This is a genomic window from Occallatibacter riparius (assembly GCF_025264625.1).
In the GTDB taxonomy this organism is placed as follows: domain Bacteria; phylum Acidobacteriota; class Terriglobia; order Terriglobales; family Acidobacteriaceae; genus Telmatobacter; species Telmatobacter riparius.
Genome location: NZ_CP093313.1, coordinates 6,505,258 through 6,620,600 on the forward strand (window position 1 = coordinate 6,505,258; position 115,343 = coordinate 6,620,600).

The following is a 115,343-nucleotide window of genomic DNA, read 5'->3' on the forward strand; positions in this document are numbered from 1 at the left end:
ATGGCGACCTGGGCGGCATAGAGCAATTTGGTAGCGTGAGAGGGGTCGATGGCGCCGATGGCGAGTCCCTGGGCGACGCAGGCTATGAAGGCGTCGACGTTGTCAGGGGTGGAGAGCCACGGGAGGGCCTTGCGGTAGGCTTTGCCGGCGTAGTCGCGCTCCCAGACACCGGGGTCGATAGGGTCCTTGCAGTTTTTGCGAGTGAGGGCTTCGCGCCAGGCGTTGACGCAGCGCTGGACGGCGGAGTTGACGGTGATCTCGTCGGGTGAAGACATAGGAATTTCCTTTGAAAGCGGATTTTTGGGCAAAAGAAAATGCCCGCCGGATTGGTGTCCGGCGGGCACTGTTTTTGCTCCTATTAATAGGCTAGCAAATTGGAACAGTAATCGGCAATTAGTTTTCCACATTTTGGAGTGAGTAGATTCATCGGGTTAGGCCTGTTTTCCACAGGAAGGGGGCTTGACAACGATTTGGCACGGGCACGTTCGGCGGGATGAGATGCCTAACTTCCGAATGGGCGACAATAGGCCCAGAATTCAAGTTTGGCTAATTTCGAGCCGATCAGAATTCAGAAACCGACTTCGCTGGAACACTTTATCGGCGTTCAGTGTCTATAGGTTTACATGCGATGTCTAGTCAAGAAGTCTTCGGTGCTTGTTGTTGTAATGCTATGTGCGAGTGCGTGCATTCTTGCTCAGAAAAGGGACAAGGGATCGCCAGGATCGCCATGGTTCTCCCTGAGAATCTCCGATTATCGACATGATTGGCGTGGCCCTGGTATGTACAGGATAGAAATCGGCCTGACAAACATATCGAAGGAACCACGTCACTCCGACGGGTGCGCTGTGCTCCGGGGTCTGTACACAGCCAAGGTTGTATACAACGGTGTCCCGATCGAGGAACGCAACGGGGCAGACCGGCGTCAGCGTGAAGCCGAGATGAGGCGTGCATATTGCAAGCTCGACCTTCCTGGCAAAATCCCGCCGGGCTACACATCGTATGACTATCTTTTGGTCGGCGGACGTTACGACATGTCTAAACCTGGCAAATACGAAATCACGATTGCGCGGGAAACTGACCCCGACCACCCTGGTCAAAGCGTAACCGTCACGTCGAACACGCTCGCCATTCTGGTTCCAGATCCGACAGCAACAACTCCAAATTAGTTCCGAACGATGCTGTTCGCGAGTCACCGCCAAACTGAAGTAACGCGAAGAGCAACTGCGGATCCCTCAGCCCGCTGAGAAGACGCGCGACCTTTCGGGATGACACTTCTGTAAGGGAACGAGCTTGTTTGCAGGGCTCAGGACCGGGCTGGCATTCCACCCGGACTCCCAAATGCGAGAGACCGGGGGAACTCAGCGTTAGAGTTTGTCGGCGTCGATGACTGCCTGGGCGAAGGCCTGCGGGGCTTCCTGGGGAAGGTTGTGTCCGATGCCGCCGGTGATGTTGCGGTGTTCGTACTTGCCCGAGAACCGTTTTGCGTAGGAAGCAGGAGCGGGATGGGGAGCACCGTTGGCATCGCCTTCGATGGTGATGGTCGGCACGGTGATCTGCGGGGCTTGCGCCAGCTGCTTCTCGTAGGCGTCGTACTTCGGCTCCCCTTCCGCGAGGCCTAGCCGCCAGCGGTAATTGTGGACGACGATGGCAACGTGATCGGGATTGTCGAAGGCGGCTGCGCTTCGCGCGAAGGTTGCGTCATCGAAGTTCCATTTCGGCGAGGCGAGCTGCCAGATGAGCCTGGCGAAATCGCGGCGATATTTGTCGTATCCGGCACGGCCGCGATCTGTGGCGAAGTAGAACTGATACCACCATTGCAGCTCGGCGCTGGGAGGCAGAGGGGCCTTGCCGGCTTCCTGGCTGCCAATGAGGTAGCCGCTCACGGAGACCAGGGCTTTGGTTCTCTGAGGCCAGAGAGCGGCAACGATGTCGGCGGTGCGGGCGCCCCAATCGAAGCCCGCGAGGATGGCTTTGTCCAGCTTGAGAGCGTCCATGAAGGCGACGGTGTCGAGAGCAAGAGCCGACGGCTGGCCGTTGCGCATTGTCTGGTCCGAGAGGAAACGCGTGCTGCCGTATCCGCGCAGGAAGGGGACAAAGACGCGGTATCCACGGGATGCCAGAATCGGTGCGACATCGACGAAGCTGTAGATGTCATAGGGCCAGCCGTGCAACAGGATCACTGGGACTCCGTCGCTCGGGCCCTGTTCCGCGTAGCCGATGCTGAGCAAGCCCGCGTCGATCTGCTTGATGGGGCCGAAGGATGCAACAGACGCAGTGGAATTGGCGTTTGCGGTGTGAGGCAGCGCGTGGCCCAGGAGGGTGGCTCCAGCAGAGAACCCTGCGAGTTCGAGAAGTTGGCGGCGCGAGAACATGTTATTGGAATCCAAAGGTGTCTCCTTGCGTGTGGGGGAAAGGATCGTTTCGCAAACGCACGTTGCGATGTGCGGCCTCAATTAGCCGCTCCGAGTCATTACTTCTACTGGAATAGGAGATGCGTGGGCTGCGCGCGAGGCGCGTCATTTTCCGAATAGAACCCGCGTGCGGCCAAGCGCGGCTTCGCGCCGAGGCTGGGTTGGGGTTCGCAGTTTCCCAGGTCTCGAAAGGCGAAGACATGGGGCACTCTTTTTCGTGCTGGAACGATCAGGCGGCTGGGTTGCTCGAAGTCACCACTGGACGCCGGGATAGAGGCTGGCCCAGCGATTGACGTGGTACTGCGATGCGCCGGGGGTTGCGGCCTGCCAGATTACATTGAGCGAGTTGGGATCGAGCTCCTGCACGATGCCGCCGTTGTGGGTGGAGGCGAAGGCGGCTTCGAAGTCGCCGTTGGCAAGGAGCTCGGCGTTGCCTCCGAAGTAGCTGAAGTCGGCAGGACCGGGCTGATAGTGATGGACGAGGGTTGCGGTCATGGCGCGCTCGTCGACATCGATCACTGGAATGGTGGAATAGCAGGTGGGGGGCGGGGTTCCGGCAAGGGGATTACAGAGGACCTGTCCGGAGGGATAGAAGCGGTCGTTGCCGTTGTCCATGAGGACGAGTCGGAAGACGCCGGTGGTGTTGGAGCTGGCGTAGTTCATGCCGTGCTGGGCGTAGAACCAGTCAGTGGGATCAGTGCCGTTGATGAGCTTGAAGTCGCCGTCTTTGCCGAGATGCCAGAGGACTTTTCCGGAGCCGAGGCCGTCGAGGAATTCGATTTTGATGATCCAGTTCTGGTGGCGCATGGAGAGCAGCAGGTTATGGTCGTCGGCCGAGTAGAGCATGTTGTTGGAATGCGTCCAGTCGGGGAAGTTCATGGGGTGGCGATTGATGTCGAGGTGATCGAAGGAGCTCCAGACCCAGTCAGGGTTGCCGTCGGGGTCGACGTCGACGATGGCGTCGCCTAGAACCGCGGTGGGACCGGAAGCGCCGGGGAGATTGCTGAAGACTTTTGCGTAATCGGCGAGGATGACCAGGTGACCGTTGGGAAGCGGAACCACGTCATGATGGAAGCCTCTGAAGTTGTAGGGCGCGCCGCCGGCGTCGTGAAGGGATGTGGACGCGGCGAGTTTGGTGTTGAGGTCTGCCACTTTGACGGAACGGATGGTGTTGCCGGCGAGGTCGACCTCGCGGACCTCGTTAATGAGGCTGCTCTCGTTGTGGGGATTGGTGGACGAGAGGAATGAGATGAGCATGAGCAGGTTGCCGTTGGGCAACAGCTGGACGCCCTGGAGGATGTCGCTGGGGCTGTGCTTGTAGGCGTAGGTCCAGATGACATTGCCGCTGAGATCGGTGGCGAAGGCCTGGGAGTCGGTCATCGGCAAGACCGTGTTCCAGAGCTCGATGCCCGGCTGGGGAGTGCCGGAAGCGGTGACCTGGACGGGAGAGGTGGGCGGCGGAGTGCCGGTGGTGCAGGTCTGGTCGGCATCCGTGAATACGGCTCCGTTGCTGAGGAAGGCGGTGCCGCGTATGTGATAGCGGGTGTTGCCGAGCATGCCGGCCACCCAGAGCTGGACCTGTCCACCATTGGCGGAGGGGGTGGGACGCCGCCAGGTGTTGCGGCCATAGCCCGAGGTGGGGCCGAAATCAACCTGAACATTGCCGGGAGCGGGCAGGTAGACCGTGTACTGGGCGACCTGGGGATTGCCAGTGGTGTCAGGGCAGGCGATGGTGCCGGGCTGGATGACGGACACCACGGCGGTGGCGTAGTCCTGGGCGGGATTGGAACTGAGGGCGGCGGTGACGGTGACGTTTTCGCTCTGGACGATGGAGGGGGGTGCGGTGTAGTTGCCGGACTGGTCGATTGCGCCGCCGCCGGAGACGGACCACTGGATGGCTCCGCCGTTGGTGGCGCTGGCGGAGAAGCGGACGGTCTGACCGGGAGCGATGGCAGCAACCTGCGGCGTGATGGTGACAGTTCCGTTGCCTCCGGGATTAGGTGGTGGGCCTGAAGGAGGCTGAGGGCCGGATCCGGGGGCGGCAAGCTGGAGGTTGCTGCAGCCAGCGAGGAGCGCGGAGAAGGCGAGGGGCAGGAGAAGACGCAGGAAGACGCTGGATCGATCAAGTGCGGGGGAAGAGACCATCGATACCCTTGACGGAATTCAAGCAACAAGGTTACGCGGGCACCTGCGGTGCGGCCAACTGCGGCTTCGCCGCCGAGGCTGGGCGGGGTTCGTAGTCTCCCACCTTTTTCGCGCAGGAACGCTCTGGCGGCTGGGTTGGGTTCGTGGTTTCCCAAGTCCCAAAACCGGGGACCTGGGGCACCCATCTCCGTGGTGGAACTAGCGGTCGAAAAGGAAAGCTCTCAGCCTTCTTCGGCTTCGCGGAGTTTGGCGATTACGGTGAAGTCTTCGAGGGTGGTGGTGTCGCCTTTGATTTCGCCGTGGGTGGCCAGCTCGCGGAGGAGGCGGCGCATGATCTTGCCGCTGCGGGTTTTGGGTAAGGCTTCCGTAAAGCGAATGTCGTCTGGGCGGGCGAGGGCGCCGATTTCTTTGGCGACCCACTTTTTCAGCTCGTCCTTGAGGGCGTCCGACGGCGGGTTGCCGCTTTCGAGAGTGACGAAGGCGGCGATGGCCTGGCCCTTGAGGTCGTCGGGGCGGCCGACGACGGCGGCTTCGGCGACCTTGGGATGGGCGACGAGGGCGGACTCGACTTCCATAGTGCCGAGACGGTGGCCGGAGACGTTGATGACGTCGTCGACGCGGCCCATGAGCCAGAAGCAGCCGTCGGCGTCCTGGCGCGCGCCGTCGCCGGTGAAGTAGCAGCCGGGGACATCGGACCAGTAGGTCTTCTTGTAGCGCTCGGGGTCGCCGTAGATGGTACGGGCCATGGAGGGCCAGGGCTTGCGGATGACGAGCAGGCCACCGGAGCCCTTGGGAACCTCATGGAAGTTGCCGTCTGCGTCGGGCCGGGTGACGACTTCCGCCTGGATTCCGAAGAAGGGGCGGGTGGCCGAGCCCGGCTTGGTGGGGATGGCGCCGGGGATGGGCGTGATCATCATGGCGCCGGTTTCGGTCTGCCACCAGGTGTCGACGATGGGGCAGCGGTTGTGGCCGATCTTCTCGCGGTACCACATCCAGGCTTCAGGGTTGATGGGCTCGCCGACGGTGCCGAGGAGGCGAAGGGAGTCGAGCTTGTAGTTGTCGATGAACTGGTGGCCCCACTTGATGAAGGCGCGGATGGCGGTGGGGGCGGTGTAGAAGATGGTGACCTTGTGGTCGTCGATGATTTTCCAGAAGCGCGAGAAGTCAGGGAAGTTGGGCGCGCCCTCGTACATGAGGACGGTTGCGCCGTTCTGGAGGGGGCCGTAGACGACGTAGGAATGGCCGGTGACCCAGCCGATATCGGCGGTGCACCAGTAGACGTCATTTTCCTGGAGATCGAAGACGTACTTGGAGGTGAGGTAGGTCTGGACCGCGTAGCCGCCGGTGGTGTGGAGGAGGCCTTTGGGCTTGCCGGTGGAGCCGGAGGTGTAGAGGACGTAGAGGGGATGCTCGGAGTCGAGGGGCTCGGCGGGGCACTCAGTGGGGGCATTGGCGACGAGATCGTGCCACCACCAGTCGCGACCGGTGACCATATGGACGGGCGAGCCGGTGCGCTTGTAGACGATGACGTTTTTGACGGTGGGGCAGGCGGGCATGGCTTCGTCGACGGTGCGCTTGAGCTGAATCTCGGTGCCGCGGCGGTAGCTGGTGTCCTGGGTGATGATGGCGACGCAGGAGCAGTCGTTGACGCGATCGGCGATGGCGTTGGCGGCGAATCCCCCGAAGATGACGGAGTGCACGGCGCCGATGCGGGCGCAGGCGAGCAGCGCGATGGCGAGCTCTGGGGTCATGCCCATGTAAACGGCGACGCGATCGCCCTTGTGGATCCCCATGACCTTGAGGGCGTTGGCGAAGCGCTGGACCTCGGTGTGGAGTTCAGCGTAGGTGAGGCGGCGGACTTCGCCGGGCTCTCCTTCCCAGAGGATGGCGGTCTTGTTGGCGCGGGCGCCGAGAGCGTGGCGGTCGACGCAGTTGTAGGAGATGTTGAACTGGCCTCCGACGAACCACTTGGCCCAGGGCAGATCCCACTCGAGGACTTTGTCCCACTGCTTGAACCAGTGGAGTTCTTTGGCGGCGCCGGCCCAGAAGGTTTCAGGATCTTCGATGGATTGCTTGTAGAGGGTTTCGTACTCTTCGATGGACTTGATGTGGGCGTGGGCGCTGAACTCGGCGGGAGGAGGAAAGATGCGGTCTTCGCGAAGCGTGGAATCAAGATTCTGCAGGCCAGCAGCGGGAGTGGAAGACATATATGCGTCCTTTTTTGTAGGGAAAGAAGACTCCGTGCGCGAATTCAGGACAGCGCGCTTGCGAGAGTACCGTGTGGGTCACACTTTAACGATTTTGGGGTGGGGTGGGCAAGCACCTGACTGCGCCTGCGGCGCCATCCGTGCCTGCATGGAGGTTCGCGGCTTTCCCACCCTTTCACAAAAGGACGCGAAAGGATGGGGCACGGAAGGTTTGCACGGAGCGGTGGTGGCTCAGCCGCGGATCAGGTTAGAAGCGGTATTCGACGCCGATGCCGCCGCGGCCGTTGAAGGTGCGGTGCGGCGAGTTGCTCTGCTGCGGGGTGTTGTTGCGCAGCGAGAAGGACGCGCCGATGTAGTCGCCCGAGGCGCGGACGCCCCAATGCTTGTTTTTGAAGATGTGCTCGAGGCCAACGCCCGGGCCGCCGGCAAAGGAGAGGTCGGGGGACATGTTTTCACCGCCCGTGTGCGCGACGCCGAGGAGCGCGCGGGCGAACAGGTTCCAGTTTTCGAAGATGGGCGCGTGCAGTTCCGCGCCGCCCATGATGTGGTAGACAGTGGGATCGCCGGGGTTGCCGGACTGGAATGAGCCGAAGTAGTAAGCACCGTCGGCTACGGCTCCGAACCAGCGGCCGAAGTTGCGGGTGTATTCAATGTTGGCGCCGACGAGGCCGTAGCGCGACTGATTGACCTGGTTGATGCTGGTGTAGCTCATGCCGGCGTAGACCACGTTTTTGGGCTCATCGGACGTGGGGCGCGCGGGGCGATCGGGGGCCACCTGTGCGGCCACGGCCAGAGGCATAAGGACGGCCGGAACCGCCAGTATTGAAAAAAGCCACTTCCTCATCAATGTGTAAATCTCCTCAATAAACCGCGAACATGCTTTCGGTTCGCGTGCGGCCCGCGCCGTGCGTTCGGGTCCCCAGCGGTGGAATGGAACCGCTCGAGGGCCCTGTTGTGAATCGGTACGTTCATAGACTACCTTCTGACACCTGCTTCCACGAAGAGCCTGGGCGGGCTTTGTCACGGGGCGGCGACCGCCTGAACGGGCTGGCTGAGGGGGACGACAGGTGGCGCTTGCGCACCAACGGTGACGGGCGCTCCGCCGCGCAGATAGGGCTCGATGACTGCGCGATGCTGCCAGTCGAGCTTCCATCCGTCTTCAATGGCCACGACGGTGTATTGGCCGGCGGGGACATCGTTGAGCGAGAAGCTGCCGTCGGAGTCGGACTGATCGCGCCGGACTAGCGCCGGGTAGGCGGTGCGCGCGGCGGGGACGAGGACGATCATGGCTCCGGAGAGGCCTTTGCCGTTTTTCTTTGCGATGCCCTGAACGCGCGTTTGCGCGCTGCTGAGCGTTACGGTGACCTGCACGGGGCGATCGCGCACGACGATTTTGTTGCCCGCAGTGACGACGCCGCCGATCGACGTGGCCACGACGGAGAGCGTCTGCCGGGAGCTGCCGGCGGCAAGGTTCCAGGTGCCGGGAGGGACGGCGTTCATTTCGAATCGGCCTTTGTTGGCAGTTGCCTGCGCGGGAGGATCACCTTCCTCAGACGCGAGGACGAGGGCTATGTCATCAGGAGGGGGGCCACCGCCGGCCATGACCACGGTGCCGGAAAGCGCGAGCATGGGCGCACCGGCGCTGGGATCGAGGTCGACTTCAGAGGTGGCGTTCACGTTGAGGCGGCGCGGCGGATCGCCAAGTTCTACTTCATAGGCGCCCGGGGCCATACCGCCAATGTCCCAGGTACCGGTGGCGGGGCCTTCGGCGATTTCGCTGATCTGCGAGCCGATGGTGTTTCCGAAGACTTTCTGGTGGAGCGCGAGACGGGGACGGCCACGCGGCCAGCCGGTGAGCGGGACCGTGAAGCGGACGGCGGGCACGGTGTGGAGGTTAATGTCAGCCTGGACGCGGTTGCCCCATTCGAGGGTGATGGGAGTGGAGGCGTTCTCGTCGATGGTTGAGTCGTAGTAGGTGATGGGGTAGGCGACGTCGAGCGCTGATTGATCTTGCGATGATTGGTTTTGCGCGCCGGCGCGGAAGCGGCTGGGGTGCTGCGCGAACCAAGGCTCGCCTTTCACAGCAATGTAGTACTCACCTGCGGAGAGGTCGCTGAATTCGTATGCACCGGTGTCGTCGGTCTGCGTGCCGGCGATCTGCTGGACGTGGCCATTGTTTTCGCCGGCGACGGCGCGCTTGAAGAGCATGACCTGCGCGGACTCGACGGGATCGCCGCTGTCGCCGGTGACGACTCCGCGGAGCACGGCGGCAGGGGGAAGGCGGAAGAGGAGATTGGCGGTGTCCTGTCCATCGCCGGTGACGATGGCGGAGTTGAAGTTATCGTGCTCATCGAAGAAGGACGTGCGGTAGCCGCGGCGGGCGGCGCTGAGGGGGTATTTGCCGGCGGAGAGGCCGGTGAAGGAGAAGTTGCCTTCGGCGTCTGTGATGGTGCTGGCTTCGACCTTGTAGTCCTCAGAGGTGAGGACGCTGACGATGGCGCGCGGAACGGGGTCGTTGGTGATGGAGTCGACGACACGACCGGCGATGCGGTAGCCCGCGGGCTGGGTTTGAGCAGGAAGGGTCTGCGCGAGCGGGGTGACGGCGCAGAGGAGAACGGCAGCGACGAGGGGGAGTCTCACTGGGCGGGGACCTCCAGGACGAGGTCAGTGTTTGCGCCGGGCGCCACAGTGACGGGCTGGCCGTGGTACTGGGCGAGCACGTCGCGATTGCGGTATTCGAGGTTTACGGGAGCCGCGAACGCGTAGACGTGATAGCTGCCGGGAGTGAGGCTGGTGAAAGTGAATGAGGAATTCGTGGAGGCGCGGAGGGTTTGGCTTGCGGCGTCGGCGGTGGTGTCGAAGTCGGGGACGAGGTAGATGGTGTAGCTCGGCTCCTCGCCTGCGGTAAGTCCGGCGGCGGTGGAAGGGAGGCTGACTTTGAGGTTGCCGCAGTTGTCGCGCAGGTTCAGCGTGAGGGGAGCGGTTGCGCCGCCCTGTCCTACGACGAGCGGCTCGCGGCCGAGATTGGAACTGCCGGCGGTGAAGGAGTCTTCGCAGAGAGACGAGTCGGCGATGATGGTGTGGACCCAGTACTTGCCGGGGGCGGGCGGAACGGTTTCGATGGCGCCGGGACCGGAGCCCTGCGCGAAGACGCTTTGCATGCCGTCGTTGAGCGGGGATGCCTGAGCGATTTCTACGAAGACTTCGCCGTTGTGCCCGGGGACGCCGGAGGTGCCGCCCTGCGCGGTTCGGGTGACCATGACCTGAAGTGAGCCGCCGACCATGGGTCCGACCGCAATGCGCTTCGTGATGTCGCGACCGGCGACTGTGACGTCGGCCTGGCCGGCGAGCGAGTCCTGGACGCGGATGCTGCCGCGCTGATGCAAATTGGGGCGCATTGCGGAAACGCGGATGGTGTAGCTGCCATCGGGCAGTCTTACGGATAGCTGGCCGCTGTCGGGCTCGAGGCTGGGGCCATACGGGACCTGCTGACCTTCTGGGCCGAGCACCTCAGTGTTGATGAAATTGCCTGGGGTTTTGGCGCGGAGTTCGGCGGGGAGAACGACGGTGGCGTTGACTGCGTGGAAGGCCTCGAGCGGCAGGTTAATGCCGGCGTCGGATTGCTCGCCGCCTTCGAGATGAAAGTGCGCGGCACCGGAGAATTCGCGCGCATCGGGGAAGTAAATTTCGGGGTAACCGTTGATGCGCAGACGGGCGCGGTTTGGGTTGGGCGTGGAGTTGTCGGTGGGTGATGCGCCGAGGTCGATGACTACGGCTCCGTTGTTGCCGGAGAGTTCGGCTTCAGGCGCGGGACCGGCCTTCACGACGTAATCACCGTCGTCGAGATGCGCAAAGTGGAAGTTGCCATCGGCGTTGGTGCGCGTGCCGTTGCTGTTGCGCCATGAGGCACGGCCGTTGTGGATCTGGCGCTGGAGGAGCGTGACGCCTATGTTGAGAGCGACGTCTCCGGTGGAGAGCTCAATGTGGCCGCGAATCGAATTGGTGGGCCGCATGGAAAACGTCAGAGCTGGAGTGTTCGAGGTGATGTAGACGTCGTGCGTATATCCGCGCAGGTCACGGAGGATCTGGCCTTTTTCCGCGCCGGCTGCGTCTTCGAATCCAGGCTTGGTCAACATGAAAACGTTGGGGCCCTGAGGCAGGCCGGAGATCTCGAAGCGGCCGTCTCCGTCGGTGAGGACTGCCTGGCCGGAGCCGCCGTTGATCTGCACGAGCGCGCGCGGGAGTGGCTCGCCGCTGGCGGCGTTCATGACCACGCCGTGAACGCTGGCGGCTGTGCCGAGGGGGGCGTTGGAATCGGTGGGTGGGGTTTGCTGCGCGGACGCTGCGAGGGACACGGCGAGGAGTGCGCATAGGAGTATGCGCGCCTGCCACGCTGTGGGCTGAGTTGTTATCCCGAGGGCCACGCTTTCATTCTGACGGGTGAGGGGCGGGAAAGGCATGCGTTGGTGGAAAAATTCGGAGGTACAGAAAGAAAGCAAAAGCAACAGCAACAGCAACCACAGATCCTTCGCTGCGCTCAGGATGACAAATCCGTGTTTGGGATGGGTTCGTCAAAAGCGGGTTCTTCGCTGCGCTCAGGATGACAAAACTGTGGGGAGTTGGGTGATGCGATAGACTGGCCCGTTCGCGCGCAGTGGAGAATATGCGGGTTTGAGTCACTCACAGCGTGGTGATTCGAAGTGCTTTGGGCGCGAGACATATTTCGTGATTGAGTTTGGAGTGAGTGTGAAAACTGCAGTCCTTTTTCTTCTTGCCTCTTCGGTTGTTGCCTCGGCCCAGCAGTACACGCGTGGACTGGGAGTGTATCCGGGCGATCCGAAGCAGTACGACGGGCCCTCGCTGGTTGTAGACGCGACGACGTATCGCAATCTTGCGCTGCATAGGCCGGCGTATCAGTCGAGCGCATACGACTATAACCTCACGGCGCAACTGGCGACGGACGGGATCAAGGAGACTGCGCCGCCGTTGTGGGTGGTGACTTCGACGAGCGACCGCGGGGTGCTGCCGAAGGCTGAGCGCGAGGCGTTTCTGGATGAGGGCGTGGTGTCGTCGGTGGATGTTGCGGGCGAGCACCCGTGGGTGCAGTTCGATGTGAAGGGCGCGCAGCCGCCGGAGATCGACCACATGGATGTGGTGCTGCGGAAGATTTACGCGGCGGCTCCACAGGGTGGATGGACGATTGTGGTTGCGGGGTCGGATGACGGGGCTGCATGGAACGAGGTGGGGCGATTCACGGGCATTGATTTTCCGGGGAGTCATGATTCAGAGCCGAGCTTCACGGTACCGGTGGTGTTTCCGGCAGCCGTGCATTATCGCTCGTACCGGCTGACATTTTCTGCGCCGAACGTGAAGAAGTGGGGCGTGGCGGATGTCGATCCTTCATATAAGGGTCGGCGTGTGTATGTGGCGGGGCCGCAGGTGTTCACAAGCGCTTGGATGAGCGCAGGCGAGGGCGAGGAATGGGTGTCCGTCGACCTGGGTGCGCCGTGCACGTTCGATCGCGTGGCGTTGACGTGGGTGAAGCGTGCTGCGGAAGGGTCGATTCAGGTTTCAGATGACGGCGTGAAGTGGCAGACGCTGCAGGCGCTGAACGGGAACGACGATGTGCGGCTGGCGAGTGCGGCGCATGGGCGCTGGGTGCGGGTGCTGATGACGAAACCTGCGGAGGCGGGCGGGCACTACATTCTGAGCGAACTTGAAGTGTATGGACGCGGCGGGCCGGTGGCGCGGGCGCAGGCGGCGGTGGCTGCGGGGAATGATGGATCGCTGACGCTGACGCGCGGGGCATGGCGCGTGGAGCGGGCTTCGCAGGTGACGGCGACGGGCGAGCAGTTGTCGGAAGCGGGATTTGCGGATGCGAGCTGGATGGTGGCGACGGTGCCAGGCACGGTGCTGACCAGCTATCTGAATGATGGCGCGATTGCCGATCCAAATTTTGGCGAGAACCAGTACGTGGTTTCGGATTCTTATTTCACGGCGGACTTCTGGTATCGCGATGAATTTACGGCGCCGGCATTGGCAGTGGGGCGTCATGCGTGGCTGAACTTTGATGGCGTGAACTGGAAGGCGGAGGTTTATCTCAACGGGCAGAGGCTTGGCGCGATCGATGGCGGATTCATGCGCGGGAAGTTCGATGTGACTTCGCTGCTTCATCCAGGGGCGAAGAATGCGCTGGCGGTGCGGGTGCTGAGGAATGCGCATCCGGGCGGGACGAAGGACAAAGAGGGCGACTCGCCGAATGGTGGCGCGCTGGGTCTGGACAATCCGACGTATCATGCGTCGATTGGATGGGACTGGATGCCGACGATTCGCGGACGGAATACGGGCATCTGGTCGAACGTGATGCTGACGCAGACGGGCGCGGTGACGATCGAGAATCCGCTGGTGACGACGACTCTGCAGCTACCCGATACGTCGCATGCGGATGTGACGATTGCGGCGCGGTTGAGCAATGAGGAGGGCAAGACCGTTGCGGGCACGCTGCGGGTGAAGTTCGGCGATATTACGGTGGAGCAGCCGGTGACGCTGGAGGGCGGCGCGAAGACTGTGACGCTGTCGCCGGAGACGAATCCGCAACTGCGGATTTCGAATCCGAAGCTGTGGTGGCCGAACGGATATGGCGATCCGAATCTGTATCCGGTGACGATCAGCTTTGTTGCGGACGGCAAGGTTTCGGATACGACGAGCTTCAAGGCGGGGATCCGGCAGTTCACATATTCAGAAGAGGGCGGCGCGCTGAAGATGTGGATCAACGGGCGGCGGTTCATCGCGCGCGGAGGCAACTGGGGATTTCCGGAATCGATGCTGCGGTACCGGCAGCGCGAGTATGACATTGCGATGCGCTACCACCGCGATCAGCATTTCAACATGCTGCGCAACTGGGTGGGGCAGACGGGCGATGAGGCGCTGTATGACGCGGCCGATCGCTACGGCATTGTGGTGTGGCAGGATTTCTGGCTGGCGAATCCATGGGATGGGCCGAATCCGGAGAACAATGCATTCTTTCTTGCTGGGGCACGCGATTACGTGCTGAAGATTCGCAATCATGCTTCGGTGGGTTTGTATTGCGGACGCAATGAGGGGTTCCCGCCGAAGTTTCTGGATGATGGACTGCGGAGCATGGTGGCGGAGCTGGAGCCGAACTCGCATTACATTTCGAGCTCGGCGGATGGACCGGTGGAGGGACGCGGGCCGTATCGCGTGGAGCCGCTGCGCTACTACTTTGAGCACACGCCGCCGAAGTTCCACAGCGAGATTGGAGCGCCGAATGTGCCGGAGATGGCGATCATGCAGCGGACCCTGGATGAGAAGGGTATGTGGCCGGTGGGGCCGGAGTGGAGGCTGCACGATTTCTATCCGGACAATCCGTTTGAGACGGCGGTGGAGAAGGATTTTGGCGGAGCGAAGAGCGCGGCGGAGTTTGTGGAGCTGGCGCAGTTCGTGGATTACAACGCGTATCGCGGGATGTTTGAGGGGCAGAGCAAGAATCGGCCGGGGGTGCTGATCTGGATGAGCCATCCAGCGTGGCCGTCGATTTTGTGGCAGACGTATGACTACTTTTTCGACACGGATGCGGCTTATTTTGCGGCGAAGCATGCGAGCGAGCCGCTGCATATCCAGTGGAACGCGGCAGCGGATACGCTTGAGGTTGTCAATTACAACGCCGGGGATCAGACGGGGCTGACGGCACGCGCGGAAGTGATCGATATCGACGGCAAGACGAAATGGCAGCAGAGCGCGAACCTGGACAGCAAGGAAGACTCGACGGAGTCGCCGTTGAAGATGCAGTATCCGGCGGGGTTGGCGCGGACGCATTTCATCCGGCTTACGCTATTGAAGGGCGATAAGGTGCTGAGCACGAATTTCTATCTGCATGGGAATGCGGAAGAGGATTATGCGGGGATTCGAGGGCTGGCAGCGGCGAAGGTTGAGATGAAGACGCACATCACGCAGACGGGGTCGACGTGGCATGTGACGGCGGAGTTGCACAATGCGTCCGCGACTCCGGCGTTGATGGTGCGCGTGAAGGTGGTGCGGGAGAAGTCGGGCGATCTGATTGCGCCGGCGTTGTATGACGATAACTATGTTGCGCTGATGCCGGGGGAGAAGCGGAATATCCAGGTGACGTTCGAGGATGCGGATACGCGAGGGGAAAAGCCGCGGGTGGTGATGGAGGGGTTCAATCTGGAGGCTGCGCGGCATTGATGGATGCCGGGTACAGCAGATTCCCTTCGGGAATGACAGCAAGAAAGCAAAAGCAAGAACAACCGCAGATTCTTCGCTGCGCTCAGGATGACAAAGTTGTGGTTGGATTGAATCCGTCAGGAGCGGGTGGTTGCGCGGTGGATTGGTGCGCAACCACCCGCTTTCTTGCGCTGCTTACGAGTACGGGCTTAGGCCTGTGTGTAGTCCATGTTGGCTAGGTCGGTTAGGAGGCTGGGGCCGGTGGGAGTCCAGTTGAGGGCCTGGCGGGTTTTGGCACTGGAGGCGGAGATGTCCCATTGCACGAAGCGGCTGAGCCAGCCGAAGTGCGCGTCGGCCTCTGCGGGCGTGAGTGAGACGGCGGGCATGTTGAGGCCGCGGGCGATGGTTTCCGCGATGTCGCGCGCGGGGACGCCTTCCTCGGCGACGGCGTTGTAGCGGACGTTCCCTTCCCCTTTTTCGAGGGCGAGGTGGTAGAGGCGGGCGACATCGTGGACGGGTGCGGCGGCCCAGCGATTGCGGCCCTCGCCGACATAGGCGACTATTCCCTTCTGGCGGGCGATCTGAATGGTGTAAGAGACGAGGCCCTGTTTGCGCGTATCGTGCACCTGCGGGAGTCGGACGATGACTACGCGCACGCCGCGGTCATTGAGGGCTTGAGCGGATTCTTCAGAGGCGGCGCGAGGGACTACCGTCGAGCTGACTGGCGGGTCATCTTCCGTGGTGATCTGGCCGGGCTTGGCGGTACCCATCGCGACTCCGGACGTGACAAGGAACATGCGATTGGAGCCGGCGAGGACGTCGCCGATGGTTTCGATGACGCGGCGGTCGGTTTCGCAGTTTTCGACGAATTTGGAGAAGTCGTGGTTGAAGGCGAGGTGAATGACCGCGTCGGCATTGGCTGCGCCAGTGCGGATGCTTTCGAGGTCGTAGATGTCACCGCGATGGACTTCTGCGCCTGCGGCCAGCAATTGCTGGGCGCCGGAGTCGCTGCGGGAAAGGCCGAGGACCTGGTGGCCGGCGGCGAGGAGTTGCGGGACGAGGGCGGAGCCGATGAAGCCAGTGGCGCCGGTGACGAAGATGCGCATAGGTATGTCCTCCTGGAAACTGTTTTCCGAGCCTGATCGCCGCTTGACTGCGGAGGCGGTGCGGGCTAAAACGGAGACAGGCTCCGGATAAGTAGATAAGCGGAGGCAGTCTCCGGTTTCAAGTTTTTTCGCACATGACAAAGAAGCGTTCTCAATCCGTGGAGAAGATGCCGCCGCGTAAACTGCGCACCGATGCGGCGCGGAATCGCGAACGGCTTTTAGAGGCAGCGAAGGAGGCCTTCACGATTGCTGGCGCGGAGGCCAGCCTGGAGGATATTGCGCGGCGAGCGGAGGTGGGCGCGGGGACGCTTTACCGGCATTTTCCGACGCGGGATGCGCTGATTGAGGCTGTGTACCACAGCGAAGTGGAGAAGCTTGCGGCGGCAGCGCAGAACTATGTGGAGGAGATGGCTCCGGTGGAGGCGCTGCGAGCATGGATGCTGCTGTTTGTCGATTACATTGCGGCCAAGCACATTATTGCGCCGGCGCTGAACTCGGTGGGGGGCGGGGCTTCGAGGCTGTATGAGGGGTCGCGCGGGCAGGTCCTGGGAGCGATCGACGGGCTGTTGAAACGCGCTGTAAAACGGGGCGAGATTCGCAGGGAGGTTGAGGCGCAGGATCTTATCGGAGCGCTGGTCGGGCTCGCGCACTTTGCACCGGGGGCTGAGTGGAAGAGGAGCGCACAGCGGCTGGTGGAGTTGCTGATTGCTGGGGCGCGGGTGAGGTGAAACCGCGGCGCGTGGAGTTCGTGCTTTCCCACCCTAAACGCAAACGGCGCGTTTAGGATGGGGCACCCGGGATCATAGGCAGATACGCAACGGGAAAAGCAAAGGCAACAACAACCGCAGATCCCTCGCTGCGCTCGGGATGACAGGTCTGTGGAGGAGCGGGGTTATTTGGCGGAGGCGGCGGGGAGGGTGAAGAAGAACTTGCTGCCGCGGCCGAGGGTGGATTCGGCCCAGATGCGACCGTCGTGCTGCTCGATGATGCTGCGGCAGAGAGCGAGGCCGAGGCCGGTGCCGCCGAGAGGGCGCGAATCGGATGCGTCGCCCTGTTGGAAGCGATTGAAGATGTGCTCGAGTTTCTCCGGGGGGATTCCCTGCCCCTGGTCCTCAACGGACAAGCAGATTTCTTTGTCGCCCAGCGGCTGGGCGGAGAACTTGATCTGCGTGTTGCGCGGGGAAAACTTGATGGCGTTGGAGACCAGTTCGTTGAGCACCTGAAGGATGCGGTCTTCGTCGGCGATGACGACGGCGGGGACGGCTTCGATTCGGAAGGCCATGCCGGCCTCGGTGGCTGCTGAATACGCGACTTCGGCGGCGCGGCGCAGCAGGTCGACGGCTTCGACGGGGACGCGGCGCAGCGGCAGGTGGCCTTTTTCGACCTTGTCGAAGTCGAGGATGTCATTGACGAGGCGGACGAGACGATCGCAGTTGGCGATGGCCATGTCGACCATCTGCTTCTGCTTGTCCGGACGCTTCTCGAGTGAGCCGGAGGAGATGAGTCCAAGTGCCGCGCGGAGTGAGGTGAGCGGCGTGCGCAGTTCGTGGCTGACGGTGGAGATGAATTCGTCCTTCATCTTCTCGAGGCGTCGGCGTTCGGTGATGTCCTGGAAGGCGACGACCATGCCGGAGATGCGGCCGTCTTCGATGAGTGGGCTGGCGCTGTACTCGACGGGGATGGAGGTGCCGTCGGCGCGCCAGAAGACTTCGTCTGCCATGCGGACGGATTCACGACGTCGCATGCCCTGCAGGATGGGGCTGGTGACCTTGGAGTAGGGCGTGCCGTCGGCGTGGCTGTGATGGATGACTTCGTGGACATCGCGACCCGTGAGCTGATCGGCCTGGTAACCGAGGGCGCGGGCGCCGGCCTCATTGATGAAGGTGAGGCGGCCGTCGAGGTCGATGCCGTAGATGCCGTCGCCAACAGCTTGCAGGATGAGTTCGCGCTGGCGGGTGGCGAGGTGCAGAGCCTCTTCGGCTTCGTGCTGCTCGGTGACGTCGACGCCGTGATTGAGGATGAAGGGGCGCTCGCCGCGGAGTTCCATGCGACGGCTGCGGAAAGCGATGCGGCGGTAGACGCCGTCACTGCGGCGCACGGGAATGGCTCCCTGCCATTCGTCCTTCGTTTGCAGAGCGTGCAGGCATTCCTGGAAGGTAAGGGCGCCGGTTGAGTCGAGGAGTTCCGCGATGGAGCGGCCGGTGAGGTCTTCGACACGATAGCCGAGGGTTTCAGCGGTGAAGGCGTTGAGCGAAGTGAGGCGGCCTTCCATGGTGCAGGTAAAGACGAAGCCCAATGAGCCTTCGACCACCTGGCGGTAGCGGGCTTCACTGGAGAGCAGAGCTTCTTCGGCCTGGCGCTGGTCGGTCACGTCCTGACCGCTGACGATGACGTACTGAATTTCGCCGTTAGGGCCCTGGAGCGGGCGCAGGGTCCAGCTCACGCGACGGGTTGAGCCGCCGGGAACACGCCACGTGGTTTCGTGCGGACCGGACACCTGTCCCGCTGCTGCCTGGCGCAGGATGCCCACGGCCCATTCGCGATCTTCAGGCTCAAGCACTTCATCGACGAACAGACGGCCCGCGGCTTCGGCAAGGCTCATGCCGGTGAGTTGAGCGCAGGACTGGTTGAAGCGAACGATGCGGCCGGCGGTGTCGAGAACGGCGACCAGAGCGGGGATGGAATCGAGGGTAGCGGCAACGAAGCAGCGCTCGACGGCCAGGGCGCGCTCGGTACGGTTGCGGGCACGCTGTGCGTGCTCCTGCGCGCGAATGCGGTTGTACAGCTCGAGACGCGTAGTGGCCTGCCGCCCCAGAATGTCGAGCAGCGTGAGGTGCTCGCCCTGGAACTGGCCTGGGTTGTGGGCGAGCAGAGCCAGCGTGCCAACAATCTTCTGATCGGCGGAGATGAGAGGGACGCCGGCGTAAGAGCGGCAGGGCCTTGCGCCGGGGAGTTCGATGCCTCCCTGAGGAAAGCGAACGTCCTGGGCGGCGTCGGTTATCAGCAGAGATTGGCCGGTAGCGAAGACGACGTTGCAGGCGGAAGTAGCGCGGGGCTGCTCGGCCGCATTGAAGCCGTAGCGCGACTTGAACCAGAGGCGGTTCACGTCAGGCCAGGCGATGTAGGCATAGTCGGCGAGGCTCAGCACAGCCGCCAGTTCGGTGAGCTCATCGAGCGCGGGGTCTGGACTGCGATCGAAGACGTCGAAATCCGGCGGCCACGACACCGACGCCACGTGCTCCGGGTGCTGATAGCTCTGCATAATGCCGCCCATAGTTTGGTCCGCGATCACTCTTACCAGTATCCGCTGAAGGGAAAACGGAGACATTGTCACGAAAGCAGCATGGACGCGGCGCTTGCAATCCCACACCAGTAATCGAGGAATCAATTACTTAGCATGCGATCGGTAATCTGGATCACCAAAAGGGGCGTGAATGTGGGTATTTGAAGGTTTCTGCGTGTGGAAAAGCGGAGGCCAAATTGCGGCAGACGGGACAGTTGCGCTCGAAAAGAATTTCCGGATGTGCAAACGACGAGGTGGCGATGCGCCGGTAATGGAATGGATGCAATCAGCTGGTCGGGATGCGGCAGCAGTCGCCTGAGCCGGCGGGCTCGTTGGCGCCGGCATCGAGGACTACTTTCCAGGAGCCATCTTTCTGCTTGCGCCAGATGGTCATGTAGCGGCCGGAGGTGGTGACGGGGTTTCCGTTGGCGTCTTTGCTGTGGCCTTCGAAGTGGCCCCAGGTGTAGCCCATGTCGCCGGAGGGGCCCATGGAAGCGTCGGTGGGGGTCCAGGTGAGCTGATAGGTGGCGGGCGACCAGTTGGCGGAGCGCTCGATGGCAACTTTGCCGACGACTGGGGCTGCGCCGTTGCCCAGGGTGACGCCATCGTCTGCGAACCAGGCGGCGAAGCCGGCTCCGCCGCGGGCGGCGACGTCTTTGGCGAATTTAGCTTCGAGGTCGAAGAGGAGGGACTTGCCCGCGTTCATGGAGGGGTCGGCGAGCGGATTGGGCGTGGCGGCGGGGGCGGAGGGCTCTAGCATTTGCGCGCGGGTGAAGTGCGCACTTAGGGTTGCTGCTGCTAAGGCGATGATGCCGATCCTCATTCGGTTCCTGCTCACGTTGTGAACCCTCGCGTGGAATCTGACTCCATCGTAAACCGGCGGGCGGCTTTGACAGGTTGGCGGAATGGCCAGCCTCGTTAGCGGGGGCTAAAGCCCAGGTTCAATCAGGGGAGCGGCGAGCGGGCTGCCTGAAGGCAGCCCCTGATACGAAGCGAAATCCCGCTTTGTGTATCTGACGCGAGTGAGGCGATGGGGCGGGGGCTAAAGAGTTCTCGGAAAACTCCGAGGACACGGTGAAGGCGCAAGAAAACCATGCCTCAGGGGCTGAAGCCCGCAATCATTTTGCTGGATTTACGGCACGAATAAATTCGCGCCCCTTCAAAACAGAGGCTCAATTCGGGTTTTTCCGAGGCCTGTATACGGCGCTGAGGAAAGCTACACTGGCTTCGCGATGCGGATCACTTGTCGGACGACGCTGCTGTTGATTTTTGTGCTGGTGTGCATGCCGGTATTTGCGCAGACGAAGGATGCTCTGCACGAGGGCTTCCTCAATCCGCCGGATGATGCGCGGCCGATGATGCGGTGGTGGTGGTTCGGGCCGGCGGTGACGAAGCCCGAGTTGAAGAAAGAGCTGGAGATCATGCGCGACGCGGGGATCGGCGGGGTGGAGATTCAGCCGGTGTATCCAATGGCAGTGGACGATGCGGCAAAGGGGATTCGGAACCTGCAGTATCTGTCGCCGGAGTTTCTGGATGCGGTGGGGTTTGCGAACAGGACGGCGCGCGGGCTGGGGATGCGGGTGGATATCACGCTGGGAAGCGGATGGCCTTATGGGGGGCCGAAGACGACGGTGGACCTGGCGGCGGGCAAGCTGCGGGTGGTGCGAGTGCCGCTTGATGGTCCCGAGGCTGGTTCTGGGGGGCCGCAGCTACGGCCGGGGGACAAAATCATCAGCGTGGTGGATGGCAGCAAGCTGGAGACCGAGCTGGCGCGCAGGCTTGAACTTGCCGTGCCTGATCCGAATCATCCGGTGAACGCCAGCAAAGTGTATTTCATCGCGGGCCACACGGGGCAGCAGGTGAAGCGGGCGGCGTTTGGGGCTGAGGGCAATGTGCTGGACCACTTCAGTCGTGCGGCTATCGACGAGCATTTGCAGGATGTGGCCAAGCCGCTGCTGAAGGCGTTTGGGGATGAGCCGCCGTACTCGGTTTTCTCGGATTCGCTAGAGGTGTATGGGGCAGACTGGACGGAGAACCTGCCGGAGGAGTTCAGGAAGAGGCGGGGGTACGATCTGATTCCGCATTTGCCGGAGTTGGTGGCGGGCGGTACGTCGGAGGCCGAAGCGGTGCGGCACGACTGGGGCAAGACGCTGGATGAGCTGATCCGTGAGAACTACCTGACGCCGCTGGCGGAGTTTGCCGCGGCGCATCACACCCAGTTCCGGTCGCAGACGTATGGGGATCCGGCGGTGACGCTGGCGGATCAAGACGTGCCTCAACTGATTGAAGGCGAGGGGATGCAGTGGCGGAAGTTCTCGTACACGCGGTGGGCGACTTCGGCGGCGCATTTGTATGGGCGCGATGTGGTGTCGGCCGAGACGTGGACGTGGCTGCACTCACCGGCGTTCCGGGCTACTCCGCTGGATGTGAAGGCCGAGGCGGACAGGATGTTTCTGCTGGGCGTGAACCAGTTTGTGGGGCACGGGTGGCCATATTCGCCTGAGTCGGCGGGAGAGCCGGGGTATGCGTTTTATGCGGCGGCGGTGTTCAACCAGCACAACCCGTGGTCTCCTGTGATGCCGGATGTGATGCGCTACCTGACGCGGGCGAGCTGGCTCCTACGGCAAGGGAAGCCGGCGAACGATGTGGCGATTCTGCTGCCGGAGGATGATGCGCAGGCGGCGTTCACGCCGGGGCACGTGTCGATTGCGGATGAGATGGAGAAGCGGATTCCGCCGCGGCTGATGGAGGAGGTGCTGGATGCCGGATACAACGTGGACTTCATCGATGCGGCGACGATTGAGAAGCTGGGGACGGTGCCGTATCCGGTGTTGATACTGCCGCCGGTGGAGCGGATACCGCTGAGTGCGTACAGGAAGATTGAGGCGTATGCGAAGGCGGGCGGCAAGGTGATTGCGGTGGGGGAGACGCCGTCGCGGGCGCCGGGGTTGATGGAACAGGGGGATTCGGCGGAGATCCAGCTGATCTCTTCCCGGATGTTCAAAGGTGATGGCCGCACAGGAAGCTTCCTGAGCTCAGAGTCCGAGCTGGGGGCTGCACTGCACAAAGCACTTGCTCCGGATCTGGATGTGACGGGGCAGACAGCGGGGCTCGGATTCATTCATCGGAGGCTCGACGATCGCGATGTCTATTTCGTTGCGAACACGAGCAATCAGGCGATTGATGCGAAGGTGCGATTCCGGTCGGACAAGCGCCACGTGCAGACGTGGGACCCCGAGGATGGGGTAGTACATGGGGATGTGCGGGTGGATGGGTCGCAGCGGTTGACCCTGCGGCTCGAGCCGTATGAGTCACGCGTCTTTGTGCTCAGCGCGAGTTCGCGGCCGGCGACTCCCGACAAGTTTTTGGGGCCTTCACTGGCGCTCGTGCCGGTGGAGAACCTCAGCCGCGACTGGGACGTATCGTTCGTTGGGCCGCATGTTTATCGGGGTCATCTGGATTCGCTGGTTTCGTGGACCAGAATGCCCAACCACGAGTTCTTTTCGGGTGAGGCGGTGTACACGCGGAACTTCAGCGTGCAGGAGCCCGGGAACAAGGTGCTCCTCCTCGATTTCGGTGAGGGGAAGGCGATTGCCGACGATCGGCCGGCGGGGGCGGATGGGATGCACGCGCTGCTGGACCCGCCGATTCGGGAGGCGGCAATTGTGTATATGAATGGGAAGCGGGCGGGGGCGTTGTGGCATCCGCCGTACCGGCTGGATATCACGGGGCTGGTGCATGCCGGTGAGAATCGCCTGGAGATTCATGTGTTTAACACGGCGATGAATGAGCTGGCGGGGCAGCCAAGGCAGGATCTGACGGAGCTTCGGGCGAAGTATGGGAACCGGTTCGAGCCGCAGGATCAGGAAAAGATCAAGCCGGTGGATTCGGGGCTGCTGGGGGCGGTTCGGCTCATGACGGCGCCGGTGCAGTGAGGTGCTTCTCTTCCCCGGCACCTGCGGTGCGGCCACCGCGCCTTCGGCGCCAATCTCGGCTGGGTGGGATTGTCGACACGCGGCACGGTGTGAAGAGTAGATTTCCTACCGAAATGACAGAAATAAAGGCAAAAGCAACAACATCAGCGGGTTCTTCGCCTTCGGCTCAGAATGACAAGTTTGTGGGGGATCGAAGCGCTTGATCAGGGTGTGAGGGAGGGGTGCGGCGCAAGTCGTAGATTGGTATACTCTAAGTTGGCAGAACCTGCGAGAAAATCCCCGCGCGTCGGGGCTTTTTTCTTGCCGGTCCGGTTGGAGATGAGCGGAGCGGCATATACTCATCGCCGGATGCCAGGCAGCGAGTGAGTTGTCTCGATTTGGGGTTAGCAAAAGAAAGCCTGTTTGGCTGAATCGGGAATGACCTCACCCTCGAACCTAGTCCGGACCCAGCGGCCGCAACGGACGCTTCCCGGCAAGAAGGACCCTCATGGCAGCACTGCTGGATTCGATTAACTCACCGGCCGATATCAAGCACCTGAACCCTGCACAACTGGCGACGCTCGCGGAAGAGATCCGTGAGTTTCTGATTCAGAGCCTTGCGAAGACGGGCGGTCACCTGGGGCCGAATCTCGGCGTGGTTGAGCTGACGCTGGCGATGCACTACGTGTTCAATTCGCCGCAGGACAAGTTCCTGTTCGACGTGAGCCACCAGGTGTATACGCACAAGATTTTGACGGGGCGGAGGGAGCAGTTCGGGACGATTCGGCAGCCCGGCGGTCTGAACGGCTTTATGCTGCGGACCGAGTGCGAGCACGACTGCTACGGTGCGGGCCACGCAGGCACGGCGCTGAGTGCCGCGCTGGGCATGGCGGTGGCGCGCGACCTGGCCGGCGGCACGGAAGACATTGTCGCGGTGGCGGGCGATGCGGCCTTTACGAACGGCATCTCGTTTGAGGCGCTGAATAACATCGCCGATCAGACGAAGAAGCTGATCGTGGTGCTGAACGACAACGAGTGGTCGATCGATCGCAACGTGGGTGCGATTGCGCGGTACTTCCACAAGGTCGTGACAAACGAGCACTACCAGCAGTTGCACAGGTTATCGAAGCGCGTGGTGGAGAAGATCGGCGGCAAGACGGCAGTGAACGTGATGCGCCGCGCAGAAGAAGCTGCGAAGGGCATGCTTTGGCCCTCGATGCTGTTCGAGGAGTTCGGGCTGGATTATTACGGGCCTGTGGATGGGCACAATCTTCCGCTGCTGATTGAGACATTCAAGTTTTTGAAGACCGCGGAGCGCCCGGTGCTGCTGCATGTGCTGACGCAGAAGGGACGCGGGTTCCAGCCGGCTTTGGATTTGACGAAGAAGTTCCATGGGCTGGGGCCGTACGATCCGGAGACGGGCAAGACAGCGGCCGGGCAGCAGACGTGGTCAGAGGCCTTTGCGACAACGCTTGCGGAGCTAGCCAACATGGATTCGCGCATTGTGGCGATTACTGCGGCGATGCCGAATGGAACGGGACTCGACTTGTTCCGGCCGATTCATCCGAAGCGCTACTTCGATGTGGGGATCGCGGAAGAGCACGCGGTGATTTTTGCGGCGGGTATGGCTACGCGCGGATTCAGGCCGGTGTGCGCGATCTACTCGACGTTTTTGCAGAGGGCCTTCGATCCGATTGTGCACGACGTGGCGTTGCAGAAGCTTCCGGTTGTGTTCTGCATGGACCGCGCGGGGCTGAGCGGCGACGACGGGCCGACGCATCATGGGCTGTTCGATATCGCGTATCTGCGCGGGATTCCGGACATGGTGCTGATGGCGCCGAAAGATGAGAACGAACTGGCCGACATGATGAAGACCTCGTTCACGCTGGAGGGGCCGAGCGCGATCCGGTATCCGCGCGGACCGGTGGTGGGCGTGCAGAAGAGGCCAGCGCAGGTGCTGCCGGTTGGCAAAGCGGAAGTGCTGGCAGACGGATCGGATGTTGCGGTGCTGGGGCTGGGCCACATGATGCCGCTTGCGCTCGAACTTGCCGCGCGACTTGAAGGAGAGGGCTATTCGGCCGCGGTGATCAATCCGCGGTTCATCAAGCCGATCGATCGCGACACGATCATTCGCTACGCAGAGCGGGTGTCCGCGTTCGTCACCTTCGAAGATCACGTGAAGATGGGCGGCTTCGGCTCGGCGGTTCTCGAGGTGCTGGAGGAAGTGGGCAGCAAGGTGCCAGTGGTGCGCGTTGCGTGGCCCGATCAGTTCATCGAGCACGGGAAGGTGGATGCGCTGCGGAAGAAGTACGGCCTCACTGTGGAAGCGGCGCACGATCAGGTGTTTCCGATGCTGACTTCGAGACGACGGAGCCCGCTACTGGCGGGATGAGAGCTAAACGCGAACCTAGGAATTCAAGGCTGGAGTAGCATAACTTCGATGGCAACTTATCGTGTCGTTCTCAGGCAATCCGAAGAAGGATACAGCGTCTCATGCGTTGGACTGCCCGGTTGCTGGTCGCAAGGCGCAACTGAGGAAGAGGCGTTGGAGAATATCCGTGCCGCCATACGGGAATATTTGGAAGCAGCGGAAGAATTAGCGCGCGATTCAGATTCACGTGTGATCGAAGTCGCCTAGCCCATCTCCTAATGCCAAAGATTCCGGGGATCAATCATCTGCGCGCCGTAGCGGCTTTGGAGAAGGCCGGATTTCGCATCATCCGGCAGGGCTCTCATATCGTAATGACGAATGGAACACGTATTCTCACGATTCCCAGACACAACCCCGTGAATGCATTCACCATGGGCGGCATCGTGCAGGATGCGGGGCTCAGCGTGGATGAATTCCGCAAGCTGCTGTAGCGCCATCTGGCGCATCTTCGTCGAGGGATGGGTAGGACAAACCAGGAGTTCACCAACTGCCTGTGCGACAATTCCAGACAGACCTTTACTCATGCGACCTCATCGTGGTTTTCTGCTGGCGCTGGCTGGGTGGTTCCTAGGCGGACTTCTGGGCTGGGGGCAAACCTCTGCTCCGCTGGTGCTCGCAGGTGGAACGGTTATCGACGTTTCGAACTGGGGCCACTCGGCTGCCGATCTGCCGAACGCTGTTGTCATCATTCAGGGCGGCAAGATTGCGGAGGTGGGCCCGGCTTCGACGCTGCAGGTTCCCAAGGGCGCGCGCGTCATTGACTGCACGGGCAAGTACATCGTTCCCGGGTTGATTGACGGCTACATGGGAATGAGCACGCAGGGCGAAGCCTCAGCGAGCCTCTACATGGGAGTGACGACGGCGGTGGTCCGCTCGGGTAGCCGCTACGGGCGGCTGGATACGTCGCTTTCTCCCGCGCCGCATGTGTACGCGATCGACTCCGCTGGCACGACCGATGAGTGGAGTCTGCTGATCGGCCACAGCACATGGACGACGCGTCTACGGCAGAACGGGCGCCCCACTGAATTGCCTCCTGATGAGACGCTGCGGCAGCTCACGGCTACCAAAGCGCTGGGAACGCGCGCCATTTACATCGGCCCCAACGTGACGGCCGCGAACGCGCAAGTGATCATCTCGCGCGCGCATCAGTTGGGGATGATGACCTACGGCGAGTTTGTTGCAACGCCGTATCGCGTGGGCATTGAGGGAGATGTAGATGCGCTGGTGCACATGGGCAGCTACGAGCTGGGGGTGATCCCGGATGAGCTGCAGCAGCCCCTGGCGACCGATCCTGAAGGAGCAGCGGCAAGCACGGCCTTCGATTATGCGCAGCGCGTTCCCCCCACCGATTTTCACGTGCGGACGTACGCGAAGCTTATTGCGGCCCACCACGCGGCGTTGATGCCTACGTTTGCAACATTCTTCCTGCGGCTGCCGGATCATCGCAACTTGTGGCAGGATCCGGTGGCGTCGTTGATGGATCCTGCGCACATGTCGAATCCGCCGGATCGGGCGAGCGGCGAGATGATGTATCCGTTGCCGCCGTGGACCAAGCATCTGCCAGGCATTGGGCAGCGCTATATGGAATCGGGACTGCAAAAGAAAGCTGACCAGGCGGCTCTGCGGCTGTGGCACATCAACCAGGCGCTGTTCGCGGCATTTCCGCATTACCTGGCGGCGTCGGGCTCGCCGGTTGATGGATCGTTTCCGGGTATCTCGCTGCATGTGGAGCTGGAACTGCTGGTGCGGATGGGGTTGACGCCGCGCGAGGCGATCGCTGCGGCCACCAACAACTACGCTGTCCAGTTCAACTGGACGGAGATCGGGCAGATCGCCCCGGGACGGCGTGCCGATGTGCTTGTACTGGATGCGGATCCGACGGCGAATATCTGGAACGCGCGGCGGATCAACACGCTGATCCTTGAAGGCAACGTCGTGGATCGCGAAGCGCTGCTGAAAAAGTAGCTGCGGCGTTCGGCCGCTCGCCTAGGATCGCCGCGAGGCCTGGCGAGAGGCGATGGCGAGGATTTCGGTGAGGCGCTTCTGGCGGAAGGCGAAGGACTCCTGGAGCTGCTTCCAGACGCGGCCGCTGGCGAGGGTGTTGAGGAATCCGCCGGGCAGCTCGAAGTCGATTGCATCAGTTATGCGCGTGCCTTCTTCGCCGTCGGCCAGTTCGGGGCTGATTCCGTGGCGGTGGCGGAAGGTCTTGAAGGGGCCGTGAGCCATCTCGTCGGCGAAGTGGCTATTCCATTCGAACTCGATGATGCGGGCGGTCCAGCTCACGCGCGGTAGCAATCGGATAGGTTTGAAGCTGATGAGGATCTCGGAGCCGACGCCGGCGGCAAGGGATTGGAAGCGGCGTGTGGGATCGTCTGTAACCGGGCGCGGGGGCGGCGGCTTGAGGCGCATGTCTTCAATGCGCGCCTTGAGTTCGGGGGGCATGAGCGGCGGCAGGTTGTGGGGGTTGGCGAAGAAGGCAAACACCAACTCGACCGGAAAGGGCACCCACTGGCTGGTTTCAAAATGCTGGACCATGCAAAGCCATCTTACGCGGAGGCTTGCGATTAGGGCCGTCCCCGTCTCGGACTGCACCTGAATTTGGGCCTGCGAGGTGGGATTAGCGGTGCATGCTTTGTCTGGATTTGGGGTTGCAAGGCGAGTAAACTGTGTTCTGCTCTTATTGGCGCCAGGGGCCTATGTGTGCGCCGGGGCATTGTGTCTTTGTGCGGGTAAAGTTCTCCAATTCGGACCGGCCGGGCCGGGTACTCGAACGCAGGCTAGCTGTTGCCTTCTTGAGTGCGGCGCTGGTGTGCGTGCTGCCGATGCTGGCGGGGTGTGGAGCAGCCGCCGGAACGACGCAAGCTGCGACCTCTGCGCTTTCCATTACTCCCGGGGTGTCGAGCCTGGACACCAACTGTACAGGATGCAATGGCGTGAATCGCCGCGGCGAGCCTGTGCACAAGTTCGCGGCGCTGACGAGCAACGGAGCGACCGCGCAGGTTACGTGGTCGGTGTCCGGTGGCGATCGCGTGGCAGGGCCGGGAACGATTGATGCAGCGGGACGTTATACGCCGCCGAGCTATCTGACCGCAGACCACGCAGAGGTCACGATCACCGCTCATCTGGAGGATGCTTCAGGATTGACAGCGAGCGCGCCAGTCACAATCAGGCCGGGATTTCTGCAGCCGCTGACGCCGGAGAACGCTGCTGTTGGTCCCGGTGGAACCGTGACGATTGCAGGGAAGCTCGCAGTGGCCGGAGGGCAGACAGTGATTCACTTCGCGCTGGCAGCGACTGCGCAGGGCGGAGGCAACGGAGCCGGCACCCTGAGCGCGCCGATCTGCGATCGCAGCGAGAAGGCATTCACCACCTGCACGGTGACCTACACAGCACCTGCGACGATCACGGGGTCATCTGCGGTTTATGTGGTTGCGACTGCAAGCGGCGCGGGCGGAAAGGCGTCGAGGACCGAGACGGAGCTGCTGTTGAATTCGGCGGGAGTTTCGAGCAATCCGATGGCGCACCAGGAACTGCAGCCCTCGCTGATGTCGCTGGGCAACTCGGGCGGCAACAACTCGGATTACGATGCGCACGGCAACACGATTGCCGATTGCTGTAGCGGAACGCTAGGCGCGCTGGTGCAGGACAATACGGGCCGGCAGTACGTGCTGAGCAATAATCACGTGCTGGCGAAGAGCGATCATGCGACGGTGGGCGATGCGATTGTGCAGCCTGGGCTGATTGATAACAACTGCACCCCCAATGGGGTTGGTCCCGGCACATTGCCGGTTGCCAACCTGACGCTGTGGGTGCCGCTCAAGTCCGCTCAGACGAATGTGGACGCTGCGATTGCGCAGACCGCGAGCCGGACCATTGAGAGCGGCGGCAACATTCTGGAACTGGGGACGCGCCAAGCAGATGGTTCTCTCGCGGCGGCGCCGCCGGGTATTTCGTCTACGTCAGGTCGCGGCGAGGCCGCGGGGCTGCGAATGCGGGTGGCGAAGAGCGGACGGACTACGGGGCTCACGTGCGGAGGCGTATCCGCGATCGATCTGGACGTGGCGGTGGACTACTTCTCAGACTGCGCCGAGACTCGGCCTTACACGACGAAGGTTTTCACCAATCAGCTTGGTATCAGCGGCGACCGCTTCAGTGACGCCGGCGACTCAGGGGCGCTGGTGGTGAATGCTGCGAACGCAGAGCCTGTGGGCCTGTTCTTCGCAGGCGGGACGGATGCGGCTGGCGTGGGACATGGCGTGGCGAATCCGGCGGGAGACGTTCTGAATGCGCTCTCGAGTGCGTCCGGAAACGGGATGAGCTTCACGTTTGTGGGCGGTGCCGATCACGCGGTGAGCTGTTTGAACTATGGGAACAGCACGGTGCGCACGGCGCAGGAACTTGCGCTCTCAGATGCGGAGACTACGCGCGGGCAGCAGGCGTTGTTTGCTGCGCGGAGCCTGGTGAATCCGGCTGCGGGAATTCTGGGCGTGAGCATGGGCAAGAGCACGGACCATGCCGGCGAGGCCGCAGTGCTTGTTTATGTTGGCGAGCATCTGAAGGCTGCCGTACCCGCGACGATTGAAGGTGCGCGCACGGTGGTGATCCCGGCCACCAGCGAAGAGGTTGCGCTGGGAACGGCTGCGGTGGACAACGGGGCCGCAGCGGAGATTCCGCTGGCAGGGGATGTACTGGAGCGCGCCATCCGGCTGAAGCAGCAGGTTGCGCGCAGGTTGATGCTGCGGGAGAAGGCGTTCTTCGGCGTGGGTGTTGGACAGAGCCTGGATAATCCGCGTGACGCAGCGCTGGTTGTGTATGTCGACCGCAACCACGTTCCGGCGAGCCTGCCGCAGACGATTGAGGGTGTGCGCACGCGCTACGTCATCATGGACCGGCTGCACGTGACGCGGTCGTATGCAACCCAGGTGCAATCGACACGGCATTGCCTGGCGCCGGAAGCCCTGGATACTGCGCCGCTGTTGCCGCTCTCGCGGCAGATCGATCTTCCCTAGAAATTCGCAGAGTTGATGGAGGGACCCGGTCAGGCTCCGGGTGCCGGCCAGCGCGGCGACATGCGGATGAGATCGAGGCCGCCAAGGTCCTCGATCTTGAAGTCAGGCGAGGCGGCTGGGACGCAGACGATGCCGCGCGGGGGGATCTCTATTGAATTAAACCCGTCGCCTGTGAGACGGGCTGAGCCGGCAGCGGCAAACAGATAGGCCATTCCGGGGCCGGGTTCGTCAGACGCGGCGAGCGTCGCGGAGTTGCGGCTTCCCTGCACCGGGATTCGTTCGACGCGGAAGTATTCGGCGTCCACTAGAATGGTGCGGTCTTCACGCTGGAGGGGCGGCACCTTGCCGGCGCGCGTGGTGAGGCGCGTGGCTTCAAGGGACTTCTCGATGTGGAGTTCGCGGGGTCGGCCGTAGTCGTACATGCGGTACGTGATGTCGCAGTTCTGCTGCGTCTCAAGCAAGATGGAGCCGGGCCAGATTGCGTGCACGGTACCTGCATCGACAAAGATCATGTCGCCCTGTTCAACGGGCAGAACGTTCAGGCTCTGTTCGAGCGTGCCGTCGTGGATACCGGAGCGGACCTGATCCAGCGTGACGCCGGACTTCAGTCCAGCGGCAACCTGCGCGCCGGGCTGCGAGGCGAGCGCATACCAGCACTCGGTTTTACCGCGGGGTTCGCCGTACTTCTGGGCGAGTCGGTCGTCAGGGTGGACCTGCACGCTGAGCTTCTCGCGCGCGAAGATCACTTTGATGAGCAGCGGCGACTCGACGCGCGGCGCCACGGAGCCGAGGATGGCGCGGGACTCCTGCGCAATGACTTCAGCCATGGTCTTGCCGGAGTAGGGGCCGGTCGCAACGCGGCAGTCGTCGCCGGTGAGCCAGACTTCGCCCAACGGATCGCCTGCGTCCTTGCTGCGGTCAAACCAGGGGCGCAGATCGTCGAAGCCCCACACGCGTGTGACGAAGCGAGGCTCGATGAGAAAGGGTGCGAGTGTCTGGGGCGACGCTTGAATTGCCATTCGGTCGATACCTTCTTCATCCGTAGTGTGTGCCTGGTTGTGAGGCGAGGCAGTCGGAGCGCAGAGTCACGCCTTAGTCCATATTGCCACGTTGGCTTGGCATGTCTGGGTATTCGCCGGGTGTAGGATGATACCGATCTCAATACATGCATACGGCTCGCTCTGTACGAATGCGCTCACGGCGGAGTGTGGTGTCGCGGCGTTTGGATGGAATCATGCGTTCTTTGAATCGTTTTGCTGCTCTTTTTCTTGGGATGGGATGCGGGTGGATGGCTGGATGCGGAGGAGGAGGCGGATCGAGCACGCCGCCGAGTTTGACCACACCTACGGTGACGGTGACTCCGGCAGCAAGCAGCCTTACGACTGCGCAGGATTTGAGCGTAGCGGTAAGCGTGAGTGCCCCGGCGGGCAAGCCTACGCCGACGGGGTCCGTGATTGTGAGTAGCGGCGGCTATTCGTCAGCGGCCGCTGGACTGAGCGGCGGCAGCGCGACGATCAAGGTGCCGGCGGGCTCACTGGCGGTGGGTACGGCCACGCTCAGCGCCAAGTACAGTCCGGATGCGGCGGGGGCAAGCACCTATAGCAACGCTTCGGGCACTGCGTCCGTGACGGTGAAGACTCCTTCTCCGATCACGTCGATCACGGTTACGCCAAATACAGCGACGATTGGTACACAGCAGCAATTCACAGCGAACGTGCTAGGGACGGGAAGCTTCAGCACTGCGGTTACGTGGTCGGTGAGTTGCTCATCGTGCGGAGGACTCAGCGCCGGATCGATCAGTGCATCGGGGCTGTATGACACGCCCTATCCGGCGCCGGCATCAGTGGTGATCACTGCGACAAGCACGCTGGACACGACGGCGAGCGGAAGCGTGACCGTCGCGCTGAATGCTCCGGCAGCAGGGGCGGGGCCGGCGCTTACGGTGGACGCGGCGAACAAGACGCATGCGATCAGTCCGTACATCTACGGCATGAACGCGTTCTCGCTTGATCCGAATGTAGAGAAGCAAATCAATCTGCCCATGGACAGGTGGGGCGGGGATGCGACATCGCGTTACAACTACAAGCTCGATGTGACGAACGCCGCGAGCGACTGGTATTTCGAGAATGGAACCGGGAAGACGGGTCAGCAGGACACGAGCGCATTCAACCAGCAGGTGCAGAACGATATCGCGGTTGGAGCGAAGACGATGGGAACCATGCCGGTGCTGGGCTGGGTGGCGAAGGACGGGACCACGTGCAGCTTTCCAACGGCGGACTATCCCAGGCAGGTTGGCTTCGATCCGTATCGATCCAGTTGCGGGAACGGCGTGTATCCGCAGGGCGTGAACGGCTGCTCGCAGGCTGACGGATGCAACATCACAGGGATCGATCCGACGAAGACGAGCACGGCGGTGGGGCCGTCGTGGGCAGGCGAGTGGGTTGCGTATCTTGTGAGCAAATTCGGCAAAGCGGCCAGCGGCGGCGTTGCGATTTACGATCTCGATAACGAGCCGGCATGGTGGGATGCGGTGCACAGGGACGTGCACCCATCGCCTTCGACTTACGACGAGGTGACGAACAACGGCATTGCGACGGCGCTGGCGATTAAGAACGCAGACCCAACTGCGGCGGTGAGCGGGCCAGTCGTCGACAACTGGTGGAACTACTTTTACTCGAAGAAGGATATTGAGAACGGCTGGGGCAACGGAGGCCCGTGCTGGGAGCCGTGGAGCAATCCGGTGGATCGCACGGCGCATGGCGGCGTTCCGTTTATCGAGTACTATCTGCAACAGTTCAAGGCGGCGGAGACAAGCCACGGCGCGCGACTGCTCGATTATCTGGATCTGCACACCTATTTCGCAGGCAGTTACAACGGGCAAGGAGTAGGCTTCGCGACAGCGGGCAATACTGGGGAGCAGAAGGTACGGGTGAACTCAACGCGGGTGTTCTGGGATCCGACTTACACCGACCCCAACTATCCGCAGCCCAACTACAGCACCGACGCGAACTACACGGCGAACTGCGCTACTCCGCTGCGGGCACCGCAGCTGATTGCGATGGCGCAGAAGTGGGTTGCGGATAACTACCCCGGCACCAAGATCGCGTTCACTGAATACAACTGGGGCGGACAGGAGAGTATCAACGGGGCCATCGCGCAGGCTGACGTGCTTGGCATATTTGGAGCCTATGGCCTGGACCTGGCGACGCTCTGGGGACCTCCTGATCCGGCCAAGGGGCAGACGCCCGGCCTGATCGCATTTGAGATTTATCGCAACTACGACGGTAAGAATTCGATGTTCGGCGATACTGCCCTGAAATCGGCGAGCGCCGATCAGGGCGAGTTGTCGGTTTATGGCGCGGAGCGTGCATCGGACGGGGCGTTGACCATCGTGGTGATCAACAAGACGTATGGGGCGTTGACATCGACGCTGTCCCTGCAGAACTTCACGTCTTCGGGTACAACAGCGCAGGTGTTTCAGTACAGCAACGCGGATTTGACGAGGATTGTTGCGCTGCCGGCGGTGCCGATCACGGCGCCGAGCGGGAGAGGCACGACGAGCACGATTGCCGGTACGTTCCCGGCGCAGTCGATCACGCTGCTGGTGGTGCCGAAGTAGCAGACTGCTGTGACACAATGCCAAGTATGAATGCGCTGGTGTTGACGGAGTATAACCACCTTGAAGTGCAGGATAGGCCCAGGCCTCAACCCGCGGCGGACGAACTGGTTGTGCATGTTGCCGCGTGCGGCATCTGCGGAAGCGACGTGCATGGACTTGATGGATCGTCGGGACGCCGCATTCCGCCGCTGGTGATGGGGCATGAGGCTGCGGGCGTGGTGGCAGAAGTTGGCGCGAATGTGCAGGGCTTTCGCGTGGGCGATCGCGTGACTTTCGATTCGACGATCTACTGCGGCGATTGCCGGTTCTGCCGGCGCGGCGATATGAATCTGTGCGACCGGCGCGAGGTGCTGGGCGTATCGTGCGGCGACTATCGGCGCGATGGAGCGTTCGCCGAATATGTGCTGGTTCCGGAACGCATCGTGTACAAGCTGCCCGACGCAATGCCGTTTGCGGAGGCTGCGATGCTGGAGGCGGTTTCTGTGGCCTTGCATGCAGTGGCGGTGAGCGATGTACGCGGCGGCGAGACGGCGCTGGTGATTGGCGCAGGCATGATCGGCCTGCTCACGTTGCAGGCTGCGCGTGCGGCAGGGTGCAGCCGGGTCTTCATCGCCGACGTAGACGCCACACGGCTTGCGCTCGCGAAGGAACTTGGCGCGACCGAGACACTGCATCTCTCAGGTGGCGAGCTTGTGCGCAGGTGCCAGGAACTGACGGAGGGGGCGGGCGTCGATCTCGTGCTCGAGGCAGTGGGACGGGACGAGACGGTGTCGACTGCGATTGATGCAGTGCGGAAGGGTGGAACGGTGACGCTCATCGGCAACGTTACGCCGGAGGTAAAGCTTCCACTGCAAAAGGTTGTGAGCCGGCAGTTGCGGTTGCAGGGGACGGCGGCGTCGTGCGGCGAATATCCGCAGGCGATTGAGATGATCACGAATGGGACGATTCAGGTGAAGCCACTGATCTCGGCTGTGGCGCCGCTCGAGGAAGGACCGGATTGGTTCAAGCGCCTCTACGCGCATGAGCCGGGGCTGATGAAGGTGGTGCTAACTCCGGAGACGGAGGGCGCGCGATGAGCAATGAACTTTTCGATCTCTCTGGACAAGTGGCGATGGTGACGGGAACCAGCCGCGGACTGGGACAGTATTTTGCGCGGGCGTTGGCAAAGGTTGGGGCTGACCTGATTTTGACGAGCCGCAAGCGGGAGACGCTCGACAGCTTCGCAGCGGAGATGAGCGCGCTCGGACGGCGCGTGGTTTCGCTGGAACTGGATGTGCGCGATCATGCCAGCATTCAGAGCATGGCTGCGGCAGCCGAAGCCGCTGTGGGGCAGATTCACATCCTGGTGAATAACGCGGGCTGCAATGTGCGCAAACCGGCGCTGGATGTTACTTGGGACGATTGGAATCTGGTGCTCGACACGAATCTGCGCGGGAGTTTTTTCGTGGCGCAGGCGATCGCGCGGGGCATGGTTGCGCGCGGTTATGGACGCATCATCAATATCGGCTCTGTGACTAGCGTGTTTGGATACGCGGGGCTGGCGCCGTATGGGGCCAGCCGCGGCGGGATTCGCCAGTTGACGATGAGCTTGGCCGACGATTGGAGCCCGCACGGCGTGACGGTGAACTGCCTGGCGCCGGGGTGGTTCAAGACAAGCCAGAATCGCGTGATGTATGAGGACCCTGAATGGGTGGAGTACCTGGTTGAGCGCATTCCGGCGAATCGGCCGGGGATGCCGAATGATCTTGACGGCGCCGTCGTGTTTCTTGCTTCGGAGGCCAGCCGGTACGTGACTGGACAGACGCTGCTGGTAGATGGAGGCATTTCGATTGGGCGGACGCGCGCGATGGTGAAGCCAAAGGAGAAGGATTAGGCGGGTTCTCCGGCGATATTGTGCGTGTCGCGCAAGAGGAAGATGTATCCGCAAATGCCGATGGCGAGGTATGCGCCCGCCACAATGAATGCGCCGGCGAAGGAATGGCGCGCCTGCACGACGTATCCGGTGATGATGGGCGCGGCGACGCCTGAGAGTTGATTCGAGAAGTTGAGGATTCCGCCGACGCGGCCGACGCTGCCTTTGGGTGCGATGAGTGAGGGCACTGACCAGCCCACTGGCGCGGCGGCTGAAAGTCCACCGATGGAGATGCTGATCCAGGTAAGCGCCTGCGCAGGCGTGTGCGACCAGCCCGCGCCGATGATACCGAGGCCAAACGCGGTTCCCAAGACCAACACGGTCATGCGCACTCGGCTTGCGTTCCAACCGCGGCGGACGAGTGCGTCGACGAGGAGGCCTCCGATGAGCATGTCGGTAACGGTCGCGATGAGCCAAGGGACGCCCGTATATAGAAACGAGTGGAGCAGGTCAATGTGCAGGGCCAGCGAGAGATAGCTGGGCAGCCAGGAGAGCAGGAGATAGAAGACGTAGTTGTAGGAGCCGAAACCGAGCGCGAGACCGATGACTTTCTTTCTGCGGAGCAGGCTGAAGAGTGTGAAGCGTATCTCGGTTTGAGGGACCTGCTCTTCATCGGCACGGATGTAGGCGAATTCCTCGGGCGTGAGCTTGGTGTCTTCTTCCGGCTCGCGATAGATGGCGAAGAACAATGCGAAATAGAGAAGGCTGATGACGCCGGTGGCGGCGAAGCTCATTCGCCAACCGACCTGGAGCAGCAGTGCGCCAAGCAGAGGAACTCCGGCAGCGGAAGCGAACTTTGCGGCCGCGTCAAAGAAGCTGGTGGCGAAGCTGCGCTCGTGCTGCGGGAACCACGCGCCGGTGGCTTTGGCGTTTGCCGGGAACGTGGGCGCTTCGCCAACTCCGAGCAGGAAGCGCGCGCCGAAGAGGCTGCGGATGCCCGGCGCTAATGAGCCGGCGAAGGAAGCCGCGCTCCAGATGAGAATGCTGATCCGGCCCACCAGCGCGACGCCAAGGCCGTCGAGGAGTACACCGATGGGCAACTGGCAGAGGGCGTAGGTCCAGTTGTAGGCCCCAAGGAGATAGCCGAACGTTACGTCGGAGATGCCGAAGTCGTGCCGGAGGGCCTGGTGCGATACGGAGAGGTTGACGCGATCGAAGTAGTTGACGAGCACTCCGATGCCCAGCAGCCAGGCGATGCGCCAGCGGCGGCGCGGTATGCGCATGTTGGTGCGCGCGCCGGATACGTTTCTCGTCGCACTGGGCGATTGGGGACTGCGAGGCATTGAATTGGGCCTTCGGGGTTGCGGCACGGAAGCGTATCGCGCGACGCCGGATTCGGGTGCTTTCAATTCTGTCACACTCGCGTGCACGTTCTGCAACAGGGGACGCATGCAGGGCTCGGCGCTGCGGGCCGCCTTGTCAATCGCTGCCTGAGGTTTTAGAGTTAGCTGGCAGCGCCGATAAACAGGCTGAGCGCGCGCTGCACTGAAAGGACAGGAATGGATCGCCGCACATTTCTTGCTGCTGCTTCTTCCGCAATCATCGCTGATGTTGTTCTGCCGGCCGGAACCGCTGCGCAATCTAGTGAAGGCAAGCTCAAGCCTATGGCCGTGGGGTTGCTGGTGAGCCCGCACGACTCGCCTGAAGCAACCATCAAGCGTGTCCACGACCTTGGATTCTCGAACTGCTTCCTGTCACTCGACGGATATATCGGCAAATTCACACCGGATGCAGCTACGCAGATCAAGGACCTGCTGGCGAAATACGATGTGGTCGCGACTACGGTCGAGGTGGTGGGGCCGGCGCCGCTGGAGTGGAACTTTCTGAAGGGGCCTGCCACGATCGGGCTGGTGCCGCCGTCGATGCGTGCCGCGCGCATTGATGCGCTCCGGCAAGCTTCGGATTTCGCGAAGTTGCTGGGAGTGTCGCAGGTGCAGACGCATTGCGGGTTCATTCCGGAAGATCCGGGAGACGCGCTCTATGCGGGGACCGTCGAAGCGGTTCGCACTGTGGCGCAGCACTGCCAACGCAATGATCAGCATTTCCTGATGGAGACCGGGCAGGAGACGCCGACGGCGATGTCGCGCGTGATTCGCGATGTGAATCTGCCGAATCTCGGCGTGGGTCTGGATACTGCGAACCTAATCCTCTACGGCAAGGCGAACCCGGTGGATGCAGTGGACATTCTGGGGCCGCACATCCGGAGCATTCACGCGAAGGACGGGAAGTGGCCAACTGATCCGAGCCAACTGGGCGAGGAAGTGCTGATCGGCAAAGGCCTCGTCGATTTCCGCGCGGTCTTCACCAAGCTGCATCGCATCGGGTACACCGGGGCGGTCACAATAGAACGTGAGACGTCAGGTCCGCAGCAGGTTGAGGATGTGCGGAACGAGAAGCTATATCTTGAGAAGATCCTAAGCGAAGTGCTTGGCTGACTTGAGATTCGAACATAAGCAAAGAGGAATCCTGTGAAGATGAATCGTCGGCGTTTTCTTGAGACCGGAGCGATGGCTGCTTCGGCGATGCTTCTGCTGAAATCGAAGACAGCGTTTGGATACCAGGCGAACTCGGCCGTTCGGCACGGCCTGATTGGTTGCGGGAACCGCGGCACCTCGGTGGCGACGTCGTTTGCGCAGAACACTTCAGCGCAGATTGTGGCGCTTGCCGATATTTTTCAGGATCAGCTCGACGGCGGTAAGAAGCATTTCGACAAGGTGAATTCCGATTTGGGGAAGGCGCCGATCGACAGCAAGCTACTCTTCCGCGGACCGCATGCGTTCGAGCAGATGGCGAATTCGAAGGATGTCGACCTGATTCAGATCTCGACCCCGCCGTTCTTCCACGTGCAACATCTTGATGCTGCAGTTGCCGCGGGCAAACACGTGTATTGCGAGAAGCCCGTAGGCATCGATGTTCGCCAGGCGAAGCAGGCGCTCGAGATCGGCAAACGCGTGAAGTCGAACCAGAGCGTGGACGTAGGGTTCCAATGCCGCAACGCTCCGCCGATCGCGGCGATTGCAGAGAAGATCAAGAGCGGTGCGTTGGGAAAGATTGCCACAGTGAGCGGCAACTATAACGCGCCGGCATCGACTGAGAAGAATCGCCCGGGCGCGTCAAAGGACGAGTATCGTCTGCGTAACTGGTTGTGGGACCGGGCACTCTCCGGCGACATTCTCGTCGAGCAGAACATTCATATCATCGACCTTTGCAACTGGATGCTGGGAGCAAAGCCGTTGAAGGCGACGGCGACCGGCGGGCGCAATGTGCTGAATCACTACGGCGATTGCTGGGACAACTACCAGGTGGACTACACCTATCCCGATAACGTGCACTTCTCGTTTGCGTCGACCCAGTTTGGAAGTGATGGCGCCTTCGATGCGGGGCTGAAGCTGTTTGGCGAAAAGGGATCGGGGACGGTTCCCTACTCCGGGCCGATTCAGATCACGGGCGCAAACGCGTGGGCCTGGAAAGATTCCACGGAAGCTGCGCAGGGGTCAGGGCAGTTCGCTGCGAACGGCGCGTTCCTCGATAATCTTGCGCATGCCGATCGCGAAAAGGAACGCACGTTCATCGACAGCATCGTTTCGGGTCAGGCACATAATCAGATCGCCGAAGGCGTGCAAACTGCGCTGAGCTGCATGCTGGGCCGCATGGCTGGGCTGAAGGGCACAGAAATCACGTGGGATGAACTGCTGAAGCACGGCGAGACGTACGAACTCGGGTTCAGTGTTGAGGAGTTCGCGTAGAGGTCAGGCGTTGCGGACAGCGGATGCAAAGACGTTGACGGCCGTCGAGAGCGATTCCTGCGCGTCGAGGACTGTGAGGCCGCAGGCTGTGAGATAAGCGGTGATGCCGAGGCCGGTCTGGTCTGCTGTGAAGAATGCGCGGCGGACCACGAGATCGGCTCGGCATTGACGTAATGCTGCAGTTCGCAGCTTGACGCACAAGTTTCGGCACCATTCGGCGACGGCATCCATCGTCAGCCACGCGCCGGTTGCGGGCAGGAGATCGATGTAGCACGCCAGCGCCTCGATTCCCTGCCCCGGCGATGCGTCGAGTTCGTCCCGATCGAATGACTCTGGAACCCACACATCGCACTTCGCGGTCCACACCGGCGAATCGGGCGCATTAAGCAGGGTTAGAGCGACTGTCAAAGCGGGCAGCGCTTTTGCTTCCGATAGATGAGACGCTAGTTCGGGGTGAGCGCGGAGATTTATATACTCTGACCACGCGGCGTCGATGACCGGCGCGTCCGGAGCTATCTCGAATTCCCAATCACATTCCATGCAATCAGGAGTGCTCCAGCAGGTAGCGGGTCACGGTTGCTTCCGCCCAGTGAATCTCGTCACCGCGCGCGGCGCCCAGGTAGGCGCAGTGGCCGCCGTGGGCCGTTTCAACGAGCGCGATGTTCGGATTGGCTACAATTTTGGCGCGGGTTTCGGGCGTGAAGCGGATGAATGGATCGTCGAGGGCTCGCAGGATGAGCGAGGGCACGGCAATCTTGTCGACGACGCGCGCGGCTGCGGCGCGATAGTAGTAATCGTCGGCATCTTTGAATCCGCAGTAGCGGGCGACGATCTTGTCGTCGAAGTCACGCAGCGAGCGGATTGGGCCGAATCCATCTCTCGAGTAGATGGATGGGAACAGCTCAACTTTGCGACGATAGCGGCGCATCAGCCTGCGAAGGAAGTGCCACTCATAGACACGATTGGCGGGCTCATGGAGAGCGTCGGATCCTGCGGCGAGATCGAGCGCCGGGCATACCGCGGCAACGGCACACAGCGGCTTGCGACTTCCCCATTCTCCCGCGAGTTTGAGGACGAGATTGCCGCCCATGGAATAACCGACCAGAGCGATGCGCTGCAGGCCGAAGCGCGCGGTGTAGTGATCGACAACCGCGCCTACGTCGCCGGAGAGGGCGGAATGATAGAGCGTTGGAGTGAGCGCATCGGAGTCGCCGCAATTGCGCATATTCATGCGGACCACGTTGCAGCCAGCATTCCACACACGTACGGCGATGCCAAGCATGTAGCGCGATTCGGATGAGCCTTCGAGGCCGTGCACCAGCACCACGGTAAGGCAGCTCGACCTGTCGGACTCCGGCTGCCAATTCGGACAGCAGATGACCCGGCTTCCGTCAGTGGGATCAACCTCAACGGTTTCGGTCTGGGACTGGAGTGTGAAGGGCGCGCGGGGAAGATAGTTGCCGACGATTGTCTGAAGGTGACCGTTCAGGAGCCAGCGGCGCGGAGTAAATGCGGTGAGCCAATCAGGCAAAGCATCGGCGACGTGCGAATCAGAGGTTGATGGGAGATTCGCGCGTTCGGCGCCTGATTGATCAGAGGAAGGAAGCGGGGTCACGTGTATCTGACCAAAGGTTACCACATGGACAACATTGGTCTGAGAGGCGATGGACGGTGGATCAGTGCTTAACGGCTTTGAGGTCCTGCATAGAGCCTTTGGGGTAGCTCGTGGATTCGCGCACGACGAGCTGCGTATCGATCTTGTATTCGCGGAGCTGGCTACCTTCCACGTGGCCGCGGAGCGCAGACACGGCGGCGCGCGCCAACTCCATGCGCGACATTTGGATCGAAGTCAGAGGCGGAATCATCACACGCGCCATGTGGATGTCGTCGAAGCCGATGACGGAGAGGTCCTGCGGAACTTGCAGGCCCGCGCGATATGCCTTGTGCAGAACGCCGAGCGCGGTCATGTCGTTGGAGCACATGATGGCGGTGGGTTGATCGGGCGCCGCGAGGATCTTCTCCATTGCGGTGACGCCGCCCTCGAGGGTATGGTCGCCGGTGACGATCCAGTCGGACATCTGCGAGATGCCACATTCGGCTATGGATTTTGTGAATGCGAGCAGGCGAGATTCTGCGGAGTGAAGACCGCGCGGCCCGGTGATGAAGCCGAGCTTCCTATGTCCCAAGGCCGCGAGATGCTGCACGGCCTGGCGGATGCCGTGCTGGTAGTCGACTTTCAGCAGACTGATTCCTGGGCGATCGGGGCCGGCGTCCACCAGGACTAATGGGATGTTGCGGTGCGCCAACTGCTCGTAGAGCGGCTGCTCTATTCCGAAGGTCATGACCGCAACGCCTTCAACCTTGCGTTCGAGCATGCGGCGGATACAGAGCTCCATTTTTTTGGGGTCGTAGTTGGTGGAGCTGACGAGGATCTCATATCCGTTCTCTACGGCAACATCTTCGAATCCCTGGATGAGCTCAGGGAAGAAGGGATTGGTGATTTCGGAAACGATCAATCCGAGGAGGCCGCTCCGCCCTGAACCCAGGGCCCGGGCCTGAGTGTTAGGGAAGTAACCAAGCTCGTCGATGGCCTCCCAGACGCGCTTGGCGAGCTTGGGATTGACCGTCGGCACGCGATTCACTGTCCTCGAGACCGTGGCGATGGAGACATTGGCGCGCTTCGCCACCGTGTGAATATCCATCTTGGATTTTGATTTCGAGGAGTGTCGGGCGACTCGAGGCATGGCTCACCGTGCAGGGAACGAATCCCGGAAGACGTTTACAGGATAGCGCACATTCAGCGAAGAACATGAAAGGCTGACACCACAGCTAAGTCAAGTCGTTTACGGCTGTTTTACGCGGGTAAACGATTTCCAACATAGGGCTGAACGGCTAGCCGTTGGGCCGCCGCCGCTTGACTCAGTGCACGCCGAACCTAAACTTGGCGGCGAGTTGGATTCCACGAGGAGCACCGCCACCGAGGAAGGGGTTGCCGATACCGACGTCTCCGGTTGCGAACCGAGGAAAGCCTCCGTTGCCGACTTCACGACCATTGGCCGATTGGAAGCCGCCGATCCCGGGATCGGCGATGAACGCTGGCAGGAACGGGTTGGCGAAGTTCGCGTGATTAATCACATTGAAGAACTCCGCTCGCAGTTGCATGTTTATGTGCTCGGTCAGGGCTGTGTCCTTGTGCAGAGCGATGTCCCATTGTTTGAACTGCGGACCGCGTAGCGAATTACGGCGCAGATCGCCGAAGTGACGCGTGCCGGGCGCGCAATCTCCCGCGGTGCCGGAGGGACTGTTGGCGAACGTATCGGCGGTAATACTGCACGGAATCGCGAATGATTCAAGCTCGACGAAGTTTCCGGGCTGGCGTTCATGGTAGACGGGCTTGCTGATGATATCGGGCCGATGCGCTCACGCGCTGATCGGAAGCAGCGGGGCGACAGCCGACATTGTGAGCAGATGTTGCGCTGGCCGTCTCCATGTGCGTGAACGAACGGCCAGCCACATTGAAGATCGCTGGTTTAGCGGAACAGCCGGTAGCTAACGCCCGCACTGAAGCCATTCGGCGTGAGGCCATGCTGTCCTTTGACTCCGACATAACCAGGCCACATCTGGTACTCATAATCTGCTCTTACTAGAAATCGAGGCGAGATTCGGTAGCCGAAAGTGCCGCCCGGGACAAACGCCGCCCAAAAGTCCGTGTGTGAATTCGGCCACGGATAATGGATAAAGGCACCGCCCGCGAGGAACTTCACGTTGGCTGACATCCGCCGTCCACCGAATACTTGAAAACGGGGACCCGCCAGGTAATTCGCTTGGTTTAAGTTTCTGCTGTGCCAATTCAGCCAGCGGCCTTCGCCCTCCATTCCTACTCTGCCGATGATGTGATTGACGTCAGTAAACGCGGCGACGCCGAGCAACTGACGATCGAAGCAGGTGAATGGGGAACTCGACGGGCACCCATTATAGTCGGGGTTGAACATCGATCCTTCCACTCCAACCCAGATCGATCTTCCAGCTCCCTCTGCTGACGGGACAGCCTGCGCGAATACTAGGGGGGATAACAACAACAGGCATACGAGCAAACCTTTTCTAATCAACTGCAACTCCCTCCTTCATTTTGACGCTGACACGGCGGGAATAGAAGCCCGCGCCATCAGCAATAAAAAGCCGCAAATGCATGGTAGCCAGGGATTTCGGTCTGGCTGCTCATGCTGCAAAATTGATCGAAGCATCCGGGGGTAAGGGTCCAGTTCCGGGATTGATCTCCCGTTCTCATTCATTGGGTAACACTCTGTGCCCGCATTTGTTGCTGAGCCGGTTCAAGAATCAGTCTCTGGGTCTTAATAAATCTTGTTCGGTTCAAGCAGTCGGTTTGTCCCAAAGTTGTTAGATTCGCGATGCGGCCTCTGCTTTGCCTCAGACCGCCCGAGAAAGGTTCGCTCAGGCAAATCAGCCAGATAGTGAACGAGTCGCCCGCAACGAACACACAGCAATGACCAAGGCCCGAACAGCATGAGCCCAAAGCGCTTTCCTTCTCAGACTCACCCCGTCGGCAATACCTCAGTGACAGGTCCCGCCTGGGCGGGAGAAGTCGAATACCAGGGATGCCTGTGCGCAATCCTATCACCTCGGCGGCTGGGCTCGGCAACTCAAAAAAGAACCGGTCCACGGCTGCTAAATGGTAGGCACTGCAGGGTATTTACCCGTCCGAAGGAGTAGAAGAGGCACCGGCCCACTCACTCAAGGAGCTTGGTCCGCTCGTTCCGCCGGCAAGACACGGTGACGATAGAGCGATAGTCCCCCCTGCCCCATGTCCCGTCTTGAATGCAGCCCGAGAGGACCGATTTGCTCGGGAAGGCTGCGTTTGCGAGAGTGCTCCACGAACAGGTAGCCGTCCTCAGCGAGATAGCGCGGCAGGAGCGGTAGGACGTCTCCGTAAAGCGGTGATTCATAGGGGGGGTCGAAGTAGATCACGTCAAAAGTGACACTCGACAAAGTGCCGACGAACCCCCGGCGCAGGAGGACACGCGCGTCGGCTTGGAACACCTCGGCGGCAGAATCCGACGAGGCTACTCGCTGCCAATTGCTGCGAATGATGGCGCAGGCGCTTCGGGAGAATTCGATTCCGACAACAAGGGCGGCCCCCCTGCTCAGTGCTTCGGCGCCGATGGTCCCCGCGCCGGCGCAGACGTCGAGCCACTTTGAACCTGGCACCCGATCCTGCAATATGCCGAACAGGGACTGCCGGATACGCGAAGATGTGGGACGGGTATCGAGTCCGGCCGGGCTCTTGAGGGTACGCTTTCCATGAATCCGAAGGCTCATTCGACTGAACTATCCTCGTCCGCGGAGTTCACCAAAGGGTCATTCGCTTCGATTGCCTCGCCCCAGTAGAGCTTCTTCGCCCGGCGAAAGCGGACCTTCTGGCTTTTGCGGATCGTCCACTGCTCGAGACCAGCTGTGCCGCAGACTTCGACTCGCGCAAGATTGCCCACAACATGCGGCTGGAGGGTAACGCGGCCAACGATTGACTGGCTGCTCTCGCGCGCGGCAACAACGTAAGAAAACTTCTCGTCTTCATAGGAGCGGAAGCCCTCTTTGAGGATCCGCTGCGCCTGCGAGCGCTCCACTCTCTGCGCGAAGTGGCACCAGGTATCGCCTTCCCTCTTCGGGCACCGGCCTTCGCCAGGACAAGGCGCGACGATCTTTGCTCCCTGCTCGATCAGGCGTTGCCGCGCAGCGAGGATGACATCGAATCCGCGAGACGACTTGGAGCCTTCTACCAGAACGAGCGCACTGCGCGTGCTCGCCCACAGACGGTCGATAACTGCGACACGTGAGGGAGCGGGCAGCTCTCCAAGCACATAGGCAGCCACGACCAGATCGCCTTGAGGCAGTGCGGCTCGGTCCGCCAGCAGATCGAAGCTCTGCACGTTTGCTTGCTGGACTGAAGGACGTTGCGAACTTTGAGCAAGCGTGCGCGCAATCGAGAGCATGCGTGCATCCGCATCGAGCAGGGTCGCACTTTCGAGAGAGGGCCACAGCTCTGAGGCAGCCCATACAGCGGGTCCGGGCCCGCAACCGGCTTCGACGAGTGTCGCGGGAGCCCACTCAGGGAGTCGTTGGCTGGCTTCGAACAGCGCAGAATGGATTGCCGAATAAGTGGAGGGCAGCCGGTAAGCCGCATAAGCCAGCGTCTGCTCCGGCGATTGCACGAGGCGCCCTGTCACATTGCGCTCGCCCGCACGGTAACGCTCACGGAGTGTCTCTGCGGCTTGAGTGAGGCCGCGGAGGGATACGTGGTCCAGTTGCGCTTCAATCGCCGCGCGAAGCTCGCCGGGAAGAATCATGGCTTACGTGCTCCCGTTTTTCTGCGTGCGGGAACACCGCGCCCCGGTCTAGAATCAGCACCCGTCTTACGGCCCACGATCAAATCGACGCTGAGACCGCCCGCATCGATCCTTCGGCGTTCAAGCAATTCGAACCTCGCTGGCGAGGGGAAGTCGGGCGGGCGGAAAACGACGAGTAAACCGCCGGGCAGTAAAGCTCGTTGGGCCAGCGTATCCAACGCCAGATGCAATCGGCGTGCGCTGGCGCGATCAAGCACCCGCTGGCCGTAGGGCGGATTCGAGATGATGAGACTCAGGTCCTTGGGCGGCTCGGCTGAGCGCATGTCAACACGGGTCAGCGTCAGATCGCGCAGGCCATCGAGATTTACGCGGGCACTCTCAATCGCCGCTCGATCGATATCCCAGCCGAGGAGCCGCGCATATGCGCCGCGAAGAGCGCACTCGGCCAGCAGAGTTCCACTGCCGCAAAAAGGATCGAGGACAACTGCATTCGGGGAGGGCATGTAGAAGCGCGCTGCCGCAGCTGCGAGCGTGGGATGCAAAGATGCGGGCCTGTCCTGCTTGCGATAGGCGAAGCGCTCATCGTGGCCGGCGATAGGCCGCGCGCCGATCAGGCAGTGCTTGCCCGTGCGGCGCACAATCAATTCCCATTCATACCCAGTGGCGGCATTCTGCAGGCCGGCACAATGAGTCGTGAATCGCTCGATCCACTCGCGCTTGCCGGCCGATGCAAACTGCGCCGGCAATGAAATGCGATAGCGAGTAGCGGGACCGCTAAGCCGCTTCATCTCCTGCGCCACAGGGGAGGCTGCGAACTGCCTTCCGAGCGCATCCGGATCGGCCGTGTTTGCCGAGTGGACAAGAGTGGGATAGAGAGCGGTTCGGACTTCGAGCAAGTGAGAGAGTCTGGCTGGAGACTTCAGCCTGATGCGATCCGCGGCAAGCGGCTCCGAGGTTAGTTGCCGCTCTTGCGCTTCCTGAGCCATGAGATCCGCCACGCCGCTGCGGCACCAGAGCTCTAGGGCGGCGCGTTCGCCGAGGACAGCATCTGCAGGAACTTCCGAGACGGCTCCGAAGCGAGCACGCAAAGTATCGCGGACTTTCTGCGCCGCGAGATGTTCTGCCTCGGCCCATGCGCAGCGATCAAACTCATCGGCCAGAGCCGCGGAAGAGGCGGTGTGCCCGAAGGCCAAAATCATGGACTGCCGCACGCGCGCGTCCGTCTCGTTATCAAGGCAGCGCAAGATGGAGCGAGCGGCGGCCTCGTCCTGGCCAAGTTTGCCAAGGCCTATCGCGGCGTTGCGCCTCACCTTCCAGTCGTCGTCGTCCAGCAACGGCTGAAGCGATAAGCGTGGACGCTCAAGCTGGCGAGTCAGGACACCCGCCTCCCCCGCAAGGAAGGCAAGCCGTCGGCGGGCGCCCGAGGCAACACTGGGCAGCGCATCCAGAATCAGCGGTAGTGCACGGCGCGCATCGGCCAGGAGCGCTTTGCCCGCATTCTCAGCGCGGGTGTTGTCCTCGCTCGCAAGGTCCTCCAGAAGTTGCGGCCAGCCATCCAATCCCATCTGTTCATCTTATCGAACGGCCAGGAGCGAATCGGGAAGAGAGCATTCGCGGTGTAAGGCTTGAGAGAAAGGAGAAATGGTCAGCCCGGGCAGGATTAGGCGACAAAGTGAGTCTCAGTTGCTTCTAAGAACGTGTTCTGATGCAAGATCAAATGGCGTTCTCTCATCGGATATCGAGGCGGCTAAAGTTATCTGTCCTGTCGGGCGGAGCGCTGGCACTTGCCATGATGCCAAGTGGATGTAAACGGAACGCCACGCAGGAGGTGGTTGCGCCGGCATCGACGGGCGGGAGTATGCACCCGTACGCCGGGGCCTTGGAGAAGGATGACTACCAGTGGGTGCGCGCGACCAAGGACTATGCGAACACACGATACAGCACGCTGGACCAGATCAACACCGGAAATGTTTCGAATCTCAAGCTGGCGTGGACCTTCGATACGGGGGTTCCTCGCGGGCAGGAGGCAGCCCCGATTGTGGCGAACAACACGATGTATGTTGTCTCGCCATGGCCGAATAAGTTGTTCGCGCTCGATCTAACCAAGCCTGGGGGTCCGCTGAAGTGGAGTTACGACCCGCATCCTTCGTCTGCTGCCAAGGGCGAAGCCTGCTGCGATTGGGTGAATCGTGGCGCAGCGTATGCAGATGGGAAGGTCTTCTACAACACGCTTGATGGATACACCGTGGCCGTGGACGCCAACAGCGGCAAGCAGATATGGAAGACCCGGCTGGGGAATCTCGCGCTGGGCGAGACGATCACGATGGCGCCGATGGTGGCGAAGGATAAGGTTTTCGTCGGCGATAGCGGAGGCGAGTTCGGCGTGCGAGGCTGGCTGGCTGCGCTGAGCACCAAGGATGGCAAAGTTGTATGGCAGGCGTATGCGACGGGGCCAGACAAGGATGTACTCATCGGCGATCGTTTCAAGCCGTTTTATGAGGGCGATAAAGGGCAAGACCTCGGTGTGAAGACGTGGCCACCGGACGCATGGCAGATCGGCGGCGGCACGACGTGGGGGTTTATCGCATACGACCCCGCGCTGAATCTGATCTATTACGGGACAGCCAATCCGGGGCCATGGAATCACGAGGTGCGGCCCGGGACGAACAAGTGGACATCCGGTGTGTTCGCGCGGGACGCGGATACCGGGCAGGCCGTCTGGTTTTATCAAATGTCGCCCCACGATCTATTCGACTGGGATGGCATTAACGAGGACATACTCCTCGACCTGCCGTGGAACGGGCAAACGCGCAAGGTGCTGGTGCGGCCTGACCGCAATGGCTACATCTACATCATCGACCGTGCCAGCGGTCAGGTTTTGTCGGCAACGTCGTATGTGTACACCACCACAACGACGGGCGTGGACCTGAAGACGGGCGAATTGAAGCACGTCTCGGCGAAGGAGCCGAAGACAGGCCAGGAGATTCGCAATATCTGCCCGATCGCGCCAGGAGCGAAGGACTGGCAGCCGTCTTCATTCTCTCCGCGGACGGGCCTCGTTTATGTTCCTCACGAAAATATGTGCATGGACGAGGAGGGAGTCACGCCCAATTACATCGCCGGCACGCCGTATATCGGAGCCAACGTGCGCTATTACGCCGGGCCCGGCGGCAATATGGGCGAGTTGATGGCCTGGGATCCGCTCTCCGGGAAAAAAGTTTGGACGGTGGACGACAAGTATCCGATGTGGAGCGGAACCGTTACCACCGCCGGCGACCTCGTGTTCTACGGGACGATGGAGGGATGGTTCAGAGCGGCGGATGCGCGCACAGGCAAGACGCTGTGGCAGTTCAAGACGTCGTCAGGCATCATCGGGCAGCCAATCACGTATTGGGGGCCGGACGGCAAGCAGTATGTTGCGATCCTCTCAGGGATTGGGGGATGGCCTGGGGCAATCGTGTCTGCAAATCTCGACGTACGCGACGACACCGCAGCGAATGGCTGGGGTAGCGCGATGCACGACCTGAAGAATGTCACGAAAGCGGGAGGCACTCTGTATGTGTTCTCGCTTCCTTAGCATTGCAGTGGCGTTGCTGTTCGCGACGATATGTGCGGCACATGCGGCGCCGTTGCGCATTTGCGCGGATCCCGACAATTTGCCGTTTTCGAATCGCGCGGAACAGGGATTCGACAACCGGATTGCGATCCTGATCGCGCATGAACTTCGCCGTGAACCGCAGTTTGTGTGGGCGCGCAGCAGGCGTGGATTCCTGCGCGAGCAGTTCGACAAGGGTGCTTGCGATCTCCTGATGGGCGTTCCTCAAGGGATGCGCGGCGTGGCAAGTTCCAGCCCTTACTATCGATCGTCGTATGTGTTTGTAACTCCAGCACGCACCCATGTGCAGATCACCCGATTCGACGATCCGAACTTGAACAGCGGGCGCATCGGCTTGCAGGTGCTGGAGGAGGATTATGCGCCTCCATCGCTGCCGCTGATCCGCTATGGACACGCCGGGCAGCTTGTGGGTTTCGACGCGTTTGGACAACGCAGCGAAGACATCGTGAAAGCCGTAGCGGACGGGCGTGTGGCATGTGCCGTGGTATGGGGCCCCCTGGCTGGGTACTTCGCAAAGCGCGATCATCTACCCGTCACCATCGCGCCGGTTTCGGGAGGGGCAGACACATCGGGCGTGCCGCTCGCCTACTCCATGACGATAGCCGTGCACAGGCGGGATGCGGAGCTGCGCGAACAGATCGATCGCGCGATCACGTCTCTGCAGCCGCGGATCAATGCAATCCTGGCCCGCTACAGCATCCCTCGCGACGGCGATGGAAAGGGGGGCCGATGAAGGTCGCCGCCTACTTAGCGCTCCTCATGGTTGCGGCGGTATGCGCCGGCGGGTGCAAGCGCGAGCATCGAGTGTTCGATCCGGGTTCCCCTCAGACTCAGGTAGCGAATGCATCGGCGCTGAACGAGATTCACGCCGGGGCGCAGTGGTCGCCGGGACCACCGAGTTCGCCGAGTAGAGTGCGATACGACGACAACGCATATGCGGTGTCAGAAGGCAAGCGTTTGTTCGAGTCGTACAACTGCGTGGGGTGCCATCAGCACGGCGGCGGCGGGATTGGCCCCGCGCTCATGGATGCGCAATGGATCTACGGCAGTCATCCCGAGCAGATTTACGAGACCATCGTGCGTGGGCGGCCGAATGGGATGCCTAGCTTCTCCGGCAAAATACCCGACTACCAGGTATGGGAGCTTGTCGCCTACGTGCGCTCAATGAGCGGGCAACTGCGCGAGGATGTGGCGCCCGGGCGCAGTGACGAGATGCCGGTGATCAAGTCCGAGCAGGCTCGACCGAAAGAGCATCCGAGCGACGAACATCAGCAGAAACCACCAGAGGGGCAGCCATGATTCTTCTCGCTGTGCCGGGTTTTCCGGGCAATCAGTCGTCGCTGAATCCCGTCGGTCCCGGCGCGTCGCATATCGAATTCGAGTTTTCGCTGATCTTCTGGATCACAACCGCTGTGTACATCATTGTGCTGGCGGTTTTGGTGATCGGGGTGATACGCCGGCGACACACGCTGGATACCATGCCCGAGCCGCTCGCGACCAATGAAGCTACGGAGAAGCGAGCGCGTATCGGTGTAACCGCGGCCGCGGTTGTCACAGTAGTGCTTCTCTTTGTGATGTTGATTGGCAGCTTCGAAACGGGCCGTGCGCTCGGCGACATGAATCAGGAAAACGCGATGCCAATTGAGATCTACGGTCATCAGTGGTGGTGGGAGGTGAAGTATCCCAACAACGACGCGTACAAGACAGTGGAGACTGCCAATGAGATTCACGTGCCGGTGGGAGTGCCCATCCGTTTCCGCGGCACCTCGCGCGACGTCATCCATAGCTTCTGGGCGCCCAACGTGAGTGGTAAGCGCGACCTCATGCCCGGCTATAACGCGGAGTTCGTGTGGCAGGTGGACCAGCCTGGCCGGTGGCGCGGGCAGTGCGCCGAGTATTGCGGCGAGCAGCACGCACACATGTCGTTCGAGATTGTCGCGGAACCGAAGGATGAGTTCACCCAATGGCTCACGAATCAGGCGCAGAGTTCAGTGCAGCCTGCCACACCTGAGGCGAACCGCGGACAGCAGGTGTTCATGACGCACGCGTGCGTGCTGTGCCACAGCATTCGAGGGACGAGCGCAGGGTCTCGGGTCGGACCCGACCTGACGCACCTGGCAAGCCGCTCAACGATCGCGGCGGGCACGCTGCCCAACACGGCCGGAAACCTGGGCGGATGGATCCTGAATCCGCAGTCGATCAAACCAGGGTGCCGCATGCCACCCAATCAACTGTCCGGCACCGAGCTGCAGGACCTGCTGGCCTATCTCGAGACACTGCAATGATCACGACCAACCTAGCAACAGAAACGGAATTGACCGAAGAAGAACGCCGCCAGGCCGCGCAACTGGAGCATATCTGGCACGAGCCGCGCGGGTTCGCGGGATGGTTCCAGGCCGTGCATCACACCACCATCGGCAAGCGATATGTGGTAACCGCGTTCACCTTCTTCCTGCTTGCTGGGTTGCTGGCCGGAGCCATGCGCCTGCAGCTTGCATTTCCTGAGGCGCACTTCCTCTCCAGCGACAAGTACAACCAGTTTTTCACCATGCACGGCAGCACCATGATGTTCCTGTTTGCCGTGCCCATGATGTTTGAAGCGCTGAGCGTGTACCTGGTTCCGCTGATGGTGGGCACGCGCAACATCGCCTTCCCTCGCCTGAACGCCTACAGCTACTACCTGTATGTGTGCGGCGGCATCATGTTCTATGTCGCGTTTCTCTGCAATACCGGCGCCGACAGAGGCTGGTTCTCGTATGTGCCGCTCGCCGGGCCAGACTATGGAGTCGGTAAGCGGGCTGACTTCTGGGCGCAGCTCATCACGTTCACTGAAGTGTCCGCGCTTTCCGTCGCTGTCGAGATCATTGTGACGGTATTTCGACTGCGCGCGCCGGGCATGTCTCTCAACCGCATTCCTGTCTTCGTATGGGGACAGGTGATCGTCGCGTTCATGGTCATCTTCGCGCTGCCGGGTGTCGTGTTATCGAGCACGATGCTGCTGCTAGACCGCACGGGCGGCACACAGTTCTTCAATCCATCGGTGGGCGGCGATGTGCTGCTCTACCAGCACCTGTTCTGGTGGTTCGGGCATCCTGAGGTCTACCTGATCTTCATTCCGGGCACGGCGGTCGTCTCCACGATTGTGACCACATTCAGCCGGCGGCACGTGTTCGGCTATCTGGCGCTGATCCTTTCTCTCGTTTCGACCGGCTTCATCGCGTTCGGCCTCTGGGTCCACCACATGTTCGCCACGGGCATTCCGCAGATCGCCGAAAGCTATTTCACTGCTGCGAGCATGATGATCGCGATTCCGAGTGGCGTGCAGATCTTTTGCTGGATCGCAACGATGGCTACAGGCAGGGTCGTCTTGCGTACACCGATGTGGTGGGCCATCGGCTTCTTCTTCGTCTTCATCATGGGTGGAATGACCGGCATGTTCCTCGCGTCCGTGCCCACTGACCTGCAGGTCCACGATACGTATTTCGTCGTCGCTCATTTCCACTACGTGCTGATCGGCGGCGCGGTGTTTCCCTTGTTTGGAGCTATCGCCTACTGGTTTCCAAAGGTGACGGGCCGCATGCTCAGCGAGCGGCTGGGCCAATTGAGTTTCTGGCTTTTCTTCGTTGGCTTCAACGTGACTTTCTTCCCCATGCATCTGGTAGGTCTGCGCGGCATGCCGCGCCGCGTATACACGTATCAGCCGGGCATGGGCTGGACGCTGCTCAATCAGATTGAATCCGTCGGCTACATCTTCCTGTTTCTCTCCGTGAGCATCCTGTTATGGAACGTCTATCGCTCCCTCCGAACGGGCGCGATTGCGGGTCCCAATCCGTGGAATGCCGGTACGCTGGAATGGGCCACCACTTCGCCGCCGCCGCACTACAACTTTCTGCACCTGCCCACAGTGAATGGCCGTGAAGCTCTGTGGGATGCGGCGCCTAACCAGCCCGTGGTTGTGGGACTTGCAGAGGATGCCAGGGAGATCCTCACCACACGTACGCTGGATGCCGAACCGGACGGCAGAGAAGAAATGCCATCGCCTTCCATCTGGCCTTTCCTTGCGGCTGTTGCCACGTCGTTTGCGTTTATCGGCAGTATCTTCACGCCCTGGGGCATCACCATCGGCTCCATACCGGTGGCAATCACCATGATCGGATGGTTCTGGCCCAAACAACAGCCCACTGACCGGCGTCGCGCGAGGGAGATATGGCAGAGCGAGTAGAGCGCCCCGTTCTCGATGTTTCGTCTTTGCCGACCGTGCACTTTGGCTCGCACAGCCTCACGTGGTGGGGAATCATGGGCATGATGGCGATTGAGGGCACCGTCTTCCTGCTGATGATCGCATCGTACTTCTACCTGCACTCTAGAACGGTGGAGTGGCCGCCCCATCGCAATCCTCCCGACCTGTTGTGGGGTACAGTCAATCTCGCGCTTTTTCTCATCAGCGCCCTTCCCAACGAGTGGTACCGCCGCCGCGCACGCAAGGGCGACTTGCGCGCTGTACAGATCGGGCTGGTGGTGCTCTCCCTGTTCGGGGTGGCCATCGTAGGCGTTCGCTATTTGGAACTGCTGCATCTCAACACCGACTGGAGCGTCGATGCTTACGGCAGCGCTGTGTGGACGCTGATGGGACTGCACGTGCTGCACCTGCTCACGGATCTGGTCGACACGATCGTGCTCACCGTGCTGTTCTTCACGTCTCTGGTAGAAGGCAAGCGCTTCATGGATGCCGAGGAGAACGCCGCCTACTGGTACTTCGTCGTTGCCTTCTGGATACCCATTTACCTGGTTATCTATTGGGCCCCGAGGTGGCTACATGCGTAACCCACTGGAACATACCAAGCCAAGCCCTGAAGAAAAACGTACCGACGCGCTGCTGTGGACAGCCTTCCTGCTGAACCCGCTCGCTATGGGTATCAACACGATTGTGGGCTTCACGGTAGCGCACTGGACCAGCGACACGGGCCGCAAACACTACTCGTACCTCGTCTCCGCAATCGACTTTCTGCTGTGCATTTGCGCGCTGGGCATTTCGATTTCACTCCGCAGCAGATTCAGTGAATCGCCGGAAGACGTGCCGATCGACGGCCGCCGCGTGTTCATGGCCAAGCTTTCCATTTTGATTTCAGCCATCACGGCACTGCTGGTCATTGCCCAAACCCTCGCACTTCTTACGCTTCATCCCTTCGATTGATTATGACCTCCGCGTCCCAACTCGGCCTCGCACTCATGTTTCACGAAGCGCATCCGGATATGTGGAGTGTGCCCTGGAGCTTCGAGCCGGCGATCGTTATTCCACTACTTGCGCTGCTGGGGGTCTATACAGCGGGCGCGTCGCGCCGGGGCAATGTGGCCTCGCTACGCTGGCGGCATGCTAGCTTCGCTGCAGGATGGGGAACGCTCGCTTTAGCCCTCGTGTCGCCTATACACGAACTTGGAGAACAGTTGTTCTCTGCCCATATGCTGCAGCATGAGATCCTCATCCTCATTTGCGCACCTCTCATTTCGGCCTCGCATCCGGGCGCCACCTGCCTGTGGGCCTTCGCTCCGCGCCACCGTTCCGGCATTGGCTCATGGGTTCATCGAATCGAAAGCTCGCCCGCCGCGCGTCTGTTCACCGCTCCCTTGAATGCGTGGATCCTGGAAGCTGCGGCCCTATGGCTGTGGCACATCCCGCTCCTTTACCAGGCCACCCTCACATCGGACTGGATTCACGCCGCACAGCACATCAGCTTCCTCGGAACCGCTGTCCTCTTCTGGTCAGCCCTCTACGGAGTTGGCCGGTCAGCAATGAGCTACGGAACCGCTACGCTCTTCGTCTTCGGAACCGCCGTGCACTGCAGCGCCCTGGGTGCTCTTCTCACCTTCTCCACCGTGCTCTGGTACCCGGCATATGCCACGACCACGGCGCAATGGGGACTGACCCCGATCCAGGATCAGCAATTAGGGGGAGCCATTATGTGGGTACCCTCGGGAGTCGTGTTCATGGTGATCGCATTAGCCCTCATGGCCCGCTGGCTCTCTGAATCCGATCGCAGACTGCGCCTGGGCTCCGTTGCCGCTCTGCTTGAAAAGGAGCAGCTATGACTCTGCAACTGGCCCTACTTGTCTGCGGAGGTTCGTCCGGAGTCTTCATACAGCCGGAAACTCTTAGCCGCGTTAGATTTGCTTTTCGAGCTTCGCTGTAGCTCCATTAACTTCTTCACGAGAGCCGGTACCTCGCTTTTGTCGTCCGTTTTGCGAAGAGCGAGAATGAGGTGGTACACGGCCTGTTCGTCGTCAGGATCGATGGCCAGCGCTGCGCGGCTATGCGTGATGGCCTCCTGATTGCGGCCAAACTCCACATAGACGGCTGCCAGCAGATCATGGGCTGCGGCCATACGGGGCTCCAGTTGCAGCGCTCGTTCTGCTTCGCGGATTTCCTCTTTAAACTCCGGGCTTCCTTCTGTACTGCTTTTGCCCTGCAGAGCCTCAGCTAAAAGATAGTGCGCATAGGCTTCGTCAGGATGCGCTTTCACGGCGGCTCGGAAACTTGCGATAGCGCGAGGTTCGTCGTGTTGCTGTGACTGAACTATTCCCTGCGCGGCGGCAAGAAAGTGCAGTTTCGGATCGAGATGGCTGGCCGTTTCAAAGTCGTCCGCCGCCCGGGTGAACTCTCCTAATTGCGTGAGCAAGACACCGCGGACGAGGTAGAGGCGCGGCTCCTTAGGCAACTGAGTGAGGCCGGCATTCACAATGTCGACGCCCACCTGCGGCGAAGCGTGATCGTAGGAAACCATTGCGAACTGCAGGTACGCATCCACGTCGCGGGGCCGCGCCAGAATGGCTTTCCTGAGCAGTTCTACGGTGGCGGCGGTCTCATTTTTCGATTCGTGAATCTCGGCCGCGAGGGTGAGCGCGTCCACGTTTGCCTTATCCGATTCGAGCAACGGTTCCAGGGTGCTCAGGGCCTCATCGGACGCGTGGGCGTTCCATTGCGCGAGAGCCACATTGTAGCGGGCGTCCGAGCTGCTGGGTTCGGCCGCCAGTGCGCTGCTGAAAGGCGCAACTGCATCGGCATTGCGGCCCAGCATCGAGAGGCACATGCCGTATTGAGTTAGAGCGTCGCGCTGACCGGCAATCGCCTGGGAAGCCTTCTCAAAATGGGCTACCGCCTCGTCGCAATGACGTTCGCGAAAGGCAACGGTCCCGAGCATGGCGTTCGTGACGGGATCCTCCGGCCGCCGTTCGAGGATCTTCAGCAGCGTGGGCTTTGCGCTGGCATCGCCAATCTGGAAGGCTGTTTGTGCTGCTCCCTCAAGCGCCGGAAGATATGCCGGCGCAAGCGCCAGGGCTTTCTGATAGTGCCTGAGTGCAGTCGGCGAATTGCCGAGTCCTGCTGCCGCCATTCCGCGCAAGGTCCAGAACCGCGGGTCCTTTGGGTGCTGGGCAACGGCTGTCTGACAGAGCCGCTCGGCGAGCGCGTAGTCGCGACTGCGCAGAGCACCGCTGATAGTGGCGATCTCCGCTCTTGCTGCGGCATCGGGAGTGGATTGCGACTGGGCCGCACACCCGTGCGATGAGCAGAGCGGCAATGGCACGAACGCGCAGAACATTACGGCGGCGCGCGCATACGCCCCCAAGCCTTCACCACGACTCCTATGCCTCATGCCTGGACGACTCACACTTCCCTTCAGGGTTCTATCGACTCCGTGAGCTCCGGCTCGACGTTATCGAAAAAGACACCCTGCAACTGCGCAGGCTCAAGCCCGCTGATATGCAACTTGATAGTATGGCGCACGCCGGCCGGGATCGACGAGAGGTCGGCGTAGAAGCCGACGAAGCAGGGAGCGTCAACGCGGCTGGAGGTGTATGCAGGTTGCACTGAAATGGGCTGACCATCCAGGGTTGCAGTCACGGACGCGGTGTCCTTTCCGTCTGCTGCCTGCACAAATAACAACAGTCGTTCGGGTGCCAGCCAGGTCGACTCGTAATCCTCCTTCGTCCATGGGATGGGCCAGGCGCGCTTGCGCGCCGCAAGCTGCTCGATAATCCGGCGTGGAACAAGGAATGTCCCGGTCAGCTCTCCGTTGCCTTCGCGGCTGAGTGAGACCTCCTGTGCCTTCCCGAAGCGGTCGCCCGCGAATCGCACGGCCACCTCGATATAGCGACCATTCTGGGTGAAGCGTTGGGTACGGCCATTCAGGGTCAGGGACGAAACACGCGTATCGCTGGGCAGAAGGATGCCAAAGGTCTGTGTTGTTCCGGGCTCGCCGGAGACATGCCTGACAGCGAGCGCGGTTCCATTGAGCGTCGCGGCGGCTGCGTGATCAGACGACAACGCCGCGGCATTGAAGACGAGCGGTTGCGCCGCCTCGTTCGCCGGTGTGATTTGAAATACCGTGGCGCTGGTTCCATCGAGGGTCAGGTGAACGTGGTCGCCACGCGTCCAAACGCCACGCTGAGGACTGCCTAGCATGCGGCCAGCGAACGGCTCAATCTCTTTGATGACGTAGGTCCGGCCAGCTGTCAAGCCAATGCTTTCATCGAGGACGATGTCGGCCGGAAGCTGCTTGTAATTGGGATTGAAGACGAAGAGGAACCCCCGGTCGCCAATGATGGCGGATGTCCCGTCCACATGGCCCATTGCCGGCTGCTCGAGGATGGTTTGTGCGTGGAGTAGGTACTGTTTGTTCTGCACCGTCCAGTCAAGCCATTTACGAATCCAGGCCTTGTCCGCGGCGGAAAAGTGTTTTGATTCCTCCGGATCGCGCGCCGGAATCATGTCGACAACGTTGTTCCAGCCCGCGGTTGCAATCGAGGAGAGGAACGAGTAGCGATAACCAAGATAGTCCCAATCCCGCGGACGAAAGCGGGAGTACACCGTCTCGGCATGCGGCTTCTGACCGTCGGCCGCGGGAACGTTGCGCGAGCGCTCCGTCTGGTGAGTGGCGTAGCCGGGAATCACCTCTTCGGGCGCGAACTGGTAATTGCGGTACCAGTAATTTACGAAGCGCGTGCGATCGGCAGAAACGCGATCAAAGTGAAGATCAGGATATGGCTTGAAACTCTCAGGCTGCTCGTCGGTGCCAGTAGGATGCGGATAGCTGCCGGCGAGCCAACTCCATGGGCCGTAAAGCTGATAGCTTTGACGACCGTCGATAACGATGGAGGGAAACTCACGGCGCAGGCTCTCGATTACGCGACGCCAGCCATACCACTGGGCATAACTGCTGCTGCCGGGCAGATTGAGGAAATCATAGTCAAACGAATAGCCGGCGATGCCGGTTCGTTTTTTGAAGGCAATCAGCTTTTCAAGCAGGTAATCCTGCAGCGCGCGCGACGAGAGGGTCGCGTACCTGTCATGCGGATCACCGAAGGACTTTCCATCCTTGCCAGTTCCTCCCTGCACGATCCAAGAAGGATCTTTCTCATATGGAATGGAAGGATAGACGTAAGCGAGCAGCCCGACATGTCTCTGTTTCGCATGCTCCAGCATCTCTGCGACGGATGAAGGAATTGGATCCTTCTCGGGGGCCCACTGGTTCTTGCGGATCTGCTGCCCCATGCCCAGCCACAACACGTACTCCCAGCTCCAGGTATCTACACTCTGGGTGCGCTCTGAAACCTGCGAATTTCCTGGCGCATACAACAGCGTCTGGATTCCGAGCTCCGAGGCTGTATCGATGATTCGCTTGTACTCTGCCCTGCCCTCGGGCGTGCCTGCATCAATCTGGTAATCGTTCAGGGTCCAACCCACCAGCACGCTAATGGGACCGGGCGACGGATGGATCAGGGACGCGCGTACGCACGCAGTGAAGGCTGCGACCTCCGCCTTATCCATACCATCGTTCGGCGCAGGTTCAAGGACGGGGTGCCATTCGGTAACCATCTGCCGGGCGTTTCTGGATCCTGTCAGCCGATACGTGCCGATGCATGCCAGATCGCTCGAGAACTCTCCCCAGGATGACTGCCACTCCATCTCCGGTGCATAGGAAATGTCCACGCTGGCGCCATTGCGATGAACTTCGAGGAAGGGGTTCTGCACGGTTAAGAGAGCGCCACTCTGGTCCGCGAATCGAAGAAATTCGCCGTAATCCTTGCCCGGGAGCGATTTGCGGCTCTGCTCGATAGTTGATCCGAATTGGGGCGTATAGACCGAAGGAACATAGTCCGATTCGATTTCGGCCTTTACCTTCACGTCCCACGCCACCACCTGCTCTACAACAAATTTTGGCGAGGGCGATGCGACGATGCGTACCTGCTTGCTCACGAAGTTCCAGCCCGGCTTCAGCTGGTAGACGGCCCGAACCTTATACGGGCTCAGATCGAAGTCATACGTGACTTCGTGCTCACCGGTGGATCGCTGCACATGTTGAGCGTCCTGGCTGCGGAGCTTGTGACCGTCAAGGGTGATCGACCATGCATCCTGTTCCAGATCAATGCGCGATCCCGACGCGGAATCAGCAACGGATAGCAAGCCGCGGTCGCCGAAACGGGCTGATGTGGAGGTGTTCCGGAGCTCGGTTTCCTGTGCGTGGGAACGGAGGATGAAGACGGAGACAAGGACGATTCCTGTAAAGAGAACACGGACGTTCCGGAGCATGACAACCTCAACTACAAGTCGGGACAAGCATCACAATACAACAAGCGCGTACGCGCCGCGGACCTGATGCCGGTCTTCCTTTCTGAAGCCCGACATCAGGTCCGCACAGCGACCGCGAGGGCGCGGAGGCGCGCTCTAGAAGATGAAGCGCGCGGCCACCTGCATGTTGCGCGGCTGCAGGTTGCGGTTGGTTGTTCCAAAGCTCGCGCTCGCATCGCCATAGTTTGCGTTCAACGCGGAGCCATCCAGATTGACCCGGTTGAACAGGTTGAACGTATCGAGCCTCAACTCGAACGCGAGTCTCTCCCAGAGGTTGGTCGTCTTTTTGATTGTGAAATCGGTCTGAGCAAACCCCGGGCCGCGGAACTGATTCATCTTCTCGTTGCCTTCTGTGCCGCCGACCTTGAAGGCGGGCTGCGCAAACTGGGAGCGGGTGATGATCCCCGAGTCGACCGCGCCGGTGTACTGGTACGATTTCCGATCGTGCTTCTGCTTGTAGCTCAGGACATCCGGCACGTTATGGTTCGAGCCGTCAGCCGCGTAGTTGCCGCTATTTGGTGCGAACGCGATATGTCCCGCAGCCTGTTCACTGTCGTAGTTCTGTGATGTCACGGTCACATTGGCAGTGTCGATGAGCTGCAGGTTGTTGTTGTTGTACACATAAAACGGATTGCCGGACTGCAGCACGGTGGTGCCGGCCAGAGTCCATCCGGAGCTGACATGGTCCACGAAGCCGCCGTGCCCCTTCGAGCCTGGAATGTCGTAGCTCCAGCCGAGGGAGAAGCGGTTCGGAACATCCCAGGGAGAGGGGCTGTACCACTGATCGATGTTGTAGGACGTGCCTCCGGTGGCCGTGTAGCCGCTGGGATAGTTGTTGGAGTTGTCCTTCGATTGCGAGTAGGTATACGACGCAGTCAGGAATCCATGCTGGGCAAATCGGCCCTTCACAGCCGCGACAAATGCACCGTAGTTCTGGCGCGCGCCATTGAATGCGTAGGTGATGGCGCCAAAGCTATGGTTCAGTCGAGTCTGGATTCCCGTTCCAGTCCACACTCCGTTGTCGTCGAATGCAGGATGTGCAATCAGGTCTCCAGGAATCAGATTCACGTCGACACCGTAGGAGGTATTGCCGGTATTACCGCCTCCCACGACCAGGTTGTAAGAGTGCGATCCGACGTACCCCACGCTAGCGGTGACGTCCCGCGTCATCTGCCGCTCCACAGACGCGGACCAGTTCAATGTGTTGGGCGAGGAGAGATTCACATCGGTTCCGCCCACGCTGATCTGTGATCCGGGTATGCCGCCGTGCGCGTCCAGCGGCTGACCCTGGAACGCTGGATACTGGAAGCCATATGGGTAATGGTTTTGCGTCCCGTAGCTGAAGACAGGCGCGGCAGTGGAGCCGTCGTTATAGAACGTGGGCACAACGAAGCCTGGCGGATTCCCTTTCAACCCGTTCTCAGCATTTCCGAGGGTGAAAAGGTCGTGGAAGACGCCGAACCCTCCGCGCACTACCCACTTGTTGTCGTTGAAGGGAGCATAGGCCAATCCCACGCGAGGGCTGAATATCCAGTTCAAGTCCTGCTTGAAGACATTCGATTGCTGCGTCATCACGCCCCCGGCGACCTGGGAGGCGAGGTCCGATCCGCCGACGCGATGGAAGTTCGCCAGCACGGTGCCTTTGAGGGCCACGTACGGATTGCCGAAGTTGTCGTAGCGGATGCCGTAGTTAACGGTCAGCTTGCGATTGGCCTTCCACGTGTCCTCGGCGAAGATACCAAAGGTCGTGGCTTTGTAGCCATAGTTGCCGGGAGCGGGCTTGCCGCTCACCGGGTCATACGAGAGTCCCGTCTCCGTGTAGGGATTGTCATTGATCAGGTCAATCATGTTCTGGAAGTAGAAGTTGGCCTGGCCGTATGCACCCGCAAACATGGCGATATCATCGCCACGCCAGATTTCGAATCCACCCTTAAAGCTGTGGGAGCCCACAATGCGGGTGAGGACGTCGCGCCAGTGATAGGAATGCTGAATGTAGTCGCCTTCAGCAAAACCATTGCCCCAGCCCGTTCCCAACTGATTGACGTTCACGATTGGCACAGTGAAGTTGCCGGTCTTGGGCGAGATGCCCTCAATGCGGTTGTAGCCGAAGATGGCCTCGTTGAGCATCGATGGAGAAAAGGTATGCGTTTCGTTGATCTGGAGTGAGAATACGTAAAACGCATTGGTGGTCTTGAAGTCGGGTCGAACCGCAGGCCCGCCGCCGGAGATGGTGTTGCGGAAGAAGTTGCCGTAGATGCGGTCTTTGTCGAAGTATTTGTCGAGGCGGATGTTGTACTGCTTGGCGTTGTAGTAGCTCGACGAGTTGAAGTGGCCATTGTCGAAGACCGGCGTGGAGCACGGGATGTTGTCGTAGGAAGCGGGCAGATTGCCGACGCCATTTGCGCAGGCCTGCTGTTGCGCAGGGGGAAGAACGTCACTCCAAAGTTGTCCCGCTGTTGAGGCCACACCGGAAGTGGTTGCACCGCTGGGCTTGTACTTGGCCATCAATTGCACTTCGGGGCTATCGGGTTGCACCGATTGAGCGAAGTTGAGGAATGCTGGATCTTCGTAGCTGACAAGGCCGCTACCGTTCGAAGCCATCGAAAGATAGGGCTCGTATCCAGCAAAGAAGAAGAACTGCTTGTGGGGAATCACCGGACCGCCGACGGTGAACGACATGTTCGAAGTGTGATACGGATTCAGCTTTTCCGGCTGCGGTACGCCAAACTCGCCGCGCGCCGTGAGTTGTTGCGAGGTGTAATAGAGACTCGCCACGCCATGGAAGTCATTGGTGCCAGATTTGCTCGTCATGAGCGTCTGAATCGAGCTTGAGCGTCCGTAGTCAACCGAATAGGTGTTGGTCTGAACAGCGACTTCCGAGATGGCATCAGCATTGGGAGTAAGGTTGATGACGCCCGGCCGGATGCTGCTGGTCACGTCCATGCCATCGACGACGTATTGATTGCCATTTGCGCCGCGTCCATTGGCGCTGGCATCGACCCAGTTCTCCGGTGCGAAGTTGGTGGAATTGTTGGTGCCGGGAGAGGCCTGCCCGCCATGCCCGGTCACGCCCGGCGCCACAATAATGACATTCGTGGGGTTGCGGCCGGCGAGCGGCAGCGACTGGAGCGCCGCAGTGTCGAGGGTCTGCTCTTCTCTGCTGTCGGAGGTGTCCAGTAGCGGAGCCTCGCCGGTGACCGTCACCGTGGAAGAGACCTTTTCAATCGACAGCTGAAGGGGCACGTCGCGCGTCTGCGCCGTGGCGAGATTGAATGACACGGTGGTCGGCGCAAATCCCTGCACGGTGGTGGAAACCGTGTAGTCTCCCGGTGCAAGACTGCTGAACCTGTACAGCCCGGCAGCATTGCTGACAGCCGTTTGCTTCACGCCTGTCTGCACGTTTGCGAGTTCGACAGTAGCGTTGGCAACTGCAGCTCCATTCTGATCCTGGACATTGCCCTGGACCTCGCCCGTGAACTGCGCCAGGCACGGCGCCGTGGCAAACAGCAGGAGCAGAAGCGCCTTGAGCATTGTGCGTGTAGCTTCCTTCATCATCGTCTCCGGTTGTTCAGCGCATCTGTCACTGAGCAGCGAGGAAAAGCTCTCAATCTTCAGTTGCGGCGCTGACTGTCTCTTTTGTGAAAACGTTACCAATTCTTCCTGGGTTGGAAGACACACCGACGCTACTCTCCCCAATGGAGAAGGCGCATAAGATATTGCAACCACCGGCGCCTAGTTCATGTGGACTAGTGCTATGACATTGCTCGGCAGGGCTGCGAACGGTAGACTCAGCTAGCCGCGCATGAAGAGCCAACCACCAGCGGAAAGCCGCAGACAGTCGGCCCGGAGATACTGCCCCGGCGCGGCTCTGCCCGGCCTGCTCGCACTGCTTGTGTGTTCCTGCAGCGCTCGCAAGAGCGAATCGATTGCGGTCATCCCCCAGACCGACGGAATGATGCTCTGGGATGCCGCGCATGCCGGCGCCGAGATTGCTGCTAGCCGTATCGGTTCTTCTATCTACTGGAACGCGCCGATGCGCGAGGATGACGTGGCGGCGCAGGTGCGCCTCGTAGAGCAGGTGGTATCCAGCAACCGCTACCAGGGCCTGGTTCTCGGCCCGACACAAGCGCTTTCACTGGTCACGCCTGTGCGGCGCGCCCTGGCGCAGGACATGCCGACGGTGATCATCGGCTCGCCGCTCTATCTGCCGGCCGGAGGCAAGCTTTCCTACATCCTTAACGACGATGAGGAGGGAGGGCGGCTTGCCGCCCAGCGCGTGGGCGCGATGTTGAATGGTAGTGGGACGGTCGCTCTTCTCGGTATCAATCCTGATGTGCGGGGAATCATCACTCGCGCGCGTTCGTTCGAGAAGACGCTCACCGCGGAATATCCCGGCATCCGCATCGTAGAGAAACGCGCAGGCACGTATAACGTGATACACGAGCGTCAGGTTGCCGAAGAACTGCTTTCTTCGGACGCCAATATCGATGTGTGTGTGACACTCTTGTGGTCCACACTGGATGGCCTTTTTTCAGCGATGGACTCCCTTCATACACACCGGGCGATGCGCATTATTGCGTTCGATCTGGCGGGAGATCCTCCCTTCCAACAGCGCCAAAACCTCGATTGCGTGATTCAGGCCAATACGAAACTGATGGGCCAACGAGCGATCGAGGAGGTCCACGCCGTTCGCAGCGGCCTGGCCGTTTCGCCGGTGCTCACACTGAAGCCGGTGATGATTACCCGCGACAATCTTCACTCTCCCGAAGTGCGCGAGGTCCTGTCGTACGACTGGAGCCTCGGCCGCTGGCGCTGGAGTTCCACGCCATGAAGATGCGTGCTTTTGTCCGGCGACGCATCTGGATTGCCGTTTGCCTTTGCATCGGCGCAGGTACCGCCGTTCTGTGGTCGCCGCTGATTCCGAGACCTCTGCGCGTCCACGCTTACCTGGGGCAATCTGCGAAAGGTGACACCGGCGAGTGGACTGCGCTGGGGGGCACATGGGAGATTGCGGACGGTGCCATGCGCAACGACTCCGACGAGCGCGGTGCGAAGCTTCTTGCCGGCTCGACGCACTGGCGGAATTACTCCGTCGAGGCTGACATCACTCTTCTCGGGCAGGGCGATGCGGGCCTTCTGATCCGCTCCAGCAAAGAGGAAGCTGGAGTAGACGCCTATAGCGGCTACTACACGGGGATTCGCACCCTTGATAACTCGCTTGTGCTTGGCAGAGCCGAACACGGCTGGAAAGAGATCACGAAGAAGGTGTTCGCCCCGGAGGGTATTCAGGCTTTCCAGCGCTATCACCTCAAGGTTCTCGCGTACGGATGTGAAATCGTCTCCGCGGTCAGCAGCCGCAGTCACCCGATTCCAGAATCGATCCACATCACCGATCCCTCGTGCGTATCGAGCGGCAGGATCGGCCTCCGCTCCTACCGTTCGGGAGGCATCTGGAGCAATGTCGTTGTGCGGCCTGCCCAGCGTGAAGATCTCGCTGCCATGCTGCGTAATGAAACCGATCGCGGAACGCGCATACCGGGCAATCCTCCGGCTGCCAACTCGGCTTTCATCCGAACACAGTCTCTCCTTGCCCTCCCGCCCTCTCCCAAGGTGCAGGTGCAAAGCATCGAGAGCCTGCGCCTGGAATACCTGGCCCACGATGCTGCGGCGACCATACGCGGCGTCGTCAACCTCACCTCTCCAATGCTCTTCGTTGAAGACTCCACCGGAGGTGTTTACGTACGGCCGAACGGCTCTCTCAACCTGAAGGTTGGCGATGAAGTCGAGGTATCGGGGATGGTGCATAGCCTCGATTTTGGATCGGTTATCAACGACGCTTCAGTGCGCGTGCTCTGGGAGAGCATCCCAATGGCGCCCATGGCGGTGAGCGCGACCCAGGCCTCGACGGGTAAGTTCGAAGCGACCTTCATTGAGGTCCAGGGGCGGCTTTCCGGAAAAGGACGCGGGCCCGGCAACACGCTGATTCTTCACCTGGAAGATGGAGGACAGTCGTTCCGCGCGCTCATGAATCCGGGCCGAGGCGCCTATGTCTTCGATCGTCTGAAGGTCAACAGCATGCTCAATCTGCGCGGCGTCTGCGTGGTCGATCCTCTATTCACCGGTAACGTCACGCCATTCGTCCTGCTGCTGCGCTCCAGTGACGACGTTACTGTTCTGTCGGGGCCGCCTTGGTGGAGCACGGGCCACGTGATTACTCTATTATCGGCTCTGTTGCTGACGATCCTCGCGGGTGCCTTCATATATCATCGGGTGCAAAACTGGCGGCTGCGCGCCATCCTGGGCGAACGCGAACGGCTGGCCCATGAGATGCACGACACTCTCGCGCAGAGCTTCGCTGGAATCGGCTTCCAGTTGCAGGCCATCCAGAACGGATTGCCGGCTCAGGAATCAACGCTGCACAAACAGCTTGAGTTCGCCAGCAATCTCGTCCACCACAGCCACGAAGAGGCACGCCGCAGCATCGCGATGTTGCGCACAGAGGCACTGGAGTCAGAGGATTTGCTCTCTGCCCTCGATCGCAACGCGCGGTCATTAGTCGAGGGAGGTTCGATACGGGTCGTTTCGGAATCTTCAGGCGAGCCGCGAGCAATCCCCCTGCGTATTGCCGATGCTTTTTTCCGCGTGGGAATGGAATCAATCGCCAACTCCATCCGCCACGCCAGTCCAAGTGAATTACGCATCCGGATCCTCTACGGCGAGAACACGGCGTGTCTGCGCATTGAAGATGATGGCTGTGGGTTCGTGCCGGGCGATGGCCTGAAAGGTTTTGGCATTCGAGGGATGCGCCTTCGTGCACAGGGGGTGTCGGCGAACTTCCGGCTTCACAGCACACCGGGAGAGGGCACACGCGTCGAAGTCGAGGCGCCTCTTCCTCCGCGTCTCACCTTCTCCACAATGCCCAAACTGTTATGGAAGTTTTTAATGGAGTTCTGGAATGGCGTCCAATCTTCGAAACTCTCCAATTCGCATTCTTATCGTGGATGATCACCCCGTCGTGCTTGCCGGACTTACCAGCATGCTCAGCTCCCAACCGGATTTCGAGGTGGTGGGTTCCGCATCCAGCGGCGAGGAAGCTTTGCAAATGCTTCGTTTGCAAACCGCTGACATATTGCTGCTCGATCTGCGCATGCCCGGAATGAACGGAATTGAGACGCTGGTTGCGCTCCGGGCCAATCACATTGCTGTACGCAGCATTATTCTCACCAGCTTTGAAACAGACGAAGATATCTATCGTTCCGTGCAGGCGGGCGCACAGGGCTACCTTCTGAAAGGGGCCCCTCAAGCGCACATGATCGAGGCGATCCATGCGGTCTGTAACGGCAAGCGCTACTTCCCCAGCAATATTGCGGCCCGTCTTGCCGAACGGCTCATGCGATCTGAGCTCACAGCCCGGGAACACGAGGTGCTCCAGATGCTGGCGCGCGGTCTCACGAACAAGGAGATCGGCAGCGTGCTGCAGATTAGCGGCAACACCGTCCGAAACCATGTAAATAGCATTATCGAAAAGCTCGATGTGTCCGACAGAACCGAGGCCGCCATGACCGCCGTGCAGCGCGGCCTCATCGAGATTTCTCATTGAGCAGATAACCATGTAGCCGCGGGCGATACGGTTCTCATGGACTGACGTACCAACCGTCCTGATTCCGCCTAGAACATCTGTACCATGCGAAAGAAAGGTGCGACTGCATAGAATTTTGTGCAGGCACATCCCAGGAGCTCGTCTTGCTTTCTATGTCCGATTTCAGGTTTTCGCGCCGCGGTTTTCTGCATCGCTTCAGCATCCTTGGGCTCTCTGGCTCGTTCGCTCTCAAGCACGCCTTGGCGTTGTCGACTGATGATGAGAGCGCAACAAAGGCAGCCAACAAGGTTGTGAAGAATCGAGCCCCTCTGGCGCCGAATGCATTCTACTTCCTGCCTCTCGGGTCCGTCCGCCCGTCGGGCTGGTTGAAAAACCAGTTGGAGATCCAAGCAAGCGGCCTGGGTGGCCACCTCGACGAAACGTGGGCGGATGTGGGTCCGAACAGCGGCTGGCTCGGTGGCAAAGGCGAGTCATGGGAGCGCGGTCCCTACTTCCTGGACGGCCTTGTGCCTCTGGCGTGGACACTCAACGATCAGCGCCTTCAGGCGAAGGCTCACCGATTCATCGACTGGACTCTCAAGAACCAGGCGGCCAATGGAATGATCGGCCCCGCCTCAAACAACGACTGGTGGCCGCGCTACGTGATGCTCAAGGCGCTCACGCAGTATCAGGAATACACGTCCGATCCGCGCGTCATACCGCTCATGGACCGCTACTTCCGCTATCAGCTTGGTGAGCTGCCCAAGCGCCCACTGCGCGACTGGGGCAAATTCCGCTGGCAGGATGAGTTGCTCAGTGTTCTCTGGCTCTACAACCGAACTGGATCCGCCTACCTGCTAGACCTGGCACGCATGCTTCGCTCGCAGGGGTACGACTGGGTTGCCGAATTTGCCGACTTCAAGTACACGCAGAGAATTACACGCGACTTCATCAAGCTGGATGAGGACCACGGTCTGCGCGACATCTCCCTCGCCACACACGGAGTGAATAATGGCCAGGCGATAAAGACCGGCCCCGTGTGGTCAGTGGTTTCAGGCGATCGCAACGACGCGGCAGCGGCATCTCGTATGATTTCCGAGTTGGACAAGTATCACGGCTTACCGAACGGCATGTTCTCCTGCGACGAGCATCTGGCCGGGCTCGACCCCTCTCAAGGATCAGAGCTCTGCACGGTGGTCGAGTACATGTTCTCACTCGAAAACTCGCTCGCCATCACCGGGGAAGCTGCACTCGGCGACAGGCTCGAAAAGCTTGCCTTCAATGCCCTGCCTGGCACCTTCACAGACGATATGTGGGCTCACCAGTACAACCAGCAGCCGAACCAGGTGGAGTGCAGTCTCCACCACAAGCCTTGGACCACTGACGGCCCGGAATCAAACCTGTTCGGCCTCGAGCCGAACTTCGGCTGCTGCACTGCCAACTTCCATCAGGGCTGGCCCAAGCTGGTCAACAGTCTTTTCATGCTCTCGTCCTCAGGGGTCTCCGACGCTGGCGATGGCATCGTCGCCGCGGTGTATGCGCCTTGCGAAGTGCGGACCGTGCTGCGTCAAACGCCGCTCCACATCGTGGAGGAAACCGGCTACCCATTCAATGGAAAGATTCGGATCACCGTGAATCCCGCCTCACCGCTGGCATTTCCTCTACATCTGCGCATCCCGGCCTGGGCCACTGGAGCTACGGTGCAAGTCAACGGACAATCTCAACCCCAGCCCACACCCGGAGCCTTCGCGCGCATTGAGCGGACCTGGCGGCCTGGCGATCGGGTGGAGATTGCCTTCCCCATGAAGCCGCGCGTTTCCCGCTGGTTCAACGACTCAGTGGCCGTCGAGCGGGGGCCTTTGCTCTTCTCATATGGGATTGGAGAGACCTGGGTGAAGCTGGCCGACCGCGGCATGACGGCTGACTGGCAGGTGTTTCCTTCCACCCAGTGGAACTATGCGCTCAGAGTCGACACCGATGATCCGTCGTCCTCGATCGAAGTACACGAAACCGCCGTGGAGGACAACGTATTTAGCGAGAAGCATGCTCCAGTCCGTCTCCGCGTAAATGCGCGAAAGGTCCCATCTTGGCGGGCCGAGGACGGGGTTGCAGATGCTGTGCCCAAGAGCCCAGTGTCCAGCACCGAGCCTGACGAGAAAATCGATATGCTTCCCTACGCTGCTGCGAAGCTGCGAATCTCTGCTTTCCCACTCGTGAAGAGTGAGTGAGTTGCACCTCTTGCCCGCTGCCCGAACCATGCTATGCAGCGGAGAACTCTCCTCGCGGTGGGCGAGGAGGGCTCTCCGCTGCATCGTGGCAGCGTCCCCTCAGTCCTCACCGGCCGAGCGGTGCGAGGTAGTTGCCGTGCTCCCTTGCGATTTGATCGCATGGTTCATGATTGGGTCAGTGTCGGCGCGTAGCTGTCGATTTCGGCTCAACAAGCCCGCTTGACAAGTGCAGTGAATACCGGCACCGTCCGCGTATGTGAACGAGAAGCTCTGCGTCATCCAAAATCATTCTTATTGATTTAAGACACTCTAGACGGACAATCTCCTGGCTAGGTCGGCTGCGACCACTATCGGTGGAGCAGTTGATGTATATCTGTTAAATTATGGAGCCTGAACATGGTAGGCGAGGCAGGGCTCGAACCTGCAACCCCCGGCTTAGAAGGCCGGTGCTCTATCCAGTTGAGCTACTCGCCCGTATCTCCATTGTAGCCGCTGGCCGTAACGTTAGGCGCGCAATGCCAGCCCCCTCAGACGTTCGTGCTGGGATGTCAGCGGGCTGCAGGGGCATTCGCCTGGTACAAGACAAGCTGAAAAATGCTAGAAAATTAATCTATGTTCAACCAGAAGCAGATGCTCACGCCTCGAGAAGCCGCACGCCTCCTCGGAATCAGCTACCCCACGATCAAGAACTGGATATTGTCGGGCAAGCTCAAGACCACCACTACCGCCGGTGGCCATCATCGAGTTTCATTCGCGAGCCTTAAGCCGTTTGTTGAAAAGGATGCTCTGAAACCCGAAGCTCGATCTCGCGAGAGGTACCGCAGAGTCAGTGGTAGAAACCAGCTAGCTGGGAGAGTCGTGAGCATTCGAATTGTTGGCTTGTTAGCTGAGGTCATTCTCGCTGTCGGCGATGCCACCGTCACCTCAATCATCACGGCGGGAGCAGTACGTGAGATGGGACTGAAGAAGGGCGACCATGCCGCAGCGCTTATCAAATCTACTGATGTGATGATCGAGCGCCTTGATCAGGCGGCGCTATAGCAGCGCTCAAAGGCGCGGCCCTGTTTCTTGACTATACGATTTAATGTGTATAAATTCGCCATATCGGCGAACTCCTTCCTACGCAGTTGCCAATCGACTAGCATGAGCCGCCTGCCGGAGACCCGCCAATTCTCAATAGCCCGGAGGCCGAATGCTCGGAGCTTCTCTTCGCTCACGTGAGGTGGCTTTCGTTGTGATGCTCTGTTCCACCTTCCTGGCCTCAGGCTCCGCCCTTGCGCAAATCTCGGCAAATTTGTCCGGTCGGATCGCCGATCCCACTGGAGCAGCGATCGCAGGGGCTACCATCACCGCCAACAACGTCGACACAGGAATTTTTCGGAGTGTACTCACCGACTCCTCCGGCCACTACCAGATTCTTGAGCTTCCTGTAGGACGCTACGAGCTGCGCGCCAGTAAAGCAGGATTCGCCGAAGAAATACGGACTGGAATTTCTCTGGCCATCGGTCAAGTTGCGACCGTAAACCTGACCCTACAGATCGCGACGGTCAAGCAGCAGATCATAGTCACTGGGAACGTCCCCGTTGTCAACGCTGCGACACAGGAAATCTCCGGATTAGTGGGGGAAGAGCAGGTGAGAGACCTGCCCCTGAATGGACGCAGCTTCGACCTTCTGCTCACGCTCAACCCCGGCATCGTCAACGTCACATCGCAGAAAACCGGCGGCATCGGTGTATCCAATTCCACCACGGGGAACAACTTCTCTGTTTCCGGAAACCGACCCCAGCAGAATCTGTTCCTTCTCAATGGCATCGAGTTCACCGGAGCGGCAGAAAACAACATGCAGCCCGGAGGTCCGAGCCAACAGTTGATCGGCGTGGAAGCTGTACGAGAGTTCAATGTGCTCCGCGACTCCTACGGCGCTGCATATGGCAAGCGGCCCGGCGCGCAGGTCATCATTGTCACGCAATCAGGCACCAACCAGCTGCACGGCTCCTTATACGAGTTTCTGCGCAACAATGCGTTCGATGCTCCTAACTATTTTGACCAGGGTTCGGCACCACCGTTCCAACGCAATCAATTCGGAGCCGCGCTCGGCGGACCTCTGAAAAAGAACAAGGCCTTCCTCTTTGGAAACTACGAGGGATTTCGTCAGAGTCTCCATCAAACTTCAGTCGCATTTGTACCCGACCTTGGATCACGTGCCGCGGCCGTGCCGAGTGTGCAACCGCTCCTGAACCTATGGGTCGCACCTCTGGCGGATGCGCCGAACTTCAACGGAATTGCGCAGGTCTTCGGCAGCCCTCTTCAAACCATTCGCGAGGACTTCGGAAGCGCGCGCTTCGATCTTTCCTTTTCTCCTAAAGATGAGCTCTCCTCGGCCTACACCGTTGATGACGGCGGCGATGTCACGGCCACAATCGCCAATCCGTACAGTACTGACATACTTACTCTCCGTGAGCAAGTGCTCAGCCTTGACGAGACGCACGTCTTTTCACCCAACGTGAACAACGTCGCACGCGTAGGCTACTCCCGCGCGGCTTACTTCTTCACCGGCGAGCCCACTCCGGGCACTCCCGCCGCTGACGTTCCCGGCTTCATCAGTGGACGACAGGTCGGAGCCGTCGTTGTGGGCGGCAGCGCGGCATCCAATCCGCAGGCACAGATCGGGTTGGCCGGAAGCAACAACGGCAGCAATCTCCCCATTGTGCGCAACCTCTACACCTATGAGGATCTGGCGACCGTATCGCACGGCGCGCACCAATGGATTTTCGGCGCGTGGTTTCAGAGCTTCCAATCCAACGAGACCATCAACCTCAGCCAATATGGACAGGCCACTTTTGCCAGCCTGAAAACCTTCCTCGCTGGAACCACGAGCAGCTTCCTCTACAGTCCTTCGCCAACTGAGATGAACTGGCGCTCCCTGTTCGGCGCAATACACGTGGAAGACGTGATTCGCCTCAACCCGCATCTGACGGTCAGCCTCGGCTTCCGCGGTGAGTTCTCAACGGGTTGGAATGAAGCGCATGGCCGCGCCGCCAACTACACGTTTACCGATGGAGTCATCTCCAGCCAGCCGCACATCGGCCACAACGCTTTTACAGAAAATAACGCGAAGTTCCTTCCGCAGCCGCGCATCGGACTTGCGTGGAATCCTCGTCACGAGAAGACCGTCATTCGCGCGGCCTTTGGCATTTACAACGAGCTGCTCGACGATCTCGGCTATCGCATGGATCAGAACGGGCCCTTCAATCCGACTTACAGCATCGCCGCGTTGCCCGTGTCCAGCCTGCCCATCAATCCAGCCGCTCCACCGCCCGCAAAGGCGCTGCTCGTACCAGGCGGCGTTCAGAACGATGCGCAAATGCCGATGCTGGTCTCCTATTCACTGCGCATAGAGCAAGAACTCACTCCCAACACCTCGTTCACGCTGGGCTATGTCGGCTCGCACGGCTACCATCAACTCATCGGAGTTGATCGCAATACGCCTATTCCGACGATATGTCCTGCGTCTCCGTGTCCTGCTGTCTATCCAGCGAACTTCCCTGCCCCGCTGGCGGGCTCTCCGGTTCCAGCCGGCACCTTCTACATCCCTGTAGGAACTCCAAAGGCGAACCCCACTCTCGCCAATACGTGGACATGGTTCTCCGAGGGGAACAGCAATTACAACGCGCTCCAGGCGGATGTAAATCACCGCTTCAGTGACAACCTGGCACTCCGCGGCGTCTACACATGGTCGAAGGCGCTCGACAACGGCGACTCGCTCAATGCAACTACCGCCGGCAATGCGCCCGGCCTTGTCTCCAATCCTTACGATCTGCACGCAGATTGGGGACCAGCCACCTACGACGTCCGGCACATCGGCGTTTTGAGCGCAGTCTATATGCTTCCGTTCGGCCGCGGGAAAATGTTTGCCAATCAGCTTCACGGTTTCGCAAATTGGGCGGCTGGCGGATGGTCTGTAAACAGCATTGCGACCGTCCAATCAGGCTTTCCACTCACACCGCAACTCAGCTATAACCCATCGAACAATGGCGATACGCGCAATCCGGTAAGGCCATTCGTCAATCCCGATTTTCACGGGCACATCATCCTCGGCAAGCCCGAACAGTGGTTCGATCCGAACGCCTTCCTCGCCCCCCCCCCTAACAGCGGCTTTTTCGGCAATCTCGGCAGGGACACGCTGACGGGACCCGGCCTCGGCACCTGGGACTTCTCAACGCTGAAAAACAGCCATATACGCGAGCGCCTCGCGATCCAATTCCGAGCCGAGATCTTCAATCTCCTCAACCGCGCCAACTTCAACACGCCGAACCTGATCGTCTTCACGCCAACAGGCGTCTCCGGCACAGCCGGAGCAATCACCAGCACCTCGACCAGTTCCCGGCAGGTCCAGTTCGCCCTCAAGCTTCTCTGGTAATCTGACTGGCCGTTTGCGGCTCCAGGGAGGTCTCCGGAAGCCGGTCGCAACTTCGCCCACGGTTTCGTACGCGCTGATGCTCCAAAGAGCGGGCGGGAGCCCTTCCGAGAGAGCCTGCAGAAACTGCGATGTTTGGAAATCTAAAGAGATGGATGGTCGGGATAGGTATGGTCGGGGCGGAGGGATTCGAACCCCCGACCCTCTGCTCCCAAAGCAGATGCGCTACCAGACTGCGCTACGCCCCGACTATCTTCCGATTGTATCGCGAAAGCTCTCGCCATTTGCCCCGCGCAAGCACGTAAACTGAGCAATCCGCGGGCTTTCCCGACATGCTCGATCGATGCTACAATCGAAGGATTACGGCGGCTATAGTTCAGAGGCAGAACGCCTGACTGTGGCTCAGGATGTCGTGGGTTCGATCCCCACTAGCCGCCCCAATTAATAATTAGTAATTTACTTCGGTCACTCCCTCCCAGTGAGCAATATCGGACAATGAATGACTGATCCTGATGCTCAGGACGCAGCCTCACGCGATCGTCGCACAACCGCTCACACCTGAATGATCTTGCGAATCTCACCGTCGGGATCATTCACCATTCGGCACTCGTTGTCCCAGACCATTGTCTTGTTTGTTTCGGGGTCAGTGGCTTCCCACTTCAGGCCAGGGATGCTGGGGTTTCCGGTTGCGGCGAACGTGGCCCAGGAAGAAGCCATCTTTTTTGCCAATGACTGGGCCTCGGGTGTATTGCCGGTTCCCTGCTCGCAGCGTTTCGTGTTGTCGAAGCAGAATTGGAGATCGGCGGTGTGCCACGCGCCTGGCAGGCCATCCAGTATGGGCGTCTGCCAAGTGAAGTAGTAAGCGTAAGCCGGCGCGGCATTCAATTCGTGCTTCAACCGAGCCATTTTCACCACGTTGTTGCGCATCGCCAGACCGTTCAATCCGGGGCTGCCGCTGCACATGTACGACAGCGTTTGTATTTTCTTTTTCGGGTAGGCCTTCTTGAGCCCTGCGACAATGGCGGCGGCTTTATCTTCGCCGTAAGCCTTGGCAAGGCTGGCGTGCCACTCTTCTTCCGTGGGCCGGGATGACATTCGATTGCCTTCTTCCGTCACAGAGCCGACGATCAGAGGCACATTCTTCGAGTTCTCCGGGGCAGCGTCAAAGAACGAACGCATGTTGATGATCTTGCCGTCGACGCAGGGCTGCCAGCCCACGCGCGGCTTGCCGGGAGCGCCTGGCCCCATCATCGGCGGGCCCGGAGGGTTGATTTTTGCCGCGGCCGCGTTGCCTGCGGCGATGAGCTTGCTCCATTCCATCTTCTGAAGCGACTCGACGTCATTGGGTGCAAGTCCAAGATCTTTCATGACAAGCTTGGCGACTTCGGCTTGCTGTTCCCTGGATGGGATATTGCCACCACCGCCTGACAGCGCAGCCGCGCGGTGGAAGAGTCCTGCCGCCGAAGGCATGCCCATGAGCGTTGTCACCTTTGATCCACCACCGGACTGTCCGTAAATCATTACGCGATCCGGATCGCCGCCGAAGTTCTCAATGTTCTCGCGGACCCAGCGCAGCGCCGCAACGAGATCGGTCATGCCGACATTGGCGGAGCCTTCATACGCCGAGCCGCCAATCTCGGAGAGATCGAAGAAGCCGAGGATGTTGAGCCGGTGGTTGACGGAGATCTGCACCACGTCGTGATGGCGCGCCATCTGCGCACCTTCATGCGAGGGAAGTTCGTAGGAGGATCCGAAGCTGTAACCTCCACCGTGAATGTAAAACATGACGGGCCGCTTGCCGGTCAGGCTGGGCGTCCAGATGTTGAGCTTGAGCATGTCTTCGCTTTGCCAGCCGTCATCCCAATCCTGAATGAAGGTCTGCTCAGCACTCGTCCATGTGTGCAGGTTTTGGGGGCAGTTCGCGCCGTAGACAAGGGCGGGATACTCGTCTGTCCAGGGGGTTGGCGGCTTCGCCGGCAGCCAGCGGTTGGCGCCGGCTGTCGTCTGCCCGTAAGGAACACCCTTGAAGGTGAAGACGCCGCCGTCGAGGAAACCGCGCACCCTGCCGTATTGCGTCTTGGCTACGGCGGAACCCGGTGTGGAGACATTGCCGGGTTCCTGGTGTGCCGCAGTCTTGATGCTGTCGGAAGCGAGCGCAGGTTCACCCGCAACCATGGTGATTCCGGCCGTGGCCGAGAGAAGCAGCGCTTCACGGCGAGTAAGAACACGTTTCGATGTTTCAGACATGAATGGCTGCTCCTTTGGTTGCGAGATGCGGTTCGCGTTCGTCATTACTCCGGCAAGGCGTACTGGCCGTCGACATGAAAATGGCCAGTCGCGACGGGTGCTACAGTGTCGGGCTGGCCGCCACCGATGCTGACGGTGTAATCGCCTTGCGCGATGATCGGATTGCCATCTTCAGTGACCATTCCCAGATCGCGCGGATTCAACTCGAAGTGGACTTTCTGGCTTGCGCCGGGATCGAGATGGATGCGCTGGAAGCCACGAAGAGCGACACGCGCAGCGCCTTTGACATCAGGGAATTTTAGATAGAGCTGCACTACCTCGTCTCCAGCGAGCTGCCCGCCGTTTTTCACGGTTACATCAGCCGCGACGGGTTGTCCGGCAGCAACGGACTGAGCGGACACGCTGAGGTCGGTGTAAGCGAACTTCGTGTAGCTGAGCCCGTAGCCAAACGGATAGAGAGGCTTGCCGGTGAAGTAGCGGTAAGTCCGATTTGCCATTCCGTAGTCTTCGAAGTGGGGCAACTGGTCGACGCCAGTGTAGAAGGTTACGGGAAGACGTCCGGCTGGATTGTTCTTGCCACTGAGGGTTTGCGCTACAGCGGCTCCACCCTCTTCACCGGGGTACCACGCTTCCAGGACCGCGTTGGCATGTTGGTTGATCCAATTGACAGCCAGAGCGCTGCCGTTCATGAGAACGACCGCGAGCGGCTTGCCTGTCGCGGCCACTGCTTCGACCAGGTCTTCTTCGGGCTGAGGCAGGTCGATGCTGGTGCGGTCTCCGCCGAGGAAGCCCGGCTCGCTCACCGGCATCTCTTCGCCCTCAAGCTGGCTGGTGATACCTACGACCGCAATCACAACGTCAGCATTCTTCGCGGCGGCGACTGCTTCAGGCGAAGGAGCGTTGTTCGCCTTGTTCCAGATCAGTTCGGCATGAGCCTTGCCATCCCTGGTTCCGTAGGAGACTTCAATGGCGACTTTGCGGCCCTTCTCGAGGTGGACGCGGCCTACGCCCGACGTTGCTTCGTTTCCGCCGCCAAAGGCCATCGCCACCTGCTTCGTGTCCACTGTGATTCGACCGAACCCCTGGCAGCGAATGCCAATGAGAAAGTCGCCGGATTCATTAGGCGTAAGGAATCCTGACCATTGCACACCGAAGATCTTCTTGCCGGCCACCTCTGACGGAAGATTTGTCCCGGTCAGTTTCACATTGGACTCGGTACGCGTGGCGATGGACTTGCTCGGTGGGCCTCCGGGTCCGCGCCGCATGCCTTCGTTATATTCGGCCTTGAGACCAGGCTTGCCGTCAGGCGTGGTCAGAAGACCATCGGGCACGGGAGTTCCGTCGGTGCGAAGGAACTGTGTACCGGGAACGTAGGTAATACTGGCGTTCGGGAACTCGGCTTTGAGGCCTTCCATGACGGAAACGATATGCGTGGGCTGGCCCGCGTAGTTGCCGATCAGCGGCCTCGTCTGGTCGGCAAGCGGTCCGACGACAGCGATCTTCTTGATTCCGGGCTTGAGCGGAAGCAGGCCGTCGTTCTTCAACAGCACCATCGATTCATTCGCCAGCTTGAGCGCATGTGCGCGGTGTTCGGCACTGTCGAGTTCCTTCTCGTCGATCTTGGTGTAGGGAACCATGTCAGGAGGATCGAACATGCCGAGTTTGATTCGCGCGGTGAAGAGACGGATGAGCGCAGTGTCCAGCGTGCTCTCCGGCAAGTAGCCCTGCTGCACGGCGTCGACGTAAGCTTTCTCGACCGGATCGCCGAATCGCGAGGTGAAGGTGACACACTCGTTGTCCATGCCGCGGATGACTGAGATAGCCGCGCCTTGCGCCTGGGTGGGGCGGTAACGATGGTTCGCGGCGACGTCGCGCACGGCATCGCAGTCGGAGACGACATAGCCCTGGAAGCCCCACTTGCCGCGCAGCTGGTCCTGAAGCAGGTACTGATTCGCGCAGGCGGGCTCGCCATTGATGGCGTTGTAAGCGCACATGACGGATCCCGCCTTGCCCTCGACAATCGCGGCGCGGAATGCAGGCTCGTATGTGTCGACCTGGTCGTGCTTGCTTACATCGACGTCGGCGAAATGGCGCGTCGGTTCCGGTCCACTGTGCACGGCGTAGTGCTTCGGCGTCGCAATGCCGAGATAGTATTTCGGATTGTCACCTTGCAGGCCAGTCACATAAGCAACACCCATGCGGCCCGTGAGGAATGGGTCCTCCCCATAGGTTTCCTGGCCGCGGCCCCACCGCGGATCGCGGAAGATGTTGAGATTGGGCGACCAGAAATCGAGTCCACCCATGATGCCCGTATGTCCTTCGCGCAGGTTCTGCACGTGCTTGATGCGGCCTTCGATGCCGATCTGCGCAGCCATGGTGTGAATGCCCGGCGCGTCAAATGTAGCGGCCAGGCCCACGGGCTCCGGATACTCGGTCACACCTTCATTGATAACGCCGTGCAGGGCCTCGCTCCACCACTGATACGCGGGCACCTTGAGCCGCTCAATCGCAGCGGAGTTGTTCTGCATCTGCGTGGCTTTCTCCGCCAAGGTCATGCGACGCACCAGGTCGGTTGCGCGCTGTTCAGGCGAGAGCTGGGGATTCAGGTAGGGAGGATTCGTTGCGTCCTGAGCAACTGCTTTCTGCGGGGAAGAACCGAGGAGGAGCGCTCCCAGACAGATGGCGATGCACTCGAGAGTCGGGTTGATGCGGAGTTTCATAGGGTTCTCCATCTTGAAGCTGAGTTCGGGGGCTCAATACGGTCTTGCAGCCTCAGTTTTACCGGGCCAGTGATCGGTGCGGAACGGAGCGGCCGGAAGGCCAGCACCATTGAAGAGCGTCGCAACTGGATTCGATTGCCAAGCGTATCGCACCTGCGTGGGATTGGGCACAGAAGGCGAAGTGACTACGACCGTGTCGCCTTCGATGCGCGCATCAGCCCAGTACCACTTGCGGTCGTCTCCGGCGATGGAAAACTCTCCGAGATGATCGCCCTTCACGACGAGACCACCATCGGCGTGCGCGAAATGCAGGCGAATGGAGCCGGGCAGGCGCTCTACAGATTCGAGCGTTGGGCCGGAGTAAACGATGGGCTTCCCGTAGTGCTTCGCGAGCGCACACCGCGCGAGCCGATCGCCGACTGGCTGCTTGTCTTTGGCATGGATGTTGTCGGGGTCGCCCGTGTCGATGGTGACCGCAAGACATGCATTGGGAACGCTCGCCGCCGCGATCGCCTGCGACTCGCGTGTTTCGGTCCAATCGTCCCCATCCACCGGTACGGAACTATGCTTCGTGAATGCGGGCAGGCTGACGATGTAAAACGGGAAATCACCCTGGCAGAACAACGAGCGCCAATCGGCAATCATCGCAGGAAGAATTCTGCGGTACTGAAAGCCGCGCGGGGAGTTCTGCTCGCCCTGGTACCAGATCGCTCCGGTAATCGACATCGGGGCTATCGGCGCAAGCATCCCCTCATAGAGCACGCTTGGCATCACCGGCCAGTTTTCGTACCCCATGGGAAGAGGATGCGGCGGACGAGCATCCACGCTGAGCTTGGCCTTCCACTCACCTGCGAGCGGAATCGTGGAACCGTCAGCCAGGTTGAGGTGCAGATCGTCAGGCTTCGAAAGGAATCCACCGTCGGGCTTAGTTTTGAGAACGCGGATAGCGATGACATTGCGACCCGGCTTGAGAACGCCGGGCCGGATGAAATACATCCGCGGATTTTCCACCCACGCGCTGCCGCCGACTTCGACACCATTCACGTATGCAGTGTCCATGCGTTCAATGGAGCCCAGGTGAAGCGTAACGCCGCCCCGCGGAAACGGTCCAGGCGCGGCGTTCGCCTCCGCGGCAGGTTTGGGTAGCGGATCAGGGAGAGTGATCTCGCGCCGGAACCAGACCAGGGCCGGCGTATCGGGCACGCCGAGTTCGGCAAATCCGCCAGGTACCGGAACCCGCTTCCACGCCGAGTCGTCCAGATCCGGGACGGCCCACTTCTCCTTCTGGCCAATGTCGTACTGGTCATACCAGTGCATGACATAGTTCCCGTACTCAGGCGCGTCCGCAGCCTTGAGACGATCGAGTTCGTCAAGCGGAACGTCGAAATCGTGGAGCGGACGCAGAGCGGCTTCGCTTGCCCAGGCTTCGGCAGGCGTTCCTCCGACCGCATCAACCACCAGGCCGATAGGAACGTGGATTTCCTGCTGCACCTTGCGTGCGAAGTAATACGCAACAGCCGAGACGCTGCCCGCGGTCTCAGGAGATACCGCGCGCCAGTTGCCTTCGATTACATCCATGTGGTGATAAGCAGGATGGCCTTCCACGGTGAAGAAGCGAATCTCAGGAAAATTGGCCGCTTTGATTTCATCGTCGGCGTTCTTCGTAAAGCGGAGCGGCAGGCCCATGTTGGATTGCCCGCCGCAGAGCCATACGTCACCGACCAGCACATTGTGCAATTCAACTGTCTGATGGCCAGTGATGCTGACCGTGTACGGGCCACCTGCCGCTGGCGGCTGAATCTTCACCTGCCAGCGGCGATCTGCACCGGCCGTGGCTGTCGCGGTCTTATCACCAATCTGCACCCGGACTGTATCTCCGGGATCAGACCAGCCCCAGATGGCATCGGGCTTGTCGCGCTGGAGCACCATGTTGTCGCCGAAGATGGGGCTGACGAAGGGTAGCGCTTTCCCGGCTGTAGATGGTGTCGCCTGCCCCGGAGTTGGCTGTGCAAATGTCCCCGAGGCCGCAACGAGCAGCAGAGCCGCGGCAGCGACCTTCAGGCTAGTAAATCGTTGAATCATGACTGCAGGTCTCTCGATCCGAATGAAGCAATCAGTGTTTACTTGCAATCGGCGGTGAAACAGAGATTCTTGCTGAAGAACGGGAGAACGTGATTCTGGAAGCGATCAGCCACGGCACTGACGTGCGTGCCGGAGTAGATCTCAAACGTGTTCGCGAGTCCGTAGTTGTCAAACAGAGTATGCAGCTTCGTCGCATCGAAGCGCAGTCCATCCTGGTCGCCTACGTCCATCGCAATTGCGCGATAGTGCTTCAGGCTACCGATGTACTGATCCGCAAAAGTAAGCGGCGAGTTGGCAGTGAATTTCGCCACAATGTCGGGTTGCGGAACGCCATCCTTGGTGGGGAGATCGAAATACAGCGGCGGGTTTTTGGGATCGGGCGCCCATGCCGCCGCGGTCGCATACTGGGCCGAGGCAAAACCGGGTGACTGCGCGGCAAGATCGGCCGGGGACTTGGCATCCGCGACTTTCTTCTCGCTCTCTAGGGCGCGTTGCTTCGCTTGATCGGGAGGTCCAAAACCGCCGGCCATGGGCGAAAGGCAGCAGGGGCTCATGATGTAGAGCGCGCCGAAAACATCGGAGTGTTTCATGCCGATACGCGTTGCTCCGTAACCGCCCATGGAATGACCGACCAGGCCGCGGCTGGTGCGATTGGGAATCGTGCGGTAATGCGCGTCCATGTAGGCGACCACGTCATGCGCGATGTAGTTTTCGAAATCGCCTGTCGTAGCAGAGCTTGAGTACATTGAGCCGTTATAGATCGTCTTGGAATCCGGCAGGACAACGATCATCTCTTGCGACCCTGTAGCAAAAGCGCCCTCAATCGTCTGCGGGACGTGGATCTCGTGCGTCCACTGCTCGGCGCCGATGGAATAGCCGTGCAAAGCGTAGACCACCGGGTAGTGGCGCTTCTTGTCTTTCTCATAGCTCGGCGGCAGGAACACGATCACGTCACGATCGACAGCATCGCCTTCGAGATTGCCTTCAAGCGCTGCGCCGTGAATTTTGATGTGTTCCACTGTGGTTGGCTTCGCGCCGGGCACGACCTCGGGAACATTGGTCTTCACCTGGGCTCCCAACTGAGCTGCGGGCGCCGTCGCAAATGCGACTGCGGACGCGAGAATAAATGCTGTTACTTTCATCTGGGCCTCTTGGACATGGGTAGTTACTGCACGGGGTACGAATAGATGTTCACGCTGAACGGGCGCACCGTGATTGTTTCCGGAAGCGCACCGAGCGATTGTTCCTCTACCTGAACTTCGGGCTTCTTGTCCACCTGCACTGTGGCGTTAATGGAATCTGGCGCCATACGCCACAACTTCCCTGCCCCGGCAACTTTCGCACCATTCACCGATACCTTGATGCTTTGCTCAGAATCAGATGGATTCAACACCGCAATGGCGAGGGTCTTGCGGTCTTCGGTCAGCGCAGCGCTCACGTCCAGCGGATAGGTGTCGCTGCCGGGATTGACCGCGGGTTGATCACCGCCGGCCGGGAATCTGGGCTTGGGCTGCGGTGAATCTCCGCTGACTTCGACAGGAATTGTACCGAAGTGATCGCGATACATCTTGAACAGCAGGCCTGTGGGATTGAGCGTGGCCTCGGTGCGGTTCTGGCTCATCATCGCGGTCGCGAAGGTGAACGCTCCCATCTGGAAGATGTCCGAGTGGCGGAACATCTCGTGGAAGGCCCAGGCATAGGCGGGCACGGTTTTGTACGAGTTCGGTCCCCCGCCAAAGTACGCCCACTCGTCAATCGCAATCGGAACAGGCTTCGCCCTGAGCGCGGGGATGCGCTTCAGATACTCCTGGTAGTGCTCGTACTTCGCGCGAACCTGCACAGCCGGCGCGCGCTGCCACTCGAGGAACGAAAGCGGCGGATCGATCGGCACCTTCTTCTGCAGCTTCATATCCGTGTGCTCGGTGCCGGAAGCGTAATAGTGCTCGCTCACCATGTCGATGTTGTCCAGGCAATTCAACAGCAGTTGTCCTGTCCAGTCGGCCGCAGAGAGATAGTCGGGAACATACTGCCCATTGATGCGGCGAGCCTGGTCGGCGCCCTCCATCACGTCAGGCATCGCACCGCCGGCGATCAGTTTGATCGACGGATCGACCTTGCGCATCTCCTTGGCGAACGTGTTGTGCTTCAGTTCGAATTGCGGAAGCGACATCGCGCCCATCTGGTAGTCGCCCCAGGGCTCGTTTCCTACACCCCAGAACTTCACGCCGTACGGCGCGGGATGGCCGTTCTGAGCGCGCCATTTACCCATCGGCGTGGTTGCGGATCCATTGGTGTATTCGACCAGCTCGCGCGCGGACCACGCGTCGCCAAATCCGGCGTTGACGGTAATGTAAGGATCGACGCCAAGCAGACGGCACAGAGTCAGAAACTCATCCGTGCCCACGTCGTTCGGCTGCACGGCATGCCACACCGCATCGAAGATGGGAGGACGCTTGTCGATATCGCCAACACCATATCGCCACTCATAGGAGGAGACGAAGTTGCCGCCAGGGAAGCGCAGCACGCCGAACCGCATCTGCTTGAGCGCGGCAATCACCTCCGGGCGGAAGCCTTCGATGTTGTCGGCAGGCATGAGCGAGACTGCGCCAACGTGAAATTCGCCGGTCCCGGTGCCCGTGATCTCGAGTGTGGCGTCATCGGTGTCCGCAGCGGCAGTAAAACGCAATGGGAGCTTCCGATAGCTAGCGCCAAGGGTGCGGATGGTGGTGACTTGGCGATCGGCTGGTCCCTTGCCCCAGATCAGTGTGACTTTGACTACCGCCCCGGGCGAGCCAGCGAGGACGATACGTCCGGTATATGCCTTGCCTTTTCGCACCGCGATCCCGGACTCGCTCAAACCGTGCGGATCTTTCGCATCGACCTTCACCAATGGAGACTGATCTCCTGTGTATGGATCCTTCTTATCCATCGTGACGTTCTCAGCTCCGCCGACTGGCGCCCACCAGCGCGTAGGCGTGCGTCTGAACCGCGGATTGCCTGCGGCGTTCCCCAGTACCGGCGGAGGCGTGGGCGCGCCCGCCGCAACCGGATAGAAGAACTTGCGATCGACCAGCATCTCCGACCAGATGCCGTTGTTAACGATGTCGCCACCGTGTTCGAGGAACTGGCCGTAGATGTACTTCGAAATGGGTGCGCCGGTCTTCGAAACGTCGATGTTGGCAGTGACGGTGCGAGCCTGGGGGAAAGCATTTACTGCTGAGGCGAGAACTGCGAAAACGAAGAGTGCGGAGATTCGCGTAAGCGTTTTCTCGGATTCCCGGGTTCTGATCAGGTGCATTCTTTTGCTTCTCCAAAGTCTGGTCCAAAAGCAGCGGACATCCCGCGTACTCACCCCGCCCGACCGCCGGCTCATCGCGGAAATTAGGCACGCGATTTCTGACGCTGTCCGCCGGAATTCTCGACTATACAGAGAAAGAGCAAAGAAGAACAAGATAAATAAATCGCTTTATATGGGCAGAGAGCTGGATTACCATTCACGTTGATCGAAGACTGAATGTCCAATTCGCTTTGCGAGCGCTCTAACTTCGAACCGCTCGGATTGCATGGAGAACCGCAGATGAAATTCATCGGATTCGCAATGCTTCTCGCCACAAGTCTCTGCTTTGCCCAGGACTCGGCCGACTTCAAGCCCGCCACTTCGAATGTCCTGGATGCCCAATACCCTCAAGTCGACAGTTCCTCGCGCGTACAGATCCGCTTCAAGGCCCCCGATGCGACTAAAGTGAAGCTCAATTTCTGGAGCGGGCCCAAGGCTGACATGGAAAAGCAAGCCGACGGGTTCTGGACGTTTACCACGCCCGCGATGGCTCCGGGACTGCACTACTACACGATCAATGTTGATGGCGCGGAGGTCAGCGATCCCGCCAGCACGGCATACTTCGGCGGCAGCAAATGGGCCAGCGCCGTGGAAGTTCCCGAGGCCGGAGCCGACTACTATCTGCCGAAAGACGTTCCCCACGGGCAGGTGCGCCAAGTCTGGTACCACTCCAGCGTGACCGGCGCCTGGCGGGACGCATTCGTATACCTGCCGCCTGATTACGACAACTCAAAAGCGCGGTATCCGGTGCTGTACCTTCAGCACGGAGGCGGGGAAGATGAGACTGGATGGGTCCGTCAGGGCAAAGCCAATTTCATCCTCGATAACCTGATTGCCGGCGGAAATACCAAGCCCATGATCATCGTGATGGCCAATGGCTACGCGACACGTGCCGGGTACGTCGTTCCCGACCTCACGGGAAAGCCATTTGGATCGCCGGAGTTCATGAAGGTGATGCAGGAGCGAATGGGCGCATTCGAAGACGATATGGTTCAGGTGCTCATCCCCTTCATCGACAAGACATTCCGCACGATCTCCGATCGCGATCATCGCGCCATGGCCGGTCTGTCCATGGGCGGCATGCAAACCTTCCAGGTCACCTTCGATCATCTCGACATGTTCTCGTATATCGGCGGTTTTAGTGGCGCCGCGAACGTCTTCGCAATGGGCAACAACAAGTTCGACACGAAGACAGCCTTCAATGGCGCAATGGCCGATCCTGCGGCTTTCGCCAAACGCGTGCACCTGCTCTGGATCGGCGTTGGAACCAAGGAGCCTGAACGAATGAAGACCGGGCTGGAGGCCTTGCACACAGCGCTCGATGAAGGAAAGATCCAGCACGTCTTTTACGAGTCACCCGGCACCGATCACGAGTGGCAGACGTGGCGTCGCGATCTGAAGGACTTCGCGCCGCGCCTGTTCCAGTCCTCCGGACAGCAATCAGCTGCCGCTCATGGGATGTAGACTGATCGCGCAGTTGTTTCCCTGCAACCATCACGATAATCCGCACGACTGTGCTGGTTTACTGCGGGGCTGTGGCTAGACCCACAGCCCTCGCACTCCAAGCCCCAAGCAGACGCACATAATGAGCGCCATAGGTCGGCCTGCGACAGTCCGCCAGTGATGCTTCCAAGCCGCACAAGTGTCACTTCGGCCGGATTTCATCCAGTTCCGGAAGCAGAATTACGCTTTCCTGCTCATGCGGATCGGTCCGCGCAATCACCGCCACCACAGGTTCCGTCTGGCTTGGGTTATACGGCAGGTGCGGCGTATCGGCGGGGATGTACAGAAAATTCCCCGGCTCGACAACCACATGATTCTCCAGCCGTTCCCCGTACCACATGCAAGACGTGCCGCTGAGCGCATAGATGGCCGTCTCGTGGGTAGCGTGCTTGTGCGCGAGCGCGCGTCCTCCCGGCGGAATCGTTACTAGCTGCATGTGCAGCGCCTTCGCGCCCACGGTTTCCGCCGCAATCGCCACGTTGTACTGCAGCCCCTGCTTCCCGATGAAAGCCTCACCCGCGTTAAGCAGCCGGCACACCGGATCCGTATTCGTAGGCGTATCTATGCCCATAGCGCCGCCTCCTTATTGGTCGCACAAGGAGATATCCCCGAAAATACGAACGGCGCAGCCATGAGCTACGCCGTCGCTGTCCAGGCAAACCTTCCCCGTCCGAGGGATTGGGTGTTTCCAGCCTACGAAACCTTGGCTGCCTCCTCAGGATTCACCAGATCCCGCAACTCCTTGGAAGGCTTGAAGTAAGGCACGCGCTTGGCGGGAACTTCCACGCGCTCGCCGGTCTTGGGATTACGGCCGATTCGGGGATTCCGCTGCCGGATCCGGAACGATCCGAATCCGCGAATCTCGATCTTGTCCCCGCTCTGCAGCGCTCCAATCACCGACTCAAAGATCGTTTCCACAATAACCTCACCATCCCGGCGCGTCAGATCGCCTAGGCGGGTCACCTTTTCCACCAGGTCTGCCTTGGTCATTTGTTCCTCTCGACCTCCGCTCTCAGCATACCCAAATTCGGACGGTTTGGCATAAAAAAAGAAAGCACACAAAATCCGCTTCCCTTTCTGCATCAGTAATTTGCCGCACTTCAACCAGGCAACCAATCAGTACACACCCACCCCCTGCCGTGCCCATTTATCCTATCCAGAGCCTTAGATTCACTCAGCAACATCGAATAAAGAACGTCTCAGGGAGATCCCATCCGATGCTCGAATACCCGAAGTACAGCATCGTCATTCCGGCATACAACGAGCGGCTGCGCATCATTGCCACGCTCGACGCCGTAGTGGCCTGCGTGCGCCGGGAGCACTGGGACGCCGAAGTCATTGTTGTGAATGACGGCTCGACCGATGAAACTGCTGACCTTGTACGCGATTTCATCCGCAATGCGCCGGAAGTCCACCTCATGGAAAATCCCTCCAACCGCGGCAAAGGCTACAGCGTCCGGAACGGCATCGTCCACGCGCAGGGCAACATTGTCATGTTCACTGACGCCGACCTGTCCGCCCCCATCGACGAAGCCGACCGCCTCTTCGCCGCTATTGAGAAGGATGGCGCCGACATTGCCATTGGATCGCGCTGGCTCGCAACCAGCCGCCAGACGCACCGCCAGCCGCTCTATCGCCAGTTCTTCGGCCGCTGCTTCAACGCGCTCACGCGCATGGTGATGCGCCTGCCCTACGCCGACACGCAGTGTGGATTTAAAGCATTTACGCGCGACGCCGCTCAGACCGTCTTCCAGTTGCAGACCATCGAGCGCTGGGGGTTCGATCCGGAAATCCTCTTCATCGCGCGCAAGCGGCACTTCAAGGTGAAAGAGGTGCCGGTAAGCTGGGCGCACGACGCCCGCAGCCGCATCAGTTATCTTCGCGACGGCCTCCAAATGCTCAAGGAACTCGCCATCGTGCGCTGGAACGCGCTCCTCGGCCGCTATGGCAAAGACATCACTGAGGTCGATCGCCCCGAGCTACACAGCTAGTGTCGGCATATAGACGGACGCCGCTTACTTCCCCAGATTCCCCGCCGTCACGTCGATTACCTGCAGATCCGTATCGCGATCCCTCAGCGTCAGCAGGATCTTCCCCGTTCCGTCCGCCACAAAACTCGAGCCCCCATACGTCTGCCCCGCCCACGGTCCGTGCGTCATCTCACCTACCAGATCCACGCCTGCCATCGGGCACCGCACCAGCGCCGCTCGCCGTTTGACTAGATCCTCCAGCACTTTGGAGTGCTGCGGCCACTGATCATTCGGCGCAGCCCAGCCATACGGCACCAGCATCAAATCGGGCTTCAGCGCCTTCATGCGATTCACAAACGCATCGCTGAACGTGTCCGCACAAATCAGCACGGCAATCCGCCCGAACTCCGTATCCACGACGCCAATATCTTCCGGCTTGCCCTGCGAATACGGCGGGGTCATCAGTTCGGGCAGCACATTGATCTTGCGATGTTTCCACAGCAGCTTGCCCGTCTTGTCGACCAGAATCGCCGAATCATAGAGCTTGTCCCCTTCCTTCTCGTCGAGTCCGATGGCGATCATCACATGATGCTGCCGTGCCAGCGCGGCAATGCGCTCGCTATCCTTGCCTGGAATCGGCTCCGCCATCTTATGTGCATCAGGATTCTCCCACCCAAGAATCGACGACTCCGGGAAGATCGCAATGTCAGCGTGCTTCGCCTCTGCCTGTTCCAGTGCATACTCGATGCGCCGGAAGTTTCCCTCACGATCGCCATCGATCGCCAGAATCTGGCAGATCGCCAGACGCACATTGCGCTGAGGCGCGGCCACCGCAGACGAAACAATACCAGCCCACGCCGCAAGAAAGACGAATAAACAACTTAGCTTCTTCATCGACACCGAACTATAAACCAGCCGGCCCAAGATTCCCATGCATCACGCAGTTGCTGTCTTCGCCACGTCCTGCAAACCGCGCGCCTCGATCTCGAACTCCCGCATCTTGTACTTCTGTATCTTGCCTGACAGCGTCGCCGGAAACTCCGTCACAAATCGAATGTGCTCAGGAATCTTGTAGTACGCAATCTGCCCTTCGCACCACGCGCGAATCTCCTCCTCCGTCGCCTCCGCGCCCGGCCGTAACCGCACCCACGCCACCACAATCTCTCCCAGACGCTCGTGCGGAATCCCCACCACCTGCACTTCGCCCACCTTGGGGTGCGTGTAGAGAAACTCCTCCACCTCGCGCGGATAAATGTTCTCTCCCCCGCGGATGATCACGTCGCGCGATCGCCCTGTGATCCGCAGGCAGCCGTCCTCTCGCATCACGCCCAGATCGCCCGTGCGCAGCCACCCATCCGCCTGGATCACCTTCGCCGTACCTTCCTCGTCGCCGTCATATCCCTTCATCAACGCGTAGCCGCTCACGCAGATTTCACCCTGTTCGCCACGCGGCAGCGTCTCGCCCGTGGCGGCCGACATCACCTTGATCCCGGTCTGCGGCATCGCCCGTCCTACCGTATTCACGCGCACTTCAATCGAGTCGCCCGCATCGCTCATCGTCACCACCGGAGACGTCTCGGTTTGCCCATACGCAATCACCAGTTCTCTGATGTGCATCTCGTTGAGCACGCGTTTCATCAGTTCGATAGGACAAGGCGCCCCACTCATCATGCCGGTGCGCAGGCCGGTGAGATCGTAGCTCGCAAACTCCGGAACGCCGAACTCCGCCACATACATCGCGGGTACACCGTAGAGGCTCGTAGCGCGCTCGTGATGCACAGCCTCCAGCGTAGCTTTGGCATCGAAGGTCCAGTTCGGCAGCACAATCGCCGCGCCTGAATTTACCACGCTCATCGTCCCAATTACGCATCCGAAGCAGTGAAACAGCGGCACCGGTACAACGATCTTGTCCTGCTCCGTGTAATGAAATCCATGCGCCAGGAATTGCCCGTTGTTCACCACGTTGTGATGCGTCAGCATCACCCCCTTGGGGTGCCCAGTCGTTCCGCTGGTGTACTGAATATTCGCAACGTCATCCACCGCAACGCGATCCGGCAGCCGGCCCTCTGCATCCAGCAGCGCCGGCCATTCCGGCCCGTCAAAGAAGATCGTGTGCTGCAATTCCAGATCGAGACCGTGCCGCGCCCGATCCAGAATCTCCGCGTAATCCGCACGCTTATCCCTGTGCCAGAGAAACAGCGCCTTCATACGCGACCTCTGCAGCGTAAAGCTCAGCTCATGCGAGCGATAAGCTGGATTCACGTTCACCAGTGCCGCGCCCGCTCGCGCACAGCCCATGTGCATCATGATCCATTCAATGCAGTTGGTCGACCAGATCCCCACGCGATCGCCCTGGCGGATCCCCAACGACCACAGCCCGCGCGCCACGCGATCCGCCGCCTCGCTCAGTTCGCCCCAGGTCATGCGCGCGTCCTGGTGGCGCGACACCACCGCCGGCCTGTCAGGCCATCGCTGTGCATTCCGCCTCAGCAGATCACCGATCGTGAGCCCCAGCAGCGGCCGCGCCGGCCCGCGCGTCTCACTCATCGCCGCGACTCGACCCTCAAGTGCCATAGATATCGATGCCATCGTTCACGAGTCTACGTGCCACTGTCCATCTCAAAGTGTGATCCAGCCCACACATAGAGCCCCGCCTGTGCCGCCCCGCTTTAGTCGGCGGCGTAAACTCCTGCATCTGAACCCATGTGAAGCGAAGCCGTCGTTGTCGGATTTGCGACGGCACGTGCCATCGATCATTCAAGCTCGGAAACCATCACACATGAACCTGTCGCATAGAACCATCATCCGAACCGTCGCAATATTCAAGCTGCTCAAAGCAGCGATACTCGTCGCCACCGGCATCGGCATTCTCAAGCTGATGCACAAAGGCGTGGCGTCCACGCTCCAGCAATGGATCGCGATGATCCACCTCGATCCAGGCGGACGCTTCGTGAGCCGGGCGATCGAGAAAGCCACTTCCCTGCCTCACGATAAAATCCGCGATCTTGGCATCGTCAGCTTCATCTACGCGGGACTGTTCTTCACTGAAGGCATCGGTCTCTGGATGCTGAAGCGCTGGGCCGAATGGTTCACGATCCTCATCACCGGTTCCCTGGTGCCCATCGAAGCCTACGAGATCGCACAACGCCCAACCGGCCTGCGCATCATCATCCTGGTCATCAACATGGCCGTCTTGGCATACCTGCTGTGGCACATCAAAACAGAGCGGTCGGATCGCAAACGCGTTTAGGGCTAGATGGACTTGGCGCCTGCCGGAGTGAACGACGACAAGATCCTGACCAGATCTGGACTGAGATGAAGACGCTCCGCCTCGGACGCAAGCAGTTCGGCAGGCTTCGCCGCAGACCTGAGCAGATACCGTAGATAGGACAATCGCATCAGCCAAATCGCGTGTTCAACTCCCTCTTGTGCACGGATGCGGAACGTCGTCCAGCCGGAATCTGGAACCCAGCGGTGTTGTTCTGCGAGATTCTGCGCAATTATCCAGTCGTGCACGGGCCGCGGAAACGGGATGTCTACGTCTCCCCAGAAGTGCACGTGGCCAACCTCCGCCCTCCCGAAGCGGTACTCCCGCGCTGCGAACCGATGGGGATGAACGGAAATCCCTGGCCACGATGAAACCTCGTCTTTGAGTTTTACGGCAGCAATAGCCATACAGACGCTCCCGGATGTCATTTGGAAAAGGTGCGGGGTCCGATCCGAATACTTGCGGTCATTGATGACCAGCCTGAGCAGCTGGAACCGCCGAACGGCGCCCAAAGGAAACGAACGAGAACAGCAGACCGAGAATCAGGGAACAGGCAACGATAAAGAGCGACCCCCTGAGATTGGGTTTGTCCGCGGTGAGCAGCATGGTTCCCATCACAATCCAGATTCTCGTGCTCAGTGATATCTTCAGGAACGCGCTACTCGTCAGAGCACGCCATTCAGAAGGATTCATTGATTCGCTGGCCACGTTCCTTCGAGCCTTGCGCATGCGGCGGCCACTGATAGCCCCCAGTACAGCGAAGATCACGATTCCGAGCACCGCAAGACGTGGCCAGGCGAAAGACCAGGAGTGCAGGCTCTCTGTAAGATACGCACCTGTGACATAGATGATGACGAGCGATGTGATCGCGGCAATTGCAACGGGCCGCATCATCCCGATCCAAGGATGAACATCGGACGGGCGCATAGCGCGTCGAAGTTGGAACAGCGTCCAAGCTTCCAAAGTCAACGCAGCGGTGAGGACAAGCACAGCGACTGCATGGATGAATAGAATCGCGGTATAGAGATTCATTAGCCCCTCCATCGAAGGAATTGTCTTAGGACGTTCGCACTGGTTGCGGACCACCACGCCTCACCCGCCTGCCTGCGGACATTGCTTCGCCAAACGACAGGCGCGCGCTCGTGACGACCGGAGGAATGCAGCCTATTTGAAATCGCCCGTGGTGCGGACCTCCTCATAAAAGCCCGCAGTCGCCGATTCAACAAAATTGCGGAGAAATGAGACTTGCTGTCGCAGAGCCTGATCCTGCTCATACTCCTTCTGGGCTTCGGCTGATTCGTACTGGACCACCCGGACCACGGACTTACCATCGGGGCTCCTATACAAACGGCTGCCTGCGATGCCTTTGGGTAAGACAGTCGACGCAAGGAAGTTGCGATCTGCTTCCAGGAATTCGTCCATCTTCCCGGGCTTAATGGTAAGCAAGAGTATCTGTGTGACTGGGGTCATGCGTTTCCTCCTGAGTTAATTGAGTGATTAAGCTGAAGCCTGACGAGAGGTTCGTGACCTTACATGACGTTGAATTTCGTCATGGGGATCTCGGTCCCCATGTGTGCGCAAGTGCGGCCATGCCTATGGCATCTTGGTGTACGCAACACCGACCACTTGCCGGATATGAGCTGGGCTTTCCAGCTCGTTGAGCATGAAGTGAGCCACGTCTGCCCGGCTTATGATCGCGTTCGCGCCCGCACCTTTCGGCAGGTGGTCGACTGCGAGCCCGTAGCGCTCTCTCCGCGGACCGTTCGTCAGGCGTGGTGGACGGACGATCGTCCAGTCAAGACCGCTAGCCTTCACAATGCGTTCCATTTCAGCTGAGTCATCCGCCACATTGCGCAGAAGCGTGTTGCGTAGCAGACGGCCGAACACTCCGATGTCGGGGAAAAGCGCAGCGACTCCGACGATAATGAGGCGGCGCACGCCTGCGGTCTGCATCGCCGCCACGGTCGTCCTGGCGCCGTCGCTGGTGATTGTGTTGCGCGCAGGCCCCGGGGGCCCCAGCGTCGACAACACAGCATCGTGACCCGCAATCGCAGCGCTTATCGCATCCGTGTCACGAACATCGCCCCGAATCACGGTCAATCCGTCGCGTGCTCCGCCTAGTTTTTGCGGAGAACGGAGGAACGCGGTCACCTGGTGGTGCCGTTCCAGTGCTTGATCCACTAGCTGCCGCCCGATGCCGCCAGTGGCGCCAAGAACGAAGAGACGCATCGAGCGATTAGTGCTTGTCATGATCGTTGACCCCCATTGAGCTTCCGCACTCTTTCATATCCGATAGAGATGACTCTAATCAATATGAGTTGCTAAACTTTTTTTGGAATGCCGAATTCAGCAAGACGCGCGTATAAATCGCTGACCCGCCAGCGTCAGGCTCACGAGACTCGCAGTCGAATTGTCGAGGCGACGCGGCATCTTCTCGAAGCCGAGGGTTACGCCGGGACAACCGTTGACGCCATCGCGCGCCAGGCCGAGGTCTCCGTGCAAACGGTTTATGCAGTCTTTGGATCGAAGACGGGCATCCTCGCCGAGCTCCTCAATCAGTCCACCTTCGGGGCCGACTATGAAGACACCGTTAGGCAAACCCTGGAAGAAAAAGATCCGGAAATGCGGCTGCGCGGAGCGGCCCGCATCGCCCGGCAGATTCACGATGCCCAGCGCGAAGGCTTCGATTTATTGCGCGGCGCAGGAGTGGTCGCGCCAGAGTTGGCGCGGCTGGAACAGGAGCGCGAGCGGATTCGCTACGAGCGCCAAGAACAAATGATCGTTTTTCTGAGTCGGGCGAAGAGCCTACGCCCCGATCTGAATTCCCGAATGGCGCGCGATATCTTCTGGACGCTGACGGGAAGCGACATATACCGGATGCTGGTGCGCGAGCGGGGATGGAGTTCTCAAAAATACCAGAATTGGCTCGCCGACACTCTGGTCCGCTCGCTGCTCAACTAGCGGTTTCCGCGCCCGACCGGCGTGATTCTGGTTGCCCCTTCCGCACTCGCCGACATCGACCGTCACTTTGCCACTCTGCCACTCGGCACTTTCTCCCATCCGCCCGATTCCGCCGACCGGAAGATCGCTTCAATCACCGCCATATTTGCGATTCCTTCTTCGAGCGGAACGGGAACCTCGCCGCCTTCTAGAATCGCCTTCGAAAAAGCATCGCCCTGCATCGTGTACTGATCGGCAGTGGCAAATTCCTCCGTCACGATACCGGAGCCGAAGATGTCGCCCGTCTCGTCAATGAACAGTCGCGTCGGCCGGTCCTTCGGCGCATTGAATGGAATTTCGATCTCGATGCGCCCCTTCGTTCCGACGAAATGCACCCGCTGGTAAGGAATCGTCTGCGTGCTGCACGTAAATGTCGCCTGGCCGCCAGGGAACTCCATCAGCGCCGAAGTCAACCTGTCGGTGCCCATTGCCGGATCGCGTTCGATGAGCCCCACAACCCGCGTCGGCTCCGTGCCAAACCCTGTCCGCGCCGACTGGATACAGTAGCATCCTATGTCGTAGAGTGCGCCGCCGCCCGTCTCCACCATGTTGCGAATATTCGTGGGGTCCACGTTGAAGTAGCTGAAGAACGCCGTCACCGCCCGCAGCTCGCCAATTCGCCCCTCGCGCAGCAATTCCTGCAACCGCAGCCACTGCGTGAAGCTGCGGATCATAAACGCCTCTCCGATCTTGACGCCGGTGCGGCTGCGCACCTCCAGCAGCGACTCGGCCTCCGCCACCGTAATGCTCAGCGGCTTCTCGCAGAGCACGTGCTTTCCTGCTTCCGCGGCCTTCGCCGTCCACGGCACGTGGAGCTGGTTCGGAAGCGGATTGTAAATAGCGTCAATCTCAGGGTCCGCGAGCAGTTCCTCGTAAGACCCATAGGCCTTCGCAATGCCCAGCTCATCGGCGGCCGATTTTGCTTTGCTCAGCTCGCGTGAGGCGATGGCCGTCACCTCCGAGTACTGGCCGAGCTGCATGCCCGGAATCACCTTCTTCACGCCGATAGCAGCGGTGCTCAAAACTCCCCAGCGAATCTTCTTCGTCATGCCGCCATCATAGACAATGGCTCCCAAAAGCACAGCGGCCGGTTCCAAATGGAACCGGCCGCCGCCCTATGCAAGATCGTGCTGGTTAGTGTTGCCCTCCGTTCTGATTAGACCCTCGCGAAAGCACATCCAGTACCACTGGAGCCAGTCCCGCCCGGGTCATAGCGAGCTTCTCAGCGGCGGCCTTTGAAAGGTCGATGATCCGTCCCTTCGCCAGTGCACCGCGGTCGGTAATACGAACAATCACCGAACGCCCGTTTCGTACGTTCACCACCCTCACCAGGGATCCGAACGGCAACGTTGGATGGCACGCAGTCATTGCATTCTCATCGAACGTTTCGCCGCTGGCCGTCTTCTGGCCATCGAATTCCTCGCCATACCAGCTTGCAAGGCCTTTCAGAAGGCCCTTACGCCGGGTTGTGGCGGTTCCCTGAAGAGTCAGCGAGTCCGGCGCAGCATTGGGAGTAGCCGGAACCGAAGGTGGCACAGTAGCCATTTGCTGGGGCACTTTGACATCCGCCTGTACGGTTCGAGTGGCCAGGGTGATGATCACACCGGCTAGTACAAGGGAACACAAACCAGCAAGCAGCCAAATTCGGAGCGGAGTAATCAGGCCAACTGCACCTGACCTTCGTCGAATTTCCATCCTGACATTTTACCAATTTGGTTCTCAAATGTGACCTTTTTCTTGGAACAGAACTAAAGCCTCGACTACCCAAAGTTTCCCTTCATCATAACTAAATACTGCCAATACAGTTACTTACCAAAGAAACTTCATGCAGGGCGGCCGCGCCGGCCAGCGGGGTATTTTCGGGTATCGACCCGGCTTTTTTGCCCTTGAGCCCACCCTGCGGCGCTCTCCGGGGCCAAACCGCAGCCGTTTCTGGTGATCTATCTCACAAAAACCGGGGCAAAATTCGCCATTTGTCCGGCTTCGTGCCCACTAGGAGCCGTGCTCAACGCTGCCACGCCGGAACCAGCCGGGTGGACGGTTGTGGATAGAGGCTGGCGGTGCTTTTCTGGCTCAGCGCTTGAACATCCGCGGAAAGCCGTACAACGGCATCATCGAAGTTACGGTCGTGAGTCTTTTGCAGAATGGCCCATTCGATTGGCTCGGTGATGGTCCACAGGGCGAAGCGGGTCTTGGCGTCGTAGATCACGAGCTTGAAGAACGGGAGTGGATCGGCGGCGCCAAGCTGCTTGCCACCCTGGCGGGGGCCGTTAGGCGCGGTGAGTTGGATATCCATGACGAGGTCGGCCTGCGACGGATCCGAAACCAGATCGTACTTGCCCACCGATTTGAGTTGAGCGAAGAACGCGAAGTATCCGCGGTTGGGATCGCCGGAGAAGGGCTCAGGGAACAGTCCGCCATCGGCTCCTCCGTTGGCGATAAAAACGGTTCTGGCGTTGAGGATTGGAGCCGGGATGGACGAGGCGCCCGCGGTTGAGGGGGTATATGAAGCCGGAGTCTGTGCAGCGGCAAGCTGGACGGCGCCGAACACAGCCGCACCGGTGATAACGGCAAACAGGAGTCGAGACGAAGAAACAACATGGCAAAGCATATGGGGCCCCCTTCAATGCAATGGACGGACAGAATTGTAGAACAGTTACGGGTACTTGCTTTCCTAATTTCCCGGCGACTCTCCCCCTCAAACCGCAGCCTGAACCGACGAACGAGGAACAGGCGTGCATCTATACACTCAGCCCCTTGCGCCATGCACGGGACTGAGGAGACCCGCGTTCATGCGCTACCCGTTTCGCCGCAGGAAAGCTGAGAAGGCAGGGCCGCAGCCCGTGGACTCGCACCAGAAGAACCTGGCGCGTCCGTCGGCCGAGGACATCTACAAGCAGGTAGCCAGCAACGCGCGGCAGGAGTTGAAGCGCTCGAACGTGTCGCTGGCCATCTCAGGGTTTGGCGGCGGCGCGTTCATGGGCTTCTCCGCGCTGGGGTCGGCGATTGGGCTCGCTCTGCTGGGCGCGTCGCCGTCAGCGCACCTGCTGGCGAGCATGCTCTATCCGCTTGGCTTCATCGTAGTGATCATTGGGCGGGCGCAACTATTTACGGAGAACACGCTTTACCCGGTTGCGCTCGTGCTGGCAGAGAAGCGCGAATTCTGGAATACCGTGCGGCTCTGGTCAATTGTGCTGCCGGCAAACATCGCTGGCGCACTGGCCTTCTCGGCGTTGGCGGCGCGCACACCCGCGCTGGAGCCGCGATTTGTGGACGCACTGGTGAAACTGGGGGTGCAAGGGCTGTCGCATCCGCCAAGCGCACTTTTTTGGTCGGGCGTGATTGGCGGATGGATGATCGCGTTGGCTGCTTGGCTCGTTTCGGGATCGCACTCGATTACCGGATCAGTTGTGCTGATCTGGATGCTCACGTTTGTAGTGGGCGCCGGAAATTTTGCACACTGCATAGCTAGCTCATGCGAGATCCTGGTAGCCGTTCTCACGGGCCACGCGTCGTGGGGAGCCTATGCGCAGTGGCTGGGGCCGGCGGTGGCGGGCAACATCTGCGGTGGCGTTGGCCTCGTGACGGTACTGGAGTACGGACAGGCGATCTATGGCAAAGAGACCGAGGAAATCATGAAGGTCGCAGAAAAGCAGGAGAAGCAGCTCGCGGCGGAAGAAGAACAGAAGAAAGCGTCGTAGAGGCTGAAAAAGAGTCGCCCCTCCTCATAGTCGATGATCCGGATTTATGATTTCCGGGCTGGTACAAACGTCTGCGGAGGATCAAGGACTTGCCGGAAATCCAGAACGTCGCCATTATGCAGAGATTCGTAGAGGAAGTCATCAATCAGGGCCGGCTGGAAGCAGCCGACGAGCTTGTTCACGAAGACTTCGTCGAACTCGATCCGCTGCCCGGCCAGCAACAAGGCCGGCAAGGCTTGAAAGATGTCGTCGTGATGATGCGGACCGCTTTCCCGGATATTCAGTGGGTGATCGAAGAGACAATAGCTTCCGGCGACAAGGTGGTTTCGCGATTCAAGTGGTCGGGAACGCACAGCGGTGATTTTCTTGGGGTTCCTGCGACGGGGCGGAAGGTCGCGGTTCCCGGCGTAGTGATCGATCGTCTGAGCGACGGGAAAATGGCAGACAGCCGGATCCTGATGGACACGCTCGGATTGATGCAGCAGCTCGGAGTGATTCCCGGGCCTCCGCCTGCCTGAAATCGATCTGCCGCCTACTCTGCGCCAAAAATCTTGCGGAAGAACTGGCCGACGCTGTGGAAGAAGCCTTTCTTCTTCTGCGGGCTGGGCTTGGCCGGCGCAGGCTGCGGTGCGGGAGCTTGTTCCGTGGCATCGGTAGTGGGTGCTGCTGCGGGCTGTTCGGGCGCAGCCGGTTGCGCCTGATAGACGAGCGGCTGATTGACTGTGGTTTGTTCGGCTGGCTTGGAAACGGAAGCAGCCGGAGGAGCCGTGATGGGCGGCGCCTGCGGGCCGATGCCGGCGCTTTGCGCTAAGGGGAAATCATTGGTGCCGGGCTTGGGTTCAGGCGGGCATCCGCAGGGTTCCTTCTCGTTGTCGACAACTTCAGAGAGGCTGCCATGCTGGAACATCACGCGCTGGCCGGGCTGCACGCGATAGGCGCCTCCATCGAACACGCTGCTGACAACGACATACGGCGCGTGTGTTCCCGGATTATCGACGCAGGTATCGCCATGCTCCCCGAGACGCACCTTCAGGTCGGACGAGCCTGGGGCTCCGATGAGGATACGGAAGTCGGGCGTGAGCACGACGTCGGCGTTCTGGCCGGTGGCAAAGCTGGTTTCGATGGCACCGTGGTCAAGAGACATCATCAGGCCAGGTGTTTCGCCAGAGGGAACGCTGTTGTCGGCCGCGAGATTGACGGTAGTGGCGGCGCAAACGCGCAGAGTGCCGCGGTGCGGCAGAACAACTTCAGTGGCTTTTGCGGCAGAGGTGATGCTGCCCGTCGTGGCAATTACAGCTTTGCCCGCACTGATCGAGAGAGCGCCCGTAACGCTGGTGGAGGCATCCACAGGGACGATGGCGATGGGCGAAGCAGTTGAGGCCAGGCCGGGCATGGCGGTGGAGAGTTGAGTCGGGTTGACGGGCTGTTGCGCTGCCGCGGAGAAGCACATAAGTGCGGCGCACGCGGAAGCACATCTCACTCCGTGCCTCGAAACCACAGCCATCTACATTTCCAGGAAGTTGCGGATCATCTGACGGCCGCCTTCAGTAAGCACGCTCTCTGGGTGGAACTGCACGCCTTCAATGGGCAGGCTGCGATGGCGCAGGCCCATGATAACGGAGGCGCCGTCCGGCTCGGGCGTGCGGGCCGTGACCTCGAGCTCAGCGGGCAGCGTGTCTTCCGCCACGATGAGCGAGTGATAGCGCGTGCATGTGAGCGGTGTGGGCAGGCCGCGGAAGACACCGGTTCCGTTGTGATCGACCTTGCTGACCTTGCCGTGCATAAGGTTGCGCGCGCGGACGACATCGCCGCCGAAGGCCTCGCCAATGGCCTGGTGGCCGAGGCAGACGCCGAGCATAGGCGCCTTGCCCGCCATGTGGCGAATGAGCGGAACCAGGATGCCGGCCTCCGCTGGCGTGCAGGGGCCGGGCGAGAGCAGGATGCGCTCCGGCTTGAGGGCTTCGACTTCTTCGACCGTAAGCTCGTCGTTGCGGCGCACCTCAATCTTTGCGCCGAGCTCGCCCAGATACTGGACGAGGTTGTAGGTGAACGAGTCGTAATTATCGAGGACGAAGACCATGAATCTAGTTTAGAACAGCTGTCAGCAACCAGCTTTCAGCCATCAGCCCTGGCCAGTGCCCAACCGCGGTTCCGTGAAATGGCTTGACACCGCAGCGGGCTTATAGGAACATACGTCGTATACGACGTATCGTATGCGACGTAGTTTACCGGGATTGTACAAGGAGGTCAGGCGATGACAATCGACATTCATGCGGCCATCGGAGGTACATGGGCGACGCTGGGGCTGGTGTGGGCAGTGGGCTTCCCTTTCACGCGCAAGACAGTGCGCTCGCAGCCTTCAGGGGCGCGGGTGTTTCACCTCGCGCTGGCGCTGCTGGGTTTCTCGCTCCTGGGCAGCACGTGGTTTCGCGCGGGGTGGCTCGGTCAGCGGTTCATGACGGACTCGCGGGAGCTAGCGCTGGCCGGAGTTCTGATGACGATGATCGGGTGCGCGTTCGCTATCTGGGCGCGGATCACGCTGGGCGCAAATTGGAGCGGGCGCGCGACCGTGAAGGCTGGCCACGAATTGATCACAAGCGGACCCTACGCGGTAGCGCGGCACCCTATCTACACAGGATTGCTGACGGCGTGCGTGGGTTCGATGATTGCGTCCGGCGAATGGCGCTGCGTGCTGGGGTTGGTGATGGTGACGCTGGCGCTCGCGATAAAAATCGGGCAGGAGGAGCGGCTCATGCTGGAGACATTTCCGCAGGCGTATGCTGCTTATCGACAGCGCGTGAAGGCGCTGATACCGGGGGTGCTCTAAGTGGCGGGAAAACGCGCGAAGAACGGCTCGGAGATCTCGGCGCAAGCCGAGCGCATGGAGAAGGATCTCGGCGCCATCCGGCGTGCGTTGCGCAGGCCGTTGGAAGCCGAAGTGGCGCGTGGCGAGCTGACAATTCCGCAGAGCGCAGTGATGCAGGCCGTAGTGCAGCATGACGGCATCAGCCTGAAGGACCTGAGCCGCGAGGTGAGCCTGGCGCACTCCACTGTGAGCGGGATTGTGGACCGGCTGGAGAAGCGCGGCATGATCGAGCGGCGGACTGACGCGGCGGATGGGCGCGTAACGCGGATTCATCCCACGGTCATTGTGCGCAAATTCGTGCGCGAGCAGATTCCGGCGCTGAGCCGCGGGCCGTTGCAGACAGCATTGGAGCGCGCAAAGGCAGGCGAACGCGAAGGGCTGGTGGCGGCGGTGGCGCGGCTGAGGGAGTTGCTGGAAGAAGTCGGGGGACAGTGAGTCGGTGCGGTTGCGAGGCTACTTCAATTCGGTGATCTCGAGTCTCTCATCGGGCTTGAGATAGCCTTTGCGGCGAAACCAGTCTTCCATCGCATGCTGTAGACGCGCGATCGGGACACGATGGCCGGCTTCGAGCAAGCCATCGGCAATGGGGAGTGTGTCGTCGAAGACCGCGTCGTTGGTGAAGTTGCGCATGGCGAAGTTGTCGATCCAGCGGATGGGGCACGGGTGGCGTTCGCCGGTGGCGTCGACGCGCTGGATGCTGAGCTTGCGCACGAACATGATTCGAGTGTAGCGGTCACAGGCCGGGCGGCGGATCGACGAGCGCAGAGTCGTGCTGCGCGAAGAGAGCGGCCATGGCCGCGGGGCTGCGATCAGTAGCCGCGTGAATGCTCTGGATGAGGCGAAGAATTGTGGGCGTCATGAAGAGCAGATAACGAACGGGCGCGGGGCCGGGATTCCAGTAAGTGTGCGGCGTGCCGCGCGGAACCAGATACGCAGAGCCGGCCGGCAGTTCGATTACCTCATCGCCGGCGCGGACTGAGAGCGCGCCTTCGAGCACATACCAAGCCTCGTCATCTTTGTGATGAACGTGCCAGGGTGCGATGTGGCGAGGCGAAGCAGACTCGCCTCCCGCATCGCGCCATTCGGCGACTGCGAAGGAGTGTCCCGCGGATCCGAGGACGTTGCCAGCGAGCGGCGGTGCGATCATGAAGTGCCTCCGGGCGGTCGATGCGTCAATCAGAATCAGGGCTTGCCGACGACCTTTGCATCCTTGTTCTGCTGAGTCTCGACGGAGAAGCGCTTGTAATCATAATTGCGCTCGGTGAAATGCTGGCGAATTCCTTTCACCATCACGACACGCAACTGCACGTTACCTTCGCCGCCGGTGGGCAGCCAGAGAGCACCGTCGACGGGTGCCTGGTCAAAGCGGAAGCTTGTGCCTTTTTGGATGTTGGCGAGAAGGCCCCCGGCGATGTGGAAGTTGTCGTAGAACGTGACCTCAAGGTGCGCGACTTCGCGGTCCGCTTCGTCGATCCACATGGTTCCCTTGAGCTTCTTCGAGGCCTCTTCAGCGATGCCGTGAGCCTTCGCGTCTTTTCGGCCGACGAAGTCGAAGACGATGGTGGAACGGTTGCGGAAGGTCTCGCGGCGCGGCGGCCCGACGTCCATGATGTCGAGGATGCGGCTGATGCTGATGGCCTGCCCTTCGAGCGGCTGATCGGGCGGTAGCTTCTCGGCCTTCTGGACCTGCTTTGTTACGCGCTCGGTTTCCTTTTGCTCGTCGTGAGGGCTGAGCGGCTTGCCATCTTTCTTCACGGTGCGGCTGATGGCGTGGCCGTTCACGAAGAAGTTCTCGCTCTCCGTCGTTTCGGTCTTCGTGACGTTGCCCTTCGAGTCGAGGTCCTGCTGCGTGATCTGCGAGCTGTAGGTGTAGTTTTCGCGCACCTTCTCAAGCTGCTTCTGGTGGGCGACAACGTCGCGCATGAGCTGGCGCGGATCAGGCAGAGGTGCACTGGATTGGGCCGCGGCGATCGACGCGACAAAGAGACAGATTGCGCCGAGTTGGGAGCGGAGTCGCACGCGGGAACTATGGGTTTGGACACGCATCGGCGGAAAAGGTCGTTCTCTGTTGAGTTTAGCGGGGTCCGGGTTATGATGCGGTTGCAGGAAACGCATAGATTGCGGTCATACTGAACGTGCAAGGAGAACGATTCGATGCGGCTATTGCTTCACTGGCTGTTGAGCGCTGTGGCTCTGTTGATCACGTCAGAGCTTGTGCCGGGGTTTCACGTGAGCGGGTTTGCCGCGGCGCTGATTGCGGCAGCGGTGATAGGGCTGCTGAACGCCACGGTGGGACTGATCCTCAAGATCCTGACGTTCCCCATCAGCATTCTCACGCTGGGAATCTTCCTGATGGTGATCAACGCAATCATGATCCTGGTGGCCTCCTCGCTTGTGCCGGGATTCCAGGTGGTTGGGCTGCTGCCGGCGTTTCTCGGCGCGGTAATTCTCGCGCTGCTGGGAATGATCATCAAAGCCCTGACGCGCGAACCAGCGAAGCAGCCGCACTAGTAGCCGCCATAAACAGGTGTGCCGCTCGACACCGACCCAAGCCCCTCCGAACCCATAGCTTGAAGAGTTGGGCCAAGGTGGGTTTCGAGCATGGGTTGGCGGCTTTCAATCGGGGTTGTTGTTCTTTGCATCGCGAAGATTCTGCAGGCGGAGACGGCGCAGGAGCATCCAGTTCACAACATCATCATCGTTCGGGGAGCCGTCGACTTGACCTCGCCCCAGATGAACTATCGGTTTGCAGAGTGGGCGCAGGCCCGCGGGCGTTGGATCATTCCAGACTTCGCCTACCGCGACACCGACGGTGGCAAAGACCAGCTCTGGCTTGCCGCTGTGGGCGGGCAGATGATCAACAAGCCCCGTGTCCGATGGATTCAGCAGGTGTATTTTTCGCAAGAGGCTGGATCGGAGTCCCACAACAAACGCGCCCTGTGGATCTGGCCCGTGGTGGACGTGAACCCGTCACGCAAGCTGGCGCTCGAAGTAGTCCCCTACCCGACGATTCCGCTGAATGCAGCGCAGAGATGGGCGTTCACATTCGACCGCGCCAAACTGGAGCGAGTAGGCCAAACTTGGAATGTTGGCCTCGGATACCAGGGCGGCGTTTGCGGTGGGGAGGACTGGAAAAGCAAGCCATTCGTTCTGGTGACGCGGAAGAGCCGGCTCGGCAACCTGGAGACCTGGTGGCAACGACTTCCCGACGGAGCACAGGTACAGCTCAGGTACCGTCTTGAGACAGGGCGAAGATGAGCGTTGCCATATCGATTTGAATCTCAGCGGATCGCGGCAGCCTTCTTTTTGTGGCTAGACGGTGCCGCCTTCGGGGCAAGGGTCTGGGGCTGCGATGAGGGCATGGGCGCAATCACATTCTGCTGCGCGGGTGCTGCGGGGGTCGCAAGCGCCGGATTCTTCAGAGCCGGCTCCTTCAGCACAGGGCCGTTCAGCGTGTCGGGGGTGCGCATGGCGCCCGCGTTGGAGAAGCCGCCGTTCGGGCCGATGCGCGTAGGCATCTCCATGACCTTTGCAGTGGGGGCGGGCTGTACGCGCGAGTAGATGGTGAATCCGCCGCCGGCGACGAGCACCACGATGGCCGCAGCAGCGCAGCCGCGCAGGACGGGGCTGAACATCCAGCCATTGCGACTGAAACCAAACGAGCTCAGCAGAAAGGGGCGGCGCGGAGCAGCAGCCAGCCTTGCCTGCACGCGATCAGCGAGACCATCGGGGGCCGGCAGTGTAGCGATGAGGCGCAAAGTCTCGTCGGCGTTCGGGGCCCGATCGGGAATATCGTTCTGTCGGGGGGAAGTCATCTTGCACTCCTTGGGCGCTCGAGGAGGTCGGCCATGAGGTTGCGCGCGCGGAAGAGGCGCGAACGCACGCTGGACTCAGTGATGCCGAGAATGGTCGCAATCTCAACGCTGCTCAGCTCTTCAAATGCGGAGAGCACCAGCACCTGGCGCTCCTTGGGGGGAAGCTTGTCGACCTCGGCCAGCACCAAGGCGTGATGCTCCGCGGCCGCGGCGCGGTCTTCCGCCGTCAGGCCCGTAGCGGGCAGCACGCGCGCGAGTTCTGAGACGTCGTCGGTTTCGGGGCGGGTCTTGGCGCGGCGCTTGCGATCGAGAACGATGTTCCACACGATGCGCACGAGCCAGACACGCTGATCGCGGACTTCTTCCAGGGTGTCGCGGTGGCGGAGCACGCGCAGGAATGCCTCTTGCACGGCATCTTCAGCATCAGCGGCGTTACGGAGAACGGAAAAGGCGACCCGGTACAGAGTGGGGGCGTACTGCTCCACGAGGGCCGCAAGCGCATCATCTTTCGCGTGCTGGCGGGTTTCGGGCTGCACAGCGCTGGGTGCGATCTCCATCCACGGTAGGGTGAGGCTGGCGCTCATATTCACCAGACGCAACGCCCGCGAGAAATGCTCAAGAACAGGGAGCAGGCGGTAGGGAATAGTTAATTCCTGTGCCGCGCTTTCTACTCCCTATTCCCTACTCCCTTTTCCCTGCTTTACTGCTGCTTACCGGCGAGCTTCTGGGCTGCGAGGGAGCCGGCCATGCCATCCTTGTCGGAATCCTTGATGCTGGCCCAGAGCTTCCGGGCCTGATCCTGCTTGCCCTGCGCGATATAAAGATCGGCCAGGTCGAGCTGCGCGACGGACGCCGAGACGGTGGTCGATGGGCTCTTAATCAGCTCGTTGTAGATGTCGATCGCCTGTGCATCGCGGCCTGTCTGGTGATAGAGGCCGGCAAGAGCCAGCTTGGCCAGGTTGGCGATGTCGCGATTCCAGGAGCCGGCGGCCTGCTTCAGCTCGGATTCAGCCGAGCCGGTCTGGCCGAGTTCCTGATAGGTCACGCCGGCGAAGTAGTGAGCCTTGGAGCCTTCGGGCATCATGCCGTACTGATTGGCAACTGCGACGAACTGCTGATTGGCGGCCTTGGAGCGCTCGGCTGCGGTGTTGTAAGAGCCGGCCTGGGCCGGGGCGCCGGGCTGATTGAGCGGCGCGGAGTAGGTGTCGAGCGCGGCGCCGAGAGCGGCCTGCGCGGAGGAAGACCGGACGTTCCAGAACACGAGCGCGGCAACAATGACGATGATCACGGCAGCGCCGGTGATCACCCAGCGCAACACACCGGAGCGGTGATCGGTGACCCAGCTAACGCCACCCTGGGCGGCCTGTGCGAACTTGTCCTGTTTAAGCGCGTGACGGGTTTCAGTCTTCACTTGGGTCTCTTGTGTCCTTCTTGGAGTGACTTGCAGGCAGGTCCGTCAGGATGGAGGCACTACGACTGCAACCTTACTAGTCTAACAGCGGGTTCTGGCAGCGTCCACACGGCCGCGCCTCCCTCTTGCCACGGATCTGCGTGATGGCCGTTACTTGCCGCGGCGGGGCTGGAACGATAGCCTAGAACCATGTACGAAGAGTTCCGCGTAACCGACCGTTGGACGGGCGAAGAGCTGCACTGCACTTGGAAAGCCAACATTGTGGCCATCGCCACGCGCCACGCCGACGCGGTCGATATCCGGTTCGCCGTTAACGGCAACCGAATCAACATCGCACTGCCCTGCACCGCCTGGGTAGAACAGAAGAAGCGCACCGGCAAGGTCATCACTGACCAGCTTGCAGCGCAGGTCGCGGGACGCTATCTGAAGCAGCTGATTGAAGAAGGCCACGACAGCCAGCGCGAACTCTACACCATGAGCCTTGAAGAAACGCTGCAGCACCTGGATGCCGTCGTGGACGAAGCGCGCGCACGCGGGGGCATGCCTCCCCTACCGGTAGGGATTGAAGGCACCGGGGCTTCTGGCGCAGGGCCGGAGTACTAATTCGCCTTTCGAAGATGGTGTCCGCCAATGCTCCTGACTGACTACCTCATCGAACAGAAAGGCAAGGACTGGACCGAGCTTTTATCAGACTGGGTTCCACCGCTTCCGAGTGAGTTCACGGTGTGGATGGTGAACCTATTCGGGGATGTTTTTGCTGTCTTCGAAGACGGTTCCGTTCATCTGCTTAATCTCGGGACGGGAGTTCTCGAACGTCTGGCCGACAGTCTCGATCACTTCTGCGATCTGGTCGACCAGGACGACAATGCCGACAACTGGCTGATGATTTCCTTGGCGGATGCGTGCCGGCAGGCGGGGCTCGTTCTTTCGGCCACTCAGTGTTACAGCTTCAGAGTCCCGCCAATTCTGGGTGGGAGCTACGAAGTGGAGAACGTCGCGCCTTGCGACCTGTCTGTGCATTTCTCATTCATGGCAGATATTGTTCGACAGACGAAAGACCTGCCAGACGGGGCGAGTGTGCACCTCGTCGTTCAAGACCTAAACACTAAGCAATGACTCAGCCTTCCTTCAGCGTCACGCACCACAAAGCCCGCGCGGTTCCCATTGTGACGAAAGTTTCATCCAGCATCTATAACTAATGTTGCTAAGGCGATGCGGATGCGCTACAACGTTACAGCAGTGAGCGGAAACGCTCGCATTCTCCCCCTCCCGCGAGCCAGCACCAATCCCAGGACCCCATCTCGGGAGACTTGATCTGCGTACAGAGCGATGACCACCTGGCCCATCGCCGTTCAGTCACTTGTATACGGGGCAAAACGACAAAATCTGCAGCACCTGGGAATGATTGCCCACGGGTTCTCTCTGTCCCCATTTCCGCGTTCGAAAAAAGGAGATGGATCATGATCAAGCTGCCTCTGAAAGTGGTTTCAACCCTGGCTCTCTCTGCGCTCGTATTGGCAAGCGGATTCAGGTCTCGCGCGGATGACCCAAAGAAGGCGCCGGTCATCGTCAGCGCCCAAGCCAACTTTGTAGCCAACACGATCACCATAACCGGCAACAACTTTGGGACCAAAGCGCCGACCGTCACGCTGGACGCGGCCACGCTGACTTTGGTGAGCAACACCAACACGCAAATCGTCGCGAACCTTCCGGGTGGAATTCTGCCGGGGAGCTACCACCTCACCGTGCACAAGGCCGAGAACGGCAAAGGCCACGATGACAATGACGACAAGAGTGATGTGGCCAATCTCGACGTGACGCTGGGCGTACAAGGCCCGCAAGGACCGCAGGGTATTCAGGGTCCTCAAGGCCCCCAGGGCATCCAGGGACCGCAGGGACCCACTGGACCTCAAGGACCAGTTGGACCGCAGGGGCCCACTGGACCAACCGGACCTCCGGGAACCGCCAACCTGGCCGGCTTCAAATGCCCGGCAGGCAGCGAGGTAAATGGCTTCGAGAGCGATGGCACGCCCACCTGCTCCTGCCCGCATGACACGTTCACAGCCAGCGTGAGCGCGCACGACGGCGATATCTCCGCCACCTTGTACAACTGGCCCGGCGGCTCCATTGGGTTGCAGAGCCCCGAGAGCGGATTCTCCGGGTGCACTGTGACTGTGGACAAGCCCTACGGTCTGATCAACAACACCTTTAGCACCTCACCCTGGAAGGTCAGTTCGGTTTCTGGCTACGGCAACTGCACCGTTGTGGCCCAGAACCCCAATTGCCCCACCGTGGCCTCGAGTTCGTCGGTCTCCGGGAACTTCCCGGTATGCTCGAATGCTTCTGACGTTTTTTCGGGCGGCACACCGAGCGACAACGCTACCATCACCTGCACGCCTTAGCTGGCCATCCCAAGCCGGCGACATCCGGAAATTCACTCCACACGTAAGGAGCCAGGCGGCGGGCCTGGCTCCTTACGTGTACCCCCACACGCGACCGTGATAGCCATCACCGACTCCTGGGTCCACACAGGCTACTATCCATGAAGGGTTGTGCTTGATTCGTTGAGCGCAGCCCTTTGGAGTTTTAGCGAAAGTTTACTAGAAAATTAGCTACCCCTCCCCCTGTTTTTGCTTCTCCTTATCTTCGCTTTTCGGCCTGAAATTTCGACTAATTTATTATATCTAAGATACTTAGCAAAATACAGAATATCATAGGGCAAATTCGATCGCCGAAACCCGAATGTTATAAGTCAGTAAACAGACAGGAAAGCCCCTCGGGGACGAGATTCCGAACCGATCTATGCGGCCGCACAGATCGTGCCCGGAATGCTAGACGGCGCTGGACGCCATCGGCAAGTGGACCTATAAGCCGTTTGTCGTGGATGGGCAGCCGGTCGAGGTGGAGACCACCGCCAGCACTACGTTCACCCTCATGGTGTAGCAGCCTGCGCCGCGCGCAGCCGCTCACTTCGCCGGAATGTCGAGCATCATGCAGTGCTGGCCGGTGGCTTCGCACTGGAGCATGTCCTGGGCAAGCGTGTTCCAGCCGACAAAGCCGGCGAACTTGCCGCCTGGAGATTGCTCGATCGTAGGCGCGAGGCCTTCGCCGGTTTCGGCATCGTAGTCTTCGTGCATCGAGCCCCACTTGGCGATGTCGGAACGTACGTTCCGGGCCAGCGTTTCGGCCAGCCACCGCGATTGCTCCTTGAATCCGTAGCGGCGCAAGGCGATCCAGTCGAGGTAGTTGGCGTTGATCCAAATGGGCCCCTGCCAATTCGAGTAGGGATTGATGATCGCCTTATTGTTGTATGCGGGGTCGTTCTTTGCCAGGCTGCGATAGCCGTGCGGCGACTGCATCTCAGATGTGTTCATGAGATGCCCTCTGATCATGCGCTCCGCGTCCTTCTGCGGCAGCAGGCCGTCCGCGAGCGGGACAAAGCTCGACCAGCTGATGACGCGAATCCACTTGCCGTCGTCGCGGCGGCGATTGAGGAAGATCGCTTCGTCCTTGAGCCAGAGGTTCTTGAGGATAGCTTTCTTTGTGGCGCCTGCCTGTTCGCGATAATCGACGGCCTGGTCTGAGTAGCCGAGCCGCGTGGCGAGGACGGCCATAGCGCGGTATTCGCGCATCGCCCACACGGATGCATCGACGGCGAGGATGGAGCTGCGGTCCTTGGGGTCGTTGCTGAGCGCAGCGTTGTTGTCGGCGCCCGACTGCATGGCGTTGTCCCAGAACCAGAGGCCCCAACGCTCGTCGAACTGCGTCTTGCGGCGGTAGTCGAGGACGTGGCGCATCTGCGGCCAGATGGGCCGGATCCATTCGTAATCGTGAAGGCGATCAGCGGCAAGAACCGCGCCCTGCGCAAGGAAGGGCTTCATCGCGAACTTGCCGAAGAGCGGCCGCGGGCCCGTCGGGGTGATGCAACCGGCGACGTAACCTTCGGCATCGGCGGAGCTGGCAAAGCTGACCACCCAATCGCGCAATAGCGCCGCCTGCGCCGAATCATGGTTGGCCCAGTGCGCCCCGATGAAGAAGCCGTCCCAGTCCCACATCTGGTCGTAGTAGCCAGCCGGAATCAGGTAAGGGTGCTGGATATAACCTTTCGCCGGGCGCACCGTCTGAGGAGCCAGCCGGGCGAAGTCTGCGTCGAGGCCGGCGAGGAGTTCCTGATCGGATGACTGCGCAAGGGTTTGTACCTGGGCGCAGAAGATCACGGACATCGTGACGGAGAGGCGCAAAGAGCATCTAAGGAACACGGGGGACATCATAAACCGTTGACCCAACGGGGACATTCCTGGGGATTTGATGTTCACGCCGCACAGGAAGCGTGGCTACAATCCTGTTGTCGGTTTTCGGGGGTCATGTGGACGAGAAAAGAGAGTCAATTCGGGTTCTGGTCGTGGATGACGAGAGGTCCGTCGCAGACAGCCTCGCCCTGATTCTGCAGGCGAGCGGTTACGAGGCCACCGCAGCGTATAGCGGCGAGGAAGCCGTGGGACTGTGCGAGGCAGGCAATCCGCACATAGTGGTTTCCGATATCGTGATGGGGCCGATGAGCGGCTTCGACCTGGCTATCTGGCTGGCGGAGCACCACCCCGCTTGCCGGATCATCCTCATGTCGGCGCACTCATTCCACGATCCGCTGGTGGCCAAGTCCGTGCGTCGTGGGTTCGATTTCGTTCCTAAGCCGATTCATCCAGACAAGTTTCTGGCCAAGCTGGCCGCACCGTATGTGGAGCCCGACTCCTCGGCCGAGCCGCTGGAAGAAACGAAGGCCAGCGAGGATCAGTAACTTATCCATAAAGCCCCAAGTCACCGCAAGCTGATTCAGTGCTATCCTTCTGCGATGCCGAAAGAGCCCAAAACTCCGCAAGAGAAGAAGCTGCTTGAACTGAAGAAGGATTACTTTACCTTCTCCAGGGATCCACATGCATTCCGGAAGACATGGAAGCGGAAGAAGGTACTCGCCAACCAGGAATATCGTCGCAAGAGCGCCGAGCTCTTTGCTCACGTAACTCCGGGGGCTTCTGCAGAGGACGTCGAACTAGTAGTTGGCGATGTAACCACTTCACATCTTCAGAAAGGAATCGCCCGAACGAAGCTCATCAAGTGGGGCACTGTCTCGCTAGGAGAGAAGATCAAGGCCAAACTCGAGAAGCGCGAACAGACCGTCGGCAGGCGAGCTAATCGACATAGACTGATGGACGCCATCACAGCATCCGCTGTAACGACGTTGGGATCGCTAGAGGAGAATCAACTAACCGACGTGGTGCGGCGGATCGCACTACTTCTCCGCGGTGGAGATCCCATGGAGTGGGCGCGGCTGTACCAATCAAGCGATCCACTTGATCGAGCCATATTCTTCGTCGAACGACTCAGTCGAGGAGATAGCTATTACGTTGACGCTCTTCGGAGGAACCCGAAACTATGTCATTCCTTTCAGCGCTGGAGAGATAAGGCGAATCGGATTCTGGCGAAACTTCGCCGCCCGCACGAGCGGAAACTGGAACAGAAAGTCGCGGCTGCCAAGAAGATCAAAGCGCTCCGAAGAGCGAAGGCAAAAGACGAATAGTTGCAAAACGCAAAAAGCCCCGTCCGAGGACGGGGCTTTTCAAACATATTGCCGGCGATCACCTAATCTCCCACACAGTCACCCGTGCAGTACCATCGGCCCAGCGAGGCTTAACTTCCGTGTTCGGGATGGGAACGGGTGATCCCTCGCGGTATGGTCACCGGCAAACTTGGTAGCGCCTGGCGGGTGGTTTCCCGCAGCTCACTGCACCCGAAATTGTTGCGTCCGGGGCGGGCAGTTACAGCAGGCCAGCGCTAAAACTTTGCCGTGCGCGTGACGATGAATCACGCGCATCGGAAACGAAATTGATTGGTATTTACAAGGCTTGAAGAATGTCCGCGAATATTACTGCGCGGAGTTAATTCTATGGACAAGCCGAACGGGCGATTAGTACTGGTAAGCTGCACGCATCACTGCGCTTCTACCTCCAGCCTATCAACCAGGTGGTCTTCCTGGGCCCTTCAGGGAGATCTCATCTTGGAGCGTGCTTCCCGCTTATATGCATTCAGCGGTTATCACAACCGAACTTCGCTACCCAGCCGTGCCCTTGGCAGGACAACTGGAACACAAGAGGTTCGTTCATCCCGGTCCTCTCGTACTAAGGACAACCCTCCTCAAATCTCCTACGCCCACAGCAGATAGGGACCGAACTGTCTCGCGACGTTCTGAACCCAGCTCACGTACCGCTTTAATAGGCGAACAGCCTAACCCTTGGAACCTTCTACAGCTCCAGGATGCGATGAGCCGACATCGAGGTGCCAAACCATTGCGTCGATATGAACTCTTGGCAATGATCAGCCTGTTATCCCCGGCGTACCTTTTATCCGTTGAGCGATGGCCCTTCCATACAGAACCACCGGATCACTAAGGCCTGCTTTCGCATCTGCTCGACTTGTTGGTCTCACAGTTAACCACTCTTATGCCTTTGCACTCGACGGCTGATTTCCAAACAGCCTGAGAGTAGCTTCGCGCGCCTCCGTTACAATTTAGGAGGCGACCGCCCCAGTCAAACTACCCGCCTAACTATGTCCCTCTCCCGGATCACGGGAGGAGGTTAGAATCACAGCACTCGCAGGATGGTATCTCACCGTTGGCTCCGCCAAGTCCGAGAACCTGGCCTCAAAGCCTCCCATCTATCCTGCGCAGCGAGTACCGTAACTCATAGTTAAGGTGTAGTAAAGGTGCACGGGGTCTTTCCGTCTAGCTGCGGGTAACCGGCATCTTCACCGGTACTACAAGTTCGCCGAGCAACTCGTTAAGACAGTCGTACGATCGTTACGCCATTCGTGCAGGTCGGAACTTACCCGACAAGGAATTTCGCTACCTTAGGACCGTTATAGTTACGGCCGCCGTTCACCGGGGCTTCAATTCAAAGCTTCGCTTGCGCTAACCTCTCCTTTTAACCTTCCGGCACCGGGCAGGCGTCAGCCCCTATACGTCGTTTTCGACTTAGCAGAGACCTGTGTTTTTGTTAAACAGTCGCCGTACGCGCTTCACTGCGGCCCACTTGCGTGGGCGCTCCTTCTCCCGAAGTTACGGAGCCAATTTGCCGAGTTCCTTAACGAGCTTTCACTCGAGCGCCTTTGGATATTCTCCTCGTCTACCTGTGTCGGTTTGGGGTACGGTTCCCTCAATTCTCCTTAGAGGATTTTCTCGGCAGCGTGGAATCAGCATCGTACGCCCCATAAGGGACTGATCAGCACCTCACTGTTAAGAGTCAACGGATTTGCCTATCGACTCCAGCTTACGTGCAGCTACCGCAATAGCCATAGTGCGGCATGCTTATCCTTCTGCGTCTCCCCATCGTCAAACGAATCTTGGGAGGGACGGAATATTAACCGTCTGTCCATCGACTACGCCTTTCGGCCTCGCCTTAGGGACCGCCTAACCCTGAGCGGATTAACCTTCCTCAGGAAACCTTAGACTTTCGGCGCGAAGGGTTCTCACCTTCGTTATCGCTACTTATGCCGGCAGGGTCTCTTCGCAACGCTCCACCAGTCTTCTCAGTCTGGCTTCAACGCTGTTGAGAATGCTCTCCTACCACGCGTACTCAAAAGTACGCATCCGCTGCTTCGGTGTACAGTTTTAGCCCCGTTGTATTGTCGGCACCGGACCGCTTGACCAGTGAGCTATTACGCTTTCTTTAAAGGATGGCTGCTTCTAAGCCAACCTCCTGGCTGTCTGAGCGTTCCGACTTCCTTTCCCACTTAACTGTAACTTGGGGACCTTAGCAGGCGGTCTGGGCTGTTTCCCTCTCGACGATGAGGCTTAGCCCCCACCGTCTGACTCCCGGATATGTTGTCACTGGCATTCGCAGTTTGGTTGGATTCAGTAAGCCGGAAAGCCCCCTAGTCCATCCATCTCTCTACCACCAGTGCAATTCGTCCGAGGCTAGCCCTAAAGCTATTTCGGAGAGAACGAGCTATCACGGAATTTGATTAGCCTTTCACCCCTACCCACAGCTCATCCGAGCTTTTTTCAACAAACACCGGTTCGGTCCTCCAGTGGGTGTTACCCCACCTTCAACCTGGCCATGGGTAGATCATCCCGCTTCGCGTCTATTCCTGCCAACTGATCGCCCTATTAAGACTCGCTTTCGCTGCGGCTCGCTTACGCTTAACCTTGCTGACAAGAATAACTAGCCGGCTCATTATGCAATAGGCACGCGGTCAGACATTCCCTTGCGGGCATAGTCCTCCCACTGCTTGTAGGCACACGGTTTCAGGTACTTTGCACTCCCCTCGACGGGGTTCTTTTCGCCTTTCCCTCACGGTACTGGTTCACTATCGGTCAGAGACTAGTATTTAGCCTTGCGGAATGGTCTCCGCGGATTCAAGCAGGGTTTCACGTGCCCCGCCTTACTCAGGTACCGGCTTCGAGTCTGGAGCACTTTCGTCTACGCGCCTGTCACGCTCTTTGGATCCCCTTTCCAGAGGATTCGACTAATGCCCAGATTGGTAACTCTACTGTTGCCGGCCCTACAACCCCCGAAGCACCGAAATGCTACGGGTTTGGGCTGTTCCGATTTCGCTCG

The 115,343-nt window shown here is 60.3% G+C and carries 92 protein-coding genes, 3 tRNA genes and 2 rRNA genes (2 of these 97 only partly in view); 44 read left to right on the top strand and 53 right to left on the bottom strand.

From position 1 onward, the window contains the following. Window positions 1-275, bottom strand: partial view of a hypothetical protein gene (locus tag MOP44_RS26600; RefSeq protein ID WP_260793603.1) — the beginning only. Its footprint begins 358 nt before the window's first position; the window shows 275 of its 633 coding nt (coding positions 1-275); the start codon lies at window positions 273-275; its stop codon lies off the left edge, out of view. A 663-nt stretch (window positions 276-938) separates the two neighbouring features. On the opposite strand from MOP44_RS26600, the gene MOP44_RS26605 reads away from it, so the two are divergent. Further along, a complete protein-coding gene (locus tag MOP44_RS26605) occupies window positions 939-1,166 on the top strand; it encodes a hypothetical protein (RefSeq protein ID WP_260793604.1) in 228 nt (75 codons plus the stop codon). A 198-nt stretch (window positions 1,167-1,364) separates the two neighbouring features. Here the strand turns inward: MOP44_RS26605 and MOP44_RS26610 are convergent, their stop codons facing one another. From MOP44_RS26610 to MOP44_RS26635, 6 genes are all read right to left on the bottom strand, one after another. Then, complete coding sequence (locus MOP44_RS26610) at window positions 1,365-2,387, bottom strand: alpha/beta fold hydrolase (protein ID WP_260793605.1); 1,023 nt, start codon at window positions 2,385-2,387, stop codon at window positions 1,365-1,367. Window positions 2,388-2,663: 276 nt separating this feature from the next. Continuing rightward, window positions 2,664-4,556 carry an aryl-sulfate sulfotransferase gene (locus MOP44_RS26615; protein ID WP_260793606.1) on the bottom strand — a complete coding sequence of 631 codons (1,893 nt, stop codon included), beginning with the start codon at window positions 4,554-4,556 and terminating at the stop codon, window positions 2,664-2,666. Window positions 4,557-4,777: 221 nt separating this feature from the next. After that, window positions 4,778-6,763 (bottom strand): acetate--CoA ligase, encoded by a 1,986-nt coding sequence (gene acs / locus MOP44_RS26620; protein ID WP_260793607.1) that lies wholly within the window; start codon window positions 6,761-6,763, stop codon window positions 4,778-4,780. 247 nt (window positions 6,764-7,010) lie between these two features. Then, window positions 7,011-7,607: a hypothetical protein gene (locus MOP44_RS26625; RefSeq protein WP_260793608.1), complete on the bottom strand. Its 597-nt coding sequence runs from the start codon at window positions 7,605-7,607 to the stop codon at window positions 7,011-7,013. Between the two features lie 176 nt (window positions 7,608-7,783). Next, window positions 7,784-9,403 carry a carboxypeptidase regulatory-like domain-containing protein gene (locus MOP44_RS26630; protein WP_260793609.1) on the bottom strand — a complete coding sequence of 540 codons (1,620 nt, stop codon included), beginning with the start codon at window positions 9,401-9,403 and terminating at the stop codon, window positions 7,784-7,786. Then, on the bottom strand, window positions 9,400-11,187 hold the full coding sequence (locus MOP44_RS26635) for a carboxypeptidase-like regulatory domain-containing protein (RefSeq protein WP_260793610.1): 1,788 nt from the start codon (window positions 11,185-11,187) through the stop codon (window positions 9,400-9,402). The genes MOP44_RS26630 and MOP44_RS26635 overlap by 4 nt, the downstream gene beginning before the upstream one ends. 322 nt (window positions 11,188-11,509) lie before the next feature. On the opposite strand from MOP44_RS26635, the gene MOP44_RS26640 reads away from it, so the two are divergent. Further along, window positions 11,510-14,989 carry a glycosyl hydrolase 2 galactose-binding domain-containing protein gene (locus MOP44_RS26640; protein ID WP_260793611.1) on the top strand — a complete coding sequence of 1,160 codons (3,480 nt, stop codon included), beginning with the start codon at window positions 11,510-11,512 and terminating at the stop codon, window positions 14,987-14,989. Window positions 14,990-15,177: 188 nt separating this feature from the next. Here MOP44_RS26640 and MOP44_RS26645 read toward each other — a convergent pair whose 3' ends face one another. Continuing rightward, window positions 15,178-16,074 carry an SDR family oxidoreductase gene (locus MOP44_RS26645; RefSeq protein WP_260793612.1) on the bottom strand — a complete coding sequence of 299 codons (897 nt, stop codon included), beginning with the start codon at window positions 16,072-16,074 and terminating at the stop codon, window positions 15,178-15,180. 134 nt (window positions 16,075-16,208) lie between these two features. Here MOP44_RS26645 and MOP44_RS26650 point away from each other — a divergent pair, with 134 nt between their 5' ends. Further along, window positions 16,209-16,802: a TetR/AcrR family transcriptional regulator gene (locus MOP44_RS26650; protein ID WP_260793613.1), complete on the top strand. Its 594-nt coding sequence runs from the start codon at window positions 16,209-16,211 to the stop codon at window positions 16,800-16,802. A 164-nt stretch (window positions 16,803-16,966) separates the two neighbouring features. Here the strand turns inward: MOP44_RS26650 and MOP44_RS26655 are convergent, their stop codons facing one another. Further along, window positions 16,967-19,366 carry a PAS domain S-box protein gene (locus MOP44_RS26655; RefSeq protein WP_260793614.1) on the bottom strand — a complete coding sequence of 800 codons (2,400 nt, stop codon included), beginning with the start codon at window positions 19,364-19,366 and terminating at the stop codon, window positions 16,967-16,969. Window positions 19,367-19,643: 277 nt separating this feature from the next. Further along, window positions 19,644-20,180: a YybH family protein gene (locus tag MOP44_RS26660; protein WP_260793615.1), complete on the bottom strand. Its 537-nt coding sequence runs from the start codon at window positions 20,178-20,180 to the stop codon at window positions 19,644-19,646. Between the two features lie 409 nt (window positions 20,181-20,589). Here MOP44_RS26660 and MOP44_RS26665 point away from each other — a divergent pair, with 409 nt between their 5' ends. From MOP44_RS26665 to MOP44_RS26685, 5 genes are all read left to right on the top strand, one after another. Then, complete coding sequence (locus MOP44_RS26665) at window positions 20,590-23,292, top strand: glycosyl hydrolase (protein ID WP_260793616.1); 2,703 nt, start codon at window positions 20,590-20,592, stop codon at window positions 23,290-23,292. A 487-nt stretch (window positions 23,293-23,779) separates the two neighbouring features. Then, complete coding sequence (gene dxs, locus MOP44_RS26670; RefSeq protein WP_260793617.1) at window positions 23,780-25,663, top strand: 1-deoxy-D-xylulose-5-phosphate synthase; 1,884 nt, start codon at window positions 23,780-23,782, stop codon at window positions 25,661-25,663. A 48-nt stretch (window positions 25,664-25,711) separates the two neighbouring features. Next, complete coding sequence (locus MOP44_RS26675) at window positions 25,712-25,909, top strand: type II toxin-antitoxin system HicB family antitoxin (protein ID WP_260793618.1); 198 nt, start codon at window positions 25,712-25,714, stop codon at window positions 25,907-25,909. A gap of 11 nt (window positions 25,910-25,920) precedes the next feature. Beyond that, a complete protein-coding gene (locus tag MOP44_RS26680) occupies window positions 25,921-26,133 on the top strand; it encodes a type II toxin-antitoxin system HicA family toxin (protein ID WP_260793619.1) in 213 nt (70 codons plus the stop codon). A 91-nt stretch (window positions 26,134-26,224) separates the two neighbouring features. Further along, window positions 26,225-27,667, top strand: coding sequence for an amidohydrolase family protein (locus MOP44_RS26685; RefSeq protein ID WP_260793620.1), 1,443 nt, complete (start codon window positions 26,225-26,227; stop codon window positions 27,665-27,667). A 21-nt stretch (window positions 27,668-27,688) separates the two neighbouring features. On the opposite strand, the gene MOP44_RS26690 is transcribed toward MOP44_RS26685, so the two are convergent. Further along, window positions 27,689-28,237: an SRPBCC family protein gene (locus tag MOP44_RS26690; RefSeq protein WP_260793621.1), complete on the bottom strand. Its 549-nt coding sequence runs from the start codon at window positions 28,235-28,237 to the stop codon at window positions 27,689-27,691. 257 nt (window positions 28,238-28,494) lie between these two features. On the opposite strand from MOP44_RS26690, the gene MOP44_RS26695 reads away from it, so the two are divergent. Beyond that, complete coding sequence (locus MOP44_RS26695) at window positions 28,495-30,711, top strand: S1 family peptidase (RefSeq protein ID WP_260793622.1); 2,217 nt, start codon at window positions 28,495-28,497, stop codon at window positions 30,709-30,711. A 29-nt stretch (window positions 30,712-30,740) separates the two neighbouring features. Here MOP44_RS26695 and MOP44_RS26700 read toward each other — a convergent pair whose 3' ends face one another. Then, entirely contained in the window at window positions 30,741-31,730 is a 990-nt protein-coding gene (locus MOP44_RS26700; protein WP_260793623.1) for a type I phosphomannose isomerase catalytic subunit, read from the bottom strand. Window positions 31,731-31,999: 269 nt separating this feature from the next. Here MOP44_RS26700 and MOP44_RS26705 point away from each other — a divergent pair, with 269 nt between their 5' ends. Genes MOP44_RS26705 through MOP44_RS26715 form a run of 3 tightly spaced genes read left to right on the top strand, consistent with a single transcriptional unit; the run spans window position 32,000 to window position 36,203 of the window. Beyond that, the gene (locus MOP44_RS26705; RefSeq protein ID WP_260793624.1) at window positions 32,000-34,330 is read left to right on the top strand and encodes a glycoside hydrolase family 44 protein; all 2,331 of its coding nucleotides are present in this window, start codon (window positions 32,000-32,002) and stop codon (window positions 34,328-34,330) included. 17 nt (window positions 34,331-34,347) lie between these two features. After that, window positions 34,348-35,406: a galactitol-1-phosphate 5-dehydrogenase gene (locus MOP44_RS26710; protein WP_260793625.1), complete on the top strand. Its 1,059-nt coding sequence runs from the start codon at window positions 34,348-34,350 to the stop codon at window positions 35,404-35,406. Further along, window positions 35,403-36,203 carry an SDR family NAD(P)-dependent oxidoreductase gene (locus MOP44_RS26715; RefSeq protein ID WP_260793626.1) on the top strand — a complete coding sequence of 267 codons (801 nt, stop codon included), beginning with the start codon at window positions 35,403-35,405 and terminating at the stop codon, window positions 36,201-36,203. The genes MOP44_RS26710 and MOP44_RS26715 overlap by 4 nt, the downstream gene beginning before the upstream one ends. Here the strand turns inward: MOP44_RS26715 and MOP44_RS26720 are convergent. Beyond that, complete coding sequence (locus MOP44_RS26720; RefSeq protein ID WP_260796713.1) at window positions 36,200-37,465, bottom strand: MFS transporter; 1,266 nt, start codon at window positions 37,463-37,465, stop codon at window positions 36,200-36,202. The two genes, MOP44_RS26715 and MOP44_RS26720, sit on opposite strands and share 4 nt — an antisense overlap. Before the next feature lie 276 nt (window positions 37,466-37,741). Between MOP44_RS26720 and MOP44_RS26725 the strand changes: the two genes are divergently transcribed. Together MOP44_RS26725 and MOP44_RS26730 are read left to right on the top strand one after the other, a co-directional pair. After that, window positions 37,742-38,677 carry a sugar phosphate isomerase/epimerase family protein gene (locus tag MOP44_RS26725; protein ID WP_260793627.1) on the top strand — a complete coding sequence of 312 codons (936 nt, stop codon included), beginning with the start codon at window positions 37,742-37,744 and terminating at the stop codon, window positions 38,675-38,677. 39 nt (window positions 38,678-38,716) lie between these two features. Continuing rightward, on the top strand, window positions 38,717-39,988 hold the full coding sequence (locus MOP44_RS26730) for a Gfo/Idh/MocA family protein (protein ID WP_260793628.1): 1,272 nt from the start codon (window positions 38,717-38,719) through the stop codon (window positions 39,986-39,988). 3 nt (window positions 39,989-39,991) lie between these two features. Here MOP44_RS26730 and MOP44_RS26735 read toward each other — a convergent pair whose 3' ends face one another. From MOP44_RS26735 to MOP44_RS26770, 8 genes are all read right to left on the bottom strand, one after another. Continuing rightward, window positions 39,992-40,528, bottom strand: a complete 537-nt coding sequence (locus MOP44_RS26735; protein ID WP_260793629.1) for a hypothetical protein — start codon at window positions 40,526-40,528, stop codon at window positions 39,992-39,994. A gap of 4 nt (window positions 40,529-40,532) precedes the next feature. Next, complete coding sequence (locus MOP44_RS26740) at window positions 40,533-41,603, bottom strand: YheT family hydrolase (protein ID WP_260793630.1); 1,071 nt, start codon at window positions 41,601-41,603, stop codon at window positions 40,533-40,535. Window positions 41,604-41,664: 61 nt separating this feature from the next. Continuing rightward, a complete protein-coding gene (locus MOP44_RS26745) occupies window positions 41,665-42,690 on the bottom strand; it encodes a LacI family DNA-binding transcriptional regulator (protein WP_260793631.1) in 1,026 nt (341 codons plus the stop codon). Between the two features lie 217 nt (window positions 42,691-42,907). Beyond that, window positions 42,908-43,393 (bottom strand): hypothetical protein, encoded by a 486-nt coding sequence (locus MOP44_RS28220; protein ID WP_449290010.1) that lies wholly within the window; start codon window positions 43,391-43,393, stop codon window positions 42,908-42,910. 125 nt (window positions 43,394-43,518) lie between these two features. Next, entirely contained in the window at window positions 43,519-43,980 is a 462-nt protein-coding gene (locus tag MOP44_RS26755) for a hypothetical protein (RefSeq protein WP_260793633.1), read from the bottom strand. 760 nt (window positions 43,981-44,740) lie between these two features. Next, entirely contained in the window at window positions 44,741-45,325 is a 585-nt protein-coding gene (rsmD, locus tag MOP44_RS26760) for a 16S rRNA (guanine(966)-N(2))-methyltransferase RsmD (RefSeq protein ID WP_260793634.1), read from the bottom strand. Further along, on the bottom strand, window positions 45,322-46,350 hold the full coding sequence (locus MOP44_RS26765; protein ID WP_260793635.1) for a small ribosomal subunit Rsm22 family protein: 1,029 nt from the start codon (window positions 46,348-46,350) through the stop codon (window positions 45,322-45,324). Before MOP44_RS26765 ends, rsmD begins: the two co-directional genes overlap by 4 nt. Continuing rightward, window positions 46,347-47,915, bottom strand: coding sequence for a methyltransferase (locus tag MOP44_RS26770; RefSeq protein WP_260793636.1), 1,569 nt, complete (start codon window positions 47,913-47,915; stop codon window positions 46,347-46,349). The genes MOP44_RS26765 and MOP44_RS26770 overlap by 4 nt, the downstream gene beginning before the upstream one ends. Before the next feature lie 293 nt (window positions 47,916-48,208). On the opposite strand from MOP44_RS26770, the gene MOP44_RS26775 reads away from it, so the two are divergent. From MOP44_RS26775 to MOP44_RS26810, 8 genes are read left to right on the top strand one after another with little or no spacing between them, the layout of a single operon-like run. Beyond that, a complete protein-coding gene (locus MOP44_RS26775; RefSeq protein ID WP_260793637.1) occupies window positions 48,209-49,927 on the top strand; it encodes a PQQ-dependent dehydrogenase, methanol/ethanol family in 1,719 nt (572 codons plus the stop codon). Then, complete coding sequence (locus MOP44_RS26780; RefSeq protein WP_260793638.1) at window positions 49,908-50,699, top strand: quinoprotein dehydrogenase-associated putative ABC transporter substrate-binding protein; 792 nt, start codon at window positions 49,908-49,910, stop codon at window positions 50,697-50,699. Before MOP44_RS26775 ends, MOP44_RS26780 begins: the two co-directional genes overlap by 20 nt. Then, window positions 50,696-51,265, top strand: a complete 570-nt coding sequence (locus MOP44_RS26785; RefSeq protein ID WP_260793639.1) for a c-type cytochrome — start codon at window positions 50,696-50,698, stop codon at window positions 51,263-51,265. Before MOP44_RS26780 ends, MOP44_RS26785 begins: the two co-directional genes overlap by 4 nt. Beyond that, the gene (gene coxB, locus MOP44_RS26790; RefSeq protein ID WP_260793640.1) at window positions 51,262-52,251 is read left to right on the top strand and encodes a cytochrome c oxidase subunit II; all 990 of its coding nucleotides are present in this window, start codon (window positions 51,262-51,264) and stop codon (window positions 52,249-52,251) included. The genes MOP44_RS26785 and coxB overlap by 4 nt, the downstream gene beginning before the upstream one ends. Beyond that, window positions 52,248-54,188, top strand: a complete 1,941-nt coding sequence (ctaD, locus tag MOP44_RS26795) for a cytochrome c oxidase subunit I (protein ID WP_260793641.1) — start codon at window positions 52,248-52,250, stop codon at window positions 54,186-54,188. Before coxB ends, ctaD begins: the two co-directional genes overlap by 4 nt. Further along, a complete protein-coding gene (locus MOP44_RS26800) occupies window positions 54,173-54,790 on the top strand; it encodes a cytochrome c oxidase subunit 3 (RefSeq protein WP_260793642.1) in 618 nt (205 codons plus the stop codon). The genes ctaD and MOP44_RS26800 overlap by 16 nt, the downstream gene beginning before the upstream one ends. Next, the gene (locus MOP44_RS26805; RefSeq protein ID WP_260793643.1) at window positions 54,783-55,160 is read left to right on the top strand and encodes a hypothetical protein; all 378 of its coding nucleotides are present in this window, start codon (window positions 54,783-54,785) and stop codon (window positions 55,158-55,160) included. Before MOP44_RS26800 ends, MOP44_RS26805 begins: the two co-directional genes overlap by 8 nt. Before the next feature lie 2 nt (window positions 55,161-55,162). Beyond that, window positions 55,163-56,053, top strand: coding sequence for a cytochrome c oxidase assembly protein (locus MOP44_RS26810; protein WP_260793644.1), 891 nt, complete (start codon window positions 55,163-55,165; stop codon window positions 56,051-56,053). 14 nt (window positions 56,054-56,067) lie between these two features. On the opposite strand, the gene MOP44_RS26815 is transcribed toward MOP44_RS26810, so the two are convergent. The 3 genes from MOP44_RS26815 to MOP44_RS26825 form a co-directional block, all read right to left on the bottom strand. Then, window positions 56,068-57,615, bottom strand: a complete 1,548-nt coding sequence (locus MOP44_RS26815; protein WP_260793645.1) for a tetratricopeptide repeat protein — start codon at window positions 57,613-57,615, stop codon at window positions 56,068-56,070. Between the two features lie 23 nt (window positions 57,616-57,638). After that, a complete protein-coding gene (locus MOP44_RS26820) occupies window positions 57,639-60,551 on the bottom strand; it encodes an alpha-amylase family protein (RefSeq protein WP_260793646.1) in 2,913 nt (970 codons plus the stop codon). Window positions 60,552-60,686: 135 nt separating this feature from the next. Further along, the gene (locus MOP44_RS26825; protein ID WP_260793647.1) at window positions 60,687-64,145 is read right to left on the bottom strand and encodes a TonB-dependent receptor; all 3,459 of its coding nucleotides are present in this window, start codon (window positions 64,143-64,145) and stop codon (window positions 60,687-60,689) included. Between the two features lie 247 nt (window positions 64,146-64,392). Between MOP44_RS26825 and MOP44_RS26830 the strand changes: the two genes are divergently transcribed. The 4 genes from MOP44_RS26830 (at window position 64,393) to MOP44_RS26845 (ending at window position 70,397) form a co-directional block, all read left to right on the top strand. After that, window positions 64,393-65,421 carry a substrate-binding domain-containing protein gene (locus MOP44_RS26830; RefSeq protein ID WP_260793648.1) on the top strand — a complete coding sequence of 343 codons (1,029 nt, stop codon included), beginning with the start codon at window positions 64,393-64,395 and terminating at the stop codon, window positions 65,419-65,421. After that, entirely contained in the window at window positions 65,418-67,595 is a 2,178-nt protein-coding gene (locus tag MOP44_RS26835; RefSeq protein ID WP_260793649.1) for a histidine kinase, read from the top strand. Before MOP44_RS26830 ends, MOP44_RS26835 begins: the two co-directional genes overlap by 4 nt. After that, window positions 67,588-68,190: a response regulator gene (locus MOP44_RS26840; protein ID WP_260793650.1), complete on the top strand. Its 603-nt coding sequence runs from the start codon at window positions 67,588-67,590 to the stop codon at window positions 68,188-68,190. The genes MOP44_RS26835 and MOP44_RS26840 overlap by 8 nt, the downstream gene beginning before the upstream one ends. A 152-nt stretch (window positions 68,191-68,342) precedes the next feature. After that, on the top strand, window positions 68,343-70,397 hold the full coding sequence (locus MOP44_RS26845; protein WP_260793651.1) for a glycoside hydrolase family 127 protein: 2,055 nt from the start codon (window positions 68,343-68,345) through the stop codon (window positions 70,395-70,397). 397 nt (window positions 70,398-70,794) lie between these two features. Here MOP44_RS26845 and MOP44_RS26850 read toward each other — a convergent pair. Beyond that, window positions 70,795-70,871 (bottom strand) — tRNA-Arg (locus tag MOP44_RS26850). 138 nt (window positions 70,872-71,009) lie between these two features. Between MOP44_RS26850 and MOP44_RS26855 the strand changes: the two genes are divergently transcribed. Beyond that, window positions 71,010-71,438 carry a helix-turn-helix transcriptional regulator gene (locus tag MOP44_RS26855; RefSeq protein WP_260793652.1) on the top strand — a complete coding sequence of 143 codons (429 nt, stop codon included), beginning with the start codon at window positions 71,010-71,012 and terminating at the stop codon, window positions 71,436-71,438. A 151-nt stretch (window positions 71,439-71,589) separates the two neighbouring features. Beyond that, on the top strand, window positions 71,590-74,817 hold the full coding sequence (locus MOP44_RS26860; RefSeq protein WP_260793653.1) for a TonB-dependent receptor: 3,228 nt from the start codon (window positions 71,590-71,592) through the stop codon (window positions 74,815-74,817). A 168-nt stretch (window positions 74,818-74,985) separates the two neighbouring features. On the opposite strand, the gene MOP44_RS26865 is transcribed toward MOP44_RS26860, so the two are convergent. Continuing rightward, window positions 74,986-75,062: transfer RNA gene (locus MOP44_RS26865), tRNA-Pro, on the bottom strand. A 117-nt stretch (window positions 75,063-75,179) separates the two neighbouring features. On the opposite strand from MOP44_RS26865, the gene MOP44_RS26870 reads away from it, so the two are divergent. Further along, window positions 75,180-75,254 (top strand) — tRNA-His (locus MOP44_RS26870). Between the two features lie 112 nt (window positions 75,255-75,366). On the opposite strand, the gene MOP44_RS26875 is transcribed toward MOP44_RS26870, so the two are convergent. The 5 genes from MOP44_RS26875 to MOP44_RS26895 are packed head-to-tail and all read right to left on the bottom strand — an operon-like array spanning window position 75,367 to window position 85,161. Next, a complete protein-coding gene (locus MOP44_RS26875) occupies window positions 75,367-77,061 on the bottom strand; it encodes a carboxylesterase/lipase family protein (protein WP_260793654.1) in 1,695 nt (564 codons plus the stop codon). 44 nt (window positions 77,062-77,105) lie between these two features. Then, the gene (locus tag MOP44_RS26880; protein WP_260793655.1) at window positions 77,106-79,781 is read right to left on the bottom strand and encodes a glycoside hydrolase family 3 C-terminal domain-containing protein; all 2,676 of its coding nucleotides are present in this window, start codon (window positions 79,779-79,781) and stop codon (window positions 77,106-77,108) included. A gap of 33 nt (window positions 79,782-79,814) precedes the next feature. After that, the gene (locus MOP44_RS26885) at window positions 79,815-81,863 is read right to left on the bottom strand and encodes a sialate O-acetylesterase (RefSeq protein ID WP_260793656.1); all 2,049 of its coding nucleotides are present in this window, start codon (window positions 81,861-81,863) and stop codon (window positions 79,815-79,817) included. Window positions 81,864-81,901: 38 nt separating this feature from the next. Then, window positions 81,902-83,005, bottom strand: coding sequence for an alpha/beta hydrolase (locus tag MOP44_RS26890; RefSeq protein WP_260793657.1), 1,104 nt, complete (start codon window positions 83,003-83,005; stop codon window positions 81,902-81,904). A 23-nt stretch (window positions 83,006-83,028) separates the two neighbouring features. After that, window positions 83,029-85,161, bottom strand: coding sequence for an alpha-N-arabinofuranosidase (locus MOP44_RS26895; RefSeq protein ID WP_260793658.1), 2,133 nt, complete (start codon window positions 85,159-85,161; stop codon window positions 83,029-83,031). 279 nt (window positions 85,162-85,440) lie between these two features. Between MOP44_RS26895 and MOP44_RS26900 the strand changes: the two genes are divergently transcribed. Then, window positions 85,441-86,664: an alpha/beta hydrolase-fold protein gene (locus MOP44_RS26900; RefSeq protein WP_260793659.1), complete on the top strand. Its 1,224-nt coding sequence runs from the start codon at window positions 85,441-85,443 to the stop codon at window positions 86,662-86,664. Window positions 86,665-86,845: 181 nt separating this feature from the next. On the opposite strand, the gene MOP44_RS26905 is transcribed toward MOP44_RS26900, so the two are convergent. Continuing rightward, entirely contained in the window at window positions 86,846-87,274 is a 429-nt protein-coding gene (locus MOP44_RS26905) for a cupin domain-containing protein (protein WP_260793660.1), read from the bottom strand. Window positions 87,275-87,396: 122 nt separating this feature from the next. Further along, window positions 87,397-87,693 (bottom strand): integration host factor subunit beta, encoded by a 297-nt coding sequence (locus MOP44_RS26910; protein WP_260793661.1) that lies wholly within the window; start codon window positions 87,691-87,693, stop codon window positions 87,397-87,399. 227 nt (window positions 87,694-87,920) lie between these two features. Here MOP44_RS26910 and MOP44_RS26915 point away from each other — a divergent pair, with 227 nt between their 5' ends. After that, window positions 87,921-88,694, top strand: coding sequence for a dolichyl-phosphate beta-glucosyltransferase (locus tag MOP44_RS26915; RefSeq protein ID WP_260793662.1), 774 nt, complete (start codon window positions 87,921-87,923; stop codon window positions 88,692-88,694). 24 nt (window positions 88,695-88,718) lie between these two features. Here MOP44_RS26915 and MOP44_RS26920 read toward each other — a convergent pair whose 3' ends face one another. Together MOP44_RS26920 and MOP44_RS26925 are read right to left on the bottom strand one after the other, a co-directional pair. Further along, window positions 88,719-89,567, bottom strand: coding sequence for a carbon-nitrogen hydrolase family protein (locus MOP44_RS26920; protein ID WP_260793663.1), 849 nt, complete (start codon window positions 89,565-89,567; stop codon window positions 88,719-88,721). 42 nt (window positions 89,568-89,609) lie between these two features. After that, complete coding sequence (locus MOP44_RS26925) at window positions 89,610-91,262, bottom strand: AMP-binding protein (protein WP_260793664.1); 1,653 nt, start codon at window positions 91,260-91,262, stop codon at window positions 89,610-89,612. Between the two features lie 190 nt (window positions 91,263-91,452). Between MOP44_RS26925 and MOP44_RS26930 the strand changes: the two genes are divergently transcribed. Beyond that, window positions 91,453-91,923 (top strand): DUF2127 domain-containing protein, encoded by a 471-nt coding sequence (locus MOP44_RS26930; RefSeq protein ID WP_260793665.1) that lies wholly within the window; start codon window positions 91,453-91,455, stop codon window positions 91,921-91,923. A gap of 2 nt (window positions 91,924-91,925) precedes the next feature. Here the strand turns inward: MOP44_RS26930 and MOP44_RS26935 are convergent, their stop codons facing one another. From MOP44_RS26935 to MOP44_RS26950, 4 genes are all read right to left on the bottom strand, one after another. Continuing rightward, the gene (locus MOP44_RS26935; RefSeq protein ID WP_260793666.1) at window positions 91,926-92,348 is read right to left on the bottom strand and encodes a luciferase domain-containing protein; all 423 of its coding nucleotides are present in this window, start codon (window positions 92,346-92,348) and stop codon (window positions 91,926-91,928) included. Window positions 92,349-92,406: 58 nt separating this feature from the next. Continuing rightward, a complete protein-coding gene (locus MOP44_RS26940) occupies window positions 92,407-92,973 on the bottom strand; it encodes a hypothetical protein (protein WP_260793667.1) in 567 nt (188 codons plus the stop codon). A gap of 132 nt (window positions 92,974-93,105) precedes the next feature. Continuing rightward, window positions 93,106-93,411, bottom strand: a complete 306-nt coding sequence (locus MOP44_RS26945) for an antibiotic biosynthesis monooxygenase (RefSeq protein ID WP_260793668.1) — start codon at window positions 93,409-93,411, stop codon at window positions 93,106-93,108. Between the two features lie 123 nt (window positions 93,412-93,534). Next, window positions 93,535-94,191 (bottom strand): NAD(P)-dependent oxidoreductase, encoded by a 657-nt coding sequence (locus MOP44_RS26950; protein ID WP_260793669.1) that lies wholly within the window; start codon window positions 94,189-94,191, stop codon window positions 93,535-93,537. Between the two features lie 87 nt (window positions 94,192-94,278). Here MOP44_RS26950 and MOP44_RS26955 point away from each other — a divergent pair, with 87 nt between their 5' ends. Beyond that, window positions 94,279-94,902: a TetR/AcrR family transcriptional regulator gene (locus MOP44_RS26955; RefSeq protein ID WP_260793670.1), complete on the top strand. Its 624-nt coding sequence runs from the start codon at window positions 94,279-94,281 to the stop codon at window positions 94,900-94,902. A gap of 62 nt (window positions 94,903-94,964) precedes the next feature. Here the strand turns inward: MOP44_RS26955 and MOP44_RS26960 are convergent, their stop codons facing one another. The 3 genes from MOP44_RS26960 to MOP44_RS26970 all read right to left on the bottom strand — a co-directional run bounded on the left by MOP44_RS26960 (window position 94,965) and on the right by MOP44_RS26970 (window position 97,552). Further along, a complete protein-coding gene (locus MOP44_RS26960; RefSeq protein ID WP_260793671.1) occupies window positions 94,965-95,990 on the bottom strand; it encodes a Gfo/Idh/MocA family protein in 1,026 nt (341 codons plus the stop codon). 85 nt (window positions 95,991-96,075) lie between these two features. Further along, complete coding sequence (locus MOP44_RS26965) at window positions 96,076-96,543, bottom strand: septal ring lytic transglycosylase RlpA family protein (protein WP_313901038.1); 468 nt, start codon at window positions 96,541-96,543, stop codon at window positions 96,076-96,078. Between the two features lie 403 nt (window positions 96,544-96,946). After that, window positions 96,947-97,552: a hypothetical protein gene (locus MOP44_RS26970; protein ID WP_260793672.1), complete on the bottom strand. Its 606-nt coding sequence runs from the start codon at window positions 97,550-97,552 to the stop codon at window positions 96,947-96,949. Between the two features lie 181 nt (window positions 97,553-97,733). Between MOP44_RS26970 and MOP44_RS26975 the strand changes: the two genes are divergently transcribed. Next, entirely contained in the window at window positions 97,734-98,642 is a 909-nt protein-coding gene (locus MOP44_RS26975) for a formate/nitrite transporter family protein (protein ID WP_260793673.1), read from the top strand. Window positions 98,643-98,731: 89 nt separating this feature from the next. Further along, entirely contained in the window at window positions 98,732-99,160 is a 429-nt protein-coding gene (locus MOP44_RS26980; RefSeq protein ID WP_260793674.1) for an ester cyclase, read from the top strand. Window positions 99,161-99,174: 14 nt separating this feature from the next. Here the strand turns inward: MOP44_RS26980 and MOP44_RS26985 are convergent, their stop codons facing one another. Together MOP44_RS26985 and MOP44_RS26990 are read right to left on the bottom strand one after the other, a co-directional pair. Then, window positions 99,175-100,122 carry a hypothetical protein gene (locus tag MOP44_RS26985; RefSeq protein ID WP_260793675.1) on the bottom strand — a complete coding sequence of 316 codons (948 nt, stop codon included), beginning with the start codon at window positions 100,120-100,122 and terminating at the stop codon, window positions 99,175-99,177. Between the two features lie 24 nt (window positions 100,123-100,146). Then, the gene (locus tag MOP44_RS26990; protein ID WP_260793676.1) at window positions 100,147-100,722 is read right to left on the bottom strand and encodes an anthranilate synthase component II; all 576 of its coding nucleotides are present in this window, start codon (window positions 100,720-100,722) and stop codon (window positions 100,147-100,149) included. Window positions 100,723-100,896: 174 nt separating this feature from the next. Between MOP44_RS26990 and MOP44_RS26995 the strand changes: the two genes are divergently transcribed. After that, window positions 100,897-101,469 (top strand): methyltransferase family protein, encoded by a 573-nt coding sequence (locus MOP44_RS26995; protein WP_260793677.1) that lies wholly within the window; start codon window positions 100,897-100,899, stop codon window positions 101,467-101,469. Further along, window positions 101,470-101,943: a MarR family winged helix-turn-helix transcriptional regulator gene (locus MOP44_RS27000; protein ID WP_260793678.1), complete on the top strand. Its 474-nt coding sequence runs from the start codon at window positions 101,470-101,472 to the stop codon at window positions 101,941-101,943. It begins immediately after the preceding gene. 18 nt (window positions 101,944-101,961) lie between these two features. On the opposite strand, the gene MOP44_RS27005 is transcribed toward MOP44_RS27000, so the two are convergent. The 3 genes from MOP44_RS27005 to MOP44_RS27015 are packed head-to-tail and all read right to left on the bottom strand — an operon-like array spanning window position 101,962 to window position 103,527. Next, the gene (locus tag MOP44_RS27005; protein ID WP_260793679.1) at window positions 101,962-102,225 is read right to left on the bottom strand and encodes a hypothetical protein; all 264 of its coding nucleotides are present in this window, start codon (window positions 102,223-102,225) and stop codon (window positions 101,962-101,964) included. A 16-nt stretch (window positions 102,226-102,241) separates the two neighbouring features. Further along, window positions 102,242-102,655 carry a cupin domain-containing protein gene (locus tag MOP44_RS27010; protein ID WP_260793680.1) on the bottom strand — a complete coding sequence of 138 codons (414 nt, stop codon included), beginning with the start codon at window positions 102,653-102,655 and terminating at the stop codon, window positions 102,242-102,244. Window positions 102,656-102,690: 35 nt separating this feature from the next. Further along, window positions 102,691-103,527 (bottom strand): hypothetical protein, encoded by an 837-nt coding sequence (locus MOP44_RS27015; RefSeq protein ID WP_260793681.1) that lies wholly within the window; start codon window positions 103,525-103,527, stop codon window positions 102,691-102,693. Window positions 103,528-103,662: 135 nt separating this feature from the next. On the opposite strand from MOP44_RS27015, the gene MOP44_RS27020 reads away from it, so the two are divergent. Together MOP44_RS27020 and MOP44_RS27025 are read left to right on the top strand one after the other, a co-directional pair. Beyond that, window positions 103,663-104,019 (top strand): phage holin family protein, encoded by a 357-nt coding sequence (locus MOP44_RS27020; RefSeq protein ID WP_260793682.1) that lies wholly within the window; start codon window positions 103,663-103,665, stop codon window positions 104,017-104,019. Window positions 104,020-104,109: 90 nt separating this feature from the next. After that, window positions 104,110-104,766: a hypothetical protein gene (locus MOP44_RS27025; RefSeq protein ID WP_260793683.1), complete on the top strand. Its 657-nt coding sequence runs from the start codon at window positions 104,110-104,112 to the stop codon at window positions 104,764-104,766. Between the two features lie 23 nt (window positions 104,767-104,789). Here the strand turns inward: MOP44_RS27025 and MOP44_RS27030 are convergent, their stop codons facing one another. The 3 genes from MOP44_RS27030 to MOP44_RS27040 form a co-directional block, all read right to left on the bottom strand. Next, window positions 104,790-105,323 carry a hypothetical protein gene (locus MOP44_RS27030; RefSeq protein ID WP_260793684.1) on the bottom strand — a complete coding sequence of 178 codons (534 nt, stop codon included), beginning with the start codon at window positions 105,321-105,323 and terminating at the stop codon, window positions 104,790-104,792. Beyond that, window positions 105,320-105,907, bottom strand: coding sequence for an RNA polymerase sigma factor (locus MOP44_RS27035; protein ID WP_260793685.1), 588 nt, complete (start codon window positions 105,905-105,907; stop codon window positions 105,320-105,322). Before MOP44_RS27035 ends, MOP44_RS27030 begins: the two co-directional genes overlap by 4 nt. Before the next feature lie 116 nt (window positions 105,908-106,023). Beyond that, window positions 106,024-106,734: a tetratricopeptide repeat protein gene (locus MOP44_RS27040; protein ID WP_260793686.1), complete on the bottom strand. Its 711-nt coding sequence runs from the start codon at window positions 106,732-106,734 to the stop codon at window positions 106,024-106,026. 189 nt (window positions 106,735-106,923) lie between these two features. Here MOP44_RS27040 and MOP44_RS27045 point away from each other — a divergent pair, with 189 nt between their 5' ends. From MOP44_RS27045 to MOP44_RS27920, 3 genes are all read left to right on the top strand, one after another. Then, window positions 106,924-107,337: a hypothetical protein gene (locus MOP44_RS27045; RefSeq protein ID WP_260793687.1), complete on the top strand. Its 414-nt coding sequence runs from the start codon at window positions 106,924-106,926 to the stop codon at window positions 107,335-107,337. A 27-nt stretch (window positions 107,338-107,364) separates the two neighbouring features. Continuing rightward, complete coding sequence (locus MOP44_RS27050; protein ID WP_260793688.1) at window positions 107,365-107,850, top strand: DUF1851 domain-containing protein; 486 nt, start codon at window positions 107,365-107,367, stop codon at window positions 107,848-107,850. Between the two features lie 344 nt (window positions 107,851-108,194). Further along, the gene (locus tag MOP44_RS27920; RefSeq protein WP_313901039.1) at window positions 108,195-109,136 is read left to right on the top strand and encodes an IPT/TIG domain-containing protein; all 942 of its coding nucleotides are present in this window, start codon (window positions 108,195-108,197) and stop codon (window positions 109,134-109,136) included. Window positions 109,137-109,700: 564 nt separating this feature from the next. Here the strand turns inward: MOP44_RS27920 and MOP44_RS27060 are convergent. Then, complete coding sequence (locus MOP44_RS27060) at window positions 109,701-110,993, bottom strand: MGH1-like glycoside hydrolase domain-containing protein (RefSeq protein ID WP_260793689.1); 1,293 nt, start codon at window positions 110,991-110,993, stop codon at window positions 109,701-109,703. 107 nt (window positions 110,994-111,100) lie between these two features. Between MOP44_RS27060 and MOP44_RS27065 the strand changes: the two genes are divergently transcribed. Beyond that, window positions 111,101-111,529, top strand: coding sequence for a response regulator (locus MOP44_RS27065; protein WP_260793690.1), 429 nt, complete (start codon window positions 111,101-111,103; stop codon window positions 111,527-111,529). 54 nt (window positions 111,530-111,583) lie between these two features. Beyond that, the gene (locus MOP44_RS27070) at window positions 111,584-112,309 is read left to right on the top strand and encodes a hypothetical protein (protein ID WP_260793691.1); all 726 of its coding nucleotides are present in this window, start codon (window positions 111,584-111,586) and stop codon (window positions 112,307-112,309) included. 49 nt (window positions 112,310-112,358) lie between these two features. Here MOP44_RS27070 and rrf read toward each other — a convergent pair. Both rrf and MOP44_RS27080 read right to left on the bottom strand, forming a co-directional pair. Continuing rightward, window positions 112,359-112,474 (bottom strand): 5S ribosomal RNA (rrf, locus tag MOP44_RS27075). A gap of 201 nt (window positions 112,475-112,675) precedes the next feature. After that, a 23S ribosomal RNA gene (locus tag MOP44_RS27080) occupies window positions 112,676-115,343 on the bottom strand; it runs 250 nt beyond the window's last position.

Bases quoted from the DNA above. Each gene is read 5' to 3' on its own strand.
- MOP44_RS26605 (WP_260793604.1), top strand. From the start codon at position 939: ATGAGGCGTGCATATTGCAAGCTCGACCTTCCTGGCAAAATCCCGCCG.
- MOP44_RS26615 (WP_260793606.1), bottom strand. From the start codon at position 4,556: ATGGTCTCTTCCCCCGCACTTGATCGATCCAGCGTCTTCCTGCGTCTT.
- acs (WP_260793607.1), bottom strand. From the start codon at position 6,763: ATGTCTTCCACTCCCGCTGCTGGCCTGCAGAATCTTGATTCCACGCTT.
- MOP44_RS26625 (WP_260793608.1), bottom strand. From the start codon at position 7,607: ATGAGGAAGTGGCTTTTTTCAATACTGGCGGTTCCGGCCGTCCTTATG.
- MOP44_RS26645 (WP_260793612.1), bottom strand. From the start codon at position 16,074: ATGCGCATCTTCGTCACCGGCGCCACTGGCTTCATCGGCTCCGCCCTC.
- MOP44_RS26650 (WP_260793613.1), top strand. From the start codon at position 16,209: ATGACAAAGAAGCGTTCTCAATCCGTGGAGAAGATGCCGCCGCGTAAA.
- MOP44_RS26660 (WP_260793615.1), bottom strand. From the start codon at position 20,180: ATGAGGATCGGCATCATCGCCTTAGCAGCAGCAACCCTAAGTGCGCAC.
- MOP44_RS26665 (WP_260793616.1), top strand. From the start codon at position 20,590: ATGCGGATCACTTGTCGGACGACGCTGCTGTTGATTTTTGTGCTGGTG.
- dxs (WP_260793617.1), top strand. From the start codon at position 23,780: ATGGCAGCACTGCTGGATTCGATTAACTCACCGGCCGATATCAAGCAC.
- MOP44_RS26675 (WP_260793618.1), top strand. From the start codon at position 25,712: ATGGCAACTTATCGTGTCGTTCTCAGGCAATCCGAAGAAGGATACAGC.
- MOP44_RS26680 (WP_260793619.1), top strand. From the start codon at position 25,921: ATGCCAAAGATTCCGGGGATCAATCATCTGCGCGCCGTAGCGGCTTTG.
- MOP44_RS26685 (WP_260793620.1), top strand. From the start codon at position 26,225: ATGCGACCTCATCGTGGTTTTCTGCTGGCGCTGGCTGGGTGGTTCCTA.
- MOP44_RS26690 (WP_260793621.1), bottom strand. From the start codon at position 28,237: ATGGTCCAGCATTTTGAAACCAGCCAGTGGGTGCCCTTTCCGGTCGAG.
- MOP44_RS26700 (WP_260793623.1), bottom strand. From the start codon at position 31,730: ATGGCAATTCAAGCGTCGCCCCAGACACTCGCACCCTTTCTCATCGAG.
- MOP44_RS26705 (WP_260793624.1), top strand. From the start codon at position 32,000: ATGGCTGGATGCGGAGGAGGAGGCGGATCGAGCACGCCGCCGAGTTTG.
- MOP44_RS26710 (WP_260793625.1), top strand. From the start codon at position 34,348: ATGCCAAGTATGAATGCGCTGGTGTTGACGGAGTATAACCACCTTGAA.
- MOP44_RS26715 (WP_260793626.1), top strand. From the start codon at position 35,403: ATGAGCAATGAACTTTTCGATCTCTCTGGACAAGTGGCGATGGTGACG.
- MOP44_RS26720 (WP_260796713.1), bottom strand. From the start codon at position 37,465: ATGCGCATACCGCGCCGCCGCTGGCGCATCGCCTGGCTGCTGGGCATC.
- MOP44_RS26725 (WP_260793627.1), top strand. From the start codon at position 37,742: ATGGATCGCCGCACATTTCTTGCTGCTGCTTCTTCCGCAATCATCGCT.
- MOP44_RS26730 (WP_260793628.1), top strand. From the start codon at position 38,717: ATGAATCGTCGGCGTTTTCTTGAGACCGGAGCGATGGCTGCTTCGGCG.
- MOP44_RS26735 (WP_260793629.1), bottom strand. From the start codon at position 40,528: ATGGAATGTGATTGGGAATTCGAGATAGCTCCGGACGCGCCGGTCATC.
- MOP44_RS26745 (WP_260793631.1), bottom strand. From the start codon at position 42,690: ATGGATATTCACACGGTGGCGAAGCGCGCCAATGTCTCCATCGCCACG.
- MOP44_RS26755 (WP_260793633.1), bottom strand. From the start codon at position 43,980: ATGTTCAACCCCGACTATAATGGGTGCCCGTCGAGTTCCCCATTCACC.
- rsmD (WP_260793634.1), bottom strand. From the start codon at position 45,325: ATGAGCCTTCGGATTCATGGAAAGCGTACCCTCAAGAGCCCGGCCGGA.
- MOP44_RS26765 (WP_260793635.1), bottom strand. From the start codon at position 46,350: ATGATTCTTCCCGGCGAGCTTCGCGCGGCGATTGAAGCGCAACTGGAC.
- MOP44_RS26770 (WP_260793636.1), bottom strand. From the start codon at position 47,915: ATGGGATTGGATGGCTGGCCGCAACTTCTGGAGGACCTTGCGAGCGAG.
- MOP44_RS26775 (WP_260793637.1), top strand. From the start codon at position 48,209: ATGCACCCGTACGCCGGGGCCTTGGAGAAGGATGACTACCAGTGGGTG.
- MOP44_RS26780 (WP_260793638.1), top strand. From the start codon at position 49,908: ATGTGTTCTCGCTTCCTTAGCATTGCAGTGGCGTTGCTGTTCGCGACG.
- MOP44_RS26785 (WP_260793639.1), top strand. From the start codon at position 50,696: ATGAAGGTCGCCGCCTACTTAGCGCTCCTCATGGTTGCGGCGGTATGC.
- coxB (WP_260793640.1), top strand. From the start codon at position 51,262: ATGATTCTTCTCGCTGTGCCGGGTTTTCCGGGCAATCAGTCGTCGCTG.
- ctaD (WP_260793641.1), top strand. From the start codon at position 52,248: ATGATCACGACCAACCTAGCAACAGAAACGGAATTGACCGAAGAAGAA.
- MOP44_RS26800 (WP_260793642.1), top strand. From the start codon at position 54,173: ATGGCAGAGCGAGTAGAGCGCCCCGTTCTCGATGTTTCGTCTTTGCCG.
- MOP44_RS26805 (WP_260793643.1), top strand. From the start codon at position 54,783: ATGCGTAACCCACTGGAACATACCAAGCCAAGCCCTGAAGAAAAACGT.
- MOP44_RS26810 (WP_260793644.1), top strand. From the start codon at position 55,163: ATGACCTCCGCGTCCCAACTCGGCCTCGCACTCATGTTTCACGAAGCG.
- MOP44_RS26815 (WP_260793645.1), bottom strand. From the start codon at position 57,615: ATGAGGCATAGGAGTCGTGGTGAAGGCTTGGGGGCGTATGCGCGCGCC.
- MOP44_RS26820 (WP_260793646.1), bottom strand. From the start codon at position 60,551: ATGCTCCGGAACGTCCGTGTTCTCTTTACAGGAATCGTCCTTGTCTCC.
- MOP44_RS26825 (WP_260793647.1), bottom strand. From the start codon at position 64,145: ATGATGAAGGAAGCTACACGCACAATGCTCAAGGCGCTTCTGCTCCTG.
- MOP44_RS26830 (WP_260793648.1), top strand. From the start codon at position 64,393: ATGAAGAGCCAACCACCAGCGGAAAGCCGCAGACAGTCGGCCCGGAGA.
- MOP44_RS26835 (WP_260793649.1), top strand. From the start codon at position 65,418: ATGAAGATGCGTGCTTTTGTCCGGCGACGCATCTGGATTGCCGTTTGC.
- MOP44_RS26845 (WP_260793651.1), top strand. From the start codon at position 68,343: ATGTCCGATTTCAGGTTTTCGCGCCGCGGTTTTCTGCATCGCTTCAGC.
- MOP44_RS26855 (WP_260793652.1), top strand. From the start codon at position 71,010: ATGTTCAACCAGAAGCAGATGCTCACGCCTCGAGAAGCCGCACGCCTC.
- MOP44_RS26860 (WP_260793653.1), top strand. From the start codon at position 71,590: ATGCTCGGAGCTTCTCTTCGCTCACGTGAGGTGGCTTTCGTTGTGATG.
- MOP44_RS26875 (WP_260793654.1), bottom strand. From the start codon at position 77,061: ATGTCTGAAACATCGAAACGTGTTCTTACTCGCCGTGAAGCGCTGCTT.
- MOP44_RS26880 (WP_260793655.1), bottom strand. From the start codon at position 79,781: ATGAAACTCCGCATCAACCCGACTCTCGAGTGCATCGCCATCTGTCTG.
- MOP44_RS26885 (WP_260793656.1), bottom strand. From the start codon at position 81,863: ATGATTCAACGATTTACTAGCCTGAAGGTCGCTGCCGCGGCTCTGCTG.
- MOP44_RS26890 (WP_260793657.1), bottom strand. From the start codon at position 83,005: ATGAAAGTAACAGCATTTATTCTCGCGTCCGCAGTCGCATTTGCGACG.
- MOP44_RS26895 (WP_260793658.1), bottom strand. From the start codon at position 85,161: ATGCACCTGATCAGAACCCGGGAATCCGAGAAAACGCTTACGCGAATC.
- MOP44_RS26900 (WP_260793659.1), top strand. From the start codon at position 85,441: ATGAAATTCATCGGATTCGCAATGCTTCTCGCCACAAGTCTCTGCTTT.
- MOP44_RS26905 (WP_260793660.1), bottom strand. From the start codon at position 87,274: ATGGGCATAGATACGCCTACGAATACGGATCCGGTGTGCCGGCTGCTT.
- MOP44_RS26910 (WP_260793661.1), bottom strand. From the start codon at position 87,693: ATGACCAAGGCAGACCTGGTGGAAAAGGTGACCCGCCTAGGCGATCTG.
- MOP44_RS26915 (WP_260793662.1), top strand. From the start codon at position 87,921: ATGCTCGAATACCCGAAGTACAGCATCGTCATTCCGGCATACAACGAG.
- MOP44_RS26920 (WP_260793663.1), bottom strand. From the start codon at position 89,567: ATGAAGAAGCTAAGTTGTTTATTCGTCTTTCTTGCGGCGTGGGCTGGT.
- MOP44_RS26925 (WP_260793664.1), bottom strand. From the start codon at position 91,262: ATGGCATCGATATCTATGGCACTTGAGGGTCGAGTCGCGGCGATGAGT.
- MOP44_RS26930 (WP_260793665.1), top strand. From the start codon at position 91,453: ATGAACCTGTCGCATAGAACCATCATCCGAACCGTCGCAATATTCAAG.
- MOP44_RS26935 (WP_260793666.1), bottom strand. From the start codon at position 92,348: ATGGCTATTGCTGCCGTAAAACTCAAAGACGAGGTTTCATCGTGGCCA.
- MOP44_RS26940 (WP_260793667.1), bottom strand. From the start codon at position 92,973: ATGAATCTCTATACCGCGATTCTATTCATCCATGCAGTCGCTGTGCTT.
- MOP44_RS26945 (WP_260793668.1), bottom strand. From the start codon at position 93,411: ATGACCCCAGTCACACAGATACTCTTGCTTACCATTAAGCCCGGGAAG.
- MOP44_RS26950 (WP_260793669.1), bottom strand. From the start codon at position 94,191: ATGACAAGCACTAATCGCTCGATGCGTCTCTTCGTTCTTGGCGCCACT.
- MOP44_RS26955 (WP_260793670.1), top strand. From the start codon at position 94,279: ATGCCGAATTCAGCAAGACGCGCGTATAAATCGCTGACCCGCCAGCGT.
- MOP44_RS26960 (WP_260793671.1), bottom strand. From the start codon at position 95,990: ATGACGAAGAAGATTCGCTGGGGAGTTTTGAGCACCGCTGCTATCGGC.
- MOP44_RS26970 (WP_260793672.1), bottom strand. From the start codon at position 97,552: ATGCTTTGCCATGTTGTTTCTTCGTCTCGACTCCTGTTTGCCGTTATC.
- MOP44_RS26975 (WP_260793673.1), top strand. From the start codon at position 97,734: ATGCGCTACCCGTTTCGCCGCAGGAAAGCTGAGAAGGCAGGGCCGCAG.
- MOP44_RS26990 (WP_260793676.1), bottom strand. From the start codon at position 100,722: ATGGTCTTCGTCCTCGATAATTACGACTCGTTCACCTACAACCTCGTC.
- MOP44_RS26995 (WP_260793677.1), top strand. From the start codon at position 100,897: ATGACAATCGACATTCATGCGGCCATCGGAGGTACATGGGCGACGCTG.
- MOP44_RS27005 (WP_260793679.1), bottom strand. From the start codon at position 102,225: ATGTTCGTGCGCAAGCTCAGCATCCAGCGCGTCGACGCCACCGGCGAA.
- MOP44_RS27010 (WP_260793680.1), bottom strand. From the start codon at position 102,655: ATGATCGCACCGCCGCTCGCTGGCAACGTCCTCGGATCCGCGGGACAC.
- MOP44_RS27020 (WP_260793682.1), top strand. From the start codon at position 103,663: ATGCGGCTATTGCTTCACTGGCTGTTGAGCGCTGTGGCTCTGTTGATC.
- MOP44_RS27025 (WP_260793683.1), top strand. From the start codon at position 104,110: ATGGGTTGGCGGCTTTCAATCGGGGTTGTTGTTCTTTGCATCGCGAAG.
- MOP44_RS27030 (WP_260793684.1), bottom strand. From the start codon at position 105,323: ATGACTTCCCCCCGACAGAACGATATTCCCGATCGGGCCCCGAACGCC.
- MOP44_RS27035 (WP_260793685.1), bottom strand. From the start codon at position 105,907: ATGAGCGCCAGCCTCACCCTACCGTGGATGGAGATCGCACCCAGCGCT.
- MOP44_RS27045 (WP_260793687.1), top strand. From the start codon at position 106,924: ATGTACGAAGAGTTCCGCGTAACCGACCGTTGGACGGGCGAAGAGCTG.
- MOP44_RS27050 (WP_260793688.1), top strand. From the start codon at position 107,365: ATGCTCCTGACTGACTACCTCATCGAACAGAAAGGCAAGGACTGGACC.
- MOP44_RS27920 (WP_313901039.1), top strand. From the start codon at position 108,195: ATGATCAAGCTGCCTCTGAAAGTGGTTTCAACCCTGGCTCTCTCTGCG.
- MOP44_RS27070 (WP_260793691.1), top strand. From the start codon at position 111,584: ATGCCGAAAGAGCCCAAAACTCCGCAAGAGAAGAAGCTGCTTGAACTG.